Origin of the sequence: Specibacter sp. NPDC078709 (assembly GCF_040686795.1) — a bacterium.
GTDB lineage: Bacteria > Actinomycetota > Actinomycetes > Actinomycetales > Micrococcaceae > Specibacter.
The window spans coordinates 1-115,343 of record NZ_JBFBLU010000004.1; the positions used below are offsets into that span (position 1 = coordinate 1).

General features: G+C 60.0%; 109 protein-coding genes and 1 tRNA gene (1 of these 110 running past the window's edge). 72 read left to right on the top strand and 38 right to left on the bottom strand.

Annotated elements, in window-relative coordinates:
* Positions 1-696: 696 nt before the first annotated feature.
* Entirely contained in the window at positions 697-1,611 is a 915-nt protein-coding gene (gene serB / locus AB0P14_RS08670) for a phosphoserine phosphatase SerB (RefSeq protein ID WP_363840488.1), read from the bottom strand.
* 103 nt (positions 1,612-1,714) lie between these two features.
* On the opposite strand from serB, the gene AB0P14_RS08675 reads away from it, so the two are divergent.
* The 7 genes from AB0P14_RS08675 to AB0P14_RS08705 all read left to right on the top strand — a co-directional run bounded on the left by AB0P14_RS08675 (position 1,715) and on the right by AB0P14_RS08705 (position 7,257).
* Complete coding sequence (locus AB0P14_RS08675) at positions 1,715-2,500, top strand: ABC transporter ATP-binding protein (RefSeq protein WP_363840491.1); 786 nt, start codon at positions 1,715-1,717, stop codon at positions 2,498-2,500.
* Positions 2,501-2,565: 65 nt separating this feature from the next.
* The gene (locus AB0P14_RS08680; protein ID WP_363840494.1) at positions 2,566-3,345 is read left to right on the top strand and encodes a sulfite exporter TauE/SafE family protein; all 780 of its coding nucleotides are present in this window, start codon (positions 2,566-2,568) and stop codon (positions 3,343-3,345) included.
* Positions 3,342-4,178, top strand: a complete 837-nt coding sequence (locus AB0P14_RS08685; protein WP_363840497.1) for an RNA methyltransferase — start codon at positions 3,342-3,344, stop codon at positions 4,176-4,178. The genes AB0P14_RS08680 and AB0P14_RS08685 overlap by 4 nt, the downstream gene beginning before the upstream one ends.
* A 9-nt stretch (positions 4,179-4,187) precedes the next feature.
* Entirely contained in the window at positions 4,188-4,649 is a 462-nt protein-coding gene (locus AB0P14_RS08690) for a peroxiredoxin (protein ID WP_363840500.1), read from the top strand.
* A 95-nt stretch (positions 4,650-4,744) separates the two neighbouring features.
* Positions 4,745-4,999 (top strand): type B 50S ribosomal protein L31, encoded by a 255-nt coding sequence (locus tag AB0P14_RS08695; RefSeq protein ID WP_110106206.1) that lies wholly within the window; start codon positions 4,745-4,747, stop codon positions 4,997-4,999.
* A gap of 96 nt (positions 5,000-5,095) precedes the next feature.
* Positions 5,096-6,157: a biotin/lipoate A/B protein ligase family protein gene (locus AB0P14_RS08700; RefSeq protein WP_363840503.1), complete on the top strand. Its 1,062-nt coding sequence runs from the start codon at positions 5,096-5,098 to the stop codon at positions 6,155-6,157.
* A complete protein-coding gene (locus AB0P14_RS08705; RefSeq protein WP_363840506.1) occupies positions 6,154-7,257 on the top strand; it encodes a tellurite resistance/C4-dicarboxylate transporter family protein in 1,104 nt (367 codons plus the stop codon). Before AB0P14_RS08700 ends, AB0P14_RS08705 begins: the two co-directional genes overlap by 4 nt.
* Here the strand turns inward: AB0P14_RS08705 and AB0P14_RS08710 are convergent.
* Genes AB0P14_RS08710 through glgC form a run of 5 tightly spaced genes read right to left on the bottom strand, consistent with a single transcriptional unit; the run spans position 7,254 to position 14,912 of the window.
* Positions 7,254-8,258, bottom strand: coding sequence for a VOC family protein (locus AB0P14_RS08710; RefSeq protein ID WP_363840509.1), 1,005 nt, complete (start codon positions 8,256-8,258; stop codon positions 7,254-7,256). The two genes, AB0P14_RS08705 and AB0P14_RS08710, sit on opposite strands and share 4 nt — an antisense overlap.
* 47 nt (positions 8,259-8,305) lie before the next feature.
* Positions 8,306-10,966 carry an aminopeptidase N gene (gene pepN / locus AB0P14_RS08715; protein ID WP_363840512.1) on the bottom strand — a complete coding sequence of 887 codons (2,661 nt, stop codon included), beginning with the start codon at positions 10,964-10,966 and terminating at the stop codon, positions 8,306-8,308.
* A 36-nt stretch (positions 10,967-11,002) separates the two neighbouring features.
* Positions 11,003-12,037, bottom strand: coding sequence for a putative sulfate exporter family transporter (locus AB0P14_RS08720; protein ID WP_363840515.1), 1,035 nt, complete (start codon positions 12,035-12,037; stop codon positions 11,003-11,005).
* Positions 12,031-13,470, bottom strand: coding sequence for an SDR family NAD(P)-dependent oxidoreductase (locus AB0P14_RS08725; protein ID WP_363840518.1), 1,440 nt, complete (start codon positions 13,468-13,470; stop codon positions 12,031-12,033). The genes AB0P14_RS08720 and AB0P14_RS08725 overlap by 7 nt, the downstream gene beginning before the upstream one ends.
* The gene (glgC, locus tag AB0P14_RS08730) at positions 13,467-14,912 is read right to left on the bottom strand and encodes a glucose-1-phosphate adenylyltransferase (protein WP_363840521.1); all 1,446 of its coding nucleotides are present in this window, start codon (positions 14,910-14,912) and stop codon (positions 13,467-13,469) included. The genes AB0P14_RS08725 and glgC overlap by 4 nt, the downstream gene beginning before the upstream one ends.
* 107 nt (positions 14,913-15,019) lie before the next feature.
* Here glgC and glgA point away from each other — a divergent pair, with 107 nt between their 5' ends.
* The 7 genes from glgA (at position 15,020) to AB0P14_RS08765 (ending at position 21,216) form a co-directional block, all read left to right on the top strand.
* A complete protein-coding gene (glgA, locus tag AB0P14_RS08735; RefSeq protein WP_363840524.1) occupies positions 15,020-16,222 on the top strand; it encodes a glycogen synthase in 1,203 nt (400 codons plus the stop codon).
* 237 nt (positions 16,223-16,459) lie between these two features.
* Entirely contained in the window at positions 16,460-16,702 is a 243-nt protein-coding gene (locus AB0P14_RS08740) for an aldo/keto reductase (protein ID WP_363840527.1), read from the top strand.
* On the top strand, positions 16,612-16,806 hold the full coding sequence (locus AB0P14_RS08745; protein ID WP_363841452.1) for a hypothetical protein: 195 nt from the start codon (positions 16,612-16,614) through the stop codon (positions 16,804-16,806). The genes AB0P14_RS08740 and AB0P14_RS08745 overlap by 91 nt, the downstream gene beginning before the upstream one ends.
* Before the next feature lie 184 nt (positions 16,807-16,990).
* Positions 16,991-17,767: a cyclase family protein gene (locus tag AB0P14_RS08750; protein ID WP_363840530.1), complete on the top strand. Its 777-nt coding sequence runs from the start codon at positions 16,991-16,993 to the stop codon at positions 17,765-17,767.
* A 47-nt stretch (positions 17,768-17,814) separates the two neighbouring features.
* Entirely contained in the window at positions 17,815-19,470 is a 1,656-nt protein-coding gene (locus AB0P14_RS08755) for a thiamine pyrophosphate-binding protein (protein ID WP_363840533.1), read from the top strand.
* Between the two features lie 298 nt (positions 19,471-19,768).
* Positions 19,769-20,281: a DUF6318 family protein gene (locus AB0P14_RS08760; RefSeq protein WP_363840536.1), complete on the top strand. Its 513-nt coding sequence runs from the start codon at positions 19,769-19,771 to the stop codon at positions 20,279-20,281.
* Positions 20,282-20,289: 8 nt separating this feature from the next.
* Entirely contained in the window at positions 20,290-21,216 is a 927-nt protein-coding gene (locus tag AB0P14_RS08765; RefSeq protein ID WP_363840539.1) for a hypothetical protein, read from the top strand.
* Positions 21,217-21,294: 78 nt separating this feature from the next.
* Here the strand turns inward: AB0P14_RS08765 and AB0P14_RS08770 are convergent, their stop codons facing one another.
* Positions 21,295-23,370: an acyl-CoA dehydrogenase gene (locus AB0P14_RS08770; RefSeq protein ID WP_363840542.1), complete on the bottom strand. Its 2,076-nt coding sequence runs from the start codon at positions 23,368-23,370 to the stop codon at positions 21,295-21,297.
* The gene (locus AB0P14_RS08775) at positions 23,367-24,098 is read right to left on the bottom strand and encodes a TetR family transcriptional regulator (protein ID WP_363840545.1); all 732 of its coding nucleotides are present in this window, start codon (positions 24,096-24,098) and stop codon (positions 23,367-23,369) included. Before AB0P14_RS08775 ends, AB0P14_RS08770 begins: the two co-directional genes overlap by 4 nt.
* A gap of 65 nt (positions 24,099-24,163) precedes the next feature.
* On the opposite strand from AB0P14_RS08775, the gene AB0P14_RS08780 reads away from it, so the two are divergent.
* Genes AB0P14_RS08780 through AB0P14_RS08790 form a run of 3 tightly spaced genes read left to right on the top strand, consistent with a single transcriptional unit; the run spans position 24,164 to position 27,830 of the window.
* Positions 24,164-25,546: an acetyl-CoA C-acetyltransferase gene (locus AB0P14_RS08780; protein ID WP_363840548.1), complete on the top strand. Its 1,383-nt coding sequence runs from the start codon at positions 24,164-24,166 to the stop codon at positions 25,544-25,546.
* A gap of 5 nt (positions 25,547-25,551) precedes the next feature.
* The gene (locus AB0P14_RS08785; RefSeq protein ID WP_363840550.1) at positions 25,552-26,928 is read left to right on the top strand and encodes a 3-oxoacyl-ACP reductase; all 1,377 of its coding nucleotides are present in this window, start codon (positions 25,552-25,554) and stop codon (positions 26,926-26,928) included.
* A complete protein-coding gene (locus AB0P14_RS08790; protein WP_363840553.1) occupies positions 26,925-27,830 on the top strand; it encodes a MaoC/PaaZ C-terminal domain-containing protein in 906 nt (301 codons plus the stop codon). Before AB0P14_RS08785 ends, AB0P14_RS08790 begins: the two co-directional genes overlap by 4 nt.
* On the opposite strand, the gene AB0P14_RS08795 is transcribed toward AB0P14_RS08790, so the two are convergent.
* The 3 genes from AB0P14_RS08795 to AB0P14_RS08805 all read right to left on the bottom strand — a co-directional run bounded on the left by AB0P14_RS08795 (position 27,827) and on the right by AB0P14_RS08805 (position 31,157).
* The gene (locus AB0P14_RS08795; protein WP_363840555.1) at positions 27,827-29,581 is read right to left on the bottom strand and encodes an alpha/beta-hydrolase family protein; all 1,755 of its coding nucleotides are present in this window, start codon (positions 29,579-29,581) and stop codon (positions 27,827-27,829) included. The two genes, AB0P14_RS08790 and AB0P14_RS08795, sit on opposite strands and share 4 nt — an antisense overlap.
* Positions 29,582-29,632: 51 nt before the next feature.
* Positions 29,633-30,397 carry a DUF2786 domain-containing protein gene (locus AB0P14_RS08800; RefSeq protein ID WP_363840558.1) on the bottom strand — a complete coding sequence of 255 codons (765 nt, stop codon included), beginning with the start codon at positions 30,395-30,397 and terminating at the stop codon, positions 29,633-29,635.
* A gap of 677 nt (positions 30,398-31,074) precedes the next feature.
* Positions 31,075-31,157: transfer RNA gene (locus AB0P14_RS08805), tRNA-Leu, on the bottom strand.
* A 193-nt stretch (positions 31,158-31,350) separates the two neighbouring features.
* Here AB0P14_RS08805 and AB0P14_RS08810 point away from each other — a divergent pair.
* Both AB0P14_RS08810 and AB0P14_RS08815 read left to right on the top strand, forming a co-directional pair.
* The gene (locus AB0P14_RS08810) at positions 31,351-32,655 is read left to right on the top strand and encodes a M20/M25/M40 family metallo-hydrolase (RefSeq protein ID WP_363840561.1); all 1,305 of its coding nucleotides are present in this window, start codon (positions 31,351-31,353) and stop codon (positions 32,653-32,655) included.
* 18 nt (positions 32,656-32,673) lie between these two features.
* Positions 32,674-33,825: an acyl-CoA dehydrogenase family protein gene (locus AB0P14_RS08815; RefSeq protein ID WP_363841414.1), complete on the top strand. Its 1,152-nt coding sequence runs from the start codon at positions 32,674-32,676 to the stop codon at positions 33,823-33,825.
* Positions 33,826-33,889: 64 nt separating this feature from the next.
* Here the strand turns inward: AB0P14_RS08815 and AB0P14_RS08820 are convergent, their stop codons facing one another.
* Positions 33,890-34,132: a DUF5703 family protein gene (locus tag AB0P14_RS08820; protein WP_363840564.1), complete on the bottom strand. Its 243-nt coding sequence runs from the start codon at positions 34,130-34,132 to the stop codon at positions 33,890-33,892.
* Between the two features lie 194 nt (positions 34,133-34,326).
* On the opposite strand from AB0P14_RS08820, the gene AB0P14_RS08825 reads away from it, so the two are divergent.
* Complete coding sequence (locus AB0P14_RS08825) at positions 34,327-34,647, top strand: hypothetical protein (RefSeq protein WP_363840567.1); 321 nt, start codon at positions 34,327-34,329, stop codon at positions 34,645-34,647.
* Positions 34,648-34,668: 21 nt separating this feature from the next.
* On the opposite strand, the gene AB0P14_RS08830 is transcribed toward AB0P14_RS08825, so the two are convergent.
* Positions 34,669-35,604 carry an aldo/keto reductase gene (locus AB0P14_RS08830; protein ID WP_363840570.1) on the bottom strand — a complete coding sequence of 312 codons (936 nt, stop codon included), beginning with the start codon at positions 35,602-35,604 and terminating at the stop codon, positions 34,669-34,671.
* A 92-nt stretch (positions 35,605-35,696) separates the two neighbouring features.
* Here AB0P14_RS08830 and AB0P14_RS08835 point away from each other — a divergent pair, with 92 nt between their 5' ends.
* Both AB0P14_RS08835 and mshC read left to right on the top strand, forming a co-directional pair.
* Positions 35,697-36,533 carry an undecaprenyl-diphosphate phosphatase gene (locus AB0P14_RS08835; RefSeq protein WP_363840573.1) on the top strand — a complete coding sequence of 279 codons (837 nt, stop codon included), beginning with the start codon at positions 35,697-35,699 and terminating at the stop codon, positions 36,531-36,533.
* 93 nt (positions 36,534-36,626) lie between these two features.
* The gene (gene mshC / locus AB0P14_RS08840) at positions 36,627-37,916 is read left to right on the top strand and encodes a cysteine--1-D-myo-inosityl 2-amino-2-deoxy-alpha-D-glucopyranoside ligase (RefSeq protein ID WP_363840576.1); all 1,290 of its coding nucleotides are present in this window, start codon (positions 36,627-36,629) and stop codon (positions 37,914-37,916) included.
* A 34-nt stretch (positions 37,917-37,950) separates the two neighbouring features.
* On the opposite strand, the gene AB0P14_RS08845 is transcribed toward mshC, so the two are convergent.
* On the bottom strand, positions 37,951-38,841 hold the full coding sequence (locus AB0P14_RS08845; protein ID WP_363840579.1) for a PAC2 family protein: 891 nt from the start codon (positions 38,839-38,841) through the stop codon (positions 37,951-37,953).
* Positions 38,842-38,936: 95 nt separating this feature from the next.
* Between AB0P14_RS08845 and AB0P14_RS08850 the strand changes: the two genes are divergently transcribed.
* The 19 genes from AB0P14_RS08850 to AB0P14_RS08940 all read left to right on the top strand — a co-directional run bounded on the left by AB0P14_RS08850 (position 38,937) and on the right by AB0P14_RS08940 (position 61,191).
* Complete coding sequence (locus AB0P14_RS08850) at positions 38,937-39,674, top strand: HAD family phosphatase (protein WP_363840581.1); 738 nt, start codon at positions 38,937-38,939, stop codon at positions 39,672-39,674.
* Positions 39,671-40,831, top strand: a complete 1,161-nt coding sequence (locus AB0P14_RS08855; protein WP_363840584.1) for a site-2 protease family protein — start codon at positions 39,671-39,673, stop codon at positions 40,829-40,831. The genes AB0P14_RS08850 and AB0P14_RS08855 overlap by 4 nt, the downstream gene beginning before the upstream one ends.
* 132 nt (positions 40,832-40,963) lie before the next feature.
* Positions 40,964-42,031, top strand: a complete 1,068-nt coding sequence (locus AB0P14_RS08860) for a tRNA (adenine-N1)-methyltransferase (protein ID WP_363840587.1) — start codon at positions 40,964-40,966, stop codon at positions 42,029-42,031.
* A gap of 165 nt (positions 42,032-42,196) precedes the next feature.
* A complete protein-coding gene (arc, locus tag AB0P14_RS08865; RefSeq protein WP_363841417.1) occupies positions 42,197-43,897 on the top strand; it encodes a proteasome ATPase in 1,701 nt (566 codons plus the stop codon).
* A gap of 14 nt (positions 43,898-43,911) precedes the next feature.
* On the top strand, positions 43,912-45,498 hold the full coding sequence (gene dop / locus AB0P14_RS08870; protein ID WP_363840590.1) for a depupylase/deamidase Dop: 1,587 nt from the start codon (positions 43,912-43,914) through the stop codon (positions 45,496-45,498).
* Positions 45,499-45,570: 72 nt separating this feature from the next.
* Positions 45,571-46,362: a hypothetical protein gene (locus AB0P14_RS08875; protein ID WP_363840593.1), complete on the top strand. Its 792-nt coding sequence runs from the start codon at positions 45,571-45,573 to the stop codon at positions 46,360-46,362.
* A 191-nt stretch (positions 46,363-46,553) separates the two neighbouring features.
* Entirely contained in the window at positions 46,554-46,760 is a 207-nt protein-coding gene (locus AB0P14_RS08880; RefSeq protein ID WP_363840595.1) for a ubiquitin-like protein Pup, read from the top strand.
* 5 nt (positions 46,761-46,765) lie between these two features.
* A complete protein-coding gene (gene prcB / locus AB0P14_RS08885; protein ID WP_363840598.1) occupies positions 46,766-47,602 on the top strand; it encodes a proteasome subunit beta in 837 nt (278 codons plus the stop codon).
* Position 47,603: 1 nt separating this feature from the next.
* Complete coding sequence (prcA, locus tag AB0P14_RS08890) at positions 47,604-48,380, top strand: proteasome subunit alpha (RefSeq protein ID WP_363840601.1); 777 nt, start codon at positions 47,604-47,606, stop codon at positions 48,378-48,380.
* Positions 48,381-48,443: 63 nt separating this feature from the next.
* Entirely contained in the window at positions 48,444-49,814 is a 1,371-nt protein-coding gene (gene pafA, locus AB0P14_RS08895; protein WP_363840604.1) for a Pup--protein ligase, read from the top strand.
* A gap of 237 nt (positions 49,815-50,051) precedes the next feature.
* Positions 50,052-50,978 carry an FKBP-type peptidyl-prolyl cis-trans isomerase gene (locus AB0P14_RS08900; protein WP_363840607.1) on the top strand — a complete coding sequence of 309 codons (927 nt, stop codon included), beginning with the start codon at positions 50,052-50,054 and terminating at the stop codon, positions 50,976-50,978.
* 34 nt (positions 50,979-51,012) lie between these two features.
* Complete coding sequence (locus tag AB0P14_RS08905) at positions 51,013-51,408, top strand: FKBP-type peptidyl-prolyl cis-trans isomerase (RefSeq protein WP_363840610.1); 396 nt, start codon at positions 51,013-51,015, stop codon at positions 51,406-51,408.
* 143 nt (positions 51,409-51,551) lie between these two features.
* Entirely contained in the window at positions 51,552-53,657 is a 2,106-nt protein-coding gene (locus AB0P14_RS08910; RefSeq protein WP_363840613.1) for a WYL domain-containing protein, read from the top strand.
* A 9-nt stretch (positions 53,658-53,666) separates the two neighbouring features.
* On the top strand, positions 53,667-54,038 hold the full coding sequence (locus AB0P14_RS08915) for a hypothetical protein (protein WP_363840616.1): 372 nt from the start codon (positions 53,667-53,669) through the stop codon (positions 54,036-54,038).
* A 21-nt stretch (positions 54,039-54,059) separates the two neighbouring features.
* Positions 54,060-54,353, top strand: a complete 294-nt coding sequence (gene tatA / locus AB0P14_RS08920; RefSeq protein ID WP_363840619.1) for a Sec-independent protein translocase subunit TatA — start codon at positions 54,060-54,062, stop codon at positions 54,351-54,353.
* Between the two features lie 17 nt (positions 54,354-54,370).
* Entirely contained in the window at positions 54,371-55,213 is an 843-nt protein-coding gene (gene tatC, locus AB0P14_RS08925) for a twin-arginine translocase subunit TatC (protein ID WP_363840621.1), read from the top strand.
* Between the two features lie 35 nt (positions 55,214-55,248).
* Positions 55,249-58,158 carry a DEAD/DEAH box helicase gene (locus tag AB0P14_RS08930; RefSeq protein WP_363840624.1) on the top strand — a complete coding sequence of 970 codons (2,910 nt, stop codon included), beginning with the start codon at positions 55,249-55,251 and terminating at the stop codon, positions 58,156-58,158.
* A gap of 172 nt (positions 58,159-58,330) precedes the next feature.
* Entirely contained in the window at positions 58,331-59,992 is a 1,662-nt protein-coding gene (locus AB0P14_RS08935) for an amidohydrolase family protein (protein WP_363840627.1), read from the top strand.
* A 467-nt stretch (positions 59,993-60,459) separates the two neighbouring features.
* Entirely contained in the window at positions 60,460-61,191 is a 732-nt protein-coding gene (locus AB0P14_RS08940) for a polyprenol monophosphomannose synthase (RefSeq protein WP_363841420.1), read from the top strand.
* A 279-nt stretch (positions 61,192-61,470) separates the two neighbouring features.
* Here AB0P14_RS08940 and AB0P14_RS08945 read toward each other — a convergent pair whose 3' ends face one another.
* From AB0P14_RS08945 to AB0P14_RS08960, 4 genes are all read right to left on the bottom strand, one after another.
* Positions 61,471-61,812: an RNA polymerase-binding protein RbpA gene (locus AB0P14_RS08945; protein ID WP_363840630.1), complete on the bottom strand. Its 342-nt coding sequence runs from the start codon at positions 61,810-61,812 to the stop codon at positions 61,471-61,473.
* A gap of 174 nt (positions 61,813-61,986) precedes the next feature.
* Positions 61,987-62,922 (bottom strand): SPFH domain-containing protein, encoded by a 936-nt coding sequence (locus AB0P14_RS08950; protein ID WP_363840632.1) that lies wholly within the window; start codon positions 62,920-62,922, stop codon positions 61,987-61,989.
* A gap of 85 nt (positions 62,923-63,007) precedes the next feature.
* On the bottom strand, positions 63,008-63,502 hold the full coding sequence (locus AB0P14_RS08955) for an NfeD family protein (RefSeq protein ID WP_363840635.1): 495 nt from the start codon (positions 63,500-63,502) through the stop codon (positions 63,008-63,010).
* A 63-nt stretch (positions 63,503-63,565) separates the two neighbouring features.
* Positions 63,566-64,975 (bottom strand): PLP-dependent aminotransferase family protein, encoded by a 1,410-nt coding sequence (locus AB0P14_RS08960; protein WP_363840638.1) that lies wholly within the window; start codon positions 64,973-64,975, stop codon positions 63,566-63,568.
* Between the two features lie 60 nt (positions 64,976-65,035).
* Here AB0P14_RS08960 and AB0P14_RS08965 point away from each other — a divergent pair, with 60 nt between their 5' ends.
* Entirely contained in the window at positions 65,036-65,701 is a 666-nt protein-coding gene (locus AB0P14_RS08965) for a hypothetical protein (protein WP_363840641.1), read from the top strand.
* Between the two features lie 10 nt (positions 65,702-65,711).
* On the opposite strand, the gene AB0P14_RS08970 is transcribed toward AB0P14_RS08965, so the two are convergent.
* Positions 65,712-66,617, bottom strand: a complete 906-nt coding sequence (locus AB0P14_RS08970; RefSeq protein ID WP_363840644.1) for a putative RNA methyltransferase — start codon at positions 66,615-66,617, stop codon at positions 65,712-65,714.
* Positions 66,618-66,678: 61 nt separating this feature from the next.
* Positions 66,679-67,320 (bottom strand): peptide deformylase, encoded by a 642-nt coding sequence (locus AB0P14_RS08975; RefSeq protein WP_363840647.1) that lies wholly within the window; start codon positions 67,318-67,320, stop codon positions 66,679-66,681.
* A 333-nt stretch (positions 67,321-67,653) separates the two neighbouring features.
* Here AB0P14_RS08975 and AB0P14_RS08980 point away from each other — a divergent pair, with 333 nt between their 5' ends.
* Positions 67,654-67,980, top strand: a complete 327-nt coding sequence (locus AB0P14_RS08980) for a PASTA domain-containing protein (RefSeq protein WP_363840650.1) — start codon at positions 67,654-67,656, stop codon at positions 67,978-67,980.
* A gap of 90 nt (positions 67,981-68,070) precedes the next feature.
* Positions 68,071-70,881, top strand: a complete 2,811-nt coding sequence (locus AB0P14_RS08985) for an aconitate hydratase (RefSeq protein ID WP_363840653.1) — start codon at positions 68,071-68,073, stop codon at positions 70,879-70,881.
* Positions 70,882-71,134: 253 nt separating this feature from the next.
* Here the strand turns inward: AB0P14_RS08985 and AB0P14_RS08990 are convergent, their stop codons facing one another.
* Entirely contained in the window at positions 71,135-71,485 is a 351-nt protein-coding gene (locus AB0P14_RS08990; RefSeq protein ID WP_363840656.1) for a metalloregulator ArsR/SmtB family transcription factor, read from the bottom strand.
* A 98-nt stretch (positions 71,486-71,583) separates the two neighbouring features.
* On the opposite strand from AB0P14_RS08990, the gene arsB reads away from it, so the two are divergent.
* The 11 genes from arsB to AB0P14_RS09045 all read left to right on the top strand — a co-directional run bounded on the left by arsB (position 71,584) and on the right by AB0P14_RS09045 (position 83,400).
* The gene (gene arsB / locus AB0P14_RS08995) at positions 71,584-72,663 is read left to right on the top strand and encodes an ACR3 family arsenite efflux transporter (protein ID WP_363840659.1); all 1,080 of its coding nucleotides are present in this window, start codon (positions 71,584-71,586) and stop codon (positions 72,661-72,663) included.
* Between the two features lie 53 nt (positions 72,664-72,716).
* Positions 72,717-73,136, top strand: coding sequence for an arsenate reductase ArsC (locus AB0P14_RS09000; protein WP_363840662.1), 420 nt, complete (start codon positions 72,717-72,719; stop codon positions 73,134-73,136).
* Positions 73,137-73,185: 49 nt separating this feature from the next.
* Positions 73,186-74,988 (top strand): FAD-dependent oxidoreductase, encoded by a 1,803-nt coding sequence (locus AB0P14_RS09005; RefSeq protein ID WP_363840665.1) that lies wholly within the window; start codon positions 73,186-73,188, stop codon positions 74,986-74,988.
* Between the two features lie 185 nt (positions 74,989-75,173).
* Entirely contained in the window at positions 75,174-75,731 is a 558-nt protein-coding gene (locus tag AB0P14_RS09010; protein WP_363840668.1) for a GNAT family N-acetyltransferase, read from the top strand.
* 212 nt (positions 75,732-75,943) lie between these two features.
* Positions 75,944-78,328 carry an excinuclease ABC subunit UvrA gene (locus AB0P14_RS09015; protein WP_363840671.1) on the top strand — a complete coding sequence of 795 codons (2,385 nt, stop codon included), beginning with the start codon at positions 75,944-75,946 and terminating at the stop codon, positions 78,326-78,328.
* Between the two features lie 16 nt (positions 78,329-78,344).
* Positions 78,345-79,415, top strand: coding sequence for a bifunctional GNAT family N-acetyltransferase/GrpB family protein (locus tag AB0P14_RS09020; RefSeq protein ID WP_363841423.1), 1,071 nt, complete (start codon positions 78,345-78,347; stop codon positions 79,413-79,415).
* Positions 79,416-79,995: 580 nt separating this feature from the next.
* The gene (locus AB0P14_RS09025) at positions 79,996-80,649 is read left to right on the top strand and encodes a maleylpyruvate isomerase family mycothiol-dependent enzyme (RefSeq protein ID WP_363840674.1); all 654 of its coding nucleotides are present in this window, start codon (positions 79,996-79,998) and stop codon (positions 80,647-80,649) included.
* Between the two features lie 637 nt (positions 80,650-81,286).
* Positions 81,287-81,733, top strand: coding sequence for a hypothetical protein (locus AB0P14_RS09030; RefSeq protein ID WP_363840677.1), 447 nt, complete (start codon positions 81,287-81,289; stop codon positions 81,731-81,733).
* A 76-nt stretch (positions 81,734-81,809) separates the two neighbouring features.
* Entirely contained in the window at positions 81,810-82,292 is a 483-nt protein-coding gene (locus AB0P14_RS09035) for a GNAT family N-acetyltransferase (protein ID WP_363840680.1), read from the top strand.
* A 47-nt stretch (positions 82,293-82,339) separates the two neighbouring features.
* Positions 82,340-83,122: a class I SAM-dependent methyltransferase gene (locus AB0P14_RS09040; RefSeq protein WP_363840683.1), complete on the top strand. Its 783-nt coding sequence runs from the start codon at positions 82,340-82,342 to the stop codon at positions 83,120-83,122.
* Positions 83,119-83,400 (top strand): antibiotic biosynthesis monooxygenase, encoded by a 282-nt coding sequence (locus tag AB0P14_RS09045; protein ID WP_363840686.1) that lies wholly within the window; start codon positions 83,119-83,121, stop codon positions 83,398-83,400. The genes AB0P14_RS09040 and AB0P14_RS09045 overlap by 4 nt, the downstream gene beginning before the upstream one ends.
* On the opposite strand, the gene AB0P14_RS09050 is transcribed toward AB0P14_RS09045, so the two are convergent.
* From AB0P14_RS09050 to AB0P14_RS09060, 3 genes are all read right to left on the bottom strand, one after another.
* Complete coding sequence (locus AB0P14_RS09050) at positions 83,397-83,834, bottom strand: VOC family protein (protein ID WP_363840689.1); 438 nt, start codon at positions 83,832-83,834, stop codon at positions 83,397-83,399. The two genes, AB0P14_RS09045 and AB0P14_RS09050, sit on opposite strands and share 4 nt — an antisense overlap.
* A 50-nt stretch (positions 83,835-83,884) precedes the next feature.
* The gene (locus AB0P14_RS09055; protein WP_363840691.1) at positions 83,885-84,088 is read right to left on the bottom strand and encodes a hypothetical protein; all 204 of its coding nucleotides are present in this window, start codon (positions 84,086-84,088) and stop codon (positions 83,885-83,887) included.
* Positions 84,089-84,380: 292 nt separating this feature from the next.
* Entirely contained in the window at positions 84,381-85,577 is a 1,197-nt protein-coding gene (locus AB0P14_RS09060; protein WP_363840694.1) for a Fic family protein, read from the bottom strand.
* Positions 85,578-85,678: 101 nt separating this feature from the next.
* On the opposite strand from AB0P14_RS09060, the gene AB0P14_RS09065 reads away from it, so the two are divergent.
* The 3 genes from AB0P14_RS09065 (at position 85,679) to AB0P14_RS09075 (ending at position 87,445) form a co-directional block, all read left to right on the top strand.
* Positions 85,679-86,170 (top strand): hypothetical protein, encoded by a 492-nt coding sequence (locus AB0P14_RS09065; RefSeq protein WP_363840697.1) that lies wholly within the window; start codon positions 85,679-85,681, stop codon positions 86,168-86,170.
* Positions 86,171-86,231: 61 nt separating this feature from the next.
* The gene (locus AB0P14_RS09070; RefSeq protein WP_363840700.1) at positions 86,232-86,738 is read left to right on the top strand and encodes a sigma-70 family RNA polymerase sigma factor; all 507 of its coding nucleotides are present in this window, start codon (positions 86,232-86,234) and stop codon (positions 86,736-86,738) included.
* On the top strand, positions 86,738-87,445 hold the full coding sequence (locus tag AB0P14_RS09075) for a zf-HC2 domain-containing protein (RefSeq protein ID WP_363840703.1): 708 nt from the start codon (positions 86,738-86,740) through the stop codon (positions 87,443-87,445). Before AB0P14_RS09070 ends, AB0P14_RS09075 begins: the two co-directional genes overlap by 1 nt.
* Before the next feature lie 44 nt (positions 87,446-87,489).
* Here the strand turns inward: AB0P14_RS09075 and AB0P14_RS09080 are convergent, their stop codons facing one another.
* From AB0P14_RS09080 to AB0P14_RS09105, 6 genes are all read right to left on the bottom strand, one after another.
* Positions 87,490-88,041, bottom strand: a complete 552-nt coding sequence (locus AB0P14_RS09080) for a hypothetical protein (protein WP_363840706.1) — start codon at positions 88,039-88,041, stop codon at positions 87,490-87,492.
* 145 nt (positions 88,042-88,186) lie between these two features.
* On the bottom strand, positions 88,187-88,702 hold the full coding sequence (locus AB0P14_RS09085; protein ID WP_363841426.1) for a cysteine hydrolase family protein: 516 nt from the start codon (positions 88,700-88,702) through the stop codon (positions 88,187-88,189).
* A 148-nt stretch (positions 88,703-88,850) separates the two neighbouring features.
* Positions 88,851-89,798, bottom strand: a complete 948-nt coding sequence (locus AB0P14_RS09090) for a DMT family transporter (RefSeq protein WP_363840708.1) — start codon at positions 89,796-89,798, stop codon at positions 88,851-88,853.
* Positions 89,799-89,878: 80 nt separating this feature from the next.
* Positions 89,879-90,283: a GntR family transcriptional regulator gene (locus tag AB0P14_RS09095; RefSeq protein WP_363840711.1), complete on the bottom strand. Its 405-nt coding sequence runs from the start codon at positions 90,281-90,283 to the stop codon at positions 89,879-89,881.
* Between the two features lie 2 nt (positions 90,284-90,285).
* A complete protein-coding gene (locus AB0P14_RS09100) occupies positions 90,286-91,221 on the bottom strand; it encodes a hypothetical protein (protein ID WP_363840714.1) in 936 nt (311 codons plus the stop codon).
* 150 nt (positions 91,222-91,371) lie between these two features.
* On the bottom strand, positions 91,372-91,944 hold the full coding sequence (locus tag AB0P14_RS09105; RefSeq protein ID WP_363840717.1) for a helix-turn-helix transcriptional regulator: 573 nt from the start codon (positions 91,942-91,944) through the stop codon (positions 91,372-91,374).
* A 47-nt stretch (positions 91,945-91,991) separates the two neighbouring features.
* Between AB0P14_RS09105 and AB0P14_RS09110 the strand changes: the two genes are divergently transcribed.
* The 3 genes from AB0P14_RS09110 (at position 91,992) to AB0P14_RS09120 (ending at position 95,217) form a co-directional block, all read left to right on the top strand.
* Positions 91,992-92,912, top strand: coding sequence for a class I SAM-dependent methyltransferase (locus AB0P14_RS09110; protein WP_363840720.1), 921 nt, complete (start codon positions 91,992-91,994; stop codon positions 92,910-92,912).
* Between the two features lie 67 nt (positions 92,913-92,979).
* The gene (locus tag AB0P14_RS09115) at positions 92,980-93,465 is read left to right on the top strand and encodes a hypothetical protein (protein ID WP_363840723.1); all 486 of its coding nucleotides are present in this window, start codon (positions 92,980-92,982) and stop codon (positions 93,463-93,465) included.
* Positions 93,466-93,534: 69 nt separating this feature from the next.
* Complete coding sequence (locus AB0P14_RS09120; RefSeq protein ID WP_363840725.1) at positions 93,535-95,217, top strand: DUF1990 domain-containing protein; 1,683 nt, start codon at positions 93,535-93,537, stop codon at positions 95,215-95,217.
* Here the strand turns inward: AB0P14_RS09120 and AB0P14_RS09125 are convergent.
* Positions 95,113-97,011, bottom strand: a complete 1,899-nt coding sequence (locus AB0P14_RS09125) for an MFS transporter (protein ID WP_363840728.1) — start codon at positions 97,009-97,011, stop codon at positions 95,113-95,115. The genes AB0P14_RS09120 and AB0P14_RS09125 overlap by 105 nt on opposite strands.
* A 197-nt stretch (positions 97,012-97,208) precedes the next feature.
* On the opposite strand from AB0P14_RS09125, the gene AB0P14_RS09130 reads away from it, so the two are divergent.
* From AB0P14_RS09130 to AB0P14_RS09140, 3 genes are all read left to right on the top strand, one after another.
* The gene (locus tag AB0P14_RS09130) at positions 97,209-97,790 is read left to right on the top strand and encodes a hypothetical protein (protein ID WP_363840731.1); all 582 of its coding nucleotides are present in this window, start codon (positions 97,209-97,211) and stop codon (positions 97,788-97,790) included.
* A gap of 70 nt (positions 97,791-97,860) precedes the next feature.
* Positions 97,861-98,199 (top strand): YbaK/EbsC family protein, encoded by a 339-nt coding sequence (locus AB0P14_RS09135; RefSeq protein WP_363840734.1) that lies wholly within the window; start codon positions 97,861-97,863, stop codon positions 98,197-98,199.
* Positions 98,196-98,918, top strand: coding sequence for an AAA family ATPase (locus AB0P14_RS09140; RefSeq protein ID WP_363840737.1), 723 nt, complete (start codon positions 98,196-98,198; stop codon positions 98,916-98,918). The genes AB0P14_RS09135 and AB0P14_RS09140 overlap by 4 nt, the downstream gene beginning before the upstream one ends.
* A gap of 70 nt (positions 98,919-98,988) precedes the next feature.
* Here the strand turns inward: AB0P14_RS09140 and AB0P14_RS09145 are convergent, their stop codons facing one another.
* The 3 genes from AB0P14_RS09145 to AB0P14_RS09155 are packed head-to-tail and all read right to left on the bottom strand — an operon-like array spanning position 98,989 to position 102,274.
* On the bottom strand, positions 98,989-99,900 hold the full coding sequence (locus AB0P14_RS09145; protein WP_363840739.1) for a sugar phosphate isomerase/epimerase family protein: 912 nt from the start codon (positions 99,898-99,900) through the stop codon (positions 98,989-98,991).
* The gene (locus AB0P14_RS09150; RefSeq protein ID WP_363840742.1) at positions 99,897-101,138 is read right to left on the bottom strand and encodes a dihydrodipicolinate synthase family protein; all 1,242 of its coding nucleotides are present in this window, start codon (positions 101,136-101,138) and stop codon (positions 99,897-99,899) included. The genes AB0P14_RS09145 and AB0P14_RS09150 overlap by 4 nt, the downstream gene beginning before the upstream one ends.
* Positions 101,139-101,140: 2 nt before the next feature.
* Positions 101,141-102,274 carry a Gfo/Idh/MocA family oxidoreductase gene (locus AB0P14_RS09155; protein WP_363841429.1) on the bottom strand — a complete coding sequence of 378 codons (1,134 nt, stop codon included), beginning with the start codon at positions 102,272-102,274 and terminating at the stop codon, positions 101,141-101,143.
* Positions 102,275-102,580: 306 nt separating this feature from the next.
* Here AB0P14_RS09155 and AB0P14_RS09160 point away from each other — a divergent pair, with 306 nt between their 5' ends.
* Positions 102,581-103,645 carry a LacI family DNA-binding transcriptional regulator gene (locus AB0P14_RS09160; RefSeq protein ID WP_363840745.1) on the top strand — a complete coding sequence of 355 codons (1,065 nt, stop codon included), beginning with the start codon at positions 102,581-102,583 and terminating at the stop codon, positions 103,643-103,645.
* Positions 103,646-103,652: 7 nt separating this feature from the next.
* Positions 103,653-104,075 (top strand): pyridoxamine 5'-phosphate oxidase family protein, encoded by a 423-nt coding sequence (locus tag AB0P14_RS09165; RefSeq protein ID WP_363840747.1) that lies wholly within the window; start codon positions 103,653-103,655, stop codon positions 104,073-104,075.
* A 34-nt stretch (positions 104,076-104,109) separates the two neighbouring features.
* Here AB0P14_RS09165 and AB0P14_RS09170 read toward each other — a convergent pair whose 3' ends face one another.
* Both AB0P14_RS09170 and AB0P14_RS09175 read right to left on the bottom strand, forming a co-directional pair.
* Complete coding sequence (locus AB0P14_RS09170; RefSeq protein WP_363840750.1) at positions 104,110-106,407, bottom strand: DUF222 domain-containing protein; 2,298 nt, start codon at positions 106,405-106,407, stop codon at positions 104,110-104,112.
* Positions 106,408-106,606: 199 nt separating this feature from the next.
* Positions 106,607-107,152 carry a hypothetical protein gene (locus AB0P14_RS09175; protein WP_363840753.1) on the bottom strand — a complete coding sequence of 182 codons (546 nt, stop codon included), beginning with the start codon at positions 107,150-107,152 and terminating at the stop codon, positions 106,607-106,609.
* A 221-nt stretch (positions 107,153-107,373) separates the two neighbouring features.
* Between AB0P14_RS09175 and cyoE the strand changes: the two genes are divergently transcribed.
* Positions 107,374-108,330 carry a heme o synthase gene (gene cyoE, locus AB0P14_RS09180; RefSeq protein ID WP_363840756.1) on the top strand — a complete coding sequence of 319 codons (957 nt, stop codon included), beginning with the start codon at positions 107,374-107,376 and terminating at the stop codon, positions 108,328-108,330.
* Between the two features lie 157 nt (positions 108,331-108,487).
* Complete coding sequence (locus tag AB0P14_RS09185) at positions 108,488-109,147, top strand: hypothetical protein (RefSeq protein WP_363840761.1); 660 nt, start codon at positions 108,488-108,490, stop codon at positions 109,145-109,147.
* A gap of 13 nt (positions 109,148-109,160) precedes the next feature.
* On the opposite strand, the gene AB0P14_RS09190 is transcribed toward AB0P14_RS09185, so the two are convergent.
* Positions 109,161-109,589: a universal stress protein gene (locus tag AB0P14_RS09190; protein ID WP_363840766.1), complete on the bottom strand. Its 429-nt coding sequence runs from the start codon at positions 109,587-109,589 to the stop codon at positions 109,161-109,163.
* A 114-nt stretch (positions 109,590-109,703) separates the two neighbouring features.
* Entirely contained in the window at positions 109,704-112,229 is a 2,526-nt protein-coding gene (locus AB0P14_RS09195) for a transglycosylase domain-containing protein (RefSeq protein ID WP_363840769.1), read from the bottom strand.
* Between the two features lie 254 nt (positions 112,230-112,483).
* On the opposite strand from AB0P14_RS09195, the gene AB0P14_RS09200 reads away from it, so the two are divergent.
* The 4 genes from AB0P14_RS09200 to AB0P14_RS09215 all read left to right on the top strand — a co-directional run.
* The gene (locus AB0P14_RS09200) at positions 112,484-113,251 is read left to right on the top strand and encodes a YggS family pyridoxal phosphate-dependent enzyme (RefSeq protein WP_363840772.1); all 768 of its coding nucleotides are present in this window, start codon (positions 112,484-112,486) and stop codon (positions 113,249-113,251) included.
* Between the two features lie 72 nt (positions 113,252-113,323).
* The gene (locus tag AB0P14_RS09205) at positions 113,324-113,944 is read left to right on the top strand and encodes an L-threonylcarbamoyladenylate synthase (RefSeq protein WP_363840774.1); all 621 of its coding nucleotides are present in this window, start codon (positions 113,324-113,326) and stop codon (positions 113,942-113,944) included.
* 216 nt (positions 113,945-114,160) lie between these two features.
* On the top strand, positions 114,161-114,724 hold the full coding sequence (locus AB0P14_RS09210; RefSeq protein WP_363840777.1) for a DNA starvation/stationary phase protection protein: 564 nt from the start codon (positions 114,161-114,163) through the stop codon (positions 114,722-114,724).
* On the top strand, positions 114,724-115,343 hold the 5' portion of the coding sequence (locus AB0P14_RS09215; protein WP_363840780.1) for an SDR family oxidoreductase. The gene runs 238 nt beyond the window's last position; the window shows 620 of its 858 coding nt (coding positions 1-620); its start codon is at positions 114,724-114,726; its stop codon lies off the right edge, out of view. The genes AB0P14_RS09210 and AB0P14_RS09215 overlap by 1 nt, the downstream gene beginning before the upstream one ends.

Sequence of the window (115,343 nt, forward strand, 5' to 3'; positions counted from 1 at the left end):
TCGGCAGGACTTTCGAAAATGGGCGGGCGCTTGCGGGAAAAGACGGCATTAGACGGCCGTCTTTTCCCGCAAGCGCCGTCCGATGTGGAGCTACCCCACTATTATGGTGCCCACATGATGAGGCGGGCCACAGCTCATCACCCCGGGTCCACTAAATGGATAGCCATCTTGTGCAAACAGATGTTCCCTTGGACGTCTAGAGACAACGCCGCTCACTACGGCGAGAGCTGCGGTGTGGCTTTGACACGTCGCGGGCACGGATTTCTGTTGTCGTCTGCACAGCCTTCAGGCGTCCGTTTGCGGAACACTCTTCGGTTCACTGGTGTGGCCCAAAGCGGAACCGTCAGGGCGTAGTCAGTGCTCGCAGACGTTACGGCGGTGGCCAAGTTGGATCTCTGCTACGACGAGGATGTTCTCGTCAACGGTGAAGGTGATGCTGTAGTCCCCCATGTGAACTTCTGAGTATGTGAACTCTGAGGACGGGACGCTCTTGGAGGGATATTGGGGGCCTCATCTGTCATCGCCTCGTGGAACGCCGCCACATCTGCGATTTCTTCCAAGGCCTCAAGCGTCTGCTCGTAGTGCTCAGGGCTGACAATGACATGGTTAGCTTGTACGTCCTGCGCCGCGAAATGTACATGAAATGGCTTCCTTGAATGGAAAGCCATACGGATTGCGTTGCCGACCCGTTGCTTATTAGATGTTGGCCAGTACCAGTGCCACATCGAGGTTCGGGATGTTGATCTGGGCGTCAGCCACGGCCCGCACAGCAGGCTTGGCGTTGAAGGCCACGCCCAGAGTGGCTGCTGCCATCATGTCCAGATCGTTGGCACCGTCCCCAATGGCCATAGTGGCGTCGGCGCCGATGCCGGCTTCTGTGCTCCATGCCCGCAGCTGCACAGCTTTGGCCGCCCGGTCCACGACGGCCCCGCTGACCTTGCCAGTCAGGTGTCCATCAACAATTTCCAGATCGTTGGCCATAGCGTGGTCCAGGCCCAGACGTTGCGCTAACGGAGCCAGAATCTGGGAGAAACCACCTGAGATTGCACACACCACATGCCCGGCTGCTTTGGCGTCAGCCACCAGCCGTTCGGCACCCTCGGACAGCCTAATTTTTGCGCCCACATCTGCGAGTACGCTTTCCGGCAGCCCGGCCAGGGTAGCTACACGGTGGTGCAGGCTCTGCGCGAAATCCAGCTCCCCGCGCATGGCAGCCTCGGTGACTTCGGCCACCTCTGCTTCCTTTCCGGCATGGGCGGCCAGCATTTCAATGACTTCTTGTTGGATCAGGGTGGAATCCACGTCCATGATGATGAACTTGCGTGTCGCTTCCCGCAGCGAATCGGGGACCACGGCGGTACTCACCCCGTCCTGGGCAACATCTGCCAGTGCCGCGCGAAGGCGGGCAATGCGTGCTGCTGCCTGAGCATCGCTGGCTCCGCTGGGAGCCAATGAGCCCAATTCCAGCACTGCCGCCACAAATCCGGGGTGGTTCTCCGTGCGTTCGCTGGCCACCGTGTAACCATGATCGGTCAAAACCGACCGTACCTTCGCAAGGGCTGTGGGGGAGAGCGTTTGGCCGTAGCTGACTGCAGTAAATGTGGAGGGCATGAGAAGTATTCTAACCAATCCGGGGCACCGCTTGCCTCAGTGGCTTGTGATGGCGCCGCTTCGGTTAGCATTGGCCGCCTTCCTTGTCATAGGCTCAGTGCTTATGAGCGAAGTTTTGGGTTTGGCCGGTGTCAGCGTAGTCCGCGGCACCAAGACATTATTGGACAACATCGATTGGCATGTGGCCGAGGGTGAGCGCTGGGTGGTGCTTGGGCCTAATGGTGCTGGCAAGAGCACCCTGCTGCAGATTGCCGGGGCCCGTATGCACCCAACCCGTGGCGTAGCAGGCATCCTCGATGAGGTGCTGGGCGCCGTCGACGTCTTTGAGTTGCGCCCCCGGATCGGTGTGGCCTCCGCGGCTCTGGCTCACCAGATCCCGGAGCACGAAAAAGTTCTCAACGTGGTGGTGACCGCCTCCTACGGAGTGACCGGGCGTTGGCGTGAGGATTACGAGCGCGACGACGAACGCCGCGCCTTTGGGCTTTTGGAAGAGTGGGGGGTTTCCACCTTCTTCAACCGCCCCTTCGCATCCTTGAGCGACGGCGAACGCAAGCGCGTTCAGATTGCCCGCGCACTGATGAGCGATCCCGAATTGCTGCTGCTGGATGAGCCCGGTGCCGGACTGGACTTGGCCGGCCGTGAAGGACTCGTCAAGCGTTTGAGTGAACTGGCCGCAGATCCCTTCGCGCCGAGTACCGTGCTGGTCACCCACCATCTCGAGGAAATCCCGCCCGGCTTCACCCACGCGCTGTTGCTCCGCGATGGCGGCGTTGTGGCTAAGGGGCCTTTGGCTGAGGTTTTGACCGAAGAGCACCTCAGCAGAACCTTCGGCCTGCCGCTCACCGTCACCAGCAACGGCGGACGGTACACGGCAACGGCACGCCACTAGCCACCACCGGCAGTCGCTAACCGTATTTTTCTCCCCACCATTTTGCGAAGGACTTTTCCCCGGCAGTGAACGCGCTCGAATCCTTCTTCATACTGCTCGGCGGCTTATGGGCCGGAACCATCAACTCTGTGGTTGGTTCCGGCACACTGGTCACCTTCCCTATTCTGATCGCTCTGGGAGTGGCCCCGGTCATGGCTGTGGTCAGCAACGCCATGGGCTTGATCGCCGGGGGAGTCTCCGGCACCTGGGGCTACCGCCGCGAGCTGCGTGGCATGAAGTCGAATCTGATCAAGCTCATGCCGGCGTCCATCCTCGGCGGCATCACCGGAGCCTACCTGCTCCTGCACCTGCCGGAGTCCGTGTTCGCACTGGTAGCGCCGGCCTTGATTGTGCTGGCATTGACCCTGGTCATCTTCCAACCGCGACTCCAACGAGCCATCCAAGCTAGGCGCGGCGCCGGGCCCACTGCCCGCACGCACGATCTCGCCATGGTGGCATTGGTGTATTTGACGGGCGTCTATGGCGGGTATTTTGTGGCCGCTCAGGGCGTGCTGCTGGTAGCGATTCTGGGTATTTTCATGTCCGGCACCCTGCAAAACGCCAATGCAGTAAAAAACCTCCTCTCGCTCAGCGTCAATGTTGTGGCTGCTATCTCGTACCTGTTATTTGCTCCCGAAAAGATCATTTGGCAGATCGTGGCGCTGATTGCGGTCAGTTCCCTAGCGGGTGGATTCATGGGGGCCCGCATTGGCCGAAAACTATCTCCCCTAGTCCTGCGCAGCGTCATTGTCACGCTCGGCGTGGTGGCCCTGTTCTTTATGATCCAGAAATTGGTGGCCGCATGATCATCCGTCTTGAAACCGCCAGCGATCCCCGCGTCAGCGACTATCACTCCCTGACCGATGTGCAGCTCCGTAAAACGAGGGAACCCGCCGAGGGCCTCTACATTGCCGAAAGTCCCAAGGTAGTCCGCCGCGCACTCGCCGCCGGACACCGACCGCGTTCTTTTTTCCTGGCAGAGAAACGGTTGCCGGAGATAGCGGATGTGCTGGCAGCACATCCGGACATCCCCGCCTACGTGGGTACCGGGGCCATGCTGGAGGAGATCACCGGCATCAACCTACACCGTGGAGCCATGGCCGCCATGCACCGCCCCGCGCCGGTGGAGATCCCCACCTTGCTGGCCGAGGCACGCCGCGTGGCCGTGCTGGAAGACATCAGCGACCACACCAATATTGGTGCCATCTTCCGTAGCGCTGCCGCGCTCGGCATTGATGCTGTCCTGATCAGTCCGCGCTGTGGCGACCCTTTGTACAGGCGTAGTATTCGCGTCAGCATGGGAGCGGTATTTCAGGTTCCGTGGGCGCGCTTGCCCGAAGGCCCCAGTGGTTTCCAGATGCTCCAGGAGGCCGGATTTACGACGGCGGCCCTCGCCCTTTTGCCCGATTCGCTCACTATCCATGAGCTTGCCGCCCGCAACGAGGAGAAGTTGGCACTGATCTTGGGCAGCGAGGGCTACGGGCTCAGTGCTGAGACGTTAGCCGCGGCAAACCATTCGGTCATGATTCCCATGTACGCTGGAGTGGACTCGCTCAATGTTGCAGCCGCCAGCGCGGTAGCCTTCTTCGCCACCGATCCGCGGACCTCAAAGAGCGCTAACGCTGTCTCCCGAGAGTAGTGTTGAAGCATGAAGATTGATGAGAAAGTTGCCGAGTTCTCCTTGCCAGACCAGCACGGGAAGGTCCGCAGCCTTTCCGAGCTGAGCGCCAACGGTCCAGTGGTGATTTTTTTCTACCCGTTGGCGGGCAGCGGTGGCTGCACCAAAGAGGCCTGTCATTTCCGTGACATGGCAGCAGAATTTGCCGCCGAAGGGGCCTCGATGGTCGGCATCAGCACCGATTCGGTGGCCAAGCAACTCGACTTCGCCACCAAAAACCACTTTAGCTACCCGCTCCTGAGCGACCGTGAGGGTGCGGTGGCTGATATCTTCGGCGTCCGGCGTCGCCTGTTGGCAAAGTCACTTCCGACGAAAAGAGCCACATTCATTGTGGATTCTAGCCAAATTCTGCGGTATCAGATCTCCAGCGAAACCAATATGGATGTCCATGCCGACAGCGCCTTGGCGGCCTTACGGTCGCGGGCTTGGTGAAATGGGTGTGAACCGGTAAAGTTTCTAGCTGGTCCTTGTGGCCATAACATTCATCAGTCTGGCAAAAACCAGGCAATAACACTCTGAGGTTCACTGTGAAGCAGAACACCCACCCCAAGTACGAAGCCATTGTATTCAACGACCTGGCCTCCGGCACCAAGTTCCTGACGCGCTCCACCGCGACGTCCAAGAAGACCATCGAGTGGGAAGACGGCAACACCTACCCCGTCATCGACGTTGAAATCTCCTCAGAGTCACACCCGTTCTACACGGGCAAGCAGCGCATCATGGACAGCGCCGGCCGCGTCGAGCGCTTCAACGCTCGCTTCGCAGGCTTCGGCAAGAAGTAATACTTCTTTCCATAGTTTTTTCAAGCAGGGTCCGCGCCGGTTGGTGCGGGCCCTGCTTTTTTGCACTTGGTGCGTTCCACTTGGGAAGATGTAGTCATGGCTTCCCAATTGCACGGCGAATATAAGGTCCACGGCGGTAAGTTAGTGGTGGTTGACTGCTCTGTCACGGACGGTTTACTCCACGATGTCCACGTCAGCGGTGATTTCTTCCTAGAACCTGACGAAGCGCTCGATGACATTAACGCAGCACTGAACGGCTTATCTGCCAGCCTGTCAGCTGATGCGTTGGCGGAAGCCATCACCGTGGCGCTGCCTGCGGATGCTGTGCTATTTGGTTTCTCGGCACAAGCCGTGGCCATCACGGTACGTCGCGCCCTGACCAAGGCAACTAGCTGGATCGACCACACGTGGGACATTATTGCCCCGACAATTCTGCCGACGGCACTGAACGTGGCGCTGGATGAGGTGCTCACAGAAGAAGTGGGCGCAGGTCTACGCAACCCCACGCTGCGTTTTTGGGACTGGGATGAGCCAGCCGTGGTGATTGGCAGCTTCCAATCAGTGCGCAATGAACTGGAACCGGCAGGCGTGCAAAAGTACGGCATCAATGTGGTGCGCCGGATCACTGGTGGCGGTGCCATGTTCATGGAGGCCGGTAACTGCATCACGTACTCGCTGTATCTGCCCCAGACCCTGGTGGATGGCTTGAACTTCGAGGACTCTTACAAGTTCCTTGATGCCTGGGTGCTGGCGGCCCTGGAATCCATGGGCATTGAAGCGTTCTATGTTCCGCTCAATGACATTGCCACGGACAAAGGCAAGATTGGTGGCGCAGCCCAGAAGCGGCTGAGCAATGGGGCTATGCTCCACCATGTGACCATGAGCTACGATATCGACGCCGACAAAATGGTGGAAGTGCTGCGTATCGGCAAGGAGAAGCTCTCGGATAAAGGGACCCGTTCGGCAAAGAAGCGCGTGGATCCCTTGCGCCGGCAGAGCGGCATGAGCCGGCAAGAGATAGTGGAGCGCATGTCTGAAACATTTGCCGCCCGCTATGACGCTCAGCTGGTGACGCTCACAGAATCCGAACTGGAAGAAGCACAGCGCAGGGTTGAGAGTAAGTTCGGCACTGAAGAATGGCTCCACCGCGTGCCATGAGCCACTTAGCCCGTGCCACCTCACGCATCAGGAACAACTGGCCGAACCAACCCACGGCTTCCTTTGCTTTTGTCATGGCCACGGGCATCGTGGCCGCGGCGCTCCTAGATGCTGGCTGGTCCCGGGCATCGTGGACGCTGCTGTGGATCGCCGTTGGCGGTTTGCTGGTGCTGATGGTGGGCTTGCTGGGCCGGCTGCTGGTCCACACCAACCATGTCGTGGCCGATTTCCGAAACCCACACAAGGGTTTTGGCTACCTGACCATGGTGGCGGCCATCAACGTGGTGGGCATTGGTTTTCATCCCGTAGCGCCAGCTGTCACGTGGATCATGGCGGCCATGAGCATCCCATTGTGGCTGTTTTTAGCCTACGGTGTGCCGCTGTCGATGATGTTGCGTACAGAAATTGGTGAGACTAGAAGTCCGCGGCTCCTCCCAGTGGACGGAACCTGGTTCTTATGGGTCGTATCCACGCAATCGCTGTCCATGGCCGCCGCTTCTCTCGCCACCGGCGGCAGCCAGGTGCGTCTACTCAGCGACGCAGCAGTGGCCCTGTGGGGTATCGGGATAATGCTGTATTTGACCCTGACAACGCTCGTGATGTTGCGCTTGCTGACGGGCGGTGAAAATCAAGGCGGTATTGTGCCCACTAACTGGATCTTCATGGGTGCCACAGCCATCACAGTCTTGGCCGGATCCATGATTTTGCACCTACCCGGGGATGTTCCTGTTGTCCAGATGGCCGGTCCCACGGTGGGTGGCATCAGCTATCTGCTCTGGGCCTTTGGGTTGTGGTGGGTGCCGTTGCTGGTGGCCTTCGGCTTCTGGCGCCACCTAGTTAGGCGCGAGCCGCTGAACTACTCCACTTCCTTGTGGTCGGTGGTGTTCCCTTTGGGCATGTTTGCCGTGGCCACCTACAGATTCGGCACCGTCAACCAGATGCCGTTGGTGGCCTGGCTGGGCAACGTAGCCACTTGGGCCGCAGCGGCAGCCTGGCTGGCCGTCTTTTTGGGAATGGTTTTTACCTGGGGGAGATGGGTCCTTTCCGGCACCCAACTCAATAGACCTCAACGCCCTAGACCCCAACGCCCTAGACCTTAGGCGAGTAAGCGCACCGTATTGCCCCAGGGGTCATCGACAGTGATGAGGCCAGACTCCTGCATAAAAGTCAGCCCAGCATCACTGAGGCGCCGTGCAACGTCCTGCAGCGCGGCTTCATCGCCCACGTGAACAGCGAGGCTTCCCAGCCCCGAACTCTCGCCCCTAGCCTTGGCGCCGGCGCTGCTCCACGTGTTTGTCGCAAGGTGATGGTGGTATCCGCCGGCCGCGTAGAAGAGTGCCCCGTTCGCTTCGGCAGTGACGGCGAAACCGAGCGTGTCGGCGTAGAACGCGCGAGCCTGCTTCAGGTCACCCACGCGCAGGTGCACGTGCCCTACCGTTGCTGCTGCATCCGTGGCGGCTGCGCCTAGATGCTCGTTGAGGAACGCGTTGGGATCCAGTACTGCTGATCCCATCTGGACAAGTCCGTCTTTCCAAACCCACTCCTCCCTTGGGGTGTCGCTATAGAGCTCCAGACCATTCCCGTCGGGATCAGAGAAGTAGAACGCCAGGCTCACTGCGTGGTCCGCGCTGCCTGCATAACTCTGTGGAGCTTCGGTGACCACGTTCAACAGCGTCTGGGCAAGTGCTTGTGCGGTGCGATAGAGGATTGCCGAATGGTAGAGCCCGGCCTCGGTGGGCGAATCTGCGCTAAGGCCGTCAGTGCGTGTGACGGATAGCAGTTCGACGCCGTTGTTGCCTAGGCTGAGGTGCTCGGAGGACTCTCCGAGCACCTCGAGGCCCACCGCGTCCACATAGAAGTCACGCATGGGTGCCAGTGCTGCAGTGCGCAGTTCGATCGTGCCCAGCTGGGTGCTGTCCGGCAAGACGGCGGCTGTTGCTCCTGTGGCGCTAGACCCTGCGGGCGTATCTGAGGAGGTGGCATTCATGCCCCGCCAGATCCCGGCGGCTGCCAGAAGGAGGATCAAGGCTGAGGCAAGAACGATCCAAAGGGTGCGCTTGGGGTGTGGACGGCGGGAGACAGCGGTTTGTTGGGAGACCATACTCCCTAGCAACTAGTTGAAACTACAACTTATTCCGATGGTCTTGATTACCTCCCTGCCTGCGCACGCAATGCTCGCAGGAGGTGATCACGCTGTTCGAGGACGATCCGGCGAAGACCCCTGGCAGCGTTTGGGTGCTCTGCTAACCACTGGTCCGTACGGTGGACCACCGGGTGGTGCTCCGGGGTGAGCCCGCCAGCCAGATCCTGGTGCGCCGGGAACAGTCCTCGGACAATGCGACCGGCGATTTCCAAACTCCGAGTGTTCCACACCGACTCAATGACCTCAAAGTACCGTTCTGCATACGGCTCCAGCAATTCCTGGCTACCCATCATGAAGCCTTCAATCGTGGCGCTCAACAGCTGGTTGCTCAGTGCAGTCTGCTCCACGGCTTCGGCCCAACGCTGTTGCTTCAAGGCGGCCTCGGGCAGTGCTGCCACGGCCGTGCAGTGGTTGGCACGGTGTTCAGCGGTGGTATCGGCGGCCAACTCGGCATCGAGCTCGGCAATCGTTGCTGCACCACGCGCAGCGAGCTGCTGCCACAGGAGCCAGCGCAGGCTGCCATCCACTTTCAGGCCTTCCGGCACGTCACTTCCGGCGAGAAGTTCCCGGCTCCGGGAGTTCACAGCGTCGCTGCCCCTACCCAGGAGCGCAAGGGTGCGCACCCAGATCAGCTGTTCGTCGCTGCCAGGTGTGGCCTGGCCCAGATGATGTTCGACGCCGGCCAGCAACAGTTCCGCGGCATGGGCCCGGTCTGCGGCGGGGCAGTAGTGGTTCACTGCGTGCAGTGCGTTGTCAGCCAGAGTCTGCAGCAAGCTCGTGTCAGCTTCGCCACCGGCGTGGGACGCCACGGTGCGAAGATACACGGTTGCCGGGAGCATGCCGTCACGCGTCGCATTCCACAGGGTCGACCAGACCAGGCTGCGGGCCAGCGGATCAACAATGCGGCCAACGCTCGACAGTGCCGTGCTCATCGAACCGGGGTCCAAGCGCACCTTGGCGTAGCTGAGATCCTGATCGTTCACGAGCACTAGATCGGGAACGGGGGAGCCCACGGCGTCGGTCACGACCGTCTCAGCGCCCACCACATCGAGTGTGAACGATTGGCTCTTGACCAAGGCTCCGGCGTCGTACGTGAAGAAGCTGATGCCCAAGCGGTGCGGGCGGAGGGCCGTGCTGCCGGTGACCGGATCCAGGGATGTCTGCTTGATGGTCAAGGAGGTCACGGCACCCTTGTCGGTGTCCAGATCAGGGATCAGCGTGGACATCCCGGAGGTGCCCAGCCATTGGCTGGCCCACTCGTTGAGATCGCGGCCCGATGCGTGGCTCAGCGGTTCCAGCAGATCGTTGAGGGTGGTGTTGGAGTATTCATGGTTGCGGAAGTACTCCCGGGAGCCGGCGATGAACGCGTCCTGGCCAACATAGGCCACCAGCTGCTTGAGCGCGGAGGCGCCCTTGGCGTAGGTAATGCCGTCAAAGTTGGCCTTGGCAGCTTCCAAATCGGGGATGTCAGCCACGATCGGGTGCGTGGTGGGAAGCTGGTCCTGCGTGTACGCCCATGCCTTGCGGCGGCTGGCGAACATGATCCAGGACTTCTGACCCCACTCGGTGGCTTCGGCCACGGCCAGATGGCCCATGAAATCGGCGAAGGATTCCTTCAGCCACAGATCATCCCACCAGCTCATCGTAACGAGGTCGCCAAACCACATGTGGGCCATCTCGTGCATGATCGTATTGGCGCGCTGCTGGTAGGCGGAATCGGTGGCACGAGAGGCGTGGAGGTAGGCCTCGGTGAAGGTTACCAGGCCCGGATTCTCCATGGCGCCAAGGTTGTATTCGGGCACAAACGCCTGATCGTACTTGCCGAACGGGTACGGGTAGTCGAAGAGCTCGTTGAAGTACTTCAATCCCGCCTTGGTGACCTTGAAGATCTCATCAGCATCAAAATGCGGCGCCAGGGATGCCCGGCAATAGGCGGCCAAGGGGATATCCACGCTCGTGCCTGCGTGCGTGCTCTCGGGTGGGAAAGCCATGGTGAAGTGGTCTTCGACTTTGAAGTACGGTCCGGCCAACACCGTGGTGATGTAGGTAGAGATGGGGAGCGTGGGGGCGAAGTCCCATCGGGTGGTGCCGGAGTCGGGGAGCTCAGCCTGAGCGGCCACTGTAGCTTTCGCCGTGGGCGCCTTGCTCACTACGGACTGGTTGGAAGCCACTTCCCAGCCGCTCGGTGCCGTGACGTGGAAGGTGAAGGGAGCCTTGAGGTCTGGCTGCTCAAAGTTGGCGAAGACCCGGCGGGCGTCGGCCGGTTCGTATTGGGTGTAGGTGTAGGTCTGGCCGTCGGCGGGATCCACGAATCGGTGCAGGCCCTCGCCGCTGGTGGAGTAGGCGGCGGTTGCGGTGACCACCACCTCGTTCTCGGCGGCGAGACCCGGAAGGTGAATCCTTGCATCATCCACCACCTCAGCAACGTCCAGCGGCGCTCCATTCAGCAGAACCGACTCCACGCCGAGTCCCATGAAGTCCAGAAAGGTCTGCGCCGAGTCCGGCACGGAGAGGTCCGCTGCGAAAGAAATGCTGGTTCGGCTGGCGAATCCAGGAACTGAGAGGTCTTGCGCCTCGCTGAGATCTAGCTCGACGTCGTAGCTGTGGACGGTGAGGAAGGATTTACGGGTGGCGGCATCGTTGCGCGAGAGATTGAAATTAGACACCCTGTGATTCAATCACGCACGGGCTCTTAATGCAGATCAGGCAGCCATCAGGTGCACGGCGCCGAAAGCCAGTAGTGCGATGAGCGCCCAAGAACATAGAGCCATGACGGTGGCCCGCAACCCGGTATCCAGTAGATCGCGGACCCGGACACTGGAACCTAGGCCAAAGAGCGCTGCGCCAAGGGCTATGTCCTGGGCCAAGGCGCCGGCCTCAATGCCAGCTTCCGGCAACCACCCCGTGGTGCGCAGGGCCGCCAGCGCCAAGAAGCCCACCACAAAGAGGGGGATGACAGGCGGAAACGTGCCCGTCTCCGCTGCGTTCTTGTGCCGCCGCCGTTCCATCGCCCCGGCAACACCCACGATCGGCGCCAGTAGCACTACACGGGTCAACTTAATGACCACGGCGGCACTGAGTGCAACGCTTCCAGCAGTTTGAGCCGTGGCCACCACCTGCCCCACATCATGAACGCCCGCGCCCACCCACTGGCCGAACTGCAGAGGTGTGAGCCCCAGCGGGTGCATGAGCAGCGGCAGGACACCAATGGCAAGGGTGCCGCAGAGGGTCACCAGCGCCACGGGCAACACGGTGTCCTCGTGTTTAGTGCCCTTGACAGCTGCCATGGCGCCAATCGCCGAGGCGCCGCAGATGGAAAAGCCGGTGGCGATCAGCAGGGGAGTGTCGCCGCCGAGCCGGAACAGCTTCCCCAGCACAAACGTTCCAGCGAAACTGAGCAAAACCACTGCCACCACAAGAGCAACACTGATCCAGCCCAGATCCATGATGTCGCCCAGGCTGAGCTTGAGCCCCAGAAAAACGATCCCCACCCGCATCAGGTGCTTGCCGGCAAAGTTCAGCCCTGCCCGCCACGGGCCTTGGCACCACGCCGAGGTCCCGGGCAGGTTGACAGCGGCAATACCAAGTACGACGGCGACAGTCATCGCCGGCAGCATCGGCACCAGGGCGTGGACCGCTAAGGAGACGGCCACGGCCGCGAAGGCGGCTGCCAAACCTGGCCCTAATGTCCGCAAGGATGCCGCAAAAGCCAGCCTGCCGGCGTCGTCCTTCACCACGGGCTGGGCTTGTAATCCTTTAGGAAAACACCGTACTGGTCTTCGCCGGATTCACCCATGACGATGGGATCGTAGACGCGGGCGGCGCCGTCCACCAAGTCCAAGGGCGCATGGAAGCCCTCTTCGGCGAGGCGAACCTTGGTGTAATGCGGGCGTTCATCGGTGATCCAACCGGTATCCACGGCGGTCATGAGAATGCCGTCGGAATCGAGCATTTCCTGGGCACTAGTGCGCGTGAGCATGTTCAGAGCGGCCTTAGCCATGTTGGTATGGGGATGGCCGGGTCCCTTATAGGCGCGGGAGAACTGGCCCTCCATGGCGGAGACATTGACAATGTACTTGCGGTTGGCGCTGGATGCCTGCATGGCCGGGCGGAGCCGGGATACGAGCAGGAACGGTGCCGTAACATTGCAGAGCTGGACCTCGAGCATCTCCAGCGGATCAACCTGATCAACCACCTGGGTCCAGCTGTTGATCGCGGCGACATCGGGAACCAGACCGCCTGCGTCGATGGCGGTGCCGGCTTCAATGCGTTCTAGCGAGGCCGATCCCATGGAGAGGGCCAGTGAGGCGATCTCATCGCCTGCCAGCTGCGGGTGCTCCATCATCTGCGTGGCCAAAGCCAGCGGATGCTTGTCATGGGCGTGACCAAAAGTGACCAACTCCGGCATGGGGGTGTCCGTGGGGAGCTCTTCCAACTCGGCGTCCACCAAAGGCTTGTAGGCGTTGCCTGAGCGGCGCACCGTCTGCGCAGCATTGTTGATGATGATATCCAGGGGCCCGGCCTCGTTGAGGGAATCGGTCAGGGCCACCACCTGGGTTGGATCGCGCAGGTCAATACCCACTACGCGCAGCCGGTGAAGCCATTCACCGCTATCTTCCATGGCGGCAAAGCGCCTGGCCGCGTCCTTGGGGAAACGGGTGGTGATGGTGGTGTGCGCGCCGTCTCGCAGCAGCCGCAAGGCAATGTACATGCCAATTTTCGCGCGGCCACCTGTTAGCAGGGCGCGCTTGCCACTCAGATCGGTCCGTGCGTCGCGCTTGGAATGGTTGAACGCGGCACAGTCCGGGCATAGCTGGTGGTAGAAAGCATCCACGAGTGTGTAGTGCTGCTTGCAGATGTAACACGGGCGGGAACGCAGCAGCGTCCCCGCCGTCTCACCCGTCGCTGACGGTTTGAGTTTGTTACCCCGCGTCTCATCGTCGATCCGGTCAGGAGCTGCCGTCGCGGTCAACGCAATAACAGCCTTATCGGCGTCATTGATCGCGTCACGCTTGACTACTCGGCGGTGCCGTTTGACGGCCTTGAACATCTTGCCTGTAGCTCGGCGAACCGAAATATAGTCAGGATGTTCTTCGTCGTAGACGTGGATGTTCTCCAAAACTTTTAGACAATTTTGGATTTCTTCAGGGGTTAAATCGGGGGCGCTCACCCCACAATGTTAGCCTCTTCGCCGTCAGACGCTGACCCATCGGGTACCGCGCTGATAGCTGCGATCTGGTTCTTCACCACCTTGTCAAGGGTTTCCTGAGCCAGCTGGCCTCGACCCATGGCCAACTCCAGCGCTTCGGGAAGCTCTGCAGCGGCTGCCAAGGCAAGCTTCTTTTCCCGAGCATCCGGGGGTGAAACAATCTGCCCCTTACTCAAAACGGTCAGTCCGGATTCGGTGATGGTGAAGCCGCGAGCCCTGTCGAGTTCCGGATCCACACCAATCGTGGCGCCCGCGGGGATCTTGACATTCTTGTCAATAATCGCTCTGCGCACCACAGCACCGGCACCGACGATGACCTTGTCCATGAGGACGGATTCTTGAACACGTGCCCCGACAGCGACGTACACATCGTTGGATAAGACGGAGTTTTCCACAACACCGCCGGAGACCACTACACCGGGAGCCACGATCGAATCGAGCGCGGTTCCCACCGAGTTCTGCTCCCCACGGACAAACTTTGCCGGCGGCGAGGTGGTGTTGCGGGTGAAGATGGGCCAAGCCCTGTTGTACAAGTTGAAGATCGGCATAGGCGAGATCAGGTCCATGTGAGCGTCGTAGTACGAATCAATGGTCCCTACATCGCGCCAGTAGTTCCGGTCCCGATCGGTGGCGTCCGGGATGTCGTTCGTGGAGAAGTCGTAGACAAACGCCTCATCGCGACGGACAAAGTAAGGGATGATGTCCCCGCCCATGTCATTCTTGGTGTGTTCCTGGACGGCATCATGCTCCAGAGCCTCAACGAGTGCATCGGCATCAAAGACGTAGTTGCCCATGGAAGCCAAGAACTGGTCCGGAGCATCAGGAAGTCCAGGCGTCGATTCTGGTTTCTCCACGAAGGCGGAAATTTTGTGGGCGCCGATCGCTCCGTCGATCTTGGCTTCATCAATCTCGATGACACCAAACTGATCGGCCATTTCCAAGGGCTGACGCACGGCGGCAACTGTGGCGCGTGCACCGGAGGCAATATGGCTTTGGACCATCTGTTCGAAGTCCATGCGATAAACGTGATCAGCGCCAACCACAACAACAATGTCCGGTTCAGCATCGACGATCAGGTTCATGGATTGATAGATGGCATTGGCGCTACCCAAAAACCAGCTCTTGCCGCGGCGCTGTTGTGCCGGAACCGAGGCAACGTAGTTACCCAATTGTGTGGACATGCGCCACGTTTCTGAAATATGACGGTCCAAACTATGGGATTTGTATTGCGTCAACACGACGATTTTGAAATAACCCGAATTTGCCAAGTTGGACAATGCGAAATCAACCAACCGGAATCCTGCGAATGGAACGGCCGGTTTTGCGCGGTCTGCTGTCAAGGGCATCAATCGCTTGCCCTCACCGCCTGCTAACACGATCGCCAGAACTTTCTTTACTGACATGATCCCAACCTCCGACAGCTTGAATGGTGCACCGTGCTGTGTCTTATCTATGAGTCACAACAACTTCACACTAGAACAAATGTGTCCAGACAGACTACCTTGAGAGGGTGCGTATAGACATTGTGACAAAAGAGTTTCCGCCCGAGATTTATGGTGGAGCCGGCGTGCATGTGGCCGAGCTCAGCCGTGTCTTGGCAGCCAAAGCAGATTTGCATGTGCATGCCTTCGGAAAGAAAAGGGAGAAGGATTTTCATGGGGCAAATGTGACCTCTTATGAAAATCTTCCGGAACTTTCGGATGCAAATGCAGCGGTGCAGACTTTGGGTGTTGATTTGCAGGTGGTTTCGGCCATTGCAGGATCAGATCTGGTCCATTCACACACCTGGTATGCGAACATGGCCGGCCATATTGCCTCGCTGCTCCATGGCATCCCGCACGTGCTCAGCGCCCACAGCCTTGAGCCGCTGCGCCCCTGGAAAGCTGAGCAGTTGGGTGGCGGTTACGCCGTTTCTTCGTGGGTGGAAAAGACTGCATATGAAGCTGCCGCTGCGATTATTGCTGTCTCGGATGGCATGCGTCAGGACATTTTGCGCAGCTACCCCGATGTAGATCCGGCGAAGGTGAAGGTCATTCACAACGGCATTGACGTCGATGCGTGGCAGCGGGATGAGAAGGACGACGTCGTCCGTTCACTTGGTATTGATCCGGACCGTCCCAGCGTGGTGTGGGTTGGGCGTGTTACGCGTCAGAAGGGTGTCCCCTACCTTTTGAAGGCGGCCGCGGCACTGCCTCCCGAGGTGCAGTTGGTGTTGTGTGCCGGTGCTGCCGATACTCCTGCGCTTGGTGCCGAGGTCAATGAGCTCATTGAAGGCTTGAAAGCCCAGCGCGACGGCGTCATCGTCATCGAGCGCATGTTGCCTCGCGCTGAACTGATGCAGGTGCTCAGTCATGCCACGGTGTTTGCTTGCCCGTCCATTTATGAGCCGTTGGGCATTGTGAATTTGGAAGCCATGGCGTGCGGTGCTGCCGTGGTTGCCAGTGCCACCGGTGGAATCCCGGAGGTGGTGGCTCACGGCGAAACGGGGTTGTTGGTTCCTCTTGAGCAGGTCTCCGACGGTACTGGAACGCCCTTGGATCCGGAGAAGTTCGTAGCGGACTTTGCCGCTGCGATGATTGAAGTTGTCAACGATCCCGCCCGAGCACGGGCCATGGGAGAGAAGGGCCGCCAGCGCGCCCGAGACCACTTCTCGTGGGAATCGATTGTCGAGCAGACCCTCGAGGTCTACAAGAGCGTGCTCCCACAGGCGTAAAGACTCTCAAGAGTTGGCAATTGTCGAGAGGGAGGGGTCCGGTCATATTGACAGGGCCCTTTCCTTCTTAACGTGACTTTAGGATGAGTGAAAGGACACCCATAATGCACACTCGCAGTCACACCCAAATGCCAGAATAGGACCCATCAGGCTGACGATCAGTCTTGAACCAGCAGATACCGCGCCTCATGAACGTTCGAGGTTAGTCCGCTCGGTAAAGGTTTCCTGACCGGGGCCGTGGCTCAACGGATTCAGTACGCGAGCGGAGATATGCGAACCACCATTTCGAAGTTCAGCGAACAGAATCGGCCAGCGAATCAGGGACTTCTTGACCAGGTCACTGCAATTGCTGAGACAAAGGGTGCTAGTTCTGGCCAGATTGCCCTCGCGTGGTTTCTTGCGCAGCAACCCTGGATCGTCCCCATTCCCGGACCGGTCATACCTCACGGATCAAGGAAAGTGTTGGTTCAACAGCCGTAGTGCTCTCGGCCGACGAGCATGCCGCCGTTTCGGCCCTGGCTGCCAGCGTTGGTGTTGCAGGTGCGGGCTACAGCGGCCATCACCTCGGGCTGGTAGACGGTTAACTCGGGCTGGTAGACGGTTAAGTAGTATCAGGGAGTTAGGCTACGGGGCGTTGGATTAATGAGCAAGTGTGACCCGCAGGAATCCGCCATGTGAGCAGGGCTGTCTATTCGCACCAAAATACCGTCAGATGATTAACAAATCATTGCCCTGACGGTGCGTTCCGTCCTCACTTATGGAGATTCCTTGAGTCCTCTCACTGCAGTGCTGTCCTCACTGGCCACCGGAGCCGTCGAGGTTTGCGACCTGACCGCGCCGCTTTCGGCCGACACTCCTACCCTGGTTCTGCCCGAGCCGTTCGCCAACCTGATCGACTTCAGCATTGAGGCTGTCTCCGAGTACAACGAGCCCGGTCCCTTTTGGAAGCACCACAACATCCACACCGGTGAGCACATCGGCACCCATATCGACGCGCCGATCCACTGGATCTCCGGCCGCGACGGCAAGGACGTTTCGCAACTGGACCCGGCCCGCCTGGTGGGTCCCGCCGTAGTACTCGACTTCAGCGCAGAGTCCGCTGAGAACCCCGACTTTCTCATCGACGTCGAACATCTGCTTGCGTGGCAGCAAAAAAATGGTGCCTTCCCGGCCAATTCGTGGCTGCTGTTCCGCACCGGATGGGACCAGTATGATCACAGCCAGGAAGCGTTCCTGAACTTGGATGAGACCGGATCGCACACCCCCGGATTTACGGCAGAGTGCGCGCAGTGGATTGCCCAACAGCCGGAGATTTCCGGAATCGGCGTGGAAACCGTGGGGATCGACGCCGGTGAAGCAGCCGCGCTCAACCCGCCATTCCCCATGCACTACTTCCTTATGGGCGCTGACAAGTACGGGATCACCTCACTGAAGAACCTGGACAAGCTGCCGGCGCACGGGGCCATGATTGTGGTGGCTCCACTGCCTATTGTTGGTGGGACAGGAGCGCCCACCCGCGTGCTGGCACTGATCCCGGCGCAGTAATTGTGCTGCTCTAGCGTCGAGGCCACTACGCAGCTAAGGAAGCAGTCATGAATATTGCACAACTAGTCGGAAAAACCTTGGCTGAGCTGGGCGTTGGCCACTGCTTTGGTGTGGTGGGTTCGGGGAACTTCACCATTACCAATGCGCTCATGGAGCACGGCGTCCCGTTTACTGCGGCGCGGCATGAGGGAGGCGCAGCCACCATGGCTGACGCCTATTCGCGAACCAGCGGCAAGGTTTCCTTGGTCTCCGTGCATCAAGGGTGCGGTCTAACCAACGCTGCAACCGGCATTGGTGAGGCCGCCAAGTCCCGCACTCCCATGATCGTTCTTGCCGCTGAGGCTGCTCCCAGTGCAGTGTACTCAAACTTCGCCATGGACCAAGATGCACTTGGAGCATCTGTTTATGCTGTGCCAGAACGCGTGCACTCTGCTGCCAGCGCAGTGGCGGACACCGTCCGGGCCTACCGCCGCGCTGTGAATGACCGGCGCACTGTTGTGCTGAACCTGCCGCTGAACGTGCAGGCCCAAGAGGCTCCCACAGAAGCCGCCACTGTACCTGGCGTGGTTCCGGTTGAGCCCATCCGGCCTTCGCGTGCTGCTGTCCAGGCTTTGGCCCGATTAGTGGCCGATGCCCGGCGCCCGGTGTTCGTCGCCGGGCGCGGGGGTCGCGGCGCGCGGAACGAAATTCTCGCCCTCGCAGCTCATGCCGGTGCCCTGGTGGCGACCTCCGCGGTAGCCAAGGGTTTGTTCAATGGGGAGAAGTTCAATCTGGGGATCTCGGGCGGATTCTCGTCCCCGCTGGCGGCTGAGTTGATAGCTGATGCCGATCTCATCGTCGGCTTCGGCTGTGCCCTGAACATGTGGACCATGCGTCACGGTCACCTGATCGGGGCTGACACCAAAGTGGTCCAGGTTGACCTCGAAGAACAGGCGCTTGGTGCCAACCGGCCCATCGATCTGGGCGTGGTGGGCGATTCGGCTCAGGTTGCTGCGGACACTCTCGAGACCTTACTAACTACCGGCGTTGAGGTACGTGAAGGCTACCGCGGTCCGGCTGTTGCGGCTCGTATTGGATCCTCAATCCACTGGCAGCAAGTGGAGTTCGATGACCTTTCAGACGGCCAGCTCATCGATCCCCGCACCTTGACCAAGGCGCTGGATAAGATGCTGCCATCCGAGCGCATTGTGAGCGTGGATTCGGGCAACTTCATGGGCTATCCGAGCCAGTTTCTGAACGTGCCGGACGAATATGGTTTCTGCTTTACCCAAGCTTTTCAATCGATCGGTCTGGGATTGGCCACCGCGATTGGGGCGGGACTGGCGCAGCCGGGACGAATGCCAGTGCTAGGAACTGGCGACGGCGGTTTCCACATGGCGATCGCCGAGCTGGACACCGCGGTGCGGCTGAAAATGCCACTGGTCTGCATTGTCTACAACGACGCTGCTTATGGTGCCGAAGTGCACCACTTTAGCCTTGACGATCCTGCTTCAGACATGCGTTCAGTCGTGTTCCCAGATACTGACTTTGCAGCCATTGGCCGTGGGTTTGGCGCGGATGGCATCACGGTTCGCACGCTTGCGGATCTGGACGCAGTAGGGGACTGGCTCGCCTCCAATCCGAGCAGACCTTTGGTTATCGATGCAAAAATCGCCAATGACTTGGGCTCATGGTGGCTGGCGGAGGCGTTCAAGGGACACTGACTCTCGGCACGTGCCCAACCCCTGTGGATAACGTAGTGGCGCGTACTGCTGCTGGGCTGTATTTTGGAATGAAGCCAGCAGCAACGACTTCAACGAGGAAGCCGTTGCTGTTCAGCAGATGTGGGGACAGGCTATGCGCCGCACCATAGTTGAACATCGAGGCAGTAGACGATTCGCCCTAGTGCTACTAGCGGCCTGTTCCCTCGTTCTGGCCGGATGTTCGTCCTCATCGCCGGTTGATCCACCACCCCCAGCGAGCTCAGCTCCGACCACCAGCATCGAATCTTCAGGGACTGCGATGCTGACCCCCACAGTGCCACCGACCGCATCGCCTGCTGTTTACAAACCAGCGACGGATCAGGGACCAGCCGAGAACGTCCCGGTTCCGGTGCTACCGGACAAAGCCAAAGAGTTCAGCAAAGAAGGTCTCATCGCCTTCGCCGAATACTGGTACTCAACTTTGGGCTACGCCTTTGAAACCGGCGATCCTGAGCCGATGATGGCCATCAGCGGCCCCGACTGTCTCACCTGCGAAGCCATGAGCAGTGCCGTGGGCCCGTGGCACGCTGATGGTCGATGGATAGTTGGTGGCCAGATGAGGGTCCTGTCCATGAATGCGTCTTTTGAACCGCTGCAGAACGGCGAATATGAAGTCGTTGCTTTAGTGAGACAGGCGCACCTGAAGTTCTACCGAGGCGACAAAACACTTTCTGACGATCGAGGTCAGAAACCATCCGTGGCCGATTTAATGACTGCTTTCTACGAGAGCGGCCAGTGGATTGCTCTCGATGTTAGCCGGTTGAAGGGATAATCGTGCTGATGAATGGATCTAAGCTTTTGTCTCGATATCTGGGGGCCATTGCCGTCGCGGCACTTCTCGTGTCGATCAACACGAGTGCGGCGCTTCCAGCTGGTGAAGATCCCATTCTGCCCGAATGGAACAACACGGGCATTGATGCCGACGGCAGCGCGACGACTCCTGGCTCTGGTGGAGCCCAAGGAGAGACACCCTCGTCTGAAGTTCAGGAGAACATTGTCTATGAGGCAAGGATCGCCTGCGCTGATGGTGATAGCGTCATCTTTCCCGAATGTGCGGTGGTGATGCCTGATTGTGCCTCCGGAGCTGGGCAAGACAATGGTGAACCAGGGACGGCCGTCTACTGGTATTTCGCTGAAATAACTACATCTCCACGTTCATGGGTCTTCCACTCAGGTCCGGTCTGCATCCATGACGAGCAACCCAGAGACCTCCTCGCTGAGATTGCCGGGCAAATAGCTACCGAGTTCCAGCGCACCCCAGTAGTAGCGGCCGAATTCGGCAGCCAACCAGGACCACACACCCTCCGCGGCAAAGAAACCAACGTCTGGGCCACAGCCAGTACACAAACCTTCAACCTCACCATGCTCGGCCAAAACGTCACCATCACCGCCACCCCAGTCGCCTACACCTGGAACTATGGCGACGGCACCATCTGGGGACCAACACCCATTCACGGCGCACCCCTGCACCAAGACCGGATCGGCGAACAAACCCAAACCAGCCACATCTACACCGAAACCGGACGCCTCACCATCAGCGTCACCACCCACTTCGACGGCAGCTACACCGTCAACGGCGGCCCCGAACTACCCATCCCCGGCCAAGGCAACATCCCCTCACCAGCCCAACCACTGACCGTCTGGCGCGCCGAAACCCACCTCTACGCCGACGACTGCATCGTCAACCCCAACGGCACAGGCTGCTAACTCAGGCGAAACCACCGCAAAAGGGAACGACGGCGGCACCCAAGGTGGGTGCCGCCGTCGGCCATACATCGGTACAGGTTACTTCTTGGAAGCGGACTTTGCCTGCTGGATCAGAACCTTTTCATCAATAGGACCATCGGAGCTGGCGCGGAGCTTGCGGAAGTAGTCGCGAGCTTCGTCCTGGCGCTCACGCTCAATGCCCGTGGCAATGGTGGCCCGCAGGTGTTCGGGTCCGTAGCCAAAGGCATCCACCAAATCGAGCGCGTGGGGACGCAATTTGCTGAGTATGCGGTTGATGTAGGGGGACAGGGTGCGGGCGCGCATCATGGAAATACGGCCATTCATCAAGTACCAGGAGAGGTGCTTTTCGATCAGGCTCAGACCAAAAAGATCGCGAAGGCGGGTCATGACGCGCTTGGTACCAGGATCGGTAATACGGCCAAGTGCGGTGGTGAACGCTTCCCACTGCAACAACTCTGCGTGGGCGCGTGCGGCCTCAATGAGATCATGCTGATTGTTGTTGAAAACCTCTGCACCCTTCGCCTTGGGAAGCTTCGCGGCTTCCTTGAGAGCGCCGGCAACGTCAGCAACCATGGCCTGGACCCGATCGGACAACATGGCCCGCTGTGTGTCTTCATCCTTGAGTGCCTTGGCCGACTTCTGGGCCGAACCCGTGTCTGCTACAAACTGGGCAACCTGGCGCAGGCCAGTCTTGTTGATGGTTAGATCGGCTGCCTGATCGGCGACGAAACGGGCCAGGACACCAAAGTCTAGGTTCCGGAACTCCTTGCTGTAATCAGCCAGTAGACGTTTGGCGACCAACTGTAAGAGAACGGTGTTATCGCCTTCAAAGGTTGCGTAGACGTCAAGATCTGCACGCAATGAGGTGAAGCGGTTTTCCACCATGAACCCGGCACCGCCACACGCTTCGCGGCATTCCTGCAAAGTCTCCAGCGCGTGCCAAGTGCTCAGAGACTTCAAGGCGGCGGCAAGGGTTTCTAGGTCCTGCCGGTCTTCGTCGGTGTCGTGCCGTCCGGAGAAAACGTCGTCGAACTTCACCAGCAATTCCTCATGTGCAAAAGCGGCCGCGTAAGTGGTTGCCAAGAGAGGTAGGAGTCTGCGCTGGTGGCGCTGGTAATCCAGGAGCACCACTTCCTCGGTGTCCGAGGCGGCGTTGAACTGTCGGCGTTCGGTGGCGTACTGAATCGCGATCTTCAGGGCAACTTTGGACGCTGCCACGGCTGCGCCATCCAGAGAAACGCGGCCCTGAACCAGGGTGCCAAGCATGGTGAAGAATCGGCGGCCGGGACTGGCGATCGGTGAACTGTAGCTGCCGTCGACCGCCACATCACCATAGCGGTTGAGCAGGTTGGTCCGGGGGATCCGAACGTGATCAAAAGCTAGGCGGCCGTTGTCAATGCCGTTGAGTCCACCCTTGATGTTGTCATCCAAACCCTGAATACCGGGCAAGAATTCCTTCGTCTCAGGATCACGCAGGTCCACGTAAAAAGCGTGGACACCGTGGTTGACGCCTCTGGTGATGAGCTGGGCAAACACCACTGCGGCAAGCCCATCTACGGCTGCGTTGCCGATGTATTCCTTCCAGGCTGCCTGGAACGGGGTGTTGATGATAAATTCCTGCGACTGCGCGTCATAGGTAGCCGTGGTGGCGATGGACGCAACGTCGGAGCCGTGGCCAATCTCCGTCATGGCAAAAGAGCCCGGGATCTCCAGGTTCATGATGCCCGGGAGCCACTTGTCCTGATGTTCCTGGTTTCCCAAGTGCAGCACGGCGGAACCGAACAGGCCCCACTGCACGCCGCCCTTGATCTGCAGAGATGGATCAGCAAGGACCAGTTCCTCGAAGCCGGCAACGTTGCCGCCGTGATCGTCACTGCCACCAAGCCGGGTGGGAAAGGCGCGGTGAACACCTTCCTTCTCTACGAGAATGCCCAACTGTTCGAACACCCGCTTCCGGTGCTCGGTGTGGCTCAGGCCCTCAGTTTTGTGTAGCTCGGGCAGTCCGGCCAGGGCGCGGGCCTTCAGCCGGACATCAGCCCATCGGCCCAGGAGAACTTCACCTAGCTCTGCGACGTCTACTGTGACATCGTTCTGGCTGGTTGTCGGAGACAGCGGGCTCATTGTGTCAGTCATGATTTTCCTTCTGCTGCAGTTGCTGAATGGTCAGGGGTGGCGGGGGAGACAAACTGTCCCACGCCGTTGAATAGCCAGGCAGAGATCTGTCCAGCCATGGTGTTGAAATCTGGTTTGCCTGGTTCTCCGGGGCTTCGCAGCCACAGCTCTCCGGCTGTTCGAACCATGCCGATTGCCGCCTTGGGCCAGTAACCCAGCAAGGGTGATGTTGGATCGCCCAGCAGGTGCCGCAATGGATCGGTGATCATGGCGGTAATGCTGTCGAAGAATCCGCTCAGCTCACCTGACTGGCGGGATTCGCCGTCTTCTGGCACCGTGACAAAAAAGTAGACGTTGGGGGATGTCTGCGCCATCTGCAGGTACGCCGAAATCATTGCGGTGACGCCTTCGCGGGGATCTGTGGCGCCGTGCCGGGCCGCAGCGATGGTGTCCTGCATTTGCCGGATCACTACCGTTCCCACGGCATTCCGCAACCCTGATTTGTCCCCGAAATATCGGTAGAACACCGATTTTGATGTTCCGGCCGTGACGGCGATGTCCTCCATGGAGGCGTCGGGACCCAGTCGGTGGATGGCTCTGCGGGTTGCTTTTATCAAGGCACGACGGCGTTCCTCACGGTGGGTATCCCATCTCACCGAGCGTCCGTCGAGAGATGCCACCGTGGCCTTGTCTGCGCTGGGCACTGAAGAGCGGGCCGACACGGCCGGCCCTTGCTGTAACGAGTTCACGATACTCAGCGTATCAGGTACGCTGGGTATCAGTAACAATCGGTGTTCCCGAAGGAGAGAGCTTCATGACAATCCCAAACGCAGCAGCATCCAGTAACCAGCCGGCAGGCGGCACTGCTTCGAGAGGCAAGACTTCAGCCACCTCGCCGGCTGCCCCCCGCAAGGCAGTTGTTGTTGGCGGAAACCGCATCCCCTTTGCACGCTCCGGCGGCGCCTACGCACACTCCTCCAACCAGGACATGTTGACAGCCGCTCTAGACGGACTTGTTGCACGGTTCGGTCTGGCCGATGAAGAGATCGGTGAAGTTGCAGCAGGTGCAGTCCTGAAGCACTCCCGCGATTTCAACCTCACCCGCGAAGCAGTCCTTGGCTCGGCACTCTCGGCAACCACACCGGCCTACGATCTCCAGCAGGCTTGTGCAACAGGCATGGAAGCGGTCATTGGACTCTCCAACAAGATCAAGCTGGGCCAAATTGACTCCGCAATTGCCGGTGGCGTTGATTCCGCCTCGGATGCCCCTATTGCTGTCAGCGAAGGGTTGCGTGCCATTCTGCTCGATCTGAACCGAGCCAAGACCATGGGGCAGAAGGTAAAGATCATCAGCCGCATCCGGCCCAAGGACCTTTCCCCGGATGCGCCCTCCACCGGCGAGCCACGCACGGGCCTATCCATGGGTGAGCACCAGGCGCTGACAACGGCCCAGTGGAACATCACCCGTCAGGCTCAAGACGAACTGGCCCTGGCCAGCCATAAGAACCTCGCCGCTGCCTACGATCGCAACTTCTTCGATGACCTCATCACCCCGTTCCGCGGATTGAACCGGGACTCGAACCTGCGTGCTGACAGCAGTTTAGAGAAGCTCGCCAAGCTCAAGCCAGCCTTCGGCAAATCCCTCGGTGATGCCGCCACCATGACTGCCGGCAACTCCACGCCGCTGACCGATGGCGCCTCGACCGTGCTGTTGGCCTCCGAGGAATGGGCTGCTGCCCGAGACCTTCCCATTCTGGCCGACGTGCTTGATGGCGAAGCTGCTGCCGTTGATTTTGTTCACGGTAAAGACGGTCTCCTCATGGCACCTGCCTTTGCCGTCCCGCGCTTGCTGGCCCGCAATGGCCTGACATTGGCGGACATTGACTACTTTGAAATCCACGAAGCCTTTGCCGGAACAGTACTCAGTACCCTCGCGGCGTGGGAAGACGAAGAGTTCGGCAAGACCCGCCTCGGCTTGGATGGTGCCTTTGGTTCCATCGACCGCGCCAAGCTCAATGTCAACGGTTCATCGCTGGCAGCCGGGCACCCCTTCGCTGCCACGGGCGGACGCCTCGTTGCCTCGCTGGCCAAGATGCTCCACGAACACGGTCCTGTTGACGGACGCCCGGCACGCGGCCTGATCTCCGTTTGTGCTGCTGGCGGACAGGGTGTCGTTGCCATCTTGGAAGGACGGTAGAGACTATGAACTCCCAGAAGACATCCTCTGCCGCGCGGGAGAAGGCAGATAAGTACACCGAATTCGTCAGTCGTGGTTTCGGTAGGGACTTGGCCAAGCGACTAGGCCTGCCGCAGCCCGCCGTGTTGCGCCGCTACACCCCCAACACTCCTCTGGTTCAGGGACCCATTTTGGTTCTTGGCCAAGGAGCAGGGGCCGACGCCGTTGCCCAGCTGCTGCTCGATTGGCACCAAGATGTGCGCCGGCATGCAACACCCAAAGAAAAGTTGGGTGCCATTGTGGTGGTCCTAGACGAACTTGACCACCCGGACCAGCTCTCGGCGCCTATGCTCGCCGTTGGCGCTGCGCTGCGTGACTTGAACAAGAACGCCCGTGTGGTCGCTATCTCCAGGGTGGCAACTGTCAGTGACAAACCCGCAGTGGCTGCCGCACGCAACGGCGTGGACGGGATTATTCGCTCACTGGCTAAGGAACTGCGCGCCGGAGCCACGGCAAACGGTGTGTTGTTGGCCAACGACATCGCCGCGGACGCACCCAGCGCCTCGTCGGCGCTGCGCTTCTTCCTCTCGGCGCGTTCAGCCTTTGTGGATGGGCAATTCCTCACCGCTTCCTCCGCTGGTTCCACAGCGGAGGCCGATTGGGAGAAGCCCTTGGCTGGTTCTGTTGCCGTTGTCACGGGTGCTGCGCGCGGCATTGGGGCGTCCATTGCTCGTACACTTGCCCGTGATGGTGCCACGGTTTTGGCGGTAGACGTACCAGCAGCCGGAGACCACTTGGCCGCCGTCGCCAATGAAATCCATGGCACTGCGCTCCAACTGGACATCACCAGTCTGGACGCCGGTGAACGCATTTTGGAACATGCCATCTCCCGCTATGGGCGCTTGGATATCGTGGTGCACAACGCCGGTATCACCCGCGATAAGTTGCTGGCCAACATGGATGCCGCGAAGTGGGATTCAGTCATGGCCGTCAATATCGCATCCCAGTTGCGGATGAATGAGGCATTCCTGGCTAGTAGCGATTTCGCCAACAATCCGCGCATCATCAGTGTTGCCTCCACCAGCGGGATTGCCGGTAACCGTGGCCAAACCAACTATGCAGCGTCGAAGGCAGGGGTTATGGGCATGGTCCGTTCTACCGCACCCTTGTTGAGCGAAAGCGGTGGCACCGTGAACGCCGTCGCCCCTGGTTTTATTGAAACTGATATGACGGCAAAGATCCCCTTCGCCACGCGGGAAGTGGCCCGACGCCTGAACAGCCTGCAACAAGGCGGTAAGCCCAGTGACGTGGCCGAGGCCATCGCCTTCTTCGCCCAGCCTCAAGCAGCAGGTGTCACGGCGAATGTATTGAGGGTGTGCGGACAGAATATGGTGGGGCAATGAGCGAGCCTACCCTGCTGAGCGAGATGCCTTCGCTGTCCAAGCTCTACGTCAATGCCGCGGCCATGGCGGCCAAGAGCAAAGTGGTACGGAGCGAACCCATTGTGGCACTGCCCTCACGGGCAGTAGAGGTGCGTGGTGTGCGGGCCGATCTGGCCAAGGTCACGGAGTTTGCGCACCTGATGGGTGAGCCTGCACGTGACGTGTTGCCCTCTGGCTATCTGCACGCGTTGGTCTTTCCCGTGGCCATGTCGGTCATGGTTCAGGACGATTTTCCGCTGCCGCTACTGGGCATGATTCACCTGCGCAATCAGGTGGAACACGTGGCTCCGGTGTTGTTTACGGATGAATTGTTGGTACGGGCCTGGGCGCGCGACTTGGTGGGACATCGGAGCGGTACCCAGGTGCAGCTTGTGGCGGAAGTTTTTAACGCAGACGGCACGCAACTGTTGTGGCGTGGCGTTTCCACCTACCTCGCCAAGGGCGTTTTTCTGCCGGGTCTGGACAAGCCTACGGCGGCCGCCGGCCGCGTTGACTTCGTTCCGCCGGTGCCCACGGCGCAGTGGCGGTTGGGCGTTGATACGGGGCGAGCCTATGCGGCGGTCTCGGGTGATTTCAACCCGATCCACCTCAGCGTGATCACAGCGAAAGCACTGGGTCTGCGGCGTTCCATAGCCCATGGCATGTATGCGGCGTCTCGTGTACTGGCGACGGTTCCGCAGTCCAAGCCCCGTTCGTTTAGCTGGGACATCAGCTTTGACACGCCCATGTTCCTGCCAGCTACGGTCTCCCTTGAGGTCCTTGACCACAGGACTGACGACGGCGTGTGGCTGAGCTCGGAGTTCACCGCGTGGAACGCTCACAGTGCCCGAAAGTACTTCAGCGGCACTGTGAGTGCAAGCTAGTTCGTCATCGACTCCTCATACGGGTAGGCAGCGATGACCGCTTGAATCCGGTCTAGTGCGGGCTGGTCCAGGCCACTGGGGGAGACCCCATTCCAGGCCTGGACCGCCACGTCACCAAAATTATGGCCGTGGCTGGCCGGAACCGATTCGCCCATGAACATATCAAAGGCCACCTGCAAGTAAGTGATCAGGGGTATCCAGCGCATGGAATCACTCACATCGGGGGCGCGGCCTCCGCTGGCTGCACTTCCTGCGAGCCAATCCGGTTTCTGCCAGATCAACCGAGGAGTCAACCACGTCACGGCGTCGGTGCCATGCTGCAGATACGCCACGCGGCCAGGTTCCCACGGTCCATCCAGTTTTTCAAAGTCACCATTGTTCGATAGCCAGCGCACGTTGTGTCCGCCGTCGAAGACGGGTTGCCATACGGGGGAGCCGGGGTCACGCTGGGCCTGTAGCTGACCCCATGGTTGAGAGTTGTTCGGAGCCCCTGAAAAAACTGCTCCGCCAATGCTGCTAGTCAGATCTTCTACAGTGCTGAACGCGGATTGCATTCCGGAGGCCCCCAAACTCAGCCCGTAGACCAGCAATTCGGGGCGGTTGCCTTCCGGCATGGCATCCCATTCGGCCTTCACTGCCGAGTACAGTGCCTGTGCTGAGGTGCGGGGAAGATCTTGGTGGAAGAGAAATGAGACCCAGCTGGGTTGGTAGGAATATTGCATGGACACAATGGCGGTATCGCCGCCGTGCAGGTATTCCAGTGAATCCACTGCCTGCCGCTCCAGCCAGCCTGATCCAGTGGGGGTAGCAATCAGGAGAGTGCCGCGGCCAAACGCGCCCGTCCGTTTGAGTTCGGCGACGGCCACCTGCGCGCGGTCCGCCACGGAGTTCTCTTGCTCCGATCCTACATAGACACGAACCGGTTCCTTGGCTGGAGCCCGGGTCACTTGCTCGATGGTGGCTGCTGTGGGACCGCCACCCACAAAGGCGCGGCCCTGCATGCCTAATTTGTCCCAGTCAACCGCTGATGCCGATCCAGCAGAACGGAACTCCGAATCTGGTTCTGTGATGCCTGCAGGTGTGGTGTCATTCCTGGCTGAGTACACGCGGTCCGTGCCCATGAGAGCCCCTGAAACTAGCAAGGTCAAGGCCAGCGCCGCGGTCAGAATTCCAGTGAGCAGCCCACTAGCGGTGACGAGGCGGGTGTTCCAGCCTGCACGGCGAGCCCAGCGCCGTCCCAAGGCAGCCATCTGCACTAAACCCCAGCGGACACCAAAGACGACAGCTGCTACGAGAACCGCCACCAGGAAAAAGGTACCAAGTTCCATGGCGTCTATGGGGGGCATGTCCACTTTGGCACGGACCTCGTTTTGCCAGGACACGGCAAGAATTCCCACGACCGCCACATAGATCCCGCCCATGGCCCCGAGCGCTGGCCAGACCCACAAGGGAACTGCTTTCAGCGCTGTTGGATCAGCAGGAGCCGGAACAGAAGGCGCCAGACCATCTGGATCAGATAGCGCCAGTGTGGGTGTGGCCGTAATGGTGGAAAGCTGTTTCCGCCGTGCCAAGAATCTCGATACCGCACGCCATAACCAAGAAGCTGCCAGATAAGCCAGCCCAAAGCTGAGCCCGGCCAGGAATCCTTGGAAAAGGGCGGGTCGTGGAACCAAGGATGGAGTCAGAGCAATGCCAACAGCTGCCACTCCCGCCACGAGCCCGGCAATGCGGGCGAATCGGGTGTGCTCCATGGCGGGCATGTCCTTACTGCTGCGTGTTGAATTGAAGTCCCAGACTATCGGTTACGCCTTGAGTGAGCCGCGGGCAGACGGACTCATTTCGGCATTGACGCTGGCTCTGGTTCCGGCGTAGCTGCCGGCCGAATGGGCATTTCTGGATCCCATGGACATGCTTTGCCGCCGAGCCGCACGAATCTGCGGGTACAAGTGATTGACATGTTGGTCCGCGCGATCCCGGCGGCTTGCCAGCACCAGCTCGTTCCCGGGTTCTCCATGGGTCACCTCAGCGCTGTAGATGGCGCCGATCCTGCCGGCGACGGTGGTGAGGAAACCGAGCTGAAACTGCCGACGTTCGAGCGTCTTTTCCTGAGCACTCAAGAAGTCTTTGTAGGGGTATGTGGGCCACCACGCCTGCATGGCTGCCGCCAATTGCAGACGCAAGGAATCGAAGAGTCGTAGCACCTGGTCCACATCGGATTCGGCCCCGATGAGATAGAGGATCTTCTTGGTCGGAGTGTTGGCCTGCAGCACCCTGACGGTGTTGAAGGCCAAAGCGACCGAGGTGAATCCACGGGCCTGGCCCACCTTGTATTGCCCACCAAATTCCACACGTTCCTCCACCATGGGCTCTTGTGGGCGGCCGGACTTACCAGCCTCGGCGTCGATGGTGGCCTGCTCGATGCCGTAACGAACCATAAGCCGTTCGGCATGCTCTTGAAAAGCTTGCGCTTCAGCAGGGAAGGGCGTGTTTGCCGCCTTCGCGAGCAGTTTGGTGATCAGCTTGAGCGTTTTCTCGGCCTTGCGGCTAGATTCTTCCTCGGTCTTCATGGTGCAGCACTCCTTTGCATTGATCAGGACTCTACGGCGGGGGTCTGACAAAATAGTGGGCCCGGCCTAGAACCTATGAAGCACGGGGCGGGCCTTGACGGGCTGGACCACCGGTTAGGCAATGGGGCCTGCGCTGGACGGGGCGGTCGCCAGGTAGTTACGGGTTGGATTCGAAAACGCGGATGATGCGATGAAAATCGAGAATTTGTCGCTTCTTCTGCAGTCTCGAACAGGTTAAGCGCAGCATCTGCAGTTTCGAAGCAGAAGCCGTTGACACGCCCGGGCTGTACACACATTCTCGCCGCTACCCCGAGACCTTGGCCGCACTCGAGTCGTCAGATGCTGCACTCGAGTCGTCAGATATGGCCCGTTTAATCGCATTTTCGGGGCCAGACATGGCAACTCGAGGATTGCGGATTCGAAAACGCGGATGATGCGATGAAAATCGCGAATTTGTCGCGTCTTCTGCAGTCTCGAACAGGTTAAGCGCAGCATCTGCTGTTTCGAAGCAGAAGCCGCTGACACGCCTGGGCTGTACACACATTTTCGCCGCTACCCCCATTTTGGCCGCTAACCCAAGAAACACTGGGTAATCAGTGACCATAATCACGTCCAGGAAGGGCTCTTGAGCAAACAAAAGACTCCCTGAGAACCTTAGTTCTCAGGGAGTCTGTCAGTGCGCGGAAAGGGACTTGAACCCTCACCCCGTTTCCAGGACTAGCACCTCAAGCTAGCGCGTCTGCCATTCCGCCACCCGCGCAGGTGATCGCAGGAATTCGTTTCTCGCTCTCGCTTGAATCGTTGTTCCCTGCAGCAGCGATGAAAACAATAGCACGACTTTTATGTGAAAGAACAATCGAGTCCTGCCCCGCCCATTTTCCGGCTGTCCGGGTGCCTGAAAGGACCCGAAAGGTAGGCTGGGCTAAACGCCCTAGAACATAAGGAGTCATCCCGTGAACAACGTCAGGCCAGAGGACGAAGTGGCAGGCATTTGCGCCGATCTCATTCGTTTCGACACCAGTAACTACGCCGATAACGAAGGTCCGGGGGAGCGGGCCATTGCTGAGCACACTGCTGCTTTGATTTCCGAGGTGGGGTTGTCGGCTGAGCTCTATGAGTCGTCTCCGGGGCGAGCCAATGTTGTCAGCAGGATTTCTGGAACAGATTCTTCACTGCCAGCCCTGGTGGTGCACGGCCACCTAGACGTCGTACCGGCGCAGGCCTCGGACTGGAGCGTTGACCCCTTTGCCGGCGAAGAACGTGACGGGATGATTTGGGGTCGCGGTGCGGTCGACATGAAGGATATGAACGCCATGATGCTTTCGGTCATGCGCTCTATGGGTCGCGAAGGCCGTCAGCCCAAGCGGGATCTGATCTTCGCCTTCTTCGCCGATGAGGAAGCTGGCGGCAAGTATGGTGCCCGCTGGTCCGTGGACAACCGCCCCGATCTATTCGAAGGAGCAACTGAAGCCATCTCCGAGGTGGGCGGCTTCTCCACCGACATCAACGGTAAACGCGCCTACCTCCTGCAGACCGCAGAGAAGGGCCTTGCTTGGCTACGTCTGACCGCCCACGGCCGCGCCGGCCACGGATCGCACATCAACACTGACAATGCGGTGACCCGGCTGGCCCGGGCCGTAACCCGGATTGGTGATCACGAGTGGCCCATTGAGTACACCGATACCACCCGTGCCTTCCTCGAGGGCGTTTCGGAGCTCACCGGCATCGAGTTTGACGAGGGAAACCCGGAAACTCTGCTGAGCCAGCTCGGCACGGTGTCACGATTCGTTGGTGCAACACTGCAAAACACGTCCAACCCCACGTTCCTGAAGAGCGGCTACAAGGCAAATGTGATTCCCGGCACGGCCGAGGCCATGATCGACATCCGCACGCTGCCCGGCCAGCATGAGCAGGTCCTTGAAATCGTCCGCGAGCTGGCAGGTGATGGCATTGAGATCTCAACTATCCACAACGACGTCTCCCTCGAAACTCCCTTCGCCGGCAACCTCGTGGACGCCATGATCGATTCCCTCCACACTGAAGATCCCGGCTCCACCGTCCTGCCCTACACGCTATCCGGCGGTACTGACAATAAATCGCTGAGCCGTCTGGGCATTAGAGGCTATGGCTTCGCCCCACTGCAGCTGCCCGCGGAGTTGGACTTCACTGGCATGTTTCACGGAGTGGACGAACGCGTTCCCGTCGATTCACTGAAATTCGGCTCCCGCGTTCTGGACCGCCTGCTGAGCAACTACTAAGGACCTCGCACCATGAGTATTGACCTGCAAGAACTGCTCCCCGATGAGCTGCTGGAACGTTTCCGAGTCCGTGCCAAGGGTTATGACGAACGCAATGAGTTTTTCCACGAGGACCTCGCCGAACTCAAGGACCAGGGCTACTTGCGCATGTTTGCTGCCACGCACGACGGCGGACTCGGCTTTGGTCTGGAGCAGGCCGCTGCCGCACAACGCAGGTTGGCGACAGCCGCCCCGGCCACCGCATTGGCGATCAACATGCACTTGGTGTGGACCGGCGTCGCACATCTTCTAGCGCAGCGAGGGGACAACTCTCTCCACTATGTGCTGACGGAGGCGGTGGCGGGGGAGGTGTTTGCCTTTGGTAATTCGGAGGCGGGCAACGATTCGGTGCTGTTCGATTCCAACACCGTGGCAGCGCCCCAGGGCGACGGTAGCTACTCCTTTACCGGCACCAAGATCTTCACCTCGCTCTCGCCAGCCTGGACCCGGCTGGGGATCTTCGGGAAGGACAGCAGCGGGGAGGAAGCTGTTCTAGTGCATGCGTTCATCACCCGTGAGACACCCGGATACACCATCAAAGACGATTGGAACACGCTCGGCATGCGGGCGAGCCAGTCAAACACCACCGTGCTCGACTGCGTGGTGGCACCGGCTGATCGGGTGTTCCGGAAACTGCCTGTGGGCCCCAACGCGGACCCGCTGATCTTCTCCATTTTCGCTTGCTTTGAGACGCTGTTGGCCGCCGTGTACACGGGTTTGGGCGAGCGGGCGTTGCAGATTGGTGTGGAAACGGTGCATAAACGTAAGTCCAAGAAGTCGGGCAAGAGCTACGCTCAAGATCCGGACATCCGTTGGCGCATCGCCGACGCGGCGTTGGCCATGGACGGGCTTTACCCGCAGCTGGAATCGGTGGCCCGCGACGTAGACAACCTGGTCAATCATGGATCCCAGTGGTTTCCCAAGATGGTGGGACTGAAAGTTCGGGCCACGGAAACGGCCAGGACAGTTGTGGACTTGATCATCCGAGTCAGCGGAGGCAGCAGCTACTTTGCTGGCAATGAACTGGGCCGCCTTTACCGTGATGTGTTGGCGGGAATGTTCCATCCTTCGGACGACGAATCGGCGCACTCCACGATTGCCAACGCATGGCTGGGTCCGCTCGAGGACTGAACAGCGGCCCCTAAGTGCACTGGCCACCAATCCCGTGGTTCGGGGTGGTTGTGGACGGTCTGCCTCAGGAGAAGATATCGAGGGTCCGCTGAACCCGTAGCACCCTGCGGCGCATCACGTATTTGCGGTGCCCGCCCATGTACAAGGTGCTGCGGGCCAACTCCCACTTGCCGTATTCGGCATGTTCACGCAGACGCTGATAAGCGGTCGGTACCGACTCGCCAGCGGAGACCGTGATTTCCAAGTACTCGTACTGGCGCAGAGGTGCCCCCGGGCTGGTCGATGCAGGTTTCAAGGTTTCCCTCATGAAGTGTCCTTCCTGTCCGTACTTTCCGAGCCACTTGCCGCCACTATCCCTCCAGCAGATCCCTAATAGTGGGGTATCTGGAGCCGGTGCGCAAAGTGTGCCGCTTCACACCAAGCTACCCGTGTTTCCTGCCAAAATCCTCACCCAGTGAAAAGGACTTTCAAGTTACCGGGCACACTGGTACCGTCAATCGCATGAGCATCGATCCCCGCGCAGCCCTGAGTGCCCTGACTACCGCCCTAGAAGAACACCTGGTTGCCGCTTCGGCACGCCGCGGGGAAGAAGACCCCATCGTCGAAGCAACCTTCCTTGGCATTATTGACGCCTTTGAAGCCTACGAAGAAGCGCTCTTTGACGCCTTCGATGAAGTAACACCATTGGTCATCTACGGCGAAGACGGTGACGAAGGCGACTTTGATGACGACGACGACAATGATGACGACTCCGAAGACGATGACAACGATGACGATTCAGAGGATGAGCCGGAGAATTCAGGCAGCGGTACACAGGGATAGCTAGTAACTCGTAGCTAGCTGTCAGGAGAGCTGGGAAACCTCGTTCAGGACCGTTGCGATTTGTTCCGGCAGCGGTTCCAAGGAGGACGTAAGGATTTCCTGCAACTGCTCTTGGGTGCGCGGGCCAACCACGGCCGAGGCCACGGCATGGTGCTCCAGCAGCCAACCCAACGCAACATCTAGAGGAGCGCGCCCGAGGCCTTTGGCGGCCGTAATCAAGGCCTCGGTGATGCGGGCCGGGCGGCCATCCAAATACTTCTCCACGTAGGCGCTCATGGTGGTGCTGGCCCCGCGTGAGTCAGCCGGAATCTGTCCACGGTACTTTCCGGTCAGGACGCCGCGCCCCAGAGGAGCCCAGCACAGCAGACCGGCACCCATATGCTCGGCGGCGGGGACCACCTCACGCTCGGCCTCGCGCGCCAGCAAGGAATACTCCACTTGATTGGCCACGAGCGTGGTCTCACACAGGGTCGCGGCCCGTGCAAACTGCCAGCCGTTGTAGTTGGAGACTCCGGCATAGCGAACGCGTCCGCTGCTGACGGCATATTCCAAGGCGCTAAGCGTCTCCTCCAAGGGCACGTTCTCGTCCCACACGTGCGCCAGCCACAAATCTAGATGGTCCGTACCGAGACGCGCCAAGGAAGCATCAAGTCCGGCAAGCATGGCACGCCGGGATGTGTCCACCATCCGCCTGTCGCTGCGGTGACTGACGCCAGCTTTTGAGACCAACACCACATCGCTGCGGGGGACTACATCTCCGAGCAGTTCGCCGAGGATCGCTTCACTGCGCCCCTCAACATAACTGACGGCAGTGTCCAGTGTGGTGCCGCCGGCATCCACGAAATCTCGCAGTTGCGCCCGCGCAGTCTCGGGGCTGGTTTCATTTCCCCAGGTCATTGTGCCCAAGGTCAAGGCAGAAACGCGCAGTCCGCTGGTGCCCATGAATCGTTGTTCCATGGCTGCAAGCTTACGGGGAATTGGCTGTGTGTTTTGTCCGACGTTGCCGCGTGTGCATGGCGTAGCGGCGCACATGCTTTAGGCTGAAACCCGTGAACTGGTTTGAAGCTGCCTTCTTAGGCCTTGTCCAGGGCCTGACTGAATTCCTCCCGATTTCTTCAAGTGCCCATCTCTTTGTCGTCGGTAAATTCCTGCCCTCAGGGGAGGATCCCGGTGCGGCCTTTACCGCTGTCAGTCAGCTGGGCACGGAAACTGCCGTGCTGCTGTACTTCTGGCGCGATATTGTCCGCATCATCAAAGCGTGGTGGGGATCGCTGAGGGGACGTGTGCCTCGCACCGATCCAGATGTCCGCATGGGTTGGTTGGTCATCATCGGCAGTTTGCCCATTGCTTTGCTGGGCGTGCTGTTCCAACACCACATCGAATCCACCCTCCGAAACTTGTGGCTCGTAGCCACGACCCTGATTGTCTTCGGCCTGATTCTTGCCGTGGCGGACCATATCGCAAGCCAGCAGCGCGAACTCAAGGACCTGAGCTACAAGCACGGCATCCTCTACGGATTCGCCCAGGCGCTGGCCCTGATTCCCGGGGTTTCGCGTTCCGGCGGGACGATCACCGCTGGCCTACTTATGGGTTACACACGTGAGGCCGCGGCACGCTACGCATTCTTGCTGGCCATCCCCGCCGTTTTCGGCAGCGGATTCTATGAGCTGTACAAGGTTTTCGCTAAGCACGAGGGGGCACAGGGCCCCTTCGGCATCGGCGAAATCGCCCTGGCAACCGCCATTGCTTTCGCTGTGGGATATCTCATCATCGGCTGGTTCCTCAAGTACATCTCCACCAAGAGCTTCCGCCCCTTCGTTTGGTACCGCATTGGCTTGGGACTGCTGCTCTTCATCCTCCTCGGGACCAACGTCATCACCCCGTAAGGGAGAGGCGTTAACTCTCCAGCTGGCCAAGCCTTGCGCTTCCCAAAGCTCTCTTCGCTCACTTTGGGTCCCTCGGCGGTTAGGCTTGTGCATGTGAAAACTTGGAAGTCCCACTCCCTGCCCCAGCTCCCCGGCCTCATGCCTGCCCTTGCGTTGCATGAAACGACTCGGAATCGAGTCGAGCTTTTGCCGGAGACTGGCCCAGCCAGCATGTATGTCTGCGGCATCACCCCCTACGACGCCACCCACATGGGCCACGCCGCCACTTACGTTGCCTTCGACCTGCTCAACCGGGCGTGGCGCGACGCGGACCGCACCGTCAACTACGTGCAAAATGTCACTGATATTGACGATCCCCTCCTAGAACGCGCAGCCCGCGACGGCGTTGACTGGCGTGAACTGGCAGCCTCCCAGACGGCGCTATTCCACGCCGACATGGAAGCCCTGAACGTGCTCGCCCCAGATCACTACATCGGTGCCGTTGAAGCCATTGAGTGGATTGTGCCCGAGATTGAGAAGTTGTTGGCCGCGGGTCTCGCTTACCCCGTTGCGGGACATGATGGAGCGCCCGACGGCGATATTTACTTCTCCGTCGAGGCTGCTTCGGCTGCCGAAAAGGATAACGGACCCGAAGCGGCGTGGTGGTTGGGGCAGGTCTCGGGCCTCAGCCAGGAGGAAATGCTTCCTGTCTTTGCTGAGCGTGGCGGGGACCCGGCCCGCCCGGGGAAACGCCACCCGCTCGATGCCTTGCTCTGGCGGGTCGCCCGCGACGGCGAGCCCTCCTGGGACGGTGCCTCCCTGGGCGCCGGACGCCCCGGTTGGCACATTGAATGTACCGTTATCGCCCAGCGATTCTTGCCCAAGCCCTTCACGGTGCAGGGCGGCGGCAGCGATCTAGTCTTCCCGCACCACGAGATGGGAGCTGGCCACGCCTATGCGCTGAGCCACACTCCCATGGCATCGCACTACGTCCACACGGCCATGGTTGGTCTGGACGGTGAAAAAATGAGCAAATCCCTGGGTAACTTGGTGCTCGTTTCACAATTGCGTGCAGAAGGTGTTGACCCGGCCGCTATCCGGTTGGCAATCATGGCCCATCACTACCGCAGTGACTGGTTCTGGACACAGGAGCTGTTGGAATCCGCGCAGGACCGGCTGGAGCGTTGGCGGAAAGCGGCACCGCGTGCTGCCGAAGGCTCTGCCATGGCGTTGGTGGCCGAACTGCGTGCGGCGCTGTCGCAAGATTTGGATGCGCCCCGTGCCCTGGCTGCCGTAGATGCTTGGGCGGAACTATCTACCGCTAGCGATGCCACCCCAGCTTCCGAGCGCGATGCCGCATTGGTATCGGATGCTCTTGAAGCCCTCCTCGGCGTGGAGCTCTAAGCCACAGAGGTCGGCGGTGCAGCCCTCAGCGAGCTTAGGGCTGCTCGTTGCCTCTGCGGCGCAGGTAGCGCTCGAATTCTTGGGCAATGGATTCGCCGGTCGCTTCGGGCAGTTCTGCCGTGTCCTTAGCTTGTTCGAGCTGTTGGACGTACGCGGCGATCTCGGCGTCCTGGGACGCCAGTTCGTTGACCCCGCGTTCCCAAGCATGGGCGTCCTCGGCCAAGTCGGTAGTGGGTAAGGAGACCTTCAAGAAGTCTTCGATCTTGTTCAGCAACGCCAGTTCAGCCTTGGGGGAAGGCGCCTGAGCCACGTAGTGCGGCACGGCTGCCCACAGCGACACGGTGGGCAGCCCCGCCAGCAAGGCAACCTCATTGAGTACCCCGACAATGCCAATGGGGCCCTCGTATTGGGAGGCTTCCAGCTTCAAACGAGTGGCGAGCTCGTCGTCGTCGCACGTTGCTGTGACGGGAATGGGACGTGAGTGGGGAACGTCGGCCAGTAAGGCGCCCACTAGTACCACGTAGTTGACGTTCAGTTCGGCGGCCTTGGCCAACAGCTCTGCCGTGTAGGCACGCCAGCGGTACGACGGTTCAATGCCGTGCACCAGGATCACATCAATGTTGGTGCCCGGAATGGAAGCTTTGGCGATCTTGGTGACGGGCCATTTGATCTTGTGGCCGCCGGAGGAGGTGAGCCGAACTTCGGGGCGGGTGAATTGGAAGTCGTAATATTCATCGGGTTCAATCACCGCGACCCGTTTGGCATCCCACAGTCTGTGCAAGTATTTGAGGGCGTCGCTGGCTGCCTCGCCGGCGTCGTTCCAGCCTTCAAAGGCGGCTAACAGGACTGTTAACCGCTCCTCACCGGCAGGCACTTCCAAAAACGCTTCCGGTTCTTCGGCTTCTCCACCACTGAATGTGCTCACATCCCCAGCCTAAGGCGCCTAGCGGTTTGCGGCACCACCCACCACGCGCGGCTGTGGAAAACAGTTCCACGCCTCTCTCCACGTAGACTAGTGGCATGCTTTCACCCACTCCTGCCGCCGCCCACCTTGAGGCATCCACCGACCATCCGCTTAAAGCTGTCCTCTGGGACATGGACGGGACGTTGGTGGACACGGAACCGTATTGGATCGCCGCTGAAATAGCTCTCGTTGAGGCCCATGGCGGGCAGTGGGATGAGGAGAAGGCCCACCAGCTAGTAGGCAACGCACTGGATAGCACCGCCAAGGTGCTGCAGTTGGCCGGTGTGGAGCTTTCCGTCAGGGAGATCATCGACTACCTCTCCAATAGTGTGGTGGCCGGAATCCGCAAGGTGGTGCCTTGGCGCCCCGGAGCCCGCGAGTTACTGGCAGAACTGCACGCGAAGGGAGTTCGCTGTGCCCTCGTGACCATGAGCGAACGGCACATGGCGCAAGAGGTCGTTGATGCCCTCGATGAGAACTATTTCGAATTCCTGATTACCGGCGATGAAGTCACCCATGGCAAGCCGCATCCTGAGCCGTATCTCTTAGCCGTGGAGCAATTGCAGGGGAGCGATCCTGAGCTCACGCTGTTCAACTGTGCGGCTTTGGAGGACTCTGTTCCGGGTGTGGCCTCCGCCATCGCCTCAGGGATGGCCACGATTGCTATCCCCAATGCCGTGCCCTTGGCAGATGACCCACGGCGCACCACGTGGGACACGCTCGCTGAGAAGACGTACGACGACGTCCAGCTGGTTGTCGCTGCCCACGCACGTTCTGCCGGAGCTGCTTTGTGAGCGGATCCACCAAGGAAATGAAGGAAAAGCGTGAAGGGCTAGTCTTGGGATCGATCGGGGGGACCCCGATTATTCTGGCCAACTCCTGGTTCTTGATCGCCGCCATCACAGTCATGATCTTTGGCCCGCAGCTGGAAAGAAACTTTGCCGGACTCGGCTGGCGTGCCTATGGCGTGGCCTTTGCCTATGCCCTACTGCTGTTATTTTCCGTGCTGATTCACGAATTGGCACACGCCATTGCGGCCAAGCTGTATGGCTGGACCACCCACAAGATTGTGCTCAACCTCTGGGGCGGGCACACGGAGTTTGATTTCAGCAAGGCGACTCCAGGCAAAGCACTCGTGGTGGCCTTCGCCGGACCTGTCGCCAACTTTGTGCTGGCGGGCTTGGGCTGGCTGGTAGCGATGCTCTTGACGGAAGCCACCACCCTCACAACAGTGATCCTGGTCTTGCTAAGCAACATCTTCATCTGGGCCAACTTGTTGATCGGTGCGTTCAACATTCTCCCCGGCTTACCGCTCGACGGCGGACGCCTGGTGGAATCTATTGTCTGGAAAACCACCGGCAACCAGGAGAAAGGTACCGTGGCCGCTGGCTGGGCCGGACGGATCATCGTGGTGGTGATGATTGCCGTTGTCCTGGCAGTGCCATTACTGCAGGGCCAGCAGCCCGAACTGACCACCACCTTTATCGTGGTCTTGCTGGCGGGCTTCTTATGGATGGGTGCCTCGGCATCCATCAAGGGGGCCACCATGCGACTGCGGCTACCAGCTGTCAGCGCCGGCACCTTGGCAACTCCGGCGGTCAGCGCCTCGATCGAATGCACCGTGGCCCAGCTGTGGACGTTGCGGGGCCAATTCCCGCAGGAACCCATTGTGTTATTCGGCCAAGACGGCCGTCCCACAGCTGTCGTTGACGAGTACGCTTTGGCCCATGTGCCGCCGCAGGCTGCGCTCATCACACCGGCAAGTGCGGTGGCCCGGTCACTATCTAAGGGAGCCTATGTTCCCGATGTGGCTTCGGGGGTGGAGCTAGTGTCCTACCTAGCCCAACTACCGGATACTGAATATGCCGTAATCAATCTGGACGGCAAGGTCACTGGGCTACTCAGTCAGGCGAAGGTTGTGGCCGCCATGACCGGCAAGCCAATCAGCTGATGGCCCCGTGAGGGTTGACCACCGTCGCCACTTGCCCCACATTTTTCCCTTTCCTAGCATTTCACTCTGACCAGGCCCCCACTGCGGGCCGCAACCGCTGACCTTTAGGCACCAAACGTGAGGAACCACCCGATGAAGCAAGACGAAACAACGCCAGAAACCGGCCAGCAGCCTCACGGTGCCGCATCACGGCGTGGGCCTTTCCGCTCCGGCGAACGCGTGCAGCTCACCGATGAACGTGGCCGCATGAACACCATCACCTTGACCCCCGGCACGGCCTACCACACACACAAGGGCTTCTTGAATCACGACCTTTTGATCGGCCAGCCCGAGGGCTCCATGGTGGAAAGCAACGTGGGCCAGCAGTACCAAGCACTGCGTCCGTTGCTCTCTGACTTTGTCCTGTCCATGCCCCGCGGTGCCGCGGTGGTGTACCCGAAGGATGCCGGCCAGATCATCACCATGGGTGATATTTTCCCCGGCGCCCGCGTGGTTGAAGCCGGCGTTGGTTCCGGAGCCCTGTCCATCTCCTTGCTGCGTGCTGTAGGAGATCAGGGTTACTTGCATTCCTTCGAACGCCGTCAGGAATTTGCCGACATTGCCCGCGGCAACGTGGAAACTATTTTCGGCGGCCCGCACCCCGCCTGGAAGATCTCCCTCGGTGACTTCCAAGACCAGGTAGTAGAGCAGGAAGCCCCCGGCAGCGTTGACCGTGTCGTCCTGGACATGTTGGCTCCCTGGGAGTGCCTAGACGCCGTCGCCACCGTTCTGGCTCCCGGCGGCGTCTGGATCAACTACGTTGCCACCGTGACCCAGCTGTCCCGCACCGCCGAGGCCATCCGTGCCGACGGCCGCTTCACCGAGCCCGACGCCTGGGAGTCCATGGTTCGCGGCTGGCACCTTGAAGGCCTGGCAGTGCGCCCTGACCACCGCATGGTGGCCCACACAGGTTTCTTGATGGTGACCCGCCGCCTCGCCGACGGGGTCACAGGGATGACACCCAAGCGCCGCGCGTCGAAAACTGACTTTGCTCAGGAAGACCTGGACGCGTGGACACCGGCCGCGGTGGGCGAGCGTTCAGTCTCAGATAAGAAGCTGCGCCGTGCCGCCCGCGATGCCTCTTCGACGGTACAAACCAAGCGGAACCAAGAGCAGTCGGAGGAAACTGAAACCCGACAAGACGGCTTCGGCGAGCAGTAGCACTAAGATCGGCAGTACCGGTTAGCCACGGCTGCGGCGGCATACACCGCGGAAGGATACAAAGTCATGAACGACTCAACGCACTCCACCCCAGAACTTCCCGAGGACGGCAGCACGCCAGGCACGGGAACACCCGCGCCTGGCTCCCTCGGGGCCAGCTACTCTATCGGCCCCGGCCAGCAGGCCGTGCTCGAACGCCAGCTCAATGTGCTCCGCGACAAGGCCCGCAACTTGGACCGTCAGCTGGCATCGGCAACGGCGAACAACTCCAAGCTGGTCGCAGTGCTGGAAACAGCCAAGACGGAGATTCTCAAACTTCGCAGCGCCCTGGAAAACGACGGCGAACCGCCCTACAGTTTCGGGACCATTTTGTCCCTGAATCGGGCTTCGGCCACGACAGGCGCCAGCACCGCCGTAACGAAAGAAAACCTGGATGTGTATGCATCGGGCCGTAAAATGCGCGTTTCACTGAGCCCCTTGCTGCGCATGAATGATCTCTCAGTGGGGCAAGAGGTGCTGCTCAACGAGGCCTACACAGTCATCGCCGCGTTGGGACTGCCCGACGTTGGTGAGCTCGTCACGGTGAAGGAATTGCTCGGAACGGACCGTGCCATGGTGGTGGGCCGGGCCGATGAGGAACGGGTGCTCCGGCTTGCCGGCGCTTTGCAGGGTGGCGTCGTCAAGGTGGGCGATGCGCTCACCATGGACGGACGCACCGGCTACGCCATGGAAAAGATTCCGCGATCAGAGGTAGAGAATCTGATCCTGGAGGAAGTTCCAGACATCTCTTACGCCGATATTGGCGGATTGGCCTCGCAGATTGAACAAATACGCGATGCTGTTGAATTGCCCTTCCTGCATCCTGACCTCTACCGTGAGCACGGGCTCAAGGCGCCCAAGGGCATTCTGTTGTACGGCCCTCCCGGCTGTGGCAAGACGCTCATCGCGAAGGCCGTGGCGAACTCTTTGGCTCAGCGAGCCGCCGAACGCTCCGGGGTCAAGGATCAAAAGAGCTACTTTTTGAACATCAAGGGCCCGGAACTGCTGGATAAGTATGTGGGCGAGACGGAGCGACAGATCCGTCTGATCTTCAGCCGCGCCCGAGAAAAAGCCTCTGACGGTAGCGCCGTGGTGGTGTTCTTTGACGAGATGGATTCACTCTTCCGCACCCGCGGCACGGGCGTTTCCTCGGACGTAGAGACCACCATTGTGCCGCAGCTACTGAGCGAGATCGACGGCGTCGAACGTCTCGATAACGTGATTGTGATCGGTGCCTCCAACCGTGAGGACATGATTGACCCCGCCATCCTGAGGCCCGGCCGTCTGGACGTCAAGGTCAAAATCCAGCGCCCCGACGCGGAATCAGCTGCAGATATTTTCACGAAGTATGTCACCACCAAGCTGCCCTTCCACGCCGATGATGTTGCAGCGAACCACGGCAGCTTGCAGGAGACCGTTGACGCCATGATTCAGCGCACGGTTGAGGCCATGTATGCCACGAACAAGGGCAATGAGTTTCTTGAGGTGACCTATGCCAACGGTGATACCGAGATGCTGTATTTCAAGGACTTCAACTCCGGTGCGGTCATTCAAAACGTGGTGGATAGGGCCAAGAAATACGCCATCAAGGACCTGTTGACCAGTGGTGAGAAGGGGATTCGGATCGAACACATGCTGCGTGCGGTGGTGGATGAGTTCCGGGAACACGAGGACATGCCCAATACCACCAACCCCGATGACTGGGCCCGAATTTCCGGTAAGAAGGGGGAACGGATCACCTACATCCGCACCATCGTGCAGAGTAAAGAAGGCCAAGTTCCGGGACGGACGTTGGAAACCCTGCCGAACACGGGGCAGTACTTGTGAGTGCCATCCGGGTCATGGGGGCCGAGACAGAATACGGGATCCACGCGCCGGGTACCCAAGAGTTCAACGCCACCTGGCTCTCCACCCAGGTGGTGCACGCGTATTCGAGGGAAACAAATCACAGGGCCTCCGCCGGTGGGGAAACCCGCTGGGACTACACCGACGAGGACCCCTTGGCGGATGCCCGCGGCTGGTCCATGCCACGCTCCGTTGCGGACCCTAGCCAGCTGACGGATTCTGAACCTGTGCTGACGGCCGCCCAAATCGCATTGGAAGGCGGGGAAGTCGGTGAGGTTGGTGAGAGTTCGACCCCACTGATGATGAACATGGTGTTGGGCAATGGGGCGCGGCTCTACGTGGACCATGCCCACCCGGAATACTCCTCACCTGAGGTGACCAACCCGCTTGACGCCGTGCGCTGGGACGCGGCCGGGGATCTGGTGGCACTGGCCGCGGTACGCAGGATTGGCGCCACCCCGGGTGTACCTGCCATCAATCTGTACAAGAACAACACTGACAACAAGTCGGTCTCCTACGGCAGCCACGAGAACTATCTGATGCCCCGCAGTGTCCCGTTCAAGGACATTGTGGCCGGGCTGACGCCGTTCTTTGTTACTCGCGCCATCATGTGCGGGGCTGGCCGTGTTGGCCTGGGCCAGGATGGTTCGGGCCACGGCTTCCAAATCACCCAGCGGGCTGACTTCTTTGAAGCAGAAGTTGGGCTAGAAACAACCATTCGCCGGCCCATCATCAACACCAGAGACGAACCGCACGCCACGGCCGAGAAATACCGGCGCTTGCATGTGATCATAGGCGACGCCAATTTGTGCCAAGTCTCCAATTTTCTCAAATTCGGCACCACGGCGCTTGTGCTCGACATGATTGAACACGGTAGTGCACCCGAACTGGAATTTGCGGATTCGGTGGCAACCCTGCGCGCTATTAGCCACGATTGGGAGCTCAAGGAAAAGCACCAACTTATCGATGGCCGCTTGGTCAGTGCCTTGGATGTGCAATGGCAATACCTGACGGCAGCGCAAGCCCACTGCGTTGCCAACGGATCGAGCCACCCCGACACGGGGGACGGCCACACCAGCATGGTCTTGGCTAAATGGGAAGAAGTGCTGACAGCGCTGGGGGACGATCCCATGAGTCTGGCCGGACAACTGGAATGGGTCGCCAAACTAAACCTGCTCCAGCAATACCGGGCTCGGGACAAGATGTCGTGGGATGATCCGCGCCTAGGACTCATAGACCTGCAATGGTCTGATATCCGTCCCGAGAAAGGCCTCTACTACAAGTTGCTCCAGCGCGGGCGCATCGAGCGGCTGGTCACCGATGAGTCCATTGCGGCTGCCGTGCGGCAGCCGCCAGCCGATACCCGGGCCTATTTCCGTGGCCGCTGCATTCAGGCCTTTGGCCGGCATGTGGTGGGGGCCAGCTGGGATTCCGTCATCTTTGAAGTACCTGAGCTGCGCAGATTGCAACGTGTTTCTACGAAGGAACCGCTGCGGGGGACCGAATTGCTGACCCGTGAGCTATTCGATACCCACTCCGAGCTGCAGGATTTTCTGACCACGCTCTTGGCTGCGGGGCACTAGCAGGGAGTCCGGTGAGGCGTCGGTAGAGAATCAGATATAATTAGTCATTCGATTATACAAATGGGGGATAGTATGACTTTTTCATTGAATACTGCACGTAAGAACGCACGTCCGTCCGTCCTTATCTCGGTCGCAGCAGCAGCCATTTTGGCGCTGACATCTTGCAGCGGTGCTGCAACACAGGATGCATCATCGGAGCAGAGCCCTGCAGCCTCAACTGAGCAGAGCGCAGCCGCCGAGTCCACCACAGCGAAGGCTGAGGAGACGAAGGCCGCCTCGTCCAAGGAATACACGGAGGCCGAGCTGACAGCAATCCTGGAGGGCCTCAAGGATGCCGACGGTAACCCGATCACTCTGGTTCCGGCCGCAGATTTGAAGAAAGGCCAGGATCTTGCAAAGTCCAGTATGGACTCGATCACCATCACGCCCGAAGCGTGCAAAGCGTTCGCTAACTCCAACACAGAACTGCCTGAGGGCAGCGTCTACGCGGCTGGCACCTGGGCAGGAGATGTGACCGCCGGACAAATGACGGCAGTTACCATCCTCTCCGCCAAGCCTCAGGTACTCGCCGAGACCATGGACCGTGCCACCGGCGACCGAGGAGCCTGCTCCACGTTCACCATGGAAGCTGCCGGTCAGTCAGTGAAGACCACCATGAAGCCGGTCAAGGTTGACACTTCCGCCGAAAAGGACAACGGAACCCTGATCACCCAAGAACTGCCCACCGGCACCAACAACACCGTCACAGTGGAAGCGCTCAAGGGCGGCCTGCTGGTCTCGGTAGTGAAGATGGGTGGCGGTGCCGATGAGGCAGCCGCCGCAGAACTGGCCACCTTGGTGGATAGCATCCTGGCTGCTTCTTAATCCAAGCGTCCGACTTCTGATACCGCAGGCTCTGTTACCGCAGGCATTACTGCAGAATCTGAATTCGCACTGTCTTAAACCACTGACTTAAACCACGGACCCGCTGACTGCACGCAAAGTCAGCGGGTCCGTGGCAGTATGGGAGCAGGTGCCGAACAAGGCTCCGGGAAATCAGTAAAGAAGGATGCATCATGGCTTCTCAGGAACAGAAAAACGTCTCCTCGCGCACCGAGGAAGAGCACGTGGATGAACTTCCCGCCCCCACGCCCACCCCGGACTCAGCAGCAGCCCAAGCCGCTACCTCCGGTGTCGATGACCTGCTGGATGAGATTGACGGTGTATTGGAAGTCAACGCTGAGGAATTCGTGCGCGGCTTCGTCCAAAAGGGCGGTCAGTAGGGTCCATGGACGGCACTGGGTACAATGGCAGCAAGCACCCTGGCTTTCCGGCACTAGAAGGTGATGGCTCCTCGTCGTCGTTCTTGGATCATGTGAGCCGAAGCAATCCAGGGCTCCTGCCGTTTGGGCGCGAGCTCCCTGCCGGCGGTATGCCTAGCACCCCGCATGGCACCACCATCGTGGCGTTGACGTTTAGCGGCGGCGTGCTCATGGCGGGCGACCGCCGGGCCACGATGGGTTCGATGATCGCTAGCCGGCGGATTGAAAAAGTCTTCCCGGCGGACAAATATTCGGTGCTGGGTATCGCCGGGACCGCAGGTATCGCCATTGACATGGTGCGGCTATTCCAGGTGGAGCTGGAGCACTACGAGAAGATTGAAGGCACGCGCCTCAGTCTCGAGGGCAAGGCCAACCGGCTCGGGGCCATGGTCCGTGCAAACCTCCCGATGGCGCTCCAAGGGCTTTCGGTGGTGCCCCTGTTTGCCGGGATGGAACGCGGCGAAGCGGCGGGGCGGCTGTTCTCCTACGACGTCACCGGCGGCCGGTATGAAGAACTCGAACACCACAGTGTCGGTTCGGGATCAGTCTTTGCACGCGGCGCCCTGAAAAAGCTGTGGCATCCGGAGCTCTCCGGAGATGACGCGGTAGCCGTAGCCGTGGAAGCGCTCATCGATGCCGCCGACGACGATTCCGCCACCGGCGGCCCTGATCTGATCAGGCAGTTGTGGCCCGTGGTCTATGCGGTGACGCGCGACGGCGCAGCGCGGGTACCGCAAGAAGCGTTGGCTGCCGTTGTTAGCAAGATCTTGACGCGCCGAACCGCCGAACGCCGGGAGGCCTGAGATGAGCCAACAATTTTACGTGTCACCGGAACAAGTCATGAAGGACAGGGCTGATTTTGCTCGCAAGGGCATTGCCCGTGGCAGGTCCGTGGTGGTGCTCAGTTACCGGGACGGCATGGCGCTCGTGGCTGAGAACCCTTCGGCCACCCTGCATAAAATTGGCGAGATTTATGATCGCATCGCCTTTGCCGCGGTGGGGAAATACAACGAATTTGAGAGCCTGCGCCAAGCTGGTATCCGCTACGCCGATGTACGCGGTTACTCCTATGACCGGGTTGATGTGACAGCTCGAGGCCTGGCCAGTGTGTACGCCCAAAGTTTGGGCACAGTCTTTACCGCCGAACAAAAGCCGTTCGAAGTTGAGCTGGCCGTGGCCGAGGTGGGTGAGAGCGAATCAGAGGATCATATCTTCCGCCTGAACTTTGACGGTTCCATTGCCGATGAAACCGGATTCTTGGCCATGGGCGGTCAAGCGGATACGGTGCAGTCAGCTCTGGAAAAGCTGTGGCAGCCCGGGGCTGATTTGGCGTCCGCACTGCGCTGGGCGGTTGGTGCGCTGGAGTTTCCCCGCAGAGCCACCAGCGACACCGGTGCTGCCAATGCTGCCAATGCTGCCAGTACTAGTGGGCCCACCGACGCCCCGGTATTTTTACCACTCGAGGCCGCGACTTTGGAAGTTGCCGTACTGGAGCGCCATGCCTCCCGGGTCCGTGGATCCCATCGCGCTTTCCGGCGCCTAGAGGACACCGAACTCGCAGCTCACCTGGCCAGCGGCTAGTTGTCCTCGCCTCAAAACATTACTCAGCTATGTGAACACATCAATATAAAGGAGACCTGACCGGTGGACCGGCGGATATTTGGCATCGAAACCGAATTTGGCGTTACCTATTCAGCGCCCGGGTCCCGGCCCTTGTCCCCGGAAGAAGTGGCTCGGTACCTCTTTCGCAAGGTGGTCAGCTGGGGCCGTTCCTCCAACGTCTTCTTGCCCAACGGCTCCCGCCTGTACCTAGACGTAGGGTCTCACCCCGAGTATGCGACGGCAGAGTGTGATGGCATCGCCCAGTTGATCGCCCAGGACCGGGCCGGTGAGTTGATTCTGCACGATTTGGTGCAGGAGGCCCAGATCAAGCTGGCACAGGACGGATATGCCGGGAAGATCTTCTTGTTCAAGAACAATGTGGATTCCGCTGGAAATTCCTACGGTAGCCACGAGAACTACCTGATAACACGACGAGGGGAATTCAACCGCCTAGCGGACATCCTCATTCCGTTCCTGGTGACACGGCAGCTGATTGCCGGCGCCGGCAGGGTGCTGCCTGCCCATCAGGGTGGTAAGTTCGCTTTCTCTCAACGTGCCGACCATATTTGGGAGGGCGTGTCCTCGGCCACCACCCGATCCCGCCCCATCATCAACACCAGGGACGAGCCGCATGCCGATGCGGAACTGTATCGCCGCCTGCACGTCATTGTGGGGGATTCGAACATGTCCGAGACCACCAGTATGTTGAAGATGGGAAGCATGGATCTCATTCTGCGTATGGTGGAGGCCGGCACCATCATGACCGACATGCGCCTTGAGAACCCTATTCGCAGCATCCGCGAAATCTCCCACGATCTCACCGGATCCCACCCGTTGAAGATGGCCGACGGCCGGACCATGACTGCGTTGGATATACAGCGGCACTATCTAGAAAAAGTTAGTGGATTTGTGCGCTCCCACGGCGCCCACAACAACTTGGTTCCACGCATTCTCGACTTGTGGGAACGGACCCTTGACGCCATTGAATCCCAGAACTACTCGAGCATTGACACGGAGATTGACTGGGCCATCAAAGCCAAGCTCCTAGGCTCCTACGCAGACAGGCATAACCTGCCGTGGGGATCGGCACAAGTGGGTCAGCTGGACCTGCGCTATCACGACATTGACCCGCAACGCGGGCTCTTCAACATGCTCGAACGTCGGGGGGCGGCAGCGAAATTGATGAGCGGCGCCGAGATTGCAGAGGCCGTCGACATAGCCCCGAGCACCACTCGGGCGCACCTGCGTGGGCAATTTGTCAACGCCGCCCGGAAATCTGGGCGTGATTACACCGTTGACTGGGTGCATCTAAAACTCAATGACAGATCCCACCAGACCATCCTGTGCAAGGACCCGTTCAAGAGCGTTGATGAGCGTGTTGATGAACTGATTGCGTCCTTGCAAAGCCAATAGCCACTCAACGGACAGCGTTCATTCAGCTTTACCCGATAAACTAGGTTTGGCCGTGTTTCACGAACGCCGTGTTTTACGAACACAGGATTGACTCGCGTGATTGCACACCGGCCCGAAAATCTTAGAGCTTCACCGTGGCTGCAATTCTTCGCCACGGCACCTGACCTGTTTAATCCAGCCATCGAAAGTGTATCTGTGCGTCGACTTCTTGCACTGCTTCTTCCTCTCCTGCTTCTTGTGACAGCCTGTTCCCAAGCAACTCCGGATGCTTCGGCCAGTTCTACCGTCTCGGTCCCGCCCTCTCACGCTGAGGTACTTGCTTCGGTCAAGGCTGAGGATCAGGGCGAAGGAAAGGCCCCCGCGGTCACCTTTGACAAGCCACTGGCCATCACGGATGAGTCCATGCGCCTCATGACCCCGGGCACCGGAGCGCAGGTGAAGGCCGGGCAGGCTGTTGAGTTCCTTGCAGTGGCACTCAACGCTGAGACCGGCGAGGTTCTTGACGAGTCCTTCACCAAGGACGCCGGTGGAACGATCGTTCTCAATGATTCCTTCAGGGACCAGTTCCCCTTGGTGTACTCCATTTTTTCCAGCGCCAAAGTGGGTTCCTACATTGCCTACGGACTTGCAGGTAGCGCAGCGACCCAAGGCAGCACCGAAACTCCGGCACAGGCTGCACAAGCTGCCAGCTTGAGCGTGTTCCAGGTAAAGTCCGCTGCGGATGTGCCGCCCGTAGTTGCGCCATTGTCGGCCCCTGAAGGCGAGTCGGTGACACCGCCAGCAGGTCTTCCCACTGTCAAAGACGATGACAAGGGAATCCCTCAGATCACCATTGGTGATGCCAAGGCTTCCAAGGAACTCATTGCCCAGGATCTGATCAAGGGTAAGGGCGCTGTCGTAAAGGCCACAGACAGCATTGTTGCCAACTACGTCGGTGTGAACCTTGTTGGCGGGGCAAAATTTGATTCCAGCTTCGACAGTGGCCAGGTCGCAGAGTTTTCTTTGCAACAAGTCATTAAGGGCTGGACCCAAGGCCTCGCAGGCAAGACCGTGGGCTCACGTGTTCTACTGCAGATTCCCGCGGACTTGGCCTACGGTGCAGCTGGCCAGGGCGACGCCAAGGGCGATCTGGTCTTCGTCGTTGATATCCTAGGTATCAAGTAACACCAACAACCCCAAACCAACCCCAAGGAGCATTATGTCTTTCGGAGACCGCAAGCTAGACCGCACCAAACCGGAAATCGATTTCCCGGCCCACGAAGTCCCCACCGAACTGGTGATTGAGGACTTGATCGAGGGCACCGGCACCGAAGTTGTGCGCGGCAGCACCGTCTCAACCCACTACGTCGGAGTCGCCTTCTCCACCGGTGAGGAATTCGATTCTTCCTGGGGCCGCGGCGCACCGCTGGACTTCAAGGCTGGCATTGGTCAGGTCATCCAGGGCTGGGACCAGGGCCTCCTAGGCATGAAGGTCGGTGGCCGTCGTCGTTTGGAGATCCCCTCGGAGCTGGCTTACGGCTCACGCGGTGCCGGCGGAGCCATTGGCCCGAACGAAGCACTGATCTTCGTGGTTGACCTGGTAGCCGTTCGCTAAGCTCCCGTTTCACAAAAATGCCGTCGTTTGACGCATCTGCCATAGTTCAGACCGTGGCATTTACGTCAAGCGGCGGCATTTTTCGTCGTAACGTGGACGCAGTCATGCCCTGAAAGCGCTACACCACCTAGTACGCTGACAAGGTGTCCACAAAAATTGATGCCACAGAACGTCTGCTGAACCTGGTGATCGCCCTTCTGGGTACCCGGCGCGGATACAGCAAGAGCCATATCCGCAACAACATCAACGGCTATGCCAGCGATGCTGCCGGTGATGACGAGAAGGCCCAGGTCTCGTTTGAGCGTATGTTCGAACGCGACAAGAAGATCCTTTTGGAACTCGGCATTCCCTTGAAGCAATCCGAGGTTGCCGGAAACGATGCTCAGGAACAGGTGCTGTACCGCATCCGCCCGGAGGACTATCGTGTCCCTGAAATCCGTCTCGACGAGTCAGCCATGACGCTGCTGGCCATCGCAGCCAACCTGTGGGCGGGAGCTTCACTCGGGGCACCGGCCCAATCGGCATTGCGCAAAATTGCGGCTCGTACCGGCACCGGCTGGTACGAGGACGACACCACTTCACAGTCACGGATCCGTACGGCTGAGCCGGCCTTCGAGGCGCTCTGGGATGCTCTGCGCAACCATCACCCGGTCACGTTCGACTACCGTAAGTCCGCCACCGCCCAGGCCACCCCTCGCACCGTCCAGCCGTGGGGGCTGGGAAGCAAGTACGGCCAATGGTATTTGGCTGCGTACGACCTGGAGAAGAATGCAGAACGCAATTTTCGCCTCTCACGCATCACTTCCGAGGTGTTGGTGCACGGCAAGGAGCGCTTTGAGCCACCGGCAAATTTCCAGATCGGTACTGTCCTGAGTCGACTGGGCACGGGGACCGAACTCAGCGCACACATCGGCGTTCCGGAAGGCTCGGCCCACTGGCTGCGCACCGAGGCAATGGGCCAAGCCGCAGCGTTACAAACGTCACAGACACGAGCCCCAGAAGCACAAGCCGCCGATGATGGCTTGGACGATCTTCTTTGGAGCAGGGAGGGCTGGGAGGTACTGACTACCACCTACCGTTCGCCTGAACTCATGGCCGACGACGTTGCTGCCATGGGTGCCCAGGCGTTCGTTGTGGCTCCTGCCGAACTAAAAGACGCCGTGGCCGGGCGGTTGCACAGGGCCGCCGCTGCGGCTGAGCAGGAGCCCCAAACTCTGAACTGGTCCAAGCCAATGGCCCCGGCCAACTCACGCAAGCCAGATTCTCGTGAACGGCTGGTCCGGCTCTTATCCATGGTGCCGTACCTGGTGACGAACCCGGGAGTGGAAGAGTCCGAGGTCATGGCTGAGTTCGGTATCAGCGCCAAACAGTGGGAGAAGGATCGGGACACGCTGAGCCTGACCGGACTGCCCGGGTATTTCCCGGGAGATCTTATGGATGTCTCCACCGAATCCGGCCAAGTCTTTATCAGGGATGCAGAAACACTGGCCAGCCCCCTGCGCCTCACCCAAGAGGAAGCCTGCTCCGTATTGATCGGCCTACAGGCCCTGTCCACCATCCCGGCACCCGGCCGGGCGCGCGCTCTCGAACAAGCCATTGCCTCACTCACCGCGGTGGCTGGCAAGGACGCCTGGCTAGCTGACGCCGTCGGACTTCACCTGGTCTCCGGCAAAGAAATGGACAATGTTGCCGCCCTACAGAACATCATCCAACAAGGCCGCGCATGCTCCATCACCTACCTTGTGCGCCACCGGGACGAGGTCAGTGAACGCATCGTGGAACCGTTGCGGCTCTTTTCTCTGGATGCAACCTGGTATCTGCGTGCTTGGTGCCGCAAAGTGGAGGGGCTGCGCAGTTTCCGGGTGGACCGCATCCAAGAAATGAGCGACGCCGGCACCCAAGCCCATGTGCCAGCCACCTCGGTCGACTGGCAGCCCGGCGGCAGCATTTACAGTCCAGGCAGCGGCGATCAACAAGTCCAGCTGATCGCCGATTCCACCACTGCCAGAAGGCTGGCACCAGCCTACAATGCCCAGCTCTTCGACCTCGGCGGCGGCATGGTGGGTCTGCAGCTACTGGTGGGGGACACCTCCACTCTGGCCCCGCTCATGGCGCGGCTAGGGGGTCACGCTCGCGTTGCTGGCCCGGAACCGGTCCGCCAACAGGTAGCAGCCTGGCTGAGCGAATCGGCCACCAGCTATGACGCTGACGGCGAAACAGTCCGGGCTATTCCCAGCGTGGGCCGATAGACTCATCACATGCCTTGGTGGTCTTGGATTCTCATTTGGATAGCGCTTACAGCCCTGTCCCTGCTTTTCGTTCTCTTTTTGGGTTTCAAGCTGTGGCGCGGCGCCATGGCGGTGATGCGCACCGTCAGCGGGATCTCGGCTGAGCGCAGCACTTATTGGGACACAAGCCTAGAACGCGCCAAAGTGCAACACATCACAGAACCGCGTAATGTAGTTCCGGGCGCTGCGGTTTTTGCAACCCCTGAAGAAATGAAGCATGATTACCTAGCTGCCAAAGAAGAACGGCGTTTCGCCCGACTCCAACGGCGCGTCGCCCGCAGGAAAGAACGCGGACAGCTCCAATCCTTGCGCGACATCGAAGCATTACAAGACGTAGGATGAACCAAAAGGAAAGGCTTTACCGTGGGAAGACTTTTTGAGAGCCCCTGGGCTATCACCATCATTATCATTGTTGTACTTCTGCTCTTCGCAGCCCCCAAGCTGCCGGGCATGGCTCGCAGCCTGGGTCAGTCCATGCGGATTATCAAGTCCGAGGTCAAGGAAATGAAGAACGACGGCAAGGACGAGAAGGCAGCTCCTGCTCCCACCGCTTCCCCTGAGCCTGAAGCCCCGTTTGAGGGCAAGATCGTTAACAATCCGGCACAGGGCAACGCCACGGGCGACGGTACCGGAACCGGTACCGGCGCTCAGTCATAGAAACCGTCGCCAAGCCGGTGGGTGCCACAAAGGGCCGTAAGGCCAACCCTGAAGGCCGGATGCCGCTCAAGGCACACTTGATTGAGGCGCGCAATCGCCTCTTCAAGAGCGCCTTGGCCATGATCCCGGGTGTGGTCCTCGGCTGGATCCTCTACGATCCGCTGATGTACGCCATTACCCAGCCACTACGCGACATCAGTGAGAGCCGAAACATTGTTGCCTCGCTGAACTTCGAGGGCGTGACAACGTCCTTTGACTTGAAGATTCAGATCTCGCTGATCCTTGGCTTGATCATTGCCTCACCGGTATGGATTTATCAGCTCTGGGCGTTTATCACTCCCGGTCTGACGAAAAAGGAACGCCGGTACACGCTGTCCTATATGTTCGCCTCGGTGCCACTGTTTTTGGCCGGGATCTTTGCTGGCTGGACTATCTGGCCAAACATTGTCAAGGCGTTGACGTCTTTCACTCCGGCGAATACCGAGAGTGCCAACTTGATGAAGGCGATCGATTACCTGCAGTTTGCCCTGCAGCTGATGCTCTTCATGGGCGTAGCCTTCTTGGTGCCGGTATTGCTCTTTGCGCTCAACGCCATTGGCATGGTGCGGGGAAAGACCTACCTGAAGGCTTGGCGTTTCACCATTTTGGGCGTCACCATTGTTTCGGCCATGGCCGCACCTGGCTCGGACGTCATGAGCATGTTCTTCTTGGCTGCACCCCTGCTGGTGCTGTACTTCGGTGCCATTGGGTTGTGCATGCTCAATGACAAACGTAGGGACCGCAAGGAAGCCAAAAAGGTGGTCGAATCTGAAGCCAACGCGGATGTTGCTACACCCTCAACTGATCTGGAATTACTCTGAGCTTTGAGCCAGTCTGGCTGACGTAGGCTTGTACTATGCCCACATCAGACATGCTAAGTCCTTCCGAACGATTCTTGGCAGCGAAGCTGCGGGTTCAAGATGACAGATCCGATCTTGGGGACTTCAAAGCGGGCCTGAATTTTGACCTTGACGAGTTTCAAAACACCGCGTGCCGCGCCGTTCAGGCCGGTCGCGGTGTTTTAGTTGCTGCACCTACCGGCGCCGGGAAAACCATCGTAGGCGAGTTCGCTGTTTATCTAGCTCTGCAACGTGGGAACAAGGCGTTCTACACCACCCCCATCAAGGCCCTGAGCAATCAAAAGTTCCAGGAATTTTGTGCCAAATATGGCGCAGAAAACGTAGGCCTGCTAACCGGGGATACCAGCATCAATTCCGAAGCGCCCGTGGTGGTCATGACCACCGAGGTACTCCGGAACATGCTGTACGCCGACTCCCACACACTGACCGGTCTGGCCTACGTGGTCATGGATGAGGTCCACTACTTGGCCGACCGCTTCCGTGGGGCTGTGTGGGAAGAAGTGATCATCCATCTTCCCAGTGAAGTCTCCGTCATTTCACTGAGTGCAACCGTCTCCAACGCAGAAGAATTTGGTGCCTGGCTAGGTAGCGTCCGGGGCGACACCGCCGTGGTGGTCTCCGAGCACCGCCCGGTGCCGCTATGGCAGCACATCATGGTCCGCAAGGACTTGGTGGACCTCTTCGCCGAGAACGTAGCGTTTGATGAAATTGCCCCCGAAACGGTGGGCCCCGGAACCCAAGAACGCCGGGCCGTCAGTACGGCCAAAACCCCCAAAATCAACGCTGAACTACTCAAACTTGCCCGCAGCGAATCCGTCAGCACCGGAAGGGGCTCAAGCCACGGCCGTAGAGGTGGCGGCGGATCTCGCGGCCGCGGCTACCAGGACGCTTCCCGGCAGGATCACGGCACCCGCAACGGAGGTTCCCAGGGCAGCCCTCAGGGGTGGGCCCGCGCCGCCTCCCGCCCGCAAGTCATCAGGGCGCTGGAGAGCAAGAACCTGTTACCTGCCATCACCTTTATCTTTTCCCGTGCCGCCTGCGACGCCGCCGTACAACAATGTTCGGCCGCCGGGCTCTGGCTGACCACAGCTGAGGAACAAGTCGAGATTGCGCGCCGTGTGGACACAGCCTGCGCGGAACTTCCCGACTCGGATAGGGAGGTCCTGGGTTTTTGGGGCTGGCGTGACGGTCTCCTGCGAGGACTCGCCGCCCACCACGCAGGGATGCTGCCCAGTTTCAAGGAAGTGGTGGAAGATCTGTTTGTGGACGGACTGGTCCGCGCCGTCTTCGCCACTGAAACGCTGGCCCTGGGCATCAATATGCCAGCCCGCACCGTGGTGCTGGAAAAACTTGAGAAATACAACGGCGAGGCTCATGTGGGCATCACCGCGGGGGAGTACACCCAGTTGACGGGCCGTGCTGGGCGGCGTGGCATCGACGTTGAAGGTCACGCCGTAGTGCTGTGGCAGCCTGGGACAGACCCGGCCGCTGTGGGCGGCTTGGCTTCCAAGCGCACCTACCCGCTGAACTCGAGCTTCCGCCCCACCTACAACATGAGCATCAACCTCATCGCCCAATTTGGCCGGGTCCGTACGCGCTCCATTTTGGAATCCTCCTTTGCCCAGTTCCAGGCCGACCGTTCAGTGGTTGATCTGGCACGCCAAGTCCGTTCCCGCGAGGAATCACTGTCGGGGTACGAAAAGTCCATGACCTGCCATTTGGGGGACTTCAACGAGTACGCCAAACTGCGCCGGGAACTCTCGGATCACGAGTCCGGCGCGTCCAAGTCCAAAGCCAAGCAGCGCCGTGACGCCGTAGCCCAATCCATGTCGAATCTGCGCGCTGGGGACGTGATCATGGTGAGCGGCGGGCGCAACCCGGGCTACGCCGTCGTACTTGATGAAGACAGCAAAGCGCGCGTACCGCGGCCGGGTGTATTGGGTATGGATAAGGAGTACCGGCGCCTGAACGTGCAGGATCTCGACGGGCCCGTGGAGCCGGTGGGCCAAGTACGTGTCGCCAAGGGGTTCAATCCCAAAGTGCCCAAGGACAAACGCAACCTGTTGGCCGCTGTCGAGGCCAAGCTGGCCGAGCCCGCAGCGCAGCGTCCACACCGCTCAGCTGCCTTCTCATTTGCTGGATCTGCCGCGGCCGACGACGAGGCGATCGCCACGCTGCGCCGAAACCTGCGCGCCCACCCGTGCCACGGCTGTAGCGAGCGTGAGGATCATGCGCGTTGGTCCGAGCGCTGGTGGAAACTGCGGAAGGAAACAGATGGCATAGTCCGTGCCATCCAGGCCCGCACCAACACCATCGCCCGAACCTTTGACCGGGTGATTGATCTGCTGGCCAGTTATGGGTTCGTGGTGGCTGATCCTTCCGGGAATCTGGTGCCTAGCGAGGACGGCCAACGCTTGCGACGCGTGTACGGTGAGAAGGACCTGCTCATTGCTCTGGCACTGCGCAAGGGTGCCTTTAACGATCTCGATGCGCCGGAACTTGCGGCGTTTGTGACCACGCTGGTCTACCAATCCAAGCGCGACGCCGAGGGCACCCGCCCGCGCATGCCCAGCGTCAGTCTGGAACAGGCAGCCGAAGACGTAGTGGTGTTGTGGTCTGCGCTGCAGGACGCTGAGGAATCGCACAAGCTGCCGCTGACCAGCGAGCCCGAGATGGGGTTGGTGTGGGCCATGTACAAATGGGCCAAGGGGCGGAGTCTGCACGATGCCCTGAACAGCACCGACCTGGCGGCGGGTGACTTTGTGCGCTGGACCAAGCAAGTGATCGACCTTTTGGGCCAGCTCTCCCAGGTCCCAAATGTGCAGCCCGGTTTTTCCGGAACCTGCCGGAAAGCTGTTGAACTGCTACGCCGCGGCGTGGTGGCGTATACGACGGTGGAGAACTAGAAGTAGTAGACACGGGGACTCCGTTGCACAGGTGCACAGGTTGCGCAGGGCGTCCACCTCCGATCCGAGGGTCACCGTGCCGAAATGCCGAGGCCCGAAGCGTCACGATTTTTGTTGGATTATTTTTATTGAATTTTGTCCAGGTTGGACATTGTGAAAGGACCATAAAGCCATGTCTTTAACCCTGTACCGCAACGGTTCGGTATACAGCTCTGTAGACCCGCTGGCCACGGCCATGCTGGTAGATGGCGACGTGGTGGCTTGGGTGGGCTCCGAACACGCTGCCACTTCGCTGCTGGATTCGCGTATGCGGGAAGTGAACTTGGCAGGGGCTTTGGTAACACCGGGGTTCGTTGATTCACACACGCACATCACCGAGACCGGTTTGGCGATGAACTCAGTGGATCTTTCCGGGGCCGGTTCTGCCAGAGAGGTCCTGGAGTTGGTCGCCGCAGCATCGGCGTCCGCGACTGACGGAGCCGCGAATGCCGGAGTGCTGCTGGGTCATGGCTGGGATAACTCACTGTGGCAAGACACACGCTTGCCCAGTGCAGTCGAGCTGGATAACGCCACGGGCGGGGGAGAGGTTTATCTGGCCCGCGTAGATGTGCACTCCGGGCTCGTTTCCGCCACTCTAGCCCAGCGGTGCTCGCTGGCCGGCTTGGCTGGTTGGGACGGTGACGGCTTGGTCAGCGGCGCTGCCCATATTGCCGCACGTGATGCGGCCCGTAATCTCACGCCAGAGCGTCGTGAGTCCGTTCAGCGTAATGCGCTTCGGCACGCGGCCGCGAACGGTTATGTGGCCTTGGCCGAGATGGCTGCCCCTCATGTGGGTTCACCCGCAGACCTGGCAGCTCTCGTGGCGCTGGGTGCCAGCGACGCCACCGAGGCGCTTCCTGAAGTGCTGCCTTACTGGGGGCAGTTGGTTTCCAGCGCCGATGAGGCCCGTGCAGTGATGGCAAGTCTCGGCGTCGCTGTTTTAGGCCTTGCTGGCGACATCAACATTGATGGCTCCCTGGGCTCACGCTCGGCCTTGCTGCGCCAACCCTACGCCGACGCCCCTGAAAACTACGGCACAGCCCACCTCACGGTAGAGCAGGTGGCCGACCACTTTGCTGCCACCTCAGAGCTGGGGCTGACCGGGGGCTTCCATGTGATTGGCGACGGAGCCATGGAGATCGCCGTGCAAGGCCTCGAGCGTGCTGCCCAGCGGGTAGGCGTCGATCAGATCAGAGCCGCCGGGCACCGTCTCGAACATGCAGAAATGGTCGACGCCGCAGCCATGGACGCCCTTGCGAAGTACTCCGTGACGGTTTCTGTTCAGCCTGCCTTCGATGCACAGTGGGGAGGTGCTGAGGGTATGTATGCGCGCCGCTTGGGAGCTGAGCGCGCCAGCGATCTGAATCCCTTGGGTCGGTTCTATGCGGCCGGTGTTCCGCTCTGCTTTGGCTCAGATACTCCGGTGACGCCCCTGAACCCTTGGGCCAGCGTTAGGGCTGCACTGAACCACCACAACCCCGCTGCGAGGGTCTCAGCACGGGCTGCCTTTATTGGGCACACCCGCGCTGGCTGGCGAGCAGCAAAGACCGAGAACCCGTTCATGGGCCAGCTGGGCCCGGGTGCGCCGGCAAGCTTCGCCATTTGGGATGTGGAGCAGCTCATGGTCCAGGTGGCCGATGAGCGCGTGCAGTCGTGGTCCACGGATCCGCGGGCGCGTACTCCGTTGCTTCCAGCCCTGGACACTGGCAGTGACCCGCGTTGTCTCCAGACGGTCCACCAAGGACGGGAACTGTATGCTGCCGCTGACTTCGATGTGGCGGATCCCACGCCTTAAGCTCTGTTCTTGTTGTGCGTCTTGTTGAGCGCTCATCCGCGCTGGCAGGGTTGTAAGGATGCTGCCTAACAGGAAAAAGATTGTCCTCGCCTTCACTGTTCTGACCTGCACTGATAGGCATCAGCGCAGGTCAGGGCCATGTTGACAGTCCTGCCGGAGGCAATTAGTTTTAGGGGAGTGGAGAACCTCCTCTGGGAGGCTTCCGGTCGGTATGGATGTCTTACACCTCCGCCGACACTTTGGAGATAAGCTCACGCGCCAGTAGAAAACAGAGCTGTTCTGCGCCTTTGCGCAGATCGGCTTTGGTCCGAAGGCGTGTGGGCTTATCTTTTGCTCCGCGCCCTCGCCTATAATGGATTCTTGGCGCTATCTGCCGGGTCACTGTGAGGAGAATTCCAGTGCCGGCCCGGGCGGAAGTGTTGGTAGCGTCCTCCACCTTGACTATCTTTACGGAAAGGCACCAATTGTTGCGTGTCCTGACGATCATTCCCACATACAACGAGATCGAGTCGTTGCCCAAGACGCTGGCCCGTCTGCGGGCTGCTGTGCCGCATTCGGACGTGCTGGTTGCTGACGATAACAGCCCCGATGGCACTGGCCAGTGGGCCGATGAGTTCGCAGCCAACGACTCCCAGGTTCATGTCCTCCACCGCGCCGGTAAAGAAGGGCTCGGTGCCGCTTATCTGGCTGGCTTCACGTGGGGCCTGGCCGAAGGGTATGACGTGCTCGTGGAGATGGACGCCGACGGCTCCCACCAGCCCGAGCAGCTGCCGTTGTTGTTGGATGCCATTGATCAAGGCGCAGACTTGGTGCTGGGTTCACGTTGGGTTCCCGGCGGCAAAGTAGTCAACTGGCCGCTGCACCGCAAACTGATCTCCACCTGTGGCAGCCTCTACTCAAGGGTCATCTTGGGGATCTCCATCCGCGACGTCACCGGTGGCTATCGGGCTTTCCGCCGCACCACCCTTGAGGCGTTGGACTTCAGCGCGGTTGAATCTGTGGGCTACGGCTTCCAGGTCGACATGTTGTGGCGCGTCTGCCAAAAGGGCATGAAAGTGGTGGAAGTTCCCATCACGTTCGTGGAACGCGAATTCGGCGCCTCCAAGATGAGCGGCAACATTGTTCAAGAAGCCATGGTCAATGTCACCAAGTGGGGCTTGAGCGCCCGTTGGAACAAGCTGACCGGCCGCAACAAGTAACGCCAATCTTCTAAACACTATGCTTCTGCCGCGTACCTCAGAACACAGTACTTAAGCCGTTCCTGGCCGGTGACGTGGGTAGCTGTACGGGCAAGCCGCAGCAGAAGTTGGTGCAGAGACCTGCTCGAGCCCATGAGCCCGAAGCCATTAATCAAAGAAGCCATTAATCAAAGAACGCCCCTGGGAATCTTCCCAAGGGCGTTCTTTGCAGTTCGGTGCATGAGCCAAACCGTATGAGCTAAACCGTATGGTCTAAAGCTCATGCCTGAACTGTTTCGCTTAGACTTTTTCGCCGCGCTTTTCGCGCAGGACGGTCAGTCGGTCGGCCAAGATCACTTCCAGCTCGGGAAGGCTGCGGCGTTCCAGCAGCATGTCCCAGTGGGTGCGGACAGGCTTGTCGTTGGAGGTATCGGGGGCCTCGCCGTTGACCAGCAGGGCTTCCTTGCCGGTTTTGGACATCCACGTGGCCGGGATTTCAGCCTCGGATGAGAATGTGACGAACACCTGCTCGCCATCGGCGCAGCGGTACTCCACACGCTGGCGGGGAGCCGGCTCCACACCTGATTCAGTTTCCATGCTTTGTGCGCCCAGACGCATGCCACGCAAGCTGCGATCGCTCATGACTTCTCCCTCAAATTGATTACTGTTGTTTCAACGCGCCACATCCGCCAGTTGTTCCTGCCCTGACATCTGTGATGCTAAAACTCCGGCCGGGCAAACGCCACGCGGCCAATCACCCATTATACGTGATTGGCCGCGTGGACTATGCAGTTGGTGGTGTTGGCAGGTGCCGGGTTATTGCCCGGCGCCTGCGAGAGGATCGTGCGTCTCGTCCGAGTCAGGTGAACTGGTCCCCAAAACGTTGCCGATTCCCTTCAATGCCTCGCCCACTTCACTGGGGATGATCCACAGCTTGTTGGAGGTTCCGGAAGCGATCTTGGGCAGTGTCTGCAGGTACTGGTAGGCCAGCAGTTTCTGCGTCGGGTTGCCCTTGTGGATAGCTGAGAAGACCTTCTGGATGGCCTGAGATTCACCATCGGCACGCAAGATGGCCGCTTTAGCGTCACCCTCCGCCTTCAAGATAGAGGACTGGCGTTCACCTTCAGCAGTCAAAATAGCTGACTGCTTGGTGCCTTCCGCGGTCAGAATAGCTGCACGGCGGTCACGCTCTGCGCGCATCTGCTTCTCCATCGAGTCCTGGATAGACAGGGGCGGATCAATGGCCTTGAGCTCAACACGACTAACGCGGATTCCCCAGCGGCCGGTGGCCTCATCGAGCACGCCACGGAGCTGACCGTTGATCTGGTCACGTGAGGTCAGCGCCTCTTCCAAGTTCAAGCCACCCACAACGTTACGCAAGGTGGTGGTGGTCAGCTGCTCAACAGCTTGGATGTAGTTGGCGATCTCGTACGTTGCCGCACGGGGATCGGTGACCTGGAAGTAGACCACGGTGTCAATGGAGACCACCAGGTTGTCTTCGGTAATAACCGGCTGCGGCGGGAACGATACAACTTGCTCACGCAGATCCAGCAGCGGCAACAGACGATCCACAAACGGGATCAAAATGGTCAGGCCAGGATTGAGTGTGCGCTGGTACTTACCCAGACGCTCCACCACACCGGCGCGAGCCTGCGGAATGATGCGCACCGAGCGCACCAGGACAATGACGACAAATATCAGTAGGACAAGAATTACAAACAGCCACACTATTGCGCCGGCTCCGTCTCCCATCAAATCCCCTCTTTTCTATGTTAAGAATCGTGTATCTGCGCATGGGTACACCGCGCAGCCGCGGTGTACCCAGCGCATGAAGTGCTTAGGCTGTTGTTGCTGGTGTCCCGGGTGTTCCACTGGCCTTGTGCGTGGACGGGTGTTTGATGATGGCTGTTGCCCCGTCAATGGCGGCAACTTCAACCGTGGCGCCCACAGGAATATCGCCACCCCCGGAAATCCTGGCAGTCCAGATGTCTCCACCAATTTTGACCAGTCCGCCGCCGGTACCAACTGTTTCCAGGACTACCGCAGAGTGACCAATGAGGCGCTCTACGTTGGAGAGTTGATCGGCGGGGCCACGATGCAGGTGGCTCATGGCCAGCGGCCTAATGAGAACTGTTGTGGCCAGGGCAACGACGCAGAAGATGACAATCTGCAACCAGAGCTCAGCGCCAAACAGGAATGCCACAAGTGCGGCGAGTGCTCCTACGGACATCAAGATGAAATACAGATTCAACGTCAGCATTTCAGCGACAGCCAGAAGCAGGAAAACCGTCAGCCAGATGATCCAGCCGAAGTCATTGATCCATTCGAGCATTGAGTCCCCCTTAGGACTTATTTCGTATCTATGACCCTACTACGTTGAGCTGAAAACTTCCGGCTAAATTACTGCTTGAAGGGGCATTCTTGGCGGTTCCGAACCAACCTGTCCAGACAGCGAGCTCAGGATCTGCACACCGTCACGTAATTGCTCGTTGCTATAGCAAAAGGGCAGCCGCAAATGCCGCTCAAAGGCACCGTCAATGCCGAACCGGGGTCCGGGCACCAGACCCAGCCCTTGCGCACGGGCGGTGAGAGCCAGCGCGGAGCTGGACATGGTTTCGGTGTTGATCCACAAAGACAGGCCGCCTTCAGGGACGTCCACCTGCCATTGCGGCATGTACTCACGGAGCAATTGCACCAGCGTGTCGCGGCCGCGCCGCAAGTCTAGGCTGCGACTTGCAGCCATGGACGGCAGATCGTTCATGAGGGCAAGGGCTGCCAGCTGTTCCATCAGCGGGGTGCCAAGATCGACGGCGGGACGGTTGCGTAGGAGTCGAGCCTGCATTTCCCGAGAGCTTCTGATCCAACCGATCCGCAGCCCGCCCCACGCGATCTTTCCCAAGGACCCCAACGTGATGATGTTGGGGGAGAAGGATGCCATGGGTGGAAGTGGACCACGGTTGATGTCCAGCAGAGCCGTGGTTTCATCCACTACCAAGACCGTTCCTTCCCTGTCAGCTGCTGCGGCCAAATATTCGCGGTCGGCCACTGACATGCTCAACCCGGTGGGGTTGTGGAAGTCCGGCATCAGGTAGGCCATGCTGGGGGCGGCGCGGCGAATTTGCAAGAGTGCTTGCTGCAAATCCCAGCCAGTTTCCTGTCGTACCGGAAATGCCAGAATGCGAGCGCCCAAGGAGGTGAAGGTGTCTAGGGCGTGGGGGTAGGTGGGCTGTTCAACGAGGATGCGTTCTCCGGGGGAGTACAGGGTCTTCGCCACGAGATTCAATGCATGTTGAGCGCCTACTGTGACCATGATTTGATCTGCGCTGGTGGGCAGTCCTCGATCGCTAAAGCTTTGCGCGATGGCTTCGCGCAGATCCGGCAGGCCCACCATGTCAAAGCCGTCGTGGGAGAGGTAGCAGGGCAGTTCGCTCAGTGCCGTGGCGTAGGCGGATTGGAGGCCGGGATAGGCGGGTGTTGTGGCCTTCGTGAAGTCCAAGGCGATGCCGGGGTGCAGGCTGTGTTCGCCGCGTTCGCGGCCGGGCAAGCGCAGGGTGCTGCCAGATCCACGGACACTGTCCACAAAGCCGTCCTCGCGCAGCTTTGAGTATGCGGCCGCGACGGTGGTTCGGCTTAGGTCTAGGGCCTGGCTCAGTTCGCGTTCGGCAGGGAGCTTGGCGCCACTGGAGAGCCGCCCATCCATCAAAAGGACCCTGATGCGTTCGGCGAGGGACCGGTAGGCGGGGGCATTACTGCGCCATTCACCGAGTTCGCGCGCCAGCCTGCGTCCAGTGACAAAAGTGTTCATAGGGCCACATTAGTTGAATTGGATCTATGTTGTAAGGCCACTTTCACTAATGATGGACTCATGCGCCAGTTCTTCACGTCTGTGATCACCACCCAAAACCTCTCCGTGCGGTTCGTTCGACTCTTCGTAGGGCTCGTCCTGTACGGCATTGCCATCGCGTTGATGATCAGAGGAAACATTGGCGCCTCACCATGGGACGTCTTCGCCCAGGGACTGTCTCGCACAGTGGGTATTTCCTTTGGGCTGTGCACCATCATTATCAGCGCTGTGGTGCTGCTGTTCTGGATACCGCTGAGGCAGCGTCCGGGAATAGGCACCATCGCCAACGCCATCCTGGTGGGCGTCTTTGCTGATGTGGGGCTAGCCCTGATTCCGCAGGCCGACCACCTCGCCCTGCAGACCTTGTCCTTTGCCGCAGGTTTGTTCATGCTCGCTTTCGCAACAGCGCTGTACATTGGTGCTGGTCTGGGTCCGGGGCCACGTGACGGTCTGATGACCGGGCTGGTGCGCGTCACCGGTCGCCCTGTGTGGCTCATCCGCACCGGTATCGAGCTGACAGTTGTGGTGGTTGGCTTCCTGCTAGGTGGCGTAGTGGGTGCCGGCACCGCTGCCTTCGCCTTGGGTGTGGGCCCGTTGACTCAGGTGACGCTGCGCTGGCTGCGAGTGGACCTGCACGCTAAGAGCCAGCGCGCCGTCAAGGTAGAGCTGCCAGAGCCTCACCGTTAGAGCCGGAACTCTAGTGCTGGCGGGCCGTGAAGGTAGAAATCCGGAACGCAGCCGTTGCTTCAGTGGTAACAGGTAGCTGAGCCAGACGCTCGCCGAGCTCAACTTCGTCCAGGTGATGACCAGCCGGTCCCATGAGGGCAACGTTGCCAATGTCTGCTGGCCCAAGACGCAGAGGTACCAGTAGCTCGCGACTACCCGCCGGTGTGAAGTGGTCCTCAAGGGAATGCTTCAGCGCAGCTTCCTTGTCCTCTTGAATGCCCAGCAGGCCGGCCTCTTGGGCAATCTCGGCCAGGTGGCTCGCCAGCGGGGTGACCACGATGAGGGTGCCGCCCGGTTTGAGGATGCGCGCAAATTCGCTGGCGTTGCGCGGCGCAAAGACCACAAGTACGACGTCGGCCGTGCCGGCTCCCAGCGGTAGCTCACGCCACAGGTCCCACACAATGTTCAAGGCGGCCGGGTTGCGCCGGGCCGCCCGGCGTAGCGCGAACTTGGAGATGTCCATACCCACGGCAGTCACCGCAGGCGCCATCCCAGGATCCTGGGTCTCCCCGTGGCCCTCATTACATCCGGCCAGTACATGCTGGAGGTAGTAGCCGGTGCCGGTGCCGGCGTCGACAATCAGGGGAACGGCATTTAGGCCTGCGCCAGCTATGAGTTCCTTAACCTTCTCTGCGAGCGCTAAGGCAAGCGGTTCATAGTGCCCGGCGTCAAGGAAGGAATCGCGGGCGGAGACCATTGCTGCTGTATCGGGGACAAATTTGGTCCCGTGACCTGTCAGTAAGTTCAGATATCCCTGCCGGGCAATGTCAAAGCTGTGACCGGCAGTGCATGCCAGAGACGCAGCGCCAGCGGCCGGGGTGGAGAACTCCGATCCGCAATGAGGGCACAACAGGGCATTGACAGCAGAGATTTCCATGCAATCATCTTAGGCGCTCGCAGGCAGAGCAGTTGAGGCTGGACAGCTGCGGGTCACCAACTCAGAAGCGAAGGCCCGCCTTCGCGGCGACAATGTCGGGATTAGCCCAGTGCTCGCTGTACTGTGCGTTACTGGCCAGTGAACGCGTGTGGGCCTTGTCTATATAGAGGGTGCCGAACAAGTGGTCGGCCTCGTGCTGGACAATGCGTGCCTGCCACCCCGAGAACTGGCGGGTGCGCGCGGTGCCGTGTTCGTCGTCGTACCTCAAGGCAACGGCGGCGGGCCGGTCAACAACCGCCTGCCAGCCTGACATGGACAGGCAGCCCTCATAATGCGAGGCCAGCTTCGGGCCCAGTGGCTCGTAGTGCGGGTTGATGATCGTGAAGTGTTCCAAAGGTTCGCGATCGCGGGCAGCGGCGTTCTCAGGAGAAACTTCGAACATATCTTCGAGCACGGCGAGTTGCAGTGGAATGCCGATTTGCGGGGCGGCCAGTCCCACGCCCGGCGCTGCGTGCATGGTGGCCGTCATGATCTCGATAAGCTGGGCCAGTTCCGTCGCAGTGAGTTGGCCGGTGAAGGGTAGGGCCCGGGCGCGTAGTACGGGGTGGCCGGCCTGCACTATGGCGGGCAGTTCATCGGCGGCCAGGATGGCGGCAACGGTGGCGCGCAGGTAGGAGTCATCGATGGTCAGTGGCTCAGACATTGCCGCCCCCGACAACCCCGGCTACCCTACCTACCCCGGCTGCATCGAATTCATTGCTCTCTAACAAGGTGAAACCCTGCATATCCGTACCGTGCACTGTCATGCCGCGCGCTCCTGGGTCTGATGATTGTCTCTGCTGATGTCTCTGCCAATGAGGAGGCCCTGTGTCGATCCCCGTTCCTATTGTGCCAAGCAATGAGTGATGCGCGTGCCTTTAGGGTGCGCGGCCCATGACTCGCCGCAGGGCCCTACCCAACCCACCGGGGCTATTCTGGGGGAAGCTAAGGACCGGGTTCACCGTGCTCGCTGTTATGACCGATGGGAGATGCGCAGATGGTTCAACGCAGAACGGTGGCTGTTCCTGATCTCGTGGGTCAGCCTGTGCATATTGCAGAAGAGATGGCGGCGAACCTTGGGCTGCTTCTCTCCAGCGGTGATCCTGACGGGCAGGGGCTCCATTCGCGCACATGGCCCGGGCTGTTCTGGGTGACCGCCCAAGACCCTTCGGTGGGGTCGTTCCTCGAGTGGGGCAGCGACATCCGGATCACTTTCATGAAGGACGGTCAAGCCCGCAGTGACGTGCCCGCGCAGCCGAGTGGGCCTGCGCCCACGCTGAAGAACCACGCAGACGATGCTGCAGATCCCGACAGGGACTCGTGAGAGCGGCTAAGGAGACTCGCTGCACTCTTGCCTTCTGCGCTATTCGGGGCCATGGTGGCATAAAGGGTTGGTTCGACTAAGGGGATAGACATGTCTTCGAATAGTTTCGATGCGCGCAGTGAGCTCGTGGTTGACGGCGAGCGCTATGAGATTTACCGGCTTGATGCCGTGCCGGGGTCGGAACGGCTGCCGTACAGCCTGAAGATCCTGCTGGAGAACCTGCTCCGCAATGAGGATGGGCGCCTGGTCACCGCGGATCAGGTGCGTGCCGTGGGGGAGTGGGACCCTGCAGCTGAGGCCAGCAAGGAGATCCAGTACACCCCGGCGCGCGTGTTGATGCAGGACTTCACCGGTGTCCCCTGCGTGGTTGATCTGGTGGCCATGCGCGACGCCATGGCTGATTTGGGCGGGGATCCCACCAAGATTAACCCGCTCATTCCCGGGGAGCTGGTCATTGACCACTCCGTCATTGCCGATGTTTTCAACCGGCCCGACGCTGTGACCCGCAACTCCGAGTTTGAATTCCACCGCAACAAGGAACGGTATGAGCTGCTGCGCTGGGCCCAGCAATCGTTCGCCGACTTCCTGGTGGTTCCGCCAGACACCGGCATCTGCCACCAGGTCAACCTTGAGTACCTCTCCCGGGTGGTCTTCACAAGAACGGTCGACGGCGTGGCGCAGGCTTATCCCGACACTCTCGTGGGCACTGACTCGCACACACCCATGGTGAATGGCTTGGGCGTGTTGGGCTGGGGTGTGGGTGGCATTGAGGCTGAGGCTGCCATGTTGGGCCAGCCGATGAGCATGCTGGTCCCACAGGTGGTGGGCTTCAAGCTCACCGGTGAGCTGCCAGAGGGCACCACCGCCACCGACCTGGTCCTGACCGTCGCCGAACTGCTGCGCAAGACGCGGGTGGTGGGGAAGTTCGTGGACTTCTTCGGCCCCGGCGTTGCCAATGTGCCGTTGGCCAACCGTGCCACCCTGGGCAATATGAGCCCCGAGTACGGCTCAACCTGCGCCATCTTCCCGATCGACCAGGAAACCCTGGGCTACATGCGCCTCACCGGCCGCTCCGAACACCAGATCGCACTGGTGGAGGCCTACGCCAAGGAGCAGGGGATCTGGCACGACCCCAACCACACCCCGGACTACTCCCAGATCGTGGAACTAGATCTCTCCACGGTGGAGACCTCCATCGCCGGGCCCAAGCGCCCGCAGGATAGGATCCCGCTGCGCAGCGCCACCCGTGCGGTCCGAGGACTGCTCGCAGGGGAGAGCCAGGATGTTGCCGTCATGGCCGGCGGGCTCGACGATGCCGGGGATGAGTCCTTCCCGGCGAGTGACCCCGTGGCCATCAGCTCCCGAATCCCGCGCGACGAGCCACCGCACGTCTACGCGGACAGCGGTGATGAAGACGCAGGTGACGGGCTCGACTGGCCCAGCGACCCGGCGTCGTTCATCCTTGACGGGGCACAGATGAGCCTGGACCACGGCGACATAGTCATCGCCGCCATCACCTCCTGCACCAACACCTCCAACCCGTCGGTCATGATCGGAGCAGGGCTGCTGGCGAAGAAGGCTGTGGAGCTGGGCCTGGACCGCAAGCCCTGGGTCAAGACCACACTGGCCCCGGGCTCACGCGTCGTCACCGACTACCTCGACCGGGCCGGGCTCAGCCCATATTTGGACAAGATCGGCTTCAGCCTGGTGGGTTACGGCTGCACCACCTGCATCGGCAACTCCGGCCCGCTCATCCCCGAGGTCAGCGCCGCCGTCAATGGCAATGACCTGAACGTCTCCGCCGTGCTCTCCGGCAACCGCAACTTCGAGGGCCGCATCCACCCCGAAGTCAAGATGAACTTCCTCGCCTCCCCGCCCCTGGTCATCGCGTACGCGCTCGCAGGCAGCATGCACGTGGATCTGCTCCGGGACCCCTTGGGCACCTCCGCCGCCGGGGAACCGGTGTTTCTGAAGGACCTTTGGCCCACGACGGCGGAGATCAAGGAAGTGGTTGACGCCAGCCTCGAGGCGCACATGTTCACGGACGGCTACGCGGATGTCTACCACGGCGATGAGAACTGGCGTGGCATGGAGGTGCCCGAGGGCGACATGTTCGCCTGGTCCGACGACTCCACGTATGTGCGCAAGCCACCCTACTTTGACGGCATGGAGCGCGAACCGGCGCCCGTCACCGACATTGAGGGTGCCCGCGTGCTGGCGCTGCTGGGAGATTCGGTCACCACCGACCACATCTCCCCGGCCGGCAATATCCGTGCGTCGTCTCCGGCAGGTGAATATCTGCTGGAGAACGGCGTGGCCCGGGCCGACTTCAACTCCTACGGCTCCCGCCGTGGAAACCACAACGTGATGATCCGCGGCACCTTCGCCAACATCCGGCTGCGCAACCAGCTGGTGCCAGGCGTGGAGGGCGGCTTTACCAAGCGCTCTGCCGAGGGGGAGGTGGAGACGATCTTCGACGCCTCCACCGCGTACCTGGCTGCGGGCACGCCGCTGGTGGTCATCGCCGGCACCGACTACGGCTCGGGCTCTTCCCGCGACTGGGCGGCCAAGGGCACCATGCTGCTGGGCGTCAGGGCGGTGCTGGCCACCTCGTTTGAGCGCATCCACCGCTCCAACCTGATTGGCATGGGCGTGCTGCCGCTGCAGTTCAAGGACGGCGAATCTGCCACATCGCTGGGGTTGACGGGCTTTGAAACGTACTCCATCGTGGGCCTTGCCGGGGCGAACCCGCTCCCGCGCGAGGTGATTGTCAGGGTTGAATCCGGGGGAGCCACCCGAGAAATCGCGACCACCCTGCGCATCGACACTCCCGCCGAGGAAGCGTATTACGTTCACGGGGGCATCCTGCAGTACGTGTTGCGTCAGCTTCTGGATGCTTAGGCTCGTGGGTCGAGCGTGAGGTGATGCTCGGATTCGTCCGTTCGCTCACGGGCCCGTACGCCTGCAGCCCGCATCACGGCACAGGGCCATCATATTTCCCGATTGGGGAACGAAACGCTCAGCATGGCGGGACACCAATATTGAGATCACCGGCGACATGGAGCTCGCCGCACGGTATCCCGGTAGCGTCAACATCTCGATAGCGTCAACGCATCTAAGACCGGGCCCTCTGGAGCTGAACCCGGGTGAGCGGTTACAGTCCGGTGATAAGCGCGGCAGCCCGCTCGAGTGCGCCTGGAACCAGAGAGTAGTAGGCCCATGTGCCGCGCTTTTCCCGCTCCAAAAGGCCTGCATCCACCAGAATTTTCAAGTGGTGCGAGACGGTGGGTTGGCCCAAGTCCAGCGGTTCGGTGAGGTCACATACGCAGGCTTCGCCGCCGTCGCCCGCTTTGACAATGGAGAGCAGCCGCAGGCGATTTGGATCAGAGAGAGCCTTGAGGATCCGGGCAGATTCCTGCGCCGCCGCAGAGGACAGCGCGGGTTGGCCGCCGGGCTCGCAACAGAGCTGAGCAGTATCTGTCTTCAGCGTTAATGCAGTGGTCATGCACCCATTATGCCCTTAGATTGACATTTATCGATATAGCGGTCGATACTTTCTATATCGACAACCGTCAATCTAATGCAGAATCGGCAAGGACCCTTGTGAGTACCCAGATCAGGACACCACCCATCGCTGGCGAGGCTGTCGTGGTCGCTAAGCTCTCCACCTTGGACCGGTTCCTGCCGGTGTGGATTATCGCTGCCATGGCCATTGGTCTGTTGCTGGGCAAGTTTGTTCCGGGCCTGAACACTGCCTTGGACGCAGTGAAGATTGGCAGTGTCTCGCTGCCTATTGCCATTGGTCTGTTGGTCATGATGTACCCGGTGCTGGCGAAGGTTCGCTACAACGAAACCGGCAAAGTGCTGGCGGACCGGACGTTGCTGATCACCTCGTTGATCATCAACTGGGTAGCGGCTCCGGCATTCATGTTTGCCCTGGCCTGGATCTTTGTTCCGGATCTGCCCGAGTACCGCACGGGGCTGATCATTGTTGGTCTGGCACGCTGTATTGCCATGGTCATGATCTGGAATGACTTGGCCTGCGGCGACCGCGAGGCAGCCACGGTGCTGGTGCTGATCAACTCCGTGTTTCAGGTCTTCGCTTTCGGCGCACTGGGCTGGTTCTATCTTCAGGTGCTGCCCGGCTTGTTGGGACTTCCGACGACGTCTGCTGACTTCTCCTTTTGGGTCATCACCGCCTCGGTGCTGATTTTCCTCGGCATACCGTTGTTGGCGGGTTACCTGACCCGCACCCTTGGCGAAAAGGCCAAGGGTCGTGACTGGTACGAAGGAAAATTCCTGCCCAAGCTTGGGCCTTGGGCCCTCTACGGGCTCCTGTTCACGATCGTGCTGCTGTTCGCACTCCAAGGCGATTCCATCACCTCCAATCCGCTGGACGTAGCCCGAATCGCGTTACCGCTGCTGGTCTACTTCATCGTCGTCTTCGGAGTCAGCATGGTGATTGGCAGAGCCCTCAACCTCGGCTACGCGAAAACCACCACGCTGGCGTTCACTGCCTCCGGAAATAACTTCGAGCTCGCCATAGCTGTGGCGATCGGGACCTTTGGCGTCACCAGTGGCCAAGCTCTGGCGGGTGTTGTCGGCCCACTGATTGAAGTCCCCGTGCTGGTCGCTTTGGTCTATGTGGCCCTGTGGGCACGCAAACGATTCTTCACCCACTAACCGCGATCTGTTTGCCCCGCCATCCCTACATTTACTTCAAGGAGCGTCGATCCATGAGCATCACCGAAACCACTAAGAAGCCCTCCGTTCTGTTCGTCTGCGTGCACAACGCCGGACGCTCCCAGATGGCCGCCGCCTATCTCACCTCCCTCTCCGACGGGGCCATAGAGGTCCGCTCCGATGGATCCGCACCAGCTGATTCGGTCAACCCCGCAGCCGTGGCCGCGATGGCAGAGGAGGGCATCGACATGTCCACTGAGATCCCCAAGGTCCTCACCACGGACGCTGTCCGGGAGTCCGACGTCGTGATCACCATGGGTTGCGGCGATAGCTGCCCGATCTTCCCGGGAAAGCGCTACGAAGACTGGGAACTTGAGGACCCAGCCGGGCAAGGTGTTGACTCTGTCCGTCCCATCCGCGATGACATCAAGGCCCGCATCCAGACCCTCATCGCCGAGCTTCTGGCCAGCTAACCCCACACTCACACAACTCGCAGTGAAACGCTTGAGGAGGACCACGGACATGACGGAACGACGAAATGATCTACCAGTTGCCATCATCGGTGCAGGCCCGGTGGGTCTGGCCACGGCAGCGAACCTGATCGAACGCGGCATCACGCCTATCATCTTTGAAAAGGGTGCGGACGTGGGTTCGGCCATTCGCCAGTGGGGACACATTCGATTGTTTTCTCCGTGGCGGCACAATATTGATCCCGCCTCCCGCCGCCTGCTCGAACCCACCGGCTGGAGTGAACCCCGGCTCACCTCCTTGCCCTACGGTGCCGAGCTCGTGGAGAAGTACCTCAAGCCGTTGGCTGCGGTGCCTGCCATCAATGCTGCTCTGCGCACCTCCGCCAAGGTGACGGCTGTGAGTCGGGTCGGGATGGATAAATCGCACTCCCGGGATCGCAACGAGCGGCCCTTTTTAGTGCGGGTCGAAACCGCCGACGGGACGGTGCGCGATCACCAGGTGCGCGCAGTGGTGGACACTTCCGGCACCTGGGCGCACCCCAACCCGCTCGGCCAGGCCGGGCTGCCAGCTCCGGGTGAAGCTGAAGCCATGATGGCCGGACTCATCACTGAGCCCTTGCCGGATATCACTGGAGCTGACCGTGCACTGTTCGCAGGCAAGCACATCATGGTCATCGGAGCTGGCCATTCAGCAGCAAATACGTTGCTCGCCCTGGGCCAGCTGGTCAAAAATGAACCAGGAACCCGGGTTAGCTGGGCAGTCCGCGGCGCCGACGCCTCGCGTCTCTACGGCGGAGGAGACCTTGACGGATTGCCAGCCCGCGGACAACTCGGTACGCGCCTTCGCGGCCTTGTTGAGGATGGGCATATCGAACTGCATACTTCCTTCACCACCACCTCCTTCAGCGTTAGTGATGGCTTGGCGGTCACCGGCACAACACCGGACGGGGACGTGACACTGGATGTGGACCTGTTGATCCCCGCCACCGGATTCCGGCCCGATCTGGAGATCTTGCGTGAAATCCGTTTGGAGCTTGATCCAATCGTGGAAGCTCCTCGGGACTTGGGCCCTTTGATCGATCCCGAATTCCACTCTTGCGGCACCGTCCCAGCCCACGGCGCGAGTGTCCTGGCCCACCCGGATAGGGACTTCTACATTGCCGGGATGAAGTCCTACGGACGCGCTCCTACCTTCTTGCTCTCCACTGGATATGAGCAAGTCCGATCCATCGTCGCTGCCTTGGCTGGAGACCGGGAAGCAGCCAATCAGGTCCACCTTGACCTGCCGGAAACCGGTGTCTGCTCCACAGGCCTCGGCGGCAGCGCCGACACTCCTGCTGCAGACGCCACGGAAGCAGTCGAGCCAGCATCATCGTGCTGCGCCACCCCAGAGCCGCTCCTCGACCGGCACGGACTGAAGGAAGATCCCCTTATGATGAGGAACAATGCAGGAGTCCTGTTCGTGTGTGTGAAGAACGGCGGTAAGTCCCAGATGGCCGGCGGACTCATGCGCCACCTCACAGGAGGCACCGTTACCGTTTATACGGCTGGGACCACACCCGGCGCCGTGCTCAACGCCCAATCGGTAGAATCCTTGGCAGAATTAGGGATCGACATCTCCGGGGAACACACCAAGTCCATCACCGCGGAGATGCTCGCCGACGTCGATCTCATCATCACGCTCGGTAGCGAAGCCGTAGTGGATCAAATCCCCGGTATCGAGATGCGTCACTGGGACACCGATGAACCCTCCCTACGTGGCATTGACGGCATGGAGCGGATGCGGCTGGTGCGCGACGATATCCACGTCCGCGTCAAAGACTTGGCTGCAGAACTGAGCGGAGACAAGAGCTGATATCCGAGAAGCTCCCACGAACGCTGCTATTGGGGGATCTCCCGGTCGGCTGCTGGTTTATCCATCAACGGATAGCACTCCCAGGAGGCGTAGCTGGCTCCCGTGGAAACTTTTGTTACGGCGGGGCTCGCCCGGGAATCCGTGGGCCAAGCCCGTCGCTCTATTGAAACGTGCATAATGCTTTTATGACAGTTCACATCAAAACCGAACGCCTTGCCCTGCGCCCTTGGGAGGAATCCGACGTCGATTTTGTCTTCGATCTTTACTCCCGCTGGGTGGTTCAGCGCTTCATCGGGACCGAGCCGGCCGTGATGGAAAGTCGTTCCGAAGCGGTGGAGCGAGTCCGCCGTTTCATGGAGGTCGGAGAACACCCTGTCCACGGCATTTGGGCCGTGACACGCAAAGAAGATGGCCTGCCCGTGGGTGCGCTGCTGCTCAAACCGATTCCCGCTTCAGGCGAGGAACCGCTGCAAGCCTCGGACGACGTCGAAATTGGCTGGCACTTCCACCCGGATCATTGGGGGAGCGGCTTTGCCTCAGAGGCAGCTACGGCAGTGCTCGAGCACGCCTTTGCCTCCGGTTTGGAGCAAGTAGTGGCCGTGACCAACCCCGCCAACGAAGCTTCCCAGAGCGTGTGCCGCCGCATTGGCATGGAACACCAAGGCTCCACGAAGAAGTACTACAACGCCCGTTGCGAGCTGTTCGTTATCGAGAAGCCAGCCGAAGCGCAGCCCGTTTCGTAACAGTCGGCAGAAGCCAGCAAGGGATCAAGAATTATGAGAATGCCCGGGCCAAGAATTTGGTCCGGGCATTCTCATAGGTGGGGGAGTGAGTTACTCCGGCCCGTAGCGTAATTGAGCAGGATTGAAGAACGAATTCTCACTCCGGAAGTAGCCGTTGGCGCTACAGTGGACAGCGACCGCGCAAGCGGGAAGCCCTAGAGAGAAGAGCCAGGATGAGCCAGGACCTGACAGCGCAGGCTGCCGAGAAGCACTCCGCTGACACCCATGATTTGATCCGTGTGCAGGGTGCTCGAGTCAACAACCTCAAGAACATCAGCGTCGAGATTCCCAAGCGCCGTCTCACGGTGTTCACAGGCGTCTCCGGTTCGGGTAAAAGCTCGCTTGTCTTCGGCACTATCGCCGCCGAATCGCAGCGGATGATCAATGAAACCTACAGCGCGTTTGTCCAGGGTTTCATGCCAACACTGGCGCGCCCCGACGTCGACGTCCTAGAGGGGCTGACCACGGCCATTTTGGTCGACCAGGAGCGGATGGGCGCCAATCCGCGCTCCACCGTGGGCACAGTAACCGATGCCAACGCCATGCTTCGGATCGTCTTTAGCCGGCTGGCGCAGCCCCACATTGGCTCTCCTCAGGCGTATTCGTTCAATGTCGCCTCGATCTCCGGTGCCGGTGCCGTGACCATCGAGCGGGCGGGGGAGAAGGTCAAGGAGCGCCGCAGCTTCTCCATCACCGGCGGCATGTGTCCGCGCTGCGAGGGCATGGGCAAGGTCAACGACTTCAACTTAGCCGCGCTGTTCGACGCCGAAAAATCGTTGTCCGAGGGGGCCATCACCGTACCCAACTACAGCATGGATGGCTGGTACGGGCGCATCTTTGCCGGCTCCGGATTCTTCGACATGGACAAGAAGCTCGGCAAGTTCACCAAAAAGGAACTGCACGATCTGCTCTACAAGGAACCGGTCAAGATCAAGGTTGAGGGCATCAACCTGACCTACGAGGGCATCATTCCCAAGATGCAAAAATCCATGCTGAGCAAGGACGTGGACGCCATGCAGCCACACATCCGCGCCTTCGTGGAGCGTGCCGTCGTCTTTACCACCTGCCCCGAGTGCGAAGGAACGCGTTTGGCCGAGCATGCGCGCAATTCCATGATCGACGGCGTCAGCATCGCCGATGCGTGTGCCATGCAAATCAGCGATCTTGCCGTGTGGGTGCGGTCCTTAGATCAGCCGTCGGTGGGTCCGCTGCTGGAATCGCTGGGGGAGTCCCTGGATTCGTTCGTGGATATTGGACTCGGCTACCTTTCCCTGGACCGCCCGTCCGGCACCCTGTCCGGCGGTGAGGCTCAGCGGACCAAGATGATCCGCCATCTGGGGTCATCGCTGACCGACATCACCTACGTTTTTGACGAGCCGACCATCGGTCTGCACCCACATGACATTGCCCGAATGAACCAGCTGCTGCTGCAGTTGCGCGACAAAGGCAACACGGTATTGGTCGTTGAGCATAAGCCCGAAGCCATCACCGTTGCCGATCACGTGGTGGATCTGGGTCCCTTGGCTGGCTCCGCCGGTGGGGAGGTTGTCTACGAGGGCACCATCGCTGGCCTGCGAGCCAGCGGCACCCTGACCGGCAAGCATCTCGATGACCGGACGTCGCTTAAGGATTCTTTCCGGACGCCAACAGCTGCCCTCGAGGTGCGCGGCGCCAATGAGAACAACTTGAAGAATGTGAACGTCGACATTCCGCTGGGCGTGCTGACGGTGATCACGGGCGTGGCCGGTTCCGGCAAGAGCTCGCTGATCCATGGTTCCGTTTCCGGGCGCGAAGGCGTGGTCACCGTAGATCAGGGTGCCATCCGCGGATCTCGGCGCAGTAATCCGGCCACCTACACGGGCCTACTGGAGCCCATCCGCAAGGCTTTCGCTAAGGCCAATGGCGTCAAGCCGGCCTTGTTCAGCGCCAATTCCGAGGGTGCCTGCCCTACCTGCAACGGTGCCGGGGTCATCTACACGGATCTGGGCATGATGGCGGGTGTCTCCACCGTTTGCGAGGAGTGCGAGGGGCGCCGCTTCCAAGCAGCCGTCCTGGAATACCATTTGGGCGGAAAAAACATAAGCGAGGTGCTGAACATGTCCGTGGATCAGGCGCTGGAGTATTTCCGCGAAGGGGAGGCTAAACTACCTGCCGCGGATAAGATCGTCAGCCGCCTGTCCGACGTCGGACTTGGTTACCTCAAGCTGGGTCAGCCGCTCACAACCCTCTCCGGCGGTGAGCGCCAGCGCATCAAACTGGCCACGCACCTGGGGGAGAAGGGCGGCATTTACGTTTTGGACGAACCAACCACAGGCCTGCACTTGGCCGACGTCGAGAAGCTCCTGGGGCTGCTGGATCGGCTGGTTGAGTCAGGGAAATCGGTGATTGTGATTGAACATCACCAAGCCGTGATGGCCCATGCGGACTGGATTATTGATATTGGACCTGGGGCCGGGCACGACGGCGGCACAGTGGTTTTCGAGGGCACGCCGGCTGCGTTGGTGGCCTCGAAAGACACGCTGACAGGCCAGCATCTGGCGGCTTATGTTGACGCCTGAGGGACCCTTGAGTCAGATGCCCCGCCCCGAAGGAAACTTCGTCAACTATGAACCGGATGAGAAGTCACTCGGTGACGCGCTGGCGCCCGGGCAACTGGTCATTCGCCAAGCCGTTGTGGCCGATATCCCTCGAATAGTTGAGACCAACGAGCAGTCGGGTCAGGATTCTGTGGGCCTCCTCCCGCTCGCAGCGGCGATCTCGGATGAGTCGCGGCTGGTGGTGGTTGCCTGTGTTGAGGGGGTCATTGTTGGCTGGGCTAAGACCCATTTTTGGGCGCAGGCGGACGAGTTGGCTCCGGCTGGGCACTATTTGGGCGGAGTCAGCGTGAAGCCCGAATGGCGGCGGCGGGGGATTGGTATTGCCCTGACACAAGCGCGGTTAGCCTGGATCTGGGAGCGGGCTGCGGTGGCTTGCTACGTTGTGAATGCGGCTAATTTGGCCTCCATAGACCTGCATGAACGATGGGGATTTCGTACTGTTGAGACCGCCGCAAAATTCCACACGACCGAATTCTTAGGTGGCGTGGGGCTACTCATGCGCGCCGTCCGCCCCAGACAACGGGAAGACGTCACGGACGTGGAATTAGTAGGGGGAGTGGAACACCGCAAGCTCGAGCTCCTGCCCTATGACCAGTCTTGGCCGGTCCGCTATGAGGTAGAACGGCACAAGATTGAATCCTCGCTGGGTGAGCATCTTGTGTCGATCGACCACGTTGGCTCAACCTCTGTCCCTGGCTTAGCCGCAAAAGACATTATCGACATTCTGGTCACCGTTCCTGACATCACAGACGAGGAACATTATGTCAAGCAATTGATTTCTGCCGGATACGAATTGCGTGTGCGAGAACCAGGGCATCGCCTGTTAAGGACACCCGCCAAGGACGTGCACATTCACGTGAACGAAGCCGGTGAGCCGGATGCAGCAGAAAAGCTACGGTTCCGGGACCAGCTCCGTCGCAGCGACAATGATCGAGGGCTCTACGAGTCAACCAAGCAAATGTTGCTACGGCGTGACTGGGCTGACATGAATGTCTACGCCGACGCCAAGACCGAGGTCATCAAGGAAATTTTGTCGCACACTCAGTAGAGCTGTGATTCTCCTACATAGGCATCCAGAGGGCAGAAACCCCTGAAATCTGCCACTTTCAGAAATAGTGATATTGCGCCGATAATCTACATTATGTCAAGTAAAGTGAATCTGGGCTCCGGAAGGGGCGCTGCTGTCCTGGCTTATCTAAAGTGACGCAATTCTCCTCTGCCCTATCACCAGTCATCTTGCCGATTCGTGGATGATCCCCTTCGAACGCTTTCTCTCGATCCGACGTCCCGCAGCTTACAAAGGACACCATGATTTTGCGGGTCAGTGGTGGTGTGCCACGAACCAGTGACATGTCGGATTCGGATCTTGGCGCGAACGTGACCAGCTGATGCGATTCGACTTTGTTCTAGACGTAACAGATGTGGCCTCGCAACCCTTTAGGATTACTGCCTCCGGCAGCACTCCCCCAGACAACCCGTGTACCTGACTACTTTGCCGTGCAGGCTGATGGCACCGGCATTGTTATCGATCGCGCACGCTGAGCCACTGCCGCGAGATACACCTATTGGTCGTCCCTGTCGCGTATCGGTACTAGTTGGCCGGTCGTATAGCGTGGTTACATTGACCCATGCCTTCCCGACCTTCGACCGCAGTGTGGCCAGCCGTTCACAACGAACGCGATGCCCTCATTAGAGAACTTGAGTCGCTCACCCCAGAGCAATGGGCCCAGCCCTCGCTCTGCCCCGGCTGGGACATTCACGACGTCGTAGCTCATCTCGTGGATTCCGCGAAGACAACCCGCCTCAGCTTTCTCCGTCGGCTGATCGCCGCGAAGTTCGATTTCGACAAAGACAACGCAAACGGCATCACCAGGGAGCGTGCCGCGACCCCGGAATCGACCCTGACTGAGTTCCGCCGTGTACGCGAAGCGACCAAGACGCCGCCTGCTGCTCTAGCAACTCGACTCGTCGAAGCAATCGTGCATGGTGAGGACATTCGGCGTCCCCTGGGGCTTTTGCGCTCCTACCCGAGTGAGTCGATCGACGCGGCCTTGCGATATCAACTCAAAACCGGCGGTTCTATGGGCGGTGGCAAGGAACGCGCAGCTGGATTTCGTCTGCAGGCGTCCGATTCAGGGTTTGAGCACGGTTCTGGCTCAGAGGTCAAAGGAACCTCGTTGGCACTTCTCATGGCTATCTCGGGTCGCCCCGCCCATAAGGAAGATTTCTCAGGTGAAGGTGCCGCCACATTTGTACGAAAGCTAGAACAAGCGTCTCAATGAGCATCCTCGTCCCCTACTTCCTTCCATCAGGAGCCCGAGCCTGACAGATACCTCCAATTTGCCCGCCTCCATGTTGCCCGTTGGCGGTGGCATCCACACGATGCCCATCCGGTTGGCCTTGCGAAAGACCCTCGGCAAAGGACTCGGAGTTGCGGTAGACGTGCACCTGTCCGTGCGCACCGCCTGAGCAGCTTCTTGCACCCGGTAGAGGTTTCCCTTCCGTGACGACGGCCGCCGGCCGGCCTGCGGGGTTTCCGTGCTTCAACGCGGATGAGACAGGACATTTGGCATCTATAGCCGCGCGTTCGGCGCCACTGAATCCCGTCGTCTAAGGCTGCCTCCAGACACTAGACTGGTCCGCGTCGACCAAACGAGTCGGCACAGTATTGGGGGAATTATCGTGGGTAGATTCTGCAGGACAATCACGACGGCGGCGCTCGGACTTGCGCTGATGGGCGGACTGGGCGGATGCACTCCCGACCCGCAGTTGCCGTTGCCCACGGCAAGCCAATCTCCGGAATCAGTCCTTGACGCCAGCTGTCCCATACTGCCTGCAGACTCGATCAAAGCGGTAAGAATTCCGCAAGGCGGCCCCGCGGAAGCAATCGACAACGTCTTGAAGTCCTACAGCTCATGGGTGAATGCGGGAACGGATGTACTCAGGGGCTGGGCCGACACGGCGGGTACCGTGCCGGATGAATGTTTGGATAGGTTGGCCGAGCAGGGCCGGATTGCCTACTCACAAACTATCTTCACAACGCACAGCGACGTTGCATGGCAGAACTACTACGCTGGGCAGCAGGAGCTCACTGCCCAGTCCCTGCGCAATGCCGTAGATGCCAGCACCGAAGGTCAAGGGAATCAGGGACGCTTTGAACTGCTCAAGGAAATCTCCTCCAGTGCCACAGAGAACGGAACGTTCCTGAAGTTTGATGCTATCTACCGTCCGGCCCCAGGCGCGCCAGCAGATCCATCAGACTGGGCGGGGCTGGCCAAGCCAACCCGCTGGTACGTAGAGCTAGTGCCCTTCGATGGCTTCTTCATCATTAACTACATCGAGCAGAATCCAGCAACAGGTTACTGACCCAGCTCCACTACTGCCACCGGAAGGTTCTGCCAGCGAGTTGGGCCACTCCCCCGCAATGACAGATGATTGCACCGTGGAGGAATTAGTAGAGATCGCGATCGAACGCGGGCTCGACGCTGAACTCGGAGCTGCGCAGATTTGGGCAGCTGCTACGGCCGAGCGGGACCGACTCCCCTCCATACCTCGTGCTGACGACAAGCTGCCGGGTATTCACCAAGCGTTGAGCCAGACCGGAGCTACGCTACACATTGCACGTAAAGCGACGTCGATCGTCGGGTTCTACCTTCTCGTCCTTGGCCCACGAACCAATTCCTTTGAGGTGCTCTACTTGGCAACCGCGCCCCAAATGTGGGGCGACGGCATCGCCCGCGCCCTGCTGGCCGACATCCAACACTTCGCATTGGAACGCGCCGCTTCACTTGAATTGTGGGTCATTGCGGACAACACCCGAGCCATCACTACCTACACCAGATCGGGTTGGCTGCAGACCTCGGACTCAAAAGTGCGAAATGCATCAGGCAAGCTTGAAAATCGCTTAGAACTACTGCCCCACTAGCCCATTCCTGCGCCGGCTGCAACCTTCAGCTGGCTAGACTGGCATGCATGATTCAGATTGTTGACGGGCCATCAGCGCCCAGCGGCACGGCTGTGCGCCATGATGCTGTTCGCCCCATTTGGACGTCGGAGGTGATTTCGTGGCTGTTAGGATCACCGCCGGATGATCGCCCCCTAGCAGTCTTGGATCTAGGAGCTGGGACTGGTCTAGGTACCCGCACGATTGCAGCTCTCGGACACTCCGTCACCGCGGTTGATACAGCTGAAGACATGCTCTCGGTGCTCCGAAAGAGTCGTGAGCAGCTCTCGTCCGTAACTGCGAGTCGAATCACCACTGCCAGCGGCTCCGCGGAAGACATCCCTTTGGACGATCAAAGTGTTGACGCCATTATCTGCCTCCAAGCCTGGCACTGGGTTGAACCTACATTGGCTTTACATGAATGTGATCGCGTGCTGAGGGAAGACGGCATGATGAGTATGGCTTGGCATACTTGGGATCGCAGCAGCGAATGGGTGAAGGAGCTTGCCGCAATCGTGGAGCCGGGCGGTTCTCCTCCCGACCAAACCCGAAGCGTACCTCGAGAGTTTGCCGGGCGTGGCACCTTTGATCGCAAAGAATTCCCCTTCAATTACGAGCTGTCCCTAGAGCAGCTCATTGGGCTTGCCAGCTCATGGACTTTCGTTTCTCAGAGACCCGATCAAGAAAACGTCCTGGAACGAATACGTTTACTGGGCGAACTGGCCCGTTCACCAGAAACTGGCCTAGTTAGCTTTCCCCACATCACAGCTGCCTTTCGGCTGAGCCAGCCCACAATGGGAGCTATCTCGTGAAACCTATTACTTTGACTGGACAATTGATATGTGGGGGCAGCGATGAGCTGGCAGCGGTCCAGGAGTTCCTACCTCGACATATTGAATTGACGCTTGCCGAATCAGGGTGCATTTCCTTCTCCGTGGAACAAAGCGAAGATCCATGGGTCTGGAATGTCTCCGAGCGTTTCCAAGACGCTAGCGCTTTTGAGTTGCACCAAGCGCGCGTTAAAGCCAGTGATTGGGGACGTGTAACTGCCAAAATCAAACGCAGTTATTCCGTGACTGGCCCGTCTTAGCTTCTAGTCAGATCCTCAGCGAGCATTACGATGATGCCGCTAGGGCCACGGACATAACTGAGTTTGTAAATGTCCTGGTAGTTGGCCACGCCACGAAGCGGGTAGCAGCCGTGACTCGCGGCAATTTTGAGTGCGGCGTCGATATCGTCAACAGAGAAAGCAACGCGATGCATGCCGATTTCGTTGGGCAACGTGGGCTCAGTTTGAATGGCGTCAGGGTGAATGTACTCGAAGAGCTCAATCCGACCGGTGCCATCTGGTGTTTGGATCATCGCGATTTTGGCATGGTTGCCATCTAGTCCGACGGCGGTGTCGGCCCACTCTCCACTGACTGTGTCCCGACCTACGAGGGTCAGTCCAAGGTCGGTAAAGAAGGCGATAGTCGCGTCGAGGTCCCGTACGGCGATACAGACGTTCTCGAGTTTTATGGGCATAGGCGGCACTGTATCAAGTGAAGAGCGACGGCGGGAGTCGTTTCTGTTGATCAGCAATCAGAACGCGCATCCTCGGCCCGCTCATAGACGCCCAGGACAATACTAGATTCGGTGCGATTCTCGAGCGCCGAGGCTAGGCAGGACTTGGCTCTGACCTGGCCCCGATAGTCGGAATCGACTGCTAGTTCATGCACCACCACTGTATTGCTCGGAGCCAAGACCATATTCTCGATCCGAACATCCGTGGTGATCATCGCTGAGAGAGTTCCCTCCCAGGAGGGATCGCCCTCAAGCCCGTGGACTAGCGCAAATCCAACAACTCTCCCCGCCCTCGAGCTATCGAGAGCCGTCCGCAAACAAGAGCAAGCAGGCCTGGGCCCAGTCGGCTATCTCAGCCAGTGAATCCGAGTCCTCCTAATATGGTGCAACAGAGAACGCTGCACTGAACACCGCCGCAACCTCCTCCCAAACTGACTGGGGTGCTACGCCGTCGGACGTCTCATAGACGGGCTGCAGCTCAAGGGGAGTATCAAGTATCCCTAAATCCTAGTGGTGCCTCCTAGCTCGGGCGGTAAACTCGTCAAGGGCGCCCACAATATCCTTCGCCAACCAAATGCGGTTGCGCTTTCCGGTTGAGATTTGACTCAGGATGCCAGCGTCAACCAGGCGGTTGATGGCGACTTGGGCGTTGACGGTCGAGATACCAAGTTGAGTTGCCGCAGCAGCACTGTCAAGAACTGGCTGGCGAAGCAGTATGCCCAGGAGTCGGTGAGCTGAGGAATCTCGCCGCGCCTGAACGAGATCGCTCCAGCCGCGCTGGATGGTTTCAAGGTCCGCCACGAGAGTGCGGCCATTGTGCACCGCCGCAAACGAGGCCTCGGCAATAGAGCGGACAATCGGTGCAATATCCCCTGTGTGGTAAGCGCTCAAGGCATCAAAGTAGCTGCCTGTGTCCTGGAGCAAACCTGCGGAGACTGGAATTGCCACATTGCGTGTTAGCTGCCCTCCGCGCAACATCGCCTGGATGAGCGCACGGCCCACCCTGCCGTTGCCATCCGGAAACGGATGGATCGTTTCGAATTGGGCATGGGCAATCGCCGTCTGTGCAAGCACAGGCAGATCTACACGATTGGCGAAAGCAGCAAAGTCGTCCATCAGTTCAGCAACACGGTCGTGATGGGGTGGGACGAATTGGGCTGTATGCGGACCCAGACTCCCGCCGCCTATCCACACCTGCTGTTGGCGCCAGTGACCGACGATGTCGGGGCGACTTTCCTCGAGCAATGCGCGGTGTATTTCCAAGATCGCCGGGCCGTCAATGGTTTCGGCCAGGTTCAGGGCAGCTTGCATGGCTCTGACGTTGCCCACGATCAGCTGCGCATTCCGCGATGAATGGGCCCCGAGCTCTGCCAAGGCGATCTGCCGCGCTCCGCTGCTTAAGTTCTCAATTTCTGAGCTGGACGCACTTTCGGTGCGTAGGAGAATCGATGCGAACGGCGCCGCAACTTGTCCAACCTCTGCATCGAATCGGGCGAGTTCGCTAGCGGCCTCTTCCGTCAGTGCCTGTAGCTCGCCATCGAGATGGAATCTCAGATCGGCAATGAAGGGTGGCACCGCAGCCAGGTACGGCCCAGTGGTGGGGCGCTTCTGCGTTCGTGAGCCGTACGCGTCTTGAAGGCTCTGCCAGGGACGTTCTTCATAGCCCAGCGATGGCCAGGGAGCGTCGATTTTATCCGTTGGCATGAGTCAATCATAGCAATGCTTAGTTTGATATCCATTGCTATGGCGAATCTCTATTCCCAATTGTGCCGTGAACCAATCCCACTCCCCTGACGTATCTCTGGATGAAGGCAACTTTTGCCCGCATCAACCCGCATCAACAGGGAAGCGTGGGTCACCTCATGAGTGCACCGATTCCACAACGCCACAATCCTCTCAATACCACCCTGCGACTAGTGGTTCCTGCAGCGCTATCCCTTAACGCTGTGGTGCACCTGCAACTTGCTCCGTATTATCAAGAAGCCATCCCCGGTGGCATTGGGCAAGGAAACTTGTTCCGCATTGAGGCCGCAGCGGCAATACTCGCGGGCTTGTACGTTCTGATCCGTGGCAGCCGCCCTGCCTATGCAACAGCACTAGTGGTGGCTGGCGGTGGCCTCGTTGCCGTCCTGGTCTACCGCTACATCGATGTTCCGGCTTTGGGTCCCTTCCCTGCCATGTATGAGCCCGTTTGGTTCTTTCAAAAATCACTCAGCGCCGTTGCCCAAGCAGCGGGTGCCGCCCTGGCCGTCGTCGGACTTTTCAGGCTTCGCCACAGCAAAGCAGTGCGTCAATAAACAGTTTCTGGCCAGCTGAACTATCCGGGCCCATACTGCGTATTAGCGGCAGGAGGATTGGATGCATCTGGATCAGCAGCAGGCACTGCGCGAGTTGCACGGCGACTATGCCCAGTTGCTCTGGCGCTTTGTGATGCGGCTGGTGCATGACCGGGCGCAGGCAGAGGACGTGGTCCAAGAAACCCTGCTGCGTGCCTGGCAGCATCCAGAGGTTTTGGCGCGGGAACCCAACGCTCTGCGGGCCTGGTTGTTCACCGTGGCCCGGAATCTGGTGATTGACGACTGGCGCAGCGCCCGCCATCGGCACGAGTTTGGCACGGCCCAGCCGCCCGAAACCCCCGACGATGATCAGAGCGAAAGGATTCTCGACGCCTGGCTGGTGGGTGACGCCCTGGCCACCCTCACCCCGGAGCATCGTGAGGTGATCCGGCAGGCGTACTACGGAGGCAAGGACACAACGTCGATCGCGGCGGCACTGGAGATCCCTGAGGGAACCGTCAAATCCCGGCTGCACTACGGCTTGCGGGCGCTGCGTCTGGCACTTGAAGAAAGAGGGGTGAGCGGCTGATGGATACCTCGGATCCTTATGTGCTCTGGGATGCGGCTTACGTGCTCGGCTCCCTGCCCGCGGCCCAGCGCCGTGAATATGAGCAGCATCTTTCGGGCTGTTCGGCGTGCCAGCATCAGGTGGCGGCGTTGTCCGGGATGCCAACTTTGCTGGCGCTCAGCCGTGCTGAAAATGCTGCAGCAGCAGCGTCGGCATCTGACGCGCCGTCGCCCGTGGTTGCACCGCTCTATGCCGGATTGGCCGCGCATCTTGCCCGCAGGCGTCGCCGCTTTACCTTGGCTGCGGCAGCCGCTTCCATCATCTTGGCAGGTACGACGGCGGCCATCACCACCGGGATTAACTCCGGTACCACTCCCCCGTCGTCGGCTGTCAGTAGTGCCTCCTCGAGCGTGCCTCTCGCGTTCGTCGGTACCTCGCCGCGTGGACTTACCGCGACGGGTACGCTGTCCAGTTATCCTTGGGGCACGCAAATTAGTTGGCACTGCAACTACGCTCAGGGAGCTGCGTACGCAGGTGATCCGGCGGGCCAGGATTATGTGCTGGTGATGGTGTCTGCCGCCGGGGCGGAGACCACCGTGGCTAGTTGGACGGCCGGCCCAGGCAGTGAGGTGACACCCGCCGCAGCAACTGCCACCCCGGCGCAATCTATCGCACGGCTGGATATCCGGGACAGCAGCGGGGCCACGCTGCTCAGCGCGGCCCCGTAAGGTCTGCCGGTTCACCTCCCGCAGGAACCAGAGAGGTTGTGACTCTAGTATCCGCTACCGATCTGTGCCGGAGCGGATGTGAGCGCCGGGGTTGGAGTGACTGTCGGGGCATGGGTGACCTTGGCGCCGTCGGCCCCGATGACCCACCAAATTCCACCGTAACCTTGGCCCGAGACATCCCCGGGATTCTTGTCTGCTGCATAGGTGTACAGGGGTAGGCCGTTGAGCGTGACTTGCGCGGCGCCGTCGACCCCTGTGATGGTACCGACGGTTCCGGTGACTCCAGTGATGGTGGGCACCATGCTACTGGTACTGACCGCCGGCCACAGGCTGGCGCAGGGGCCCGAACAGGTGCTGGCCTTCTCTTGGGGTGTGTCGTGATCGAAGAAGTAGACAGTCATTCCGGCCCCGTTGACCAACACCTTGCCCAAGGTGGTGCTCGCCGTATGAAGATCGCTGGTGGTCGAGGCGGGGTTGGGGCTTGTGTCATGTGAACCTGCCGGAGCGGTGGAGCTGCCGCAGGCAGTCAGGAGTGCCAGTGGCAGTGCCAGTGCTAAGGCTCTGACGGCAATCCACAGTCTGGTGTGAGATTTCATGGGAGGCTCCCGTGGCCGATGTGACGTGGCTGGTGGAACCAGGACGGTTCCATATCCAGCAAACGGCACAGCGGCACCGAGGGTTCACCGCCGTCGAATATTTCTGGCAGCGGGTCACGAAAATATCCAGCAGCGGTTCCGTGGGTTATGGCGCGAACTGTACCGCAGCTGTCTCCACCGTTGACGCTGTCCGACCCGGAGCCTTCTGATTGTCCCAATACAGGTTGGTATGAACAATGACCAGCTCCGGGGACGGCGCACCCCAATCGGTGAGGTCTGCTCCTGTATGAGCGTCACTGACCAGCGTGACATCATAGCCCCGGGCGAAGGCTCCGTGGATGGTGGAGCGAATGCACATATCGGTCTGAGCCCCGGCGACGACGAGCTTTCCGACGCCCTTGTGTGCCAGCACCTCTTCCAGAGCAGTGCCTTCGAAGGAATCTCCATACATCTTCGGAACCAGCGGCTCGCTTTCCAGCCGGACGAGTTCTGGGACGTAGTGCCAACCCTCGCTGCCCGGGACCAGCTCGGCGTCCGAGTGCTGCACCCACACCACGGCAGTTCCGGCCGAACGTGCCTTGTCAACGAGGGATTTAATATTGGCAATGACCGCTTCGGAATTGTAGCTCTCGGCCATCACGTCATTTTGAACATCGATCACAAGCAGCGCCGTATTCGGTCGATTACTGAGCGTTGTCAAGGGAAATCATCTCCTGCGTGGTTGAGTTTCACGTCCCCAAAAACACACTACGCGGTTGGCTAGCTGAGGTGAATACCCTCGGCGGATGGTTCATTACTGACGAGTGGTGTTACTCCCCTGGACTCTTGTGGACGGCGGGCAGCTCCACCATAGAGGAGGGATTGCCTGAGGGTTTACGGCTCATGGGTTTGAGCTCACTGACCAGCACGCTAAGCACAATGAGCACTGCGCCCACCAGGGCTAGAGCTGGCAACCGGTCCCCCGCGATGCGTCCGATGACGCCTGCCCATACGGGCTCCCCCGTGTAAATGATGGTGGCCCGCGTGGGATCAACCGATTTCTGCGCCCAATTCATGGTCAACTGAATGAGGCAACTGGCAAGACCCAGGCCCACTCCGGCCACAAGCCATACCCAGGAGAACTGCGGGATGGATTCGCCAGTGACTGGCATAGCCAAGAATGACAGCACGCTGCACACCAGCAATTGCACCACCGTGACGCGGCCTAAATTGACCTTCGGGGCAAAGAGGCTGATCAGCACGATCTCTCCTGCAATGGCCACGGTGCTCACCAGGGTGGCCACCTCGCCTGGGCCCAACCCGACCTGGAAGGCATCTGGACCAGCCAACATCACCAGTCCGGCAAACGCCAGCGCCGCCCCGATGAAGGCCATGGTGTGAGGCCGCTTCCGGAAGACCGCCCACTGCAGAAAGGGCACTAGGGGAACGAAGAGTGCTGTGAGAAAAGCCGAGGTACTGCTGCTGATGGTTTGCAGCCCCACGGTTTGAAGGCCATAACCGAAGAAGATCATGACCCCAATCGCGGCCCCGGCGCCCAGATCGGCCCGGCTCATCCCCCGCAGGACGCGGCGGAAGATCAGGCACGCGACTAAAGCTGCGACGGCGAAGCGCAGGCCCACAAAGAACATCGGCCCGCTGTACCGCATGGCCAAGTGCACCACCAGATAGGTGCCACCCCACACGGCCGTGATGGCCAGCAGCGCCAATTCCGGCTTGCTGAGCGAAAGAGGGTGCGGTCGACGCGCGATGGGAACCATTCTGCCCATCTTAAGGCACACGGGCGAGAGGCACGCAGGCGAGTCACGGCGTTGTGCTTCTCGCCTCCGTTCGCGCCAGCTCAACGCGGGGGTTCAGGTGCTCCCAGCTTTTCAGTTCCCAGACCTGCCGTTCCCATCCCCAGCGCCGCATGGAGGTAGGCGATGGCGTCCTGATTGCCGAGTCCCAGGGAGCGGATTTGGTGGGCGTATTCTTCAGCGGCCTTCTGCGCCTGACGTGGGATGGGATCCTCGTGCACAGAGACGAAGGTGCCGTGCCGGCCGCGGGTCTCAATGGCTCCGTTGAGCTCAAGTTCGCGATACGCCCGGGCCACAGTATTGGGCGCTAATCCGAGATCCGCGGCGAGTTTCCGAACGGTCGGCAGCCTGGTTTCAGGAATGAGTTCGCCCTGGCTGATGAGTCGGAGGATTTGAATCCGGATTTGTTCGAACGGTGGCACTGCCGAACGGGGATCAACGCTCAGCATGGTTAGCGTTCGCCGCTCGTGGTGGCTTCGGTATCCATCAAAATCTTCGGCCACAACCGATACCGGAAGTAACTGTGGGAGCTGCCATAAGTGAACATTAGAAGAATGGCGAGGAATCCCCAAGAGATGACTAACTGGCCAAGATTGAGCCCCGCCGAGACGGCAAGGCTGGGCTCCATAGCCTCGGTCACGCCGAGGGCACCCGCACCAAGAGCCAGCCACGCAACGCTTGCCGTCAGCAGATGGAGCTTTCGGAAAGTGTCTGCCCGGATGGCGTCGGCCCACGCGAGCTCCAAGGGATCACTGACGGGCTGGGGCGTCTGCACAATTCTGCGGGACACCAAGACCGCGCCCAGCAGCGCTAGCACCGCTACCGCCAGGGATGATAAAGCCATACTGCCCCAAAAGGCACTCAAGCTGATTGCCTCCATCGCGCCGAGCACCAAAGCAACGACGAACACCAGTCCCGCCAAAATGATCAGTAGCGGAGCCATTCGAACCCGCCATGGACTCAGGTAGTCCGCTGGTGAGATGGACATGGCCCTAGCCAGTCGAGGGGCATCCGGCCGCTTGGTGAATAGAGAATCCCGAAGTGCCAAGGCAACGTCAAAGACGTTCATTCCAATCAGGACTGCGGGCAACACCACCAGCCACGAATAGCTGAAGCTAAAGTCTGGCTCCGGCGTCAGAAACAAGATGCAGGACGCAACGAGAGCGCCTGCCAGTGCCCCAAACATTGATGCCGTGGCACTGCGATGGAGCCTGCGGCTGACGGAGGCATTGATTTCATCCGTCGCCATCGGTAGCCCCACCCGCTGCCAAAAGGTGAACACTTCCTTGCGTTGCACGCGTTTGCTTTGAGCCGCCAGCAAATTGCCCAAGATGATGAGGAAGATTATCCCCGTGGCGATCCATAGGAATACTGAGTCAGTTGGCATTGGGCTCCTCAAATTGATTGCTTGTATCAATGTATCATTACAATGTTTTTGAGCGCGATATTTCTTGAGCAATCGACTCAGGAACGCTTTTGTTGCTACCTCTGTTACTACCTCCGTTGCTATCGCCAGTGCTAGCTGCGCGTATGACCGCTACAGGTGGGATTCGCTGTGAAGGTGAGCCCGTCCGCCGTCGTGATTGAGAATGCTGAGGATTTCCACAGGTGCCTCATGGGCACAGATGGCATGCGGGACCATGGTGGAGAACTCCGCCACCTCCCCCGGGTGAACCAAAATGGTGCGCTCCCCCAGTTCTAGGCGCACTATCCCGGTGAGCACGGTGAACCAGTCGCGGCCGGGATGGACACCGAGCTGCTGGGGGCGGTCGGGGGTGATGCGGAGCTTGGCGACCGTTTTGCCGTACAGGCCGTCGTCGCTGGAGAGGATCCAGGTTGTTAGGCCTTGTGACTGTCCGGGTTGTGGGCGGATTACCACGTCCTCATCGGCTGAAGATTCCACCAGCGCATCCAAGGTGGTGTCTAAGGCTCGACTGATGGGTATGAGTTGGTCTAGTGCAATCCGGCGGTGACCCGTTTCGATGCGGCTCAGGGTCGAGGTACTGAGTCCACAGCGCGCCGCGAGACTGTCCAAAGACCAGCCACGAGCCACACGCAGGCTACGGATTCGTTGGCGAATCACTGAATCAACATCGGATTCTTGCGTCATGCGCAATAGTCTATGCCGCTAACGAATGTGAAAGCTACCGTAGGAGCATGACTAAACATGAACCGCTCCCATCCCACGCCAGCAGCGGCCACTCGCATCATGGCGCCCCGGATCATGGCCACTCGGGCCGCAACCATGAGGGCCATGGTCACGAGCATGCGAACGACGCCGAGCTGGCGCAAATGTTGGATCTGGACGCTCACATTTTGGGTTCCTACTTGGCGGAGGCAACGGCGTGGGCGGCAGAGCTTGCCGTGACTACACCGGCGGCCATTATTGACGTAGGCGCCGGGTCCGGCGTCGGCTCCCTCGCCCTGGCCCGTCGATTCCCAACAGCTCACGTGACAGCACTGGATATGTCGGCACAGATGCTCGGAAAAACCCTCGAGTTGGCCGCAGTGAATGGACTTGATGGCCGCATCACGGGTATCCAAGCCAATTTGAACGAGGGGTGGCCTGCGAGCGCAACGGCTGATCTGATCTGGGCTTCATCCTCGCTCCATGAACTGGCCGATCCGGAGCGAACCATGGCGGATATGTTTACCCATCTCAGCCCCGGCGGCCTGCTGTTGGTGGTTGAGATGGACAGCCTCCCCAGCTTCCTTCCGGAGAGCCCAACGGAGGGGGACGTTGTAGAATCTGGCCTGGAATCACGTCTCCATGCGGCGTTGGCCAGTAATGGCTGGAATCAGTATCCCGAGTGGACGGCAGGGCTGGAGCGTGCCGGATTCGTCGTTGAGCGCCGTCACTTCCCCACTACGGGCAGTACGACCCAAGAGTTGGCTGCCCGCTACGGGCGCATCTTCCTGAGCAAGATCGGCGGGGCGCTCGCCGAGTCGGCCTCCGCCGTGGATCTGGCTGCCCTTGATGTGCTGTTGGGCGATGGACCGGGATCGTTAGAACGCCGCGGGGACTTGGTCGTTCGAGGACACAGGACGGCATGGGCGGCGCACAAGCCAGTGTCCTAGCCGCGTTACCAGGCCCGACGCCGGACCTTCCCTAGTTTCGATGGCGCATCCTCGCTAGTCTCGAAGCATGACGACAATTATTTGGGCGCCCGGAGACCTGATCATGGCCAGCAATGAAGGCGTCGAGGTACGCCTGGCCGGAGTTAGAACCAACTCGGAGGTTCCTTTCTACATGGGCCACGTTCCCGATGTGCGTGGCATCCGGGTGGATCTTGTAGGTGTCACCAGTCGGGTGACCATGGATTTGGACATCGCCTACACGGCTGCCATCGAGTCGTGGATTCTCGAGCGTAAGTCTCATGGCCAGGAAGCCGCAGGCGCGCGCCCCCTCATGCCCGGCGGGGTGGTGCTCAGTGCCGTGAAGCCCGCTATTACTGACAACCACGACACCGACTACCGCTTAGTAGCCAGCCATAGTGCGGGGACAGGAACAGAGTGGGACGGTTCTTGGTTTTTTGTGCCAGAACCACCTGCCGCCGTCAAGCACTTAACTATCGAGTTCACCGTCAACGGCAGACCCACTGGCAAGAGCTGCCGGGTGCAGCTCGATTAGCGGTGCGCTAGATCCGCACGCTGACGGCACCCCCGCGCACGCCGACGCCTCCCCCCGTAGGCTGGGCTCATGACGCTGAACTCCACCGCCATGGAACCTGACACCTTACTTGCCGGCCCCCGTGGACGGCGACTGTGCTTGGAGCTGGCGGGTCTTGCCGCTGCGGAAGGCGCCGGTCCCGGGGAGAATGCTTTTGCCTCGGCCATGTTCTATACCGCGCATGAGATGGAGCCGGACCAAGGGAAATCGCGGGTCCTCTTTGGCCCCGGTGCAGAAGATCCGCCACACCCCACGGCAGAAGAGACCGCAACCCTGTTGGACGCCGTTCCGGTATCCCCGCTCACCGAGAAATCGCTGCTGACCGCCCTCACCGCCACGGTGAACTCTGCCCGCTACTGGCAGGAGCCCGACGGTGAAGACGTCCTGGCTGCGAGCGCTCCCATGCGCCGTGCGCTGCATCGCTTCGCCGAACACCTACTGGCATCCCCGCTCGTGGAGTGGTGGATGGCTCCCCTAGACCCGGCCGGGCAATGGGCGGTCACCTTCGTTGATGATGAGCCCGGGCCTCCCGTCGAGTTGAGGGACTCCACGGATACGCTTGCTCAATGGCGCTTGGACACCCTGGCGGAGGAAGCCCGAGCCGCCAAGGAACGTCCCGCCGACCCCGCCGCGAACTGGAGCGGACAGTGGTGGTCCATGCCGCCGCAGGGTCTGAGACATAGCACCCGCATGATGCACGGGCGCGGCCCTGTAGGACTGTGGCTAGTTGAAGACGGGTTCGGGCAGGAGGAAGCCTACGTGGAGCATCTCGAGACAACCCCAGACCCGCGAGTCTTTGAGATCGAGTCCCCTGAGGCATGGGCCCAGTTGTGCCGTGAGCATGCCGTGGAGGTCACAGCTTCCAAGCGTCACGATTGGTTCCGGACCACGGGGCGCACTGGGCGCTGGCTGGTGCCGGACTGGGCGCTCCTGAAAGACAAGTACGACGCCGTTCACCTCACCATGGGCGGCTACCTGAGCACCGCCGGCCGCGCCATAGCCGTTGATGGCGAGTTCTCCAGTGTCTTGGCGGGCTGGGACCCTGACGCCACGTTCTGGCTCAGTGACCTGGCTACACAACCCTCAGGTTCGCAGGTACCTGACGCGCTGAACTCTCCGCGGCAGCGATGGTTGCAGGGTACGGAAGGTCCACACGGCAGGGAAGGTCATGAATGGGCAATGTCCACGGACGCCATTGCTTCCCTATGGCGAGGCAAGACTCATCCCGGAATCGCAGAGTGGTCTCTTGCTGGGGTCACTCGTAGCACCGGTTACCGGGTGTCATCCGTAACCGGTGCGGTGGGAAGTGGCACGGAGGCATGGGACCGCGCCTCCGAGGATGTATTGCGATGGGCCGTCAAAACCCGCAGCGGTTTCACCGTCAATACAGCCGATCCCGTCGCTGAAGATCAGCGCGTACAGGTCACTGCTGGGCTATGGGGCGTACGGGTGATTGAACCCGTAGAGGTAGTAGCCGTGGTGAACACGCCAGACCGTGTGGGCTTCTCGTACCGTACCTTGCCGGGACACCCTGTCAGTGGTGAAGAAGCATTCATTGTGCATCGTAACGGTATTGGCGACGGTGATGAGGTGTTCTTGACCATCCGCTCATTGACGCGCGCGGCGCCGCAGCAACCTTGGCGCTTCCTTTTCCCGGCGTTGATGGTGGTGCAGAAGCTTGTTCGACGCCGTTATCTGCGAGCGCTGCGCTGAAGCGCCAGAAGTCAACGCCGGATGAGCAACAAAAACGTTAGAATATACTTTCGAATCCTTGTCTAGTGTGCCACGTGCCGTGTTTCCGTGACCGTCACCAACTCCGTCACCGTACACGTATTTTCCGCCCCGCAGTGCCGACGCAACGGCCGCCACCAGACATGCCACGATGGCGAAAGCAAATGCCACGGCGAGCCCGTCGGCGAACGGGCCCGAAATCAGTGAGGGGAAGAACCCGCGGCCGGTGAGGTAAGCGGCGTCGGACGCGGGAAGCTGAGCCAACGCGGTGGGGCCCAATAAGGACTGGACGGGGTTGTAGCCCAACAACGAGGCGAACAAGACGGAGACCGGAGGCAGCCCGGCGACCCGTCCGGCGTCGGCCGCGGCAACACCATGGGCCATCAGGCCGGCATTGAGGGTCGCCGGTAGGGTTCGAGCCAGGCCGGTGACCATGAGGGAGAAGAAAATGCCGATGGAGAGCACCATGGCGGAGTTCTGGAAGGTGGTGCTCATGCCGGCGCCCACACCCCGGTGGTTAGGTGGCAGGGCGTTCATGATGCCGGCACGGTTGGGGGCTGCGAACAAACCCATGCCGAGACCGTTGAGTAACAGGGCCAGGGCGAACGTCCAATAGTCGAAGTTGACGGGCAGGATCAGCAACCAACCGAAACTCAGCGCGGCCACCACCATGCCGCCTGTGGCGAGCAGCCGGGCGCCGTGGCGGTCCGAGATGGCACCGGAGATGGGGCCGGCGACCAGGAATCCGGCAGTCAGCGGGAGCATATAAATCCCGGCCCACAAGGGCGTGTCAGCGAAACTGTAGCCGTGGCGCGGCAACCAGATCCCTTGGAGCCAGATGATCAGAATGAACATGAGCCCGCCACGACCAATGGCGGAGAGCAGACTGGCCAGGTTGCCGGCGGTGAATGCGCGGATGCGGAAGAGCGAGAGTTCGAACATGGGATCGGCCACCCGGTTTTCCACCCCCACAAAAATGCCCAGGACAGCCGCCCCGCCGATCAACGCGGCCAGAATCCACGGATTACTCCAACCCATAGTGTGCCCTCCGTAGGGCTGGATGCCGTAGGTAATACCCACCAAGACGGCAATCAGGCCCACGGCGAACGTGATGTTGCCCCACCAATCCAGACGTGCCGGCCGGCGTTTGCCAGTGTCGTGCAGGCGCAGGTACGCCCAGACGGTTCCGAAGACTCCCACCGGTACTGAAACGAGGAACACGAGTCGCCAGCCGATGGGCCCAAGCAGCCCGCCAATGATGAGCCCTAAGAAGGACCCAGCAATGCCGGCCACCTGGTTCAGGCCCAGGGCCAGGCCTCGCTGGTCGACAGGGAAGGCGTCGGTGATGATGGCGTTGGAATTGGCCATCAGCATGGCGCCGCCAACACCTTGGAGGATGCGCATGATGATCAGCCACATGACGGCCGGGGTGCCCTGCATCCATGTCACCGCCAGCAGGATCGAAAACACGGTGAAGATGGCGAAGCCGGCGTTGTACATTTTCACGCGGCCGTACATGTCGCCCAGCCGGCCAAAGCTGACCACCAGCACGGCTGTGACCACCATGTAACCCATGATCAGCCACAGCAGTAGGCTCGTGTTGCCCGGTGCCAAGGGGTTGATGCCCACCCCTCGGAAAATATCGGGCAAGGCGATCAGCAGGATTGAGGCGTTAATGGTCGCCATCAGCACGCCGAGGGTGGTGTTGGAGAGGACGATCCACTTGTAGTGCGGTTTGGCTAGGTCCCGGGCTCGTCGATCCGCCCGCTTGTTCACACCCTTGTTTATACCTTTGTTTACACCCTGCGGCTTTGCTTGAAGCATGCCTTGTCAGCCCCTCGAAGAGTTCCGGGGCAGGGGAATTTGCTTACCTCTGCTAACTAATAATGGTGGTCCTGCGGCGGTCTCAAGACCCTGCAAGAAGGCTGGGAAGAATCTGGACGCACTGCAGCGGCCATGGATAGGGTTGAGCCATGAGCCTGACACCAAGCACTGATGCGACCGCAGCCGATTGGATCAGTTCCTCTGAGCTGCTCTGGCCCGAATTAGTCTCTTTTGGCCCGGCAGGCTTCCCACGCCATGCCCGGCTACGTTTTATCTCCGACCCCGTCCGGGTCGGACAGTCCGAAAACGAAGCCGGGGCCTACGGCGGGACACTTTCCGAAGCGGAACGGCTGGCCATCGCGGTGTCCGTCCTGCGCAAACACACCTCGACGCCGGATGAGCTCTTCTTCGCATTTTGGGACGGCTTCGGATTTGACATGCCCGCTGCCCGCTTCGAAGTCCCCAACCGTGAGTTCTTTTTGTACAGCGGAAAGGTTGCGGAGAATGGAAGCTGGGACATTGCCGTTGCTGACCAGTCCCCCGGACAGCCGTGGATGCCTGATCCGGCCTTCATCTGGCCCGCCGATCATACGTGGTGCATCGCCAATGACGTGGACCCTCACTGGGCAGGCGTTGGTGCCAGCAGTGAAGCGATAGCTGAACTTTTGGCCGAACCGCGGTTGGATGCCGTGGCTGCCAAGCCCGCCGAAGACCAGCCACATTATTACTAGCCCTCACTGGCTAGCCCCTAATGACGGCTTGGGCAGGACGCGGGTAGGGGGATGCTGGCAGGATGTCACTATGCCCAGCGTCCACGAAGTACCCCAGCTAATGCCTCAGGTCCGCCAATCGTTGGAAGTGCACGGAGTCATCCATGAGGTGCTCCCCTGCCCCGACGAACTCTCCGACACCGCACTAACAGTGCAGCTCACAGGTATGCAGATTGGTGGCGTCACCCCCTTCGGCATCGAGGGGCTGCCCATTTATGTGGACAACGCCGTCCTCGAACAAGACCACCTCATCATGGGTGGCGGGAACCGCACCAGCAAAATCCGCCTCGTGCCCACAGAATTAGGCAAGCTCCCCGCCGTCGCGCTTGTGGCAGGATTGGCAACACCCGAGGAGGAAGCGGCCCTATGATCTTCGGTAAAACGCCCGTGCGCCATGTGGGGATAAACGACTTCAGCCCGCCGGACCCCGATGTGTGGCCAGCCACCTTGGCACCGGTGCAGCAGATTCTGCGTGACGGGATGGATCTTGGCCGCGCCACGGTATTTGTCGGCGAGAACGGCTCCGGGAAGTCGACCCTCGTTGAGGCCATCGCCATGGCATTTGGGGTCAATCCCGAGGGCGGTTCCACCGGCGCCAGGCACCACAGCCGCCCCACCGAATCCGATCTCCATTCCTACCTGAAACTCACGCGCAACATTGGTACCAGCAAATTCGGCTATTTCCTGCGTGCCGAAACCATGCACGGCTTCTTCAGCTACTTGGAGGACAACCCTATATGGGGACTACCTGAAGCAAAGTTTCACGAAATGTCCCACGGCGAATCATTTCTGGCCCTGATCATCGACAGGTTCCGCGGCGGTGGCCTGTGGGTCCTCGATGAGCCCGAATCCGCGCTGTCCTTCTCCGGTTGCCTGTCGCTGTTGAGCGTCCTGACGCAATTGTTGGACGAGGGCGATTCCCAAGTCATCCTCTCAACGCACTCCCCCGTACTGGCATCGCTGCCGGGCGCGGATATTTATGAAGTGGGGCCTTGGGGGTTGCGCCAGAATAGTTGGGAAGACCTTGAACTCGTGCGCAACTGGCGTTCGTTCATGGACGCCCCGCAGCGGTTCCTAAAATACATTTAGCCGGGTGGCTCCGCCGCAATACGGCGGGGCCACCCGGCTTCACTACATCTCTATAGGTCTATAGGCGTGCTTAGTGAGTCAATGCACGCGCCAAGTACGGCTCCACGAGTTCGGCGTAGCGGGCCTTCACGGTGTCAACAACCTCAGCGAACGGCAGGTTCCAGATGTCCTCGTTGAAGATTTCCACCTCCACCACCCCGTTGTAGCCTGCCTCGGCAACCCACTGGCCGATGGAAGCGAAGTCAATGACGCCGTCGCCCATGAACCCGCGCGACAGCAGCGCATCGGCGGCGATGGGCAAGTTGAAGTCGCACACCTGGTAGGAGGCAATCCGCCCCTGCGCACCGGCGCGGGCTATCTGCTCCTGCAGGGACGGATCCCACCAGACATGAAAGGTGTCCACCACGACGCCCACTGCCTCGACCGGGTGCGGCGCAGCCAAATCCAGTGCCTGCCCCAGCGTTGAGAGGACCGCACGGTCGGCGGCGAACATCGGATGCAGTGGTTCGAGCACCAGCCGCACTCCGTGTTCCAAAGCGAAGGGAACCAGCTCGGCCAGCCGGTCAGCCACGCGCTGGCGGGCCAGCACAATGTCCTTGCCACCTACGACGGCGGTTGCCTCGCCTCCCCCATCAACGGCGCCCGGTGAGACGCTGAAGTCGGGAAGCCCGCCCACCACCATGATGATTTCCGTGGTGCCCAGGGCCTTCGCCTCAAGGATCGCTGCCTTGTTGTCTTCCAAAGCCGCAGCTTGGCCGGCCGGGTCAGCAGCGGTCAAAAAACCGCCACGGCACAGGCTGGAGACCTGCAAACCCGATGCCTTGACCATCTCAACGGCATTCTCGAGTCCAACCTCTGCTACCTTGTCGCGCCACAGGCCAATGTGTTTCAGACCCGCTGCAACGCTCAGGGCAAGGGCTTCGGCGAGCGATGCCTTCTTGATCGTTGCGGTGTTAATGGACAACTTCTCAAAGCTGCTCATGCGGTAACTCCTTCCAAAACGCTGTTATCCAGCGTCGCAACAGAGCTGATACCCGCTGCGTTCAAGAAACCGGCCATGCGCGTGGCCGCCAGCTCAGGGTTGAGCAGCAGTCCCGCGGTGTTGGCCAGCCGGAACAGCTTGACCAAATGATTCATATCGCGGCCGGAATGCAACCCGCCAATCATCTGGAAACCTGCCTGGTAACCATTGAGCCAGGCCAGGAACGCGATGCCCGTCTTATAGAAATACGTGGGCGCTTCGAAGATGTGCAGACCCAGATCCCGGGTGGAATCGAGGATGGCACGTGCTTCGGTGGGGCGGCCGGCGTCGTACTCCTGCAAGGCGGTCGATGCAGCAGGGGCAATCGCAGCAAAGATGCCCAAGAGGGCATCCGAATAATGCGAACCATCGCCATCAATCAGCTCGGGGTAGTTGAAATCGTCCCCGGTGTACAGGCGCACCCCCTCCGGAAGCGAGGCCCGCAGCGCAACTTCATGTCCGGCGTTGAGCAAGGAAACCTTGACGCCGTCCACCTTTGCAGCGTGCGCCTCGATGAGTTGCTGGAAGGTGGCAGTGGCTGCGGCGACATCATCGCTGCCCCAGTAACCTGCCAAGGAAGGATCAAACATGGTGCCCAGCCAGTGCAGGACAACAGGCTCCTTGACCTCTTTCAGCAGCGTGCCATACAGCGTTAGGTAATCTTCGGGGCCGCTGGCAACCTTGGCCAGAGCGCGGGAAGCCATGATGATGACCTTCGCGCCGGAAGCTTCCACCACGGCAATCTGTTCCCGGTAGGCGGCCAATACGGCAGCCAACCCAGCCTGACCAGGCTCGACGTCGGCCGGGTCCAGCTGGTCGGTGCCGGCGCCACAGGCGAGCAGATCGCGCACGGTGCGCTGCGGGGTCGCAATGAGCGCGGCCTCGGCAGCGGAACGGTTGATGAGCTCCTGCGTGGCGACCCAGTCCAGACCCATGCCGCGCTGAGCGGTGTCCATGGCGTCGGCAATGCCCACGCCCCAGCTCCACAGCTCGCGGCGGAAGGCGAGTGTCGCGTCCCAGTCAATATCAGCTGGCGCGCCGGGAACGTTGTTGCCCAATACCTTGGGGGTCACGTGCGCGGCGGCGTACACCTTGCGTGAGGTGATGAGTTCGGTGGGCTTGCGCCACGGTCCCGTTGCATTTAGCGTCAGCGTTTCCAGCTCACCGCCGGGTAGCGGAAGGGTGATTGAAAGTGTCATGGTTAGAGCTCGATTTCCGGGATGTCCAGGGTGCGGCGCTCTGCGGAGGACTGCAGTCCGAGTTCGGCCAACTGCACGCCGCGAGCTGCGGAGAGCAGGCCAAAGCGGTGCTCGCGGCCGGCGATGACATCGCGCAGGAACTCTTCCCACTGCAGCTTGAAGCCGTTGTCCAGATCGGCGTTCGCGGGAACTTCCTGCCACTGTGCGCGGAAGGATTCGGTGACGGGCAGATCCGGGTTCCATACGGGCTTGGGTGTGTGGGCGCGCTGCTGGGCGACACACTTGTTCAGGCCGGCCACGGCTGAACCGTGGGTGCCATCGATCTGGAATTCTACGAGCTCGTCGCGGTAAACGCGCACGGCCCACGATGAGTTGATCTGGCCGATGACTGGGTCCCCGGCCGGGGTTTCCAGTTCAAAGATGCCGTAAGCGGCGTCGTCGGCAGTTGCCTTGTACTCCTTGCCAGCCTCGTCCCAGCGCGCCGGGATATGCGTGGCGGTCTTGGCGTTGACGGTCTTGACCTTGCCGATGATGCCTTCGAGCACGTAGTTCCAGTGGCAGAACATGTCGGTGGTCATGCCGCCGCCGTCTTCCTTGCGGTAGTTCCACGAGGGGCGCTGAGCGCTCTGGTGATCGCCTTCGAACACCCAGTAGCCAAACTCACCCCGGATAGAAAGGATGCGGCCGAAGAAGCCTTCGTCCACCAAACGGCGCAGTTTGACCAGACCGGGCAGGTAGAGCTTGTCGTGCACGACGCCTGCGGTGATTCCGGCGTCCTTGCCGATCTGTGCCAGCTCGATGGCCTCTTCGAGGGTCTCAGCCGTGGGCTTCTCGGTGAAAATGTGCTTGCCGTTAGCCATGGCCTTCTTCAAGGTGGCGGCACGCAGGCTGGTCATGGAAGCGTCAAAAACGACGTCGACCGTGGGATCGGCGATGACGGCATCCAGATCGGTGGACCAGTGCTCAACGTTGTGTAGCTCGGCCAGTTCCCGGACCTTAGCTTCGTTGCGGCCAATAAGGATCGGCTCAATAGCCACCTTGGTGCCGTCTTCGAGCGTCAGTCCGCTATCGCGCAGGGGCAGGATGGAGCGCAACAGGTGCTGGCGGTAGCCCATGCGTCCGGTGATGCCATTCATGGCAATACGGATGACCCGCTGCTTGCTTCCTGACTCAGTGCTGGCGGCATTGCCTGCAGAAGTGGACACGGCAGCTGCCTGCTCAGTGGTTGCGGTAAGAGTCATGTGATGCTCCTGAATGGTGTTGTTGGTATGTACCGCGGTTGGGTGACGCGGCCGATAAAGTGGAAAGCGCTTTCCCATCTGTGTTTAATCTATCATTGGGTTGAGTAGTTCACAAGGCCACGTCACTTTCGCCACACCGGCGAGTTTTCCCTGGTCACGAAGTTCTCACCCCGTCTACACAAATACGAATAGGGATCCGCTGTGCCCGTCAACCTCACCGAAGTGGCCCGCCATGCTGGCGTGTCGCTAGCCACTGCTTCACGCGTATTGAATGGTTCAGCGCGCAGTCCTGCCCCAGATATCAGCGAAAGGGTGCGGGCCTCCGCGGAAGAATTGGGCTATGTTGCAAACGCGCAGGCTCAGGCGTTAGCCCGTTCCACCACCGGCCTAGTGGGGCTGGTGGTTCATGACATTGCCGATCCTTACTTCTCAGCGATCGCTCATGGGGTTCAGGAGATGGCGCTTCAATCACGCCGACAAGTCCTGTTGGCAGGCACTGATCTGGGCGGCGAAGATGGCACGCCGCGCAGCGCCGAGCTGGCGGCTGTAAAGGCGTTTATTTCCTACCGGACAGACGCCATCATTTTGGCCACGTCCCGTTTCCTGGAGGAAGACCCGCTGCTGGCCAAGAGTTTGGAGCGTTACATCAAGAATGGGGGCAGAGTGGTCACGTTGGGCACAACCTCCATCCCCGATGCCAGAGTCGTGACCATCGGCAACTTTGACGGGGCCCGCGAGCTCGCGGCTGCACTACTGGCAAGAGGGCTCACTCGCTTTGCCATTCTTTCAGGCCCGCACGAACGTAATACTGCCCGGTCGCGCGTTGCGGGGTTCATGAGTGCCTTGGCGGCAAGTTCGCTCGAGCCTTTGGCTGTTGTCCCCGGACCGTTTACGAGTCGTGGCGGCTTCGATGCCACTATCGAGTGCCTTGATACTTTGAAAATCACCTCTGGCCAGGACGAGGCTGAGTCCCCCTTGTGTATCCTGGCGGCAAACGACGTCATGGCCCTTGGCGCCATGACAGCGATCCGCTCCCGAGGACTGCGGATTCCCGACGACGTGCAGGTGGCCGGTTTCGATGACATTCCAACCCTGCGGGATCACTCCCCCGGATTGAGCACTTACCGGTTGCCACTTGAAGAAATAGGTCGCCTCGCAGCAGGGTTGGCTCTAGACCCTGATGCTCAGCCTCTGGCGACAGTCACAGGAACAGTGATGTTGCGTGAAAGTGCTGGACAGCCCACCTTTGTTGCCGATGGGGCATAATCACATCATGAGCACAGAAGAGAGCCCCGGACAGATCATGAGCAACGATGAAGCCTGGCGCTTCCTCGAGCACACTCGCTTCGGCAGGTTGGCCCTGAGCGTGGGCAACCAGCCGGATATCTTCCCCATCAACTACCTTGCCCATGACGGAAAACTCCTCATGCGCACCAACCCTGGAACCAAGTTGGCTGAGTTGACCATCAACGACTCGGTGGCTTTTGAGATTGACGGACTCGCCGAGAACGAAGCCTGGAGCGTAGTACTCAAAGGCACGGCACGGGTCTTGGAATCGCAAACGGAAATTGATGCCGTTAGTGAGCTTCCCTTGGCACCGTGGCTCCAAACGCTGAAGTACACCTTCGTGGAAATCGTCCCGAGCAGTGTTAGTGGCTTCCGCTTTCAGCTGGGTACCGAGCCCGAGCGGTACTGAGTCCGAATCTGGCTGATCCAGAGTCCGGGGCTGGCTACACAGCGTATGGGAGTCCTAAGTGCGGATTCCTGCGCGCCGTTTCGAAGGCCATCCGAGTCCGGATCTCGTCGTCTTCTTGGTCGTAAGGTGTCGGCGCAGGAGGCTCGGGGAGATTATCGGGGTCCCAAGTCTCTTCATTGTCGTCTGCCTGAGTGAGGGCACTAGCGACTGCTTCGCTAACAGCTCCAGCCACTTGGTCAGCGACAGCTTCGGCGACCGCCAGTGAAAAAGCCTGAGCCAGCTCCGTTTCCTGCTGTCGAGTTGCATCATTGCGGTTCTTCTGGCTCTTGCCCGCCATTGCACGATCGATCAATTTCTTCAACCATTTCGGGTAGGCAGGCGGCTGCTTCTTCTCTGCGACTTCTGGTGGATGGAACCTGCCGGATGGGGAGGTCCAAGAGACCTTGCCATTGCTTTCCATATGCGGAGTCCAGCCTCGGAGCTTCACGTCCTGGCGCTCTGGTTCATCGATGCAGCGTCGCTTTCCGTGCCGATCCTTGTCGTCCTTGAAATGTTTGAGCAAGTGGTGGCGTGCGCACAAATTTTCAAGATTGTTGTAGATAGATCTACCCCCAGTTTCAAAGCTCTTTATGTGGTCCACATCGCAACTGATGGATTTTGCGAGGCAGCCGGGGAACTGACAGTACTCTTCCCGGATGCGCAGCATTGTCCGCATGGCTGAACCGATACGGTAGCGGTCAGGAGCAATGTCGAGCGGTTCGTTGCTGATGGGGTCAACGAGTAACCGGAGCATACTGGGGGCTTGAGAAGCAAGGCGTTTAGCGACTTCCATGCTGATGGGTCCGCATCCTTCCATCCATGCGGGTTCATTGGTCATGCCAAGGAGCGACAAGGCAGGAATCAGCACGATGGGAGTGACTTGCGGCAATGGTGGCCAAGGAGCCACGTCATAGGCCAAATCTTCGGCCACAGTGGTCCCCTGGAAGCTGGTTTCGCTACCGGCGCCTGGGTCAGAATCGGCTCCGGCACGCTTTAACGATGGGACATGAGCTGTGGCGTTCCAGTCGGGGAAGTTTCGAGGATCTGGTTCCCTAAAGTCTGGATGGTTGTAGTTAGGATCCTCAAAATCTGGGATCTGCCAGGGACTGAACTTGGCTGCGCACCGGTTTGGGTCGGGGAACGCGCCTTCACCGCAGGGATCCGGCTCTGGTTGGAGATACCAAAGATTCTTCCTCGGCGCCCCTTGCCAACCTAAAATCGGTCCTGCTGGCCCCTGTTCATTTTCATCCGGATTGTTTAGATCGGCCCCGGTTAGATCGGGATCGGCCACATCGGCCACATCGGCGCCATCCTGGCCCAGTTCGCTGGCCGAGGATACATTTGGGGCAGGTGATGACTCGGGTGCACTGGCAGGTGCGGGACTATGGATGCCGTTCTGGTCCATGCTTTGGCGCAGGAGCAGTGCCGCGGCAATATCTGCTCGCAATTGCGGTTGCGTTCTGCTCTCATGGGGCCCGCGTGCCGCCTGAGCTGTGAAGTTGCACTGATCCCAAATGGCTTCAATGGTGGGTGCTGGAGCATAGAGGCTGAGCCAGGACATGCCGTCCTGGCCACGCGATATGCGCACATTTCTCTCTGCAAAGGCACGACGGGTACGTGCCGTGATGGTTTCCGGGTAGCTGCGTTCACGCAACCGGCGGGCAGTGGCGCGAAAGCTTGGAAGTGTTTTGGTGAGAGCGTGCTCAAGTAGTGTCTGCTCAAAGGCGTCAATAGTTTCCTGAGCGATTCGTGCCGAACGCAGCAGAGACGTCTCTTCGGCGATGACCACCGCATGGTCCCAGCACAGCTCCCCTGCCGTGAGCACCTCCATGGTGGCCGGCAATTGCCGAACCAGCGTTACTGAATGATCGATCAGTCGCCAAGCGTATCCCTCCGCAACGTGCAAAATCGTTGCCAGTTCCGTGGTGATCTGCGCTAAGGCGCCATTCTTCTGCCACGCACCGAGGGATAGCAGTCCACCTTCTATGACGGAGGCTGAATCGAGCCGCTCAACCATGACGGCGACGAGAGCGGCGCACTGGTTTTGATGCCGACGTAAGGAAGCCACGGCGTCTCCACAGCTGTCCACCAAGGCGCGAATGCCCTCTAACTGTGAGTGCCGTTGTGCGCCGGAATTCTCGGGAAGGGGCAGTGCCGGCAGCCCGACGAGAGGCTCAATGTCAGAGGCAAGCGGTTCAATGGTGGGAAGAGCAAGCCCGTCAATCAATTCCGCCACACGAGCTGTGGCGGATAGATTCTCCCGATCAATCGGGAATCCAGATGAATTGCCCATACCACAATTCTAGATTATATGTATGGCAAGATCAATAGATTTTGAAATCTTCCCGTATAAATACTCTAAGATGTCCCCAGAATTCGCGACACAACACAGAAAAGCCAGCTGCCGCCGTCGTACTTGAGAAGAGTACGTCCGGCGGCAGCTGGGGTGGAGATCTGCGACGCTCGTGGCTTAGCAGCGGAATGTCAGTGGCTTACCAGCGATGCGCCACGTCAATCACAATCCGCGAGGTGTTCCCCGGTCCATCCAGGACAAACACCGTGAACGGGAGCCGTGCCCGGACTCCTAATGCGATGGTGGTGCTTCCTTCGAAGCTGCCTGCCATGGCCAGCTGGCGGAAGGTGGTGTACCCGGCCAGGTTGAAGAGTTCATTGGGGTTGGTCGGGGTGTAACTGGAGGTGCCGGAGCTGGTGTATGCGGGGGCCAGCACGGTGACCTGGAGATCGGCCGCACCACGCACGGGAACCGCCTGGCCGCTACCGGGGCGCTGAACCACTGACACGTACTGCACGGAGTAGCCGTTGGCGTGACCGTTGACGTCGATCACCATGCGGTCAAAGCACGCATGCTGCCCGGCTCGGACATTAGCTACCGTGGCGCTGGAACCGGTCCCGGCAGTCTTGGCCAACGAACCCCACACGATGCCGCAATAGGGTGCTGCTTGAGCTGGCGCCGGTGCGACGAGAATGAATGCCGCCAGCAACCCCACAATTGCCAGCCAGGCCTTGATGTACTTCATGGGAAACACCCTCTTTGAAAGTGAGAACTTACCCAGGTTTGGGTTATTTCACGTTATGCCTTGGCTGGCTCTGCGGTACCCGTTAATACGGAAGATCCGCTGAACTGTTATGGCTACCCCCAGGAGCGCAGGGAATCGTTATCCAGGTCTCCTAAGATGCTGCTTCGTGATGCGCAGCAGTAAGCTGATTGCAATCACCTTTACACTCCTGGAGTTCCCCCATGACCGCGCGCAGTTCCTCTCAACCGGCCCATCAGCCCCACCTCGATGGCAAAGATAGTGCGCTGGCCGCTCGGGCCACCGGAGTTTCATGGCAGGCGTCGGTGCTGCGTTACTATTCGCTGACGAAACCGCGGGTGATGTTCGGGAATGTCCTCACGGCAGCGGCTGGTTTCCTCTTTGCCAGTCCGGGCCGAATCGACTGGTGGATGTTTCTGGCCGTCTGCCTCGGCACCACACTGGTTATTGCTTCCGCGTGTGTACTGAACAACGTCTTGGACCGAGATATTGACACCGTCATGGCCAGAACCAAGAAGCGTGCCACAGTCACCGGCGGGGTGGGTGCGCGCAATGCTGTCATCTACTCCACCATTTTGGGGCTAGCTGGCGTGGGCGCTCTGATGGCATGGACCAACACGCTCGTAGTCATCGTGGGCCTGGGCGGTTTCTTGGCCTATGTGGTGCTCTACGGAATGCTCGCCAAACGTCTGAGTATCCATGGCACATTGGTGGGCAGCATCTCGGGAGCGGCACCCATCTTGGGCGGATACGTAGGTGCCAGCAACGCGCTCGACGCCGGAGCCGGCATTGTCTTCCTCATGCTCTTCTTCTGGCAGATGCCAGCGTTTTACTCGATTGCGATTTACCGGCAGGCTGAATATGCCCGCGCCCAGGTGCCGATCATCTCGGTGGTCCGCGGCATCGCCGCCACCAAGGCCCAGATCCTGGTCTACACGGTTGTTTACGTTGCCGTCTCGCTCCTTCCCCAGCCCTTCGGCTACACAGGCTGGGTATACACCGCAGCCACGGCGGCACTCGGTGCCGGTTGGCTGTTTATGGCCGTTCGCGGACTGCGCGCCACTGATGATGACCGCTGGGCACGCGTGATGTTCCGCTATTCACTGATCATGCTGTGCGCTGTTTCCGTATTGCTCGCCGTTGGCCCACGACTGCCATAGCCTTCCCGGCCGTACCAGAAAGCATTTCCAGGGCTCTGCAACAGGCACGGAGCCCTTGACCTTCGGAGCGAATAGGCCTGAAATGGAGTAAGACCACAATGGCTCTGCCCACGTGGCTGGGCTTCAGGGTCTGGTTGACGGATTGCTTAAAGGTCTGATGACCGCGTCCATACAGGAGCGTGGCGGCTACGGTGCCGGGAGGTCGATGGAAATGATGTTCCTCGTACTTGCAGTGCTCGTCACAGTCACTACGGTGGCCACGGTTGCCTTGGCCGGATCGCGCAGTCATCGGAAAAACGATCCCGATGCCACCTTTTGGTATGTGTTCACGGGCATGTGCGTGGTCGCTCCGATGATCCTGATCCCGGCCATGAGCAACCGAGTACTCTCGTGTGCTCTGCTGCTGCTGGCCGCTGGCACCGCCGTCGCTACTCAGCTGTGGTGCCGCCGACATGCGGATCTGCTGGCCGCCACTGGGCACCAGGCCGAGTTGGCGGCAGCATTCACGCAGATATCTCACCGCCACCAAGCCCTGATCACGCAATGGAGTCGCTACGAGTTAGATCCGGGTGCCGCCATCGACTTCCCCACCATGAGCGATGTCCGTGTTCCTGAGACATCGGCCCTGATCCGGGCGGTGACGGCCGCTAACCAGTTGCAGCCAGTCACCGACGCCAGGATTGTCCCGGACACAGTGCACTCTGCTTTTTCCCTCATGACGGACGACGGCGTAGCCACCTACCAGCGTGCCGTCGCCGAGCTGGAGGTAGCTCTTGAGACGGCAGAAGCCGCGGCCCGCCGCTACCAGCGTGGCTGAGGCAGCAGCGCCGCTACTGAACCACTAGCACCGGAACCGGCGACTGGTTCACGACCGCGGAACTAACAGATCCCAGCAACAGCCCCATCAAGCCACCGTGACCACGGCGCCCAACGACGAGCATGCGTGCGCCCTGGGCCACTGATGCCAATCCGCTAGCTGCCGAACCCTGCAGCAGCCGTGCAGAAACGGAGGCCGGGACGTCTTCACCAAAGGCCTGAAAAAGTGCATCGCTCAAAACTTTACGGGCACCCTCCTCGAAGCTGCCAATGCCCAACGCGGCGTAACTGGAGTGTTTGGTTGGCATTTCCCAGACAGCAACAGCATCGACCACACCGCCCAATTCGGCTGCCAAGCGCGCGCCTTCCTTGAGTGCATTCACCGAGGATGGTGAGCCGTCAACACCGACAACAATACGAACCTCTGGTGTAGCTTCAGACACGAATTGCTCCTTAGAACTGCGGGCTTGTCCCGTTACCTGCATTCTTCCGTATGAAACATAAAGGAGGTAATTGGCGCTCTCTCGGTGCGCAACGTGGGCCACCGGCCCACTGATTCACGGGCTTGGGACCGGCTGCACAGGTGTGCCTTGCTGGCCCGGTTCGCCTGATGGCACCGGTTGCGCTGGTGCACTTGGTTGCACCGGCTGTGCGGGTTGCGCTGGTGCACTTGGTTGAGCGGATGGCTCCGGCTGTGCCGGCTGGTTGGGTTGGAGAGGAGCCTGCAGGGTCCCGGGCACGGGCGAGATCACCTCCCCGGGCTTGGGATCATTGACACCGGCCACGTACGGAGCGGTCGGCGCCAGCATGAGCGCCGGCGGCTGGTTCAGCGGCTTGGCGCTCAGTCCGGGAGTCTGGGCGGCTTGGTTCATGACAGCGGCCCAGTTGCTGCCGGCGAGCTGGTTTCCGTCAATGTTCGGGTAGTAGACGCCGTTGATGGTGATGTCTTGGTTGATGTACTTGTCCGCGTTGCCCTTGTAGCTGCCAAACCAGGAGGCCGTGGCAATGCCGGAGTTGGCACCGATGGTCCAGGTCTGGATGTTGCCGTCAGTTGTGCCGGTCTTGGCAAAGGAGGAGCTCTTGTCGTTGAGCGGAATCGCGTAGCCGGAACCATTGGTCAGCATGTACTGCAGCGCGTAAGTCACACCCGCCGCCACTTCGGAAGTCATGGCCCGCTGGCAGCCGGCGCCCGGAACCGGGTAATTGGTTCCTGCCGCATCCTTGACGGAGACCAGGGCAATGGGGCTGCAGCGCACACCATCGTTGGCGACAGTGGCAAACGCCGTCGCCATGTCAATGGGGGCCACATCGTTGGTGCCGATCAGGGCGGGGATGTTGGAGAGGTCATAGGGCTTGTTGGTGTGCCCGTCCTTGACCCCGGCCGCCGTCGCCATCTTCTGGATGTTGCAGAAGTCCAGGGCCGTGGCCGTCTGGAACGTGACCGTGTTGATGGAGATGGCCAGGCCAAGGTAGGCCGTCATGGAATGGTAGTCGTTGGGGCCGTCGTTGGGCAGCAGGGATTCGCCCGGCACTGACGGGTCATAGGAACCGGTGGTGGTGCCGCAGGAATTCTTCCACGGATACCCTGCGGGGTAATAGCGCACGGCACCATTGATGGAGGTCATCATGGAGTGGCCGCTGTTGAGCCATTCGGCAAACACGAACGGCTTGAATGTGGAACCAATCTGGAAGCCGCCTGCACCGTGGAGGGGTTGGCCACTGGCATCGTTGACGGGCAGCGCAAAGTTGCCCATGTAGTTCCCGGGATCAGGTGCCGGGTTGTAAACCGTGTTCTGCGCCATGGTGAGGACCTTGCCGGTGCCCGGCTGCACACTGACGACGGCGGCACCGCGCTCGAGTGGGTCGGCCCCCGAGATGGTGCCATTGACCTGTTCCTGGGCCACGTTCTGCAGTGCCGGGTCCAGGGTCGTCTTGATGGTCAGTCCGCCACCGTACAGGAGCTTGGTGCGCTCCTCCACCGTGGCGCCGTAGGCCTTGTCGTTGAGAATCAGCTGCTGGACGTAGTCGCAAAAATACGGTGCCATGGCGGCAGCCGTGCAGCCCTGACCAGATTTTGTCACATGTAGCTCCAGCGGTGATTTGACCGCGGCATCATGGTCCTTCTGGTTGATCTTGCCTTGCGTCAGCATCTTGGCCAGCACATCATTGCGGCGCTCCACCAAATGATCGGGCTGCGTAATGGGGTCGTAATACCCCGGGTTATTGACCACCCCAGCTAGGGCGGCGGCCTGAGGCAGAGTCAGCTTGGCGGCGGTGGTGTTGAAGTACAGTTTGGCAGCGGATTCAATACCGTAGGCGCCGTTGCCGAAGTAGATGATATTCAGATATCCGGCCAAGATATCGTCCTTGGACATTTCTTTTTCTAAGCTGATCGCGAGGCGAATCTCATTGACCTTGTCGGCAACTGTCTTGTCCATCCCGAACTTGGCCTGGTCCGTTTTGCCTTCGGCCACGAGCTGTTCAATGAGCATGTTGTTCACGTACTGCTGGGTGATGGTGGAGGCGCCCTGCCTGCCACCCTGGGCGGTAGCTACGAGAGCGCGCAAGATACCCGTGGGGTCTACTCCCCCATGGTCGTAAAAGCGGGAATCTTCGATGGAAACAATGCCCTCTTTGATGAAAGGTGACATGTCCGCCAACCCAACAATCTGACGGTCTTGGGCATAGAGGGTGGCGATCGTGGCGCCGTTGGCGGCCAGGATCGTCGTGGCCTGCGGCGGCGCCTTCATATCCAGTACCTGTGGGGCATTGCTAATGAAGTCATCGGCGCCGTGCATAGCCGTTGTGGCGATTGCGGCGGCCGGGACAAAGAGGGCAGCCACGAGGGTTCCGGAGATGGCACAGATAGCAAAGAACCGCCCCCACTGGGCGAGGGTCTTGCCAGTTCCGAGACCCTTACTGCTTCCAAAGAGTCCACGCCAGCCTGTGAGCCAGCCTTCCCGACGGAGGAGACTAGTCCTAGCCGCCTTTCCGCTCGGACCCCCGTCAACCTTCTCGTATGCTTGCCCATTCGGGGGCATACCCTTTGCCGGGCCTGGTTTCGGTGTTGCGTCCTGGGCCATGCACGTTCCCCTCAATAGCTGCTGCCGTTTGGCTGGCCGCAATCAGTAGCTAGCGGTAATCAATTAGCACTTAGCGGCACGGGCCCTTTTAGAGTGCGCCTTAAAGATGGGAATTTCCTGAAAACGGCCCTGAAAACGGCACCGTCATGCTCTGGGAAAGCGTGGTCTAAAACTGCTGCTCTGAAGGTGGTGTTGTGACAGTGTTCCCCGGTGGGACCTTCCACACAGCTTGTCATTCGTGAAAGTGTGGGTCCATGGAACAGCAGCTGCCCTACCCCACCGCCTACACGGTTGAAGACTTCGCTCAACGGCTGGCCTTGGTCAAAACTCGGATGGCAGCTGCCGCCCAGCGCGCCGGGCGCACGGTAGCGGATGTTCGGCTACTGCCGGTCAGTAAGACTGTGGACTCGGCAAGGATGCGCCACGCCATTGCGGTCGGCTGCAAAGACCTAGGCGAAAACAAAGTGCAGGAGGCCCTGCGTAAAAGTCGTGAACTAGCGGACATCCCCGGACTGCGATGGCATGTCATTGGCCATCTACAAAGTAACAAGGCAAAGTTAGTAGCCGAATTTGCCCACGAATTTCAGGCGTTGGACCGGCTCAGCGTCGCTACCGCCTTGAACAACCGGCTCGCCACAGCGGGACGAGTTTTGGAGGTCCTGGTCCAGGTCAACACCTCGGGCGAGGACAGCAAATTTGGGCTGCCACCGGAGGAAGTGGGGGCCTTCCTCAAAGAACTCCCAGCCTTCGAGCACCTGCGCATCAAAGGGTTCATGACACTGGCAATCCACAGTGCAGACGATGCCCGGGTTCGCGCTTGTTTCCAAAGTCTCCACAGCGTCAGGGAGCAATGGCGGTCGATGGCGCCATCCGGCGTCGACCTTTCAGAATTGTCTATGGGCATGTCCGGCGACTTTGAACTGGCCATTGAGGAGGGCTCCACGGTGGTGCGGGTGGGGCAAGCGATTTTTGGGGCCCGTGCCCTGCCAGACAGTTATTACTGGCCTGCCCCCGGAGCCTGAAGCCAAGGTAAAAATAGCCATGAAATGCGGTCAATGGCGGCGCCGTAGGCCATGGGGTCGTATGCTCGGGTCATGGCTAAATTTTTCGACATCCACCCGAACGATCCGCAGGCGCGCTCCGTCAGCCAGATCGTTGAAATCCTGCGGTCTGGCGGTTTGATCGCATACCCCACGGACTCCTGTTACGCGCTGGGTGCGCAACTGGGAAATCGTGAAGCTCTGGACCGTATCCGGACCATTCGCCAGCTCGACAAGCATCATCATTTCACGCTGGTCTGCAAAGACTTTGCTCAGTTGGGCCAATTTGTCATGATCGACAATGACATTTTCCGAAGCATCAAGGCCGTCACACCTGGTCCCTACACCTTTATCCTGCCGGCAACGCCGGAGGTCCCGAAGCGGCTGGCGCACCCGAAGAAGCGGACCGTTGGTGTCCGTATCCCGGACAGTCGCCTCATCCACGACATTCTTGAAGAACTCGGTGAGCCCATGCTCTCCAGCACATTGTTGCTCCCCGGCGAGGAAGAGCCGCTGACGCTGGGATGGGAAATCAAGGAAGCTCTGGACCACGTGGTTGACGCCGTGATTGATTCCGGCGACGTCGGCGCCGAGCCCACCACAGTGGTGGACTTCTCCAGCGGTTATGCAGAAGTGGTGCGCCGCGGCATGGGCGATCCCAGCCGTTTCGAATAATACGTTTCGAATAGGGTCTAGAGCCAAACGAGAGTGGCGTACCTGCGGCCTTTTGATAAGGCGTAGCTCTGGAACTTGAGGCTAGTTATGGTTAGCGTGGAAGTGGCCGGACAGCGCGCTGAGCCGGTCAGCTGAAAAGCTAGCCAACCAGTAAGAACAAGCAAGAACCTGAACAGAATAAGTGCAAGCACACAAACAGGATTCGAGGGAGTTTCAATGGTCACCAAGAGAACAGCCCACACAGGTTACACAGTGCCCGGTCTGTCACTGCAGGACGGACATCAGGTCGCAACGTTTCTTCAGGGGCGGTTACACGCCCTGAACGATCTCCAACTGACGCTCAAACACGCGCACTGGAACGTTGTTGGCAGGGATTTCATCAGCGTTCACGAGATGCTGGACCCCCAGATCGAGCTCGTCCGGGCCATGGTTGATGAGACCGCGGAACGGATTGCCACCCTCGGTGTCTCCCCCAACGGCCTGCCTGGAGCGCTCGTGACCGCACGTTCCTGGGACGATTACTCCATTGGGCGCGCGCACACTTCGGCTCATCTCGCGGCGCTGGATATGGTGTATTCCGGATTCCTCAAGAGTCACCGCGAAACTCTGACTGCCGTGGGCGAGGTGGATCCGATCACCGAGGACATGATCATCACCCAGTGTGCCCAGCTGGAGTTGTTCCAGTGGTTTATGCGCGCGCATCTGGAGGACGACGCCGGTGACCTCGCCAATGCCGGCAGCAAGACCGAACGTTCGGCAGCGGCGAAAGCCCCCAAATAGTGCCGGGCCTTGTCCCTGTCCTGGGCGCTCGTACGGATTATCCGCACACCGCCATTGTGACCGGCGCCGACAGAGGCATTGGCAAGGCCACTGCCATTGCCTTGGCCCGCAGCGGATACGATGTGGGATTCACGTGGCATGACGATGAAACTGGTGCAGCAGACACCGTCCAGATGATTGAGGGTTTGGGTCAGCGAGCAGTTTCGGTGTGGCTGGATACCACCGATGCCGCCAGCTGTGCCCCGGCGATCACACTGCTGGCCGACGCCCTGGGGTCACTGGGGGTGTTCGTGAACAACGTGGGCATCGGGCTGACCAAATCAGTAGTGGACACCGAGCTGCACGAGTGGCAGCGAATTCTGGACACCAACCTCAATGGCGCCTTCCTCTGCCTGCAGGCGGCTGCCAAGTTGCTGATCGCCGGTGGTGTTGGCGGCCGGATCGTGGTGGTGACAAGCGTTCATGCTCATCAGCCGCGTTTCGGGTACGGCGCGTATTGTGCCTCGAAGTTTGGCTTGGATGGTCTGACCAAGACCCTTGCCGTGGAACTGGCCGGTCACGGCATCACCGTCAATGCCGTTGCCCCGGGGGAGATTGCCACGCATCTTCCCCACACAGA

Coding starts and splice junctions, on each gene's coding strand:
- AB0P14_RS08800 (WP_363840558.1), bottom strand. CDS start 30,397: ATGAAGACCGAGGAAGAATCTAGCCGCAAGGCCGAGAAAACGCTCAAG.
- AB0P14_RS09070 (WP_363840700.1), top strand. CDS start 86,232: ATGCATCTGGATCAGCAGCAGGCACTGCGCGAGTTGCACGGCGACTAT.
- AB0P14_RS09080 (WP_363840706.1), bottom strand. CDS start 88,041: ATGAAATCTCACACCAGACTGTGGATTGCCGTCAGAGCCTTAGCACTG.
- AB0P14_RS08935 (WP_363840627.1), top strand. CDS start 58,331: ATGTCTTTAACCCTGTACCGCAACGGTTCGGTATACAGCTCTGTAGAC.
- AB0P14_RS09175 (WP_363840753.1), bottom strand. CDS start 107,152: ATGAAGTACATCAAGGCCTGGCTGGCAATTGTGGGGTTGCTGGCGGCA.
- AB0P14_RS08780 (WP_363840548.1), top strand. CDS start 24,164: ATGACAATCCCAAACGCAGCAGCATCCAGTAACCAGCCGGCAGGCGGC.
- AB0P14_RS08990 (WP_363840656.1), bottom strand. CDS start 71,485: ATGACCACTGCATTAACGCTGAAGACAGATACTGCTCAGCTCTGTTGC.
- prcA (WP_363840601.1), top strand. CDS start 47,604: ATGAGCCAACAATTTTACGTGTCACCGGAACAAGTCATGAAGGACAGG.
- AB0P14_RS09090 (WP_363840708.1), bottom strand. CDS start 89,798: ATGGTTCCCATCGCGCGTCGACCGCACCCTCTTTCGCTCAGCAAGCCG.
- AB0P14_RS08945 (WP_363840630.1), bottom strand. CDS start 61,812: ATGAGCGATCGCAGCTTGCGTGGCATGCGTCTGGGCGCACAAAGCATG.
- AB0P14_RS09100 (WP_363840714.1), bottom strand. CDS start 91,221: ATGCCAACTGACTCAGTATTCCTATGGATCGCCACGGGGATAATCTTC.
- AB0P14_RS08915 (WP_363840616.1), top strand. CDS start 53,667: ATGCCTTGGTGGTCTTGGATTCTCATTTGGATAGCGCTTACAGCCCTG.
- AB0P14_RS08980 (WP_363840650.1), top strand. CDS start 67,654: ATGGTTCAACGCAGAACGGTGGCTGTTCCTGATCTCGTGGGTCAGCCT.
- glgC (WP_363840521.1), bottom strand. CDS start 14,912: ATGTCAGTAAAGAAAGTTCTGGCGATCGTGTTAGCAGGCGGTGAGGGC.
- AB0P14_RS09210 (WP_363840777.1), top strand. CDS start 114,161: ATGGTCACCAAGAGAACAGCCCACACAGGTTACACAGTGCCCGGTCTG.
- AB0P14_RS08830 (WP_363840570.1), bottom strand. CDS start 35,604: ATGGAACAACGATTCATGGGCACCAGCGGACTGCGCGTTTCTGCCTTG.
- AB0P14_RS09075 (WP_363840703.1), top strand. CDS start 86,738: ATGGATACCTCGGATCCTTATGTGCTCTGGGATGCGGCTTACGTGCTC.
- AB0P14_RS09185 (WP_363840761.1), top strand. CDS start 108,488: ATGACCGCGTCCATACAGGAGCGTGGCGGCTACGGTGCCGGGAGGTCG.
- AB0P14_RS09005 (WP_363840665.1), top strand. CDS start 73,186: ATGACGGAACGACGAAATGATCTACCAGTTGCCATCATCGGTGCAGGC.
- AB0P14_RS09040 (WP_363840683.1), top strand. CDS start 82,340: ATGATTCAGATTGTTGACGGGCCATCAGCGCCCAGCGGCACGGCTGTG.
- AB0P14_RS08765 (WP_363840539.1), top strand. CDS start 20,290: ATGAATGGATCTAAGCTTTTGTCTCGATATCTGGGGGCCATTGCCGTC.
- AB0P14_RS09095 (WP_363840711.1), bottom strand. CDS start 90,283: ATGCTGAGCGTTGATCCCCGTTCGGCAGTGCCACCGTTCGAACAAATC.
- AB0P14_RS09130 (WP_363840731.1), top strand. CDS start 97,209: ATGAGCCTGACACCAAGCACTGATGCGACCGCAGCCGATTGGATCAGT.
- AB0P14_RS08880 (WP_363840595.1), top strand. CDS start 46,554: ATGGCTTCTCAGGAACAGAAAAACGTCTCCTCGCGCACCGAGGAAGAG.
- AB0P14_RS09170 (WP_363840750.1), bottom strand. CDS start 106,407: ATGGGCAATTCATCTGGATTCCCGATTGATCGGGAGAATCTATCCGCC.
- AB0P14_RS08930 (WP_363840624.1), top strand. CDS start 55,249: ATGCCCACATCAGACATGCTAAGTCCTTCCGAACGATTCTTGGCAGCG.
- AB0P14_RS08785 (WP_363840550.1), top strand. CDS start 25,552: ATGAACTCCCAGAAGACATCCTCTGCCGCGCGGGAGAAGGCAGATAAG.
- AB0P14_RS09200 (WP_363840772.1), top strand. CDS start 112,484: ATGGAACAGCAGCTGCCCTACCCCACCGCCTACACGGTTGAAGACTTC.
- cyoE (WP_363840756.1), top strand. CDS start 107,374: ATGACCGCGCGCAGTTCCTCTCAACCGGCCCATCAGCCCCACCTCGAT.
- dop (WP_363840590.1), top strand. CDS start 43,912: ATGGGGGCCGAGACAGAATACGGGATCCACGCGCCGGGTACCCAAGAG.
- AB0P14_RS09110 (WP_363840720.1), top strand. CDS start 91,992: ATGACTAAACATGAACCGCTCCCATCCCACGCCAGCAGCGGCCACTCG.
- AB0P14_RS09000 (WP_363840662.1), top strand. CDS start 72,717: ATGAGCATCACCGAAACCACTAAGAAGCCCTCCGTTCTGTTCGTCTGC.
- AB0P14_RS08825 (WP_363840567.1), top strand. CDS start 34,327: ATGAGCATCGATCCCCGCGCAGCCCTGAGTGCCCTGACTACCGCCCTA.
- AB0P14_RS09155 (WP_363841429.1), bottom strand. CDS start 102,274: ATGAATGGCATCACCGGACGCATGGGCTACCGCCAGCACCTGTTGCGC.
- AB0P14_RS08970 (WP_363840644.1), bottom strand. CDS start 66,617: ATGGAAATCTCTGCTGTCAATGCCCTGTTGTGCCCTCATTGCGGATCG.
- AB0P14_RS09015 (WP_363840671.1), top strand. CDS start 75,944: ATGAGCCAGGACCTGACAGCGCAGGCTGCCGAGAAGCACTCCGCTGAC.
- AB0P14_RS09025 (WP_363840674.1), top strand. CDS start 79,996: ATGCCTTCCCGACCTTCGACCGCAGTGTGGCCAGCCGTTCACAACGAA.
- AB0P14_RS09060 (WP_363840694.1), bottom strand. CDS start 85,577: ATGCCAACGGATAAAATCGACGCTCCCTGGCCATCGCTGGGCTATGAA.
- serB (WP_363840488.1), bottom strand. CDS start 1,611: ATGCCCTCCACATTTACTGCAGTCAGCTACGGCCAAACGCTCTCCCCC.
- AB0P14_RS08850 (WP_363840581.1), top strand. CDS start 38,937: ATGCTTTCACCCACTCCTGCCGCCGCCCACCTTGAGGCATCCACCGAC.
- AB0P14_RS09145 (WP_363840739.1), bottom strand. CDS start 99,900: ATGAGCAGCTTTGAGAAGTTGTCCATTAACACCGCAACGATCAAGAAG.
- AB0P14_RS08770 (WP_363840542.1), bottom strand. CDS start 23,370: ATGACTGACACAATGAGCCCGCTGTCTCCGACAACCAGCCAGAACGAT.
- AB0P14_RS08975 (WP_363840647.1), bottom strand. CDS start 67,320: ATGTCTGAGCCACTGACCATCGATGACTCCTACCTGCGCGCCACCGTT.
- AB0P14_RS08950 (WP_363840632.1), bottom strand. CDS start 62,922: ATGGGAGACGGAGCCGGCGCAATAGTGTGGCTGTTTGTAATTCTTGTC.
- AB0P14_RS08795 (WP_363840555.1), bottom strand. CDS start 29,581: ATGGAGCACACCCGATTCGCCCGCATTGCCGGGCTCGTGGCGGGAGTG.
- AB0P14_RS09020 (WP_363841423.1), top strand. CDS start 78,345: ATGCCCCGCCCCGAAGGAAACTTCGTCAACTATGAACCGGATGAGAAG.
- AB0P14_RS08820 (WP_363840564.1), bottom strand. CDS start 34,132: ATGAGGGAAACCTTGAAACCTGCATCGACCAGCCCGGGGGCACCTCTG.
- AB0P14_RS08690 (WP_363840500.1), top strand. CDS start 4,188: ATGAAGATTGATGAGAAAGTTGCCGAGTTCTCCTTGCCAGACCAGCAC.
- AB0P14_RS08985 (WP_363840653.1), top strand. CDS start 68,071: ATGTCTTCGAATAGTTTCGATGCGCGCAGTGAGCTCGTGGTTGACGGC.
- AB0P14_RS08700 (WP_363840503.1), top strand. CDS start 5,096: ATGGCTTCCCAATTGCACGGCGAATATAAGGTCCACGGCGGTAAGTTA.
- AB0P14_RS08790 (WP_363840553.1), top strand. CDS start 26,925: ATGAGCGAGCCTACCCTGCTGAGCGAGATGCCTTCGCTGTCCAAGCTC.
- AB0P14_RS08685 (WP_363840497.1), top strand. CDS start 3,342: ATGATCATCCGTCTTGAAACCGCCAGCGATCCCCGCGTCAGCGACTAT.
- AB0P14_RS09165 (WP_363840747.1), top strand. CDS start 103,653: ATGAGCACAGAAGAGAGCCCCGGACAGATCATGAGCAACGATGAAGCC.
- AB0P14_RS09050 (WP_363840689.1), bottom strand. CDS start 83,834: ATGCCCATAAAACTCGAGAACGTCTGTATCGCCGTACGGGACCTCGAC.
- AB0P14_RS09150 (WP_363840742.1), bottom strand. CDS start 101,138: ATGACACTTTCAATCACCCTTCCGCTACCCGGCGGTGAGCTGGAAACG.
- prcB (WP_363840598.1), top strand. CDS start 46,766: ATGGACGGCACTGGGTACAATGGCAGCAAGCACCCTGGCTTTCCGGCA.
- AB0P14_RS09115 (WP_363840723.1), top strand. CDS start 92,980: ATGACGACAATTATTTGGGCGCCCGGAGACCTGATCATGGCCAGCAAT.
- AB0P14_RS08860 (WP_363840587.1), top strand. CDS start 40,964: ATGAAGCAAGACGAAACAACGCCAGAAACCGGCCAGCAGCCTCACGGT.
- AB0P14_RS08755 (WP_363840533.1), top strand. CDS start 17,815: ATGAATATTGCACAACTAGTCGGAAAAACCTTGGCTGAGCTGGGCGTT.
- AB0P14_RS09140 (WP_363840737.1), top strand. CDS start 98,196: ATGATCTTCGGTAAAACGCCCGTGCGCCATGTGGGGATAAACGACTTC.
- AB0P14_RS09010 (WP_363840668.1), top strand. CDS start 75,174: ATGACAGTTCACATCAAAACCGAACGCCTTGCCCTGCGCCCTTGGGAG.
- AB0P14_RS08710 (WP_363840509.1), bottom strand. CDS start 8,258: ATGGTCTCCCAACAAACCGCTGTCTCCCGCCGTCCACACCCCAAGCGC.
- AB0P14_RS09120 (WP_363840725.1), top strand. CDS start 93,535: ATGACGCTGAACTCCACCGCCATGGAACCTGACACCTTACTTGCCGGC.
- AB0P14_RS09205 (WP_363840774.1), top strand. CDS start 113,324: ATGGCTAAATTTTTCGACATCCACCCGAACGATCCGCAGGCGCGCTCC.
- AB0P14_RS08705 (WP_363840506.1), top strand. CDS start 6,154: ATGAGCCACTTAGCCCGTGCCACCTCACGCATCAGGAACAACTGGCCG.
- AB0P14_RS09195 (WP_363840769.1), bottom strand. CDS start 112,229: ATGGCCCAGGACGCAACACCGAAACCAGGCCCGGCAAAGGGTATGCCC.
- AB0P14_RS09105 (WP_363840717.1), bottom strand. CDS start 91,944: ATGACGCAAGAATCCGATGTTGATTCAGTGATTCGCCAACGAATCCGT.
- AB0P14_RS08960 (WP_363840638.1), bottom strand. CDS start 64,975: ATGAACACTTTTGTCACTGGACGCAGGCTGGCGCGCGAACTCGGTGAA.
- AB0P14_RS08905 (WP_363840610.1), top strand. CDS start 51,013: ATGTCTTTCGGAGACCGCAAGCTAGACCGCACCAAACCGGAAATCGAT.
- AB0P14_RS09065 (WP_363840697.1), top strand. CDS start 85,679: ATGAAGGCAACTTTTGCCCGCATCAACCCGCATCAACAGGGAAGCGTG.
- AB0P14_RS08955 (WP_363840635.1), bottom strand. CDS start 63,502: ATGCTCGAATGGATCAATGACTTCGGCTGGATCATCTGGCTGACGGTT.
- AB0P14_RS09055 (WP_363840691.1), bottom strand. CDS start 84,088: ATGATCACCACGGATGTTCGGATCGAGAATATGGTCTTGGCTCCGAGC.
- AB0P14_RS09135 (WP_363840734.1), top strand. CDS start 97,861: ATGCCCAGCGTCCACGAAGTACCCCAGCTAATGCCTCAGGTCCGCCAA.
- AB0P14_RS08875 (WP_363840593.1), top strand. CDS start 45,571: ATGACTTTTTCATTGAATACTGCACGTAAGAACGCACGTCCGTCCGTC.
- AB0P14_RS08965 (WP_363840641.1), top strand. CDS start 65,036: ATGCGCCAGTTCTTCACGTCTGTGATCACCACCCAAAACCTCTCCGTG.
- AB0P14_RS08760 (WP_363840536.1), top strand. CDS start 19,769: ATGCTGACCCCCACAGTGCCACCGACCGCATCGCCTGCTGTTTACAAA.
- AB0P14_RS08675 (WP_363840491.1), top strand. CDS start 1,715: ATGAGCGAAGTTTTGGGTTTGGCCGGTGTCAGCGTAGTCCGCGGCACC.